Annotated in this window: 111 protein-coding genes (2 of these 111 only partly in view); 82 read left to right on the plus strand and 29 right to left on the minus strand. The window is 32.6% G+C overall.

Annotation, left to right across the window (positions count from 1 at the left end; translation table 11 throughout):
- The 3 genes from BUE22_RS05970 to BUE22_RS05980 all read left to right on the plus strand — a co-directional run.
- On the plus strand, positions 1–272 hold the 3' portion of the coding sequence (locus BUE22_RS05970; RefSeq protein WP_073394145.1) for a sulfite exporter TauE/SafE family protein. Its footprint begins 496 nt before the window's first position; 272 of the gene's 768 nt are visible here — the last part of the coding sequence; its start codon lies off the left edge, out of view; it ends in the stop codon at positions 270–272.
- 332 nt (positions 273–604) lie between these two features.
- Positions 605–2,941: an ATP-dependent helicase gene (locus BUE22_RS05975; RefSeq protein WP_073394146.1), complete on the plus strand. Its 2,337-nt coding sequence runs from the start codon at positions 605–607 to the stop codon at positions 2,939–2,941.
- 222 nt (positions 2,942–3,163) lie between these two features.
- Positions 3,164–3,784: an L-threonylcarbamoyladenylate synthase gene (locus BUE22_RS05980; protein WP_042567057.1), complete on the plus strand. Its 621-nt coding sequence runs from the start codon at positions 3,164–3,166 to the stop codon at positions 3,782–3,784.
- A 190-nt stretch (positions 3,785–3,974) separates the two neighbouring features.
- Here BUE22_RS05980 and BUE22_RS05985 read toward each other — a convergent pair whose 3' ends face one another.
- Genes BUE22_RS05985 through BUE22_RS05995 form a run of 3 tightly spaced genes read right to left on the minus strand, consistent with a single transcriptional unit; the run spans position 3,975 to position 6,331 of the window.
- Positions 3,975–4,808, minus strand: coding sequence for an OmpA/MotB family protein (locus tag BUE22_RS05985; protein WP_042567056.1), 834 nt, complete (start codon positions 4,806–4,808; stop codon positions 3,975–3,977).
- A gap of 34 nt (positions 4,809–4,842) precedes the next feature.
- A complete protein-coding gene (locus BUE22_RS05990) occupies positions 4,843–5,862 on the minus strand; it encodes a glycosyltransferase family 2 protein (RefSeq protein ID WP_073394147.1) in 1,020 nt (339 codons plus the stop codon).
- Positions 5,863–5,878: 16 nt separating this feature from the next.
- Positions 5,879–6,331, minus strand: a complete 453-nt coding sequence (locus BUE22_RS05995; protein ID WP_073394148.1) for a type I restriction enzyme HsdR N-terminal domain-containing protein — start codon at positions 6,329–6,331, stop codon at positions 5,879–5,881.
- A gap of 80 nt (positions 6,332–6,411) precedes the next feature.
- Between BUE22_RS05995 and holA the strand changes: the two genes are divergently transcribed.
- The 3 genes from holA to ettA all read left to right on the plus strand — a co-directional run bounded on the left by holA (position 6,412) and on the right by ettA (position 9,433).
- Positions 6,412–7,416 (plus strand): DNA polymerase III subunit delta, encoded by a 1,005-nt coding sequence (gene holA, locus BUE22_RS06000; protein ID WP_073394149.1) that lies wholly within the window; start codon positions 6,412–6,414, stop codon positions 7,414–7,416.
- Positions 7,417–7,483: 67 nt separating this feature from the next.
- The gene (locus BUE22_RS06005) at positions 7,484–7,666 is read left to right on the plus strand and encodes a CAL67264 family membrane protein (protein ID WP_035666747.1); all 183 of its coding nucleotides are present in this window, start codon (positions 7,484–7,486) and stop codon (positions 7,664–7,666) included.
- 75 nt (positions 7,667–7,741) lie between these two features.
- Complete coding sequence (gene ettA / locus BUE22_RS06010) at positions 7,742–9,433, plus strand: energy-dependent translational throttle protein EttA (protein ID WP_042567052.1); 1,692 nt, start codon at positions 7,742–7,744, stop codon at positions 9,431–9,433.
- A 415-nt stretch (positions 9,434–9,848) separates the two neighbouring features.
- Here ettA and BUE22_RS06015 read toward each other — a convergent pair whose 3' ends face one another.
- Both BUE22_RS06015 and BUE22_RS06020 read right to left on the minus strand, forming a co-directional pair.
- The gene (locus tag BUE22_RS06015) at positions 9,849–10,262 is read right to left on the minus strand and encodes a thiol-disulfide oxidoreductase DCC family protein (protein WP_073394150.1); all 414 of its coding nucleotides are present in this window, start codon (positions 10,260–10,262) and stop codon (positions 9,849–9,851) included.
- 297 nt (positions 10,263–10,559) lie between these two features.
- Positions 10,560–12,725 carry an endonuclease MutS2 gene (locus tag BUE22_RS06020; RefSeq protein ID WP_073394151.1) on the minus strand — a complete coding sequence of 722 codons (2,166 nt, stop codon included), beginning with the start codon at positions 12,723–12,725 and terminating at the stop codon, positions 10,560–10,562.
- Positions 12,726–12,860: 135 nt separating this feature from the next.
- Here BUE22_RS06020 and BUE22_RS06025 point away from each other — a divergent pair, with 135 nt between their 5' ends.
- Both BUE22_RS06025 and BUE22_RS06030 read left to right on the plus strand, forming a co-directional pair.
- On the plus strand, positions 12,861–13,526 hold the full coding sequence (locus BUE22_RS06025) for a uracil-DNA glycosylase (RefSeq protein ID WP_073394152.1): 666 nt from the start codon (positions 12,861–12,863) through the stop codon (positions 13,524–13,526).
- Positions 13,527–13,809: 283 nt separating this feature from the next.
- Complete coding sequence (locus BUE22_RS06030) at positions 13,810–15,516, plus strand: CotH kinase family protein (protein ID WP_124020537.1); 1,707 nt, start codon at positions 13,810–13,812, stop codon at positions 15,514–15,516.
- Positions 15,517–15,555: 39 nt separating this feature from the next.
- Here BUE22_RS06030 and BUE22_RS06035 read toward each other — a convergent pair whose 3' ends face one another.
- The 5 genes from BUE22_RS06035 to porX form a co-directional block, all read right to left on the minus strand.
- Positions 15,556–15,930: a DUF4258 domain-containing protein gene (locus BUE22_RS06035; RefSeq protein WP_073394154.1), complete on the minus strand. Its 375-nt coding sequence runs from the start codon at positions 15,928–15,930 to the stop codon at positions 15,556–15,558.
- A 36-nt stretch (positions 15,931–15,966) separates the two neighbouring features.
- Positions 15,967–17,166, minus strand: coding sequence for an alanine dehydrogenase (locus BUE22_RS06040; protein ID WP_042567047.1), 1,200 nt, complete (start codon positions 17,164–17,166; stop codon positions 15,967–15,969).
- An 84-nt stretch (positions 17,167–17,250) separates the two neighbouring features.
- Entirely contained in the window at positions 17,251–17,724 is a 474-nt protein-coding gene (locus BUE22_RS06045; RefSeq protein ID WP_073394155.1) for a GNAT family N-acetyltransferase, read from the minus strand.
- A 113-nt stretch (positions 17,725–17,837) separates the two neighbouring features.
- Complete coding sequence (gene tsaE, locus BUE22_RS06050) at positions 17,838–18,245, minus strand: tRNA (adenosine(37)-N6)-threonylcarbamoyltransferase complex ATPase subunit type 1 TsaE (RefSeq protein ID WP_073394289.1); 408 nt, start codon at positions 18,243–18,245, stop codon at positions 17,838–17,840.
- 109 nt (positions 18,246–18,354) lie between these two features.
- On the minus strand, positions 18,355–19,908 hold the full coding sequence (gene porX / locus BUE22_RS06055; RefSeq protein ID WP_073394156.1) for a T9SS response regulator signal transducer PorX: 1,554 nt from the start codon (positions 19,906–19,908) through the stop codon (positions 18,355–18,357).
- 219 nt (positions 19,909–20,127) lie between these two features.
- Between porX and BUE22_RS06060 the strand changes: the two genes are divergently transcribed.
- The 21 genes from BUE22_RS06060 to BUE22_RS06160 all read left to right on the plus strand — a co-directional run bounded on the left by BUE22_RS06060 (position 20,128) and on the right by BUE22_RS06160 (position 45,007).
- Entirely contained in the window at positions 20,128–21,357 is a 1,230-nt protein-coding gene (locus tag BUE22_RS06060) for an HD domain-containing protein (protein WP_073394157.1), read from the plus strand.
- A gap of 39 nt (positions 21,358–21,396) precedes the next feature.
- Positions 21,397–22,440, plus strand: a complete 1,044-nt coding sequence (lpxD, locus tag BUE22_RS06065; RefSeq protein WP_073394158.1) for a UDP-3-O-(3-hydroxymyristoyl)glucosamine N-acyltransferase — start codon at positions 21,397–21,399, stop codon at positions 22,438–22,440.
- On the plus strand, positions 22,433–23,821 hold the full coding sequence (locus tag BUE22_RS06070) for a bifunctional UDP-3-O-[3-hydroxymyristoyl] N-acetylglucosamine deacetylase/3-hydroxyacyl-ACP dehydratase (RefSeq protein ID WP_073394290.1): 1,389 nt from the start codon (positions 22,433–22,435) through the stop codon (positions 23,819–23,821). Before lpxD ends, BUE22_RS06070 begins: the two co-directional genes overlap by 8 nt.
- A gap of 72 nt (positions 23,822–23,893) precedes the next feature.
- Positions 23,894–24,679: an acyl-ACP--UDP-N-acetylglucosamine O-acyltransferase gene (gene lpxA, locus BUE22_RS06075; protein WP_029270176.1), complete on the plus strand. Its 786-nt coding sequence runs from the start codon at positions 23,894–23,896 to the stop codon at positions 24,677–24,679.
- 93 nt (positions 24,680–24,772) lie between these two features.
- On the plus strand, positions 24,773–25,339 hold the full coding sequence (efp, locus tag BUE22_RS06080) for an elongation factor P (protein ID WP_042567042.1): 567 nt from the start codon (positions 24,773–24,775) through the stop codon (positions 25,337–25,339).
- A 137-nt stretch (positions 25,340–25,476) separates the two neighbouring features.
- Positions 25,477–26,406 carry a UDP-3-O-(3-hydroxymyristoyl)glucosamine N-acyltransferase gene (locus BUE22_RS06085; RefSeq protein ID WP_073394159.1) on the plus strand — a complete coding sequence of 310 codons (930 nt, stop codon included), beginning with the start codon at positions 25,477–25,479 and terminating at the stop codon, positions 26,404–26,406.
- Position 26,407: 1 nt separating this feature from the next.
- Positions 26,408–26,770, plus strand: a complete 363-nt coding sequence (locus BUE22_RS06090; RefSeq protein WP_042567040.1) for a nuclear transport factor 2 family protein — start codon at positions 26,408–26,410, stop codon at positions 26,768–26,770.
- 84 nt (positions 26,771–26,854) lie between these two features.
- Positions 26,855–27,727 (plus strand): succinate--CoA ligase subunit alpha, encoded by an 873-nt coding sequence (gene sucD, locus BUE22_RS06095; RefSeq protein WP_073394160.1) that lies wholly within the window; start codon positions 26,855–26,857, stop codon positions 27,725–27,727.
- A gap of 139 nt (positions 27,728–27,866) precedes the next feature.
- Positions 27,867–28,295, plus strand: a complete 429-nt coding sequence (locus tag BUE22_RS06100; RefSeq protein WP_073394161.1) for a hypothetical protein — start codon at positions 27,867–27,869, stop codon at positions 28,293–28,295.
- Between the two features lie 352 nt (positions 28,296–28,647).
- Positions 28,648–29,256, plus strand: a complete 609-nt coding sequence (locus tag BUE22_RS06105; RefSeq protein WP_042567037.1) for an RNA polymerase sigma factor — start codon at positions 28,648–28,650, stop codon at positions 29,254–29,256.
- Between the two features lie 90 nt (positions 29,257–29,346).
- Positions 29,347–30,456, plus strand: a complete 1,110-nt coding sequence (locus BUE22_RS06110; RefSeq protein ID WP_073394162.1) for a FecR family protein — start codon at positions 29,347–29,349, stop codon at positions 30,454–30,456.
- Between the two features lie 202 nt (positions 30,457–30,658).
- Positions 30,659–34,387, plus strand: a complete 3,729-nt coding sequence (locus BUE22_RS06115) for a SusC/RagA family TonB-linked outer membrane protein (RefSeq protein WP_073394163.1) — start codon at positions 30,659–30,661, stop codon at positions 34,385–34,387.
- Between the two features lie 12 nt (positions 34,388–34,399).
- On the plus strand, positions 34,400–35,875 hold the full coding sequence (locus BUE22_RS06120; protein ID WP_073394164.1) for a RagB/SusD family nutrient uptake outer membrane protein: 1,476 nt from the start codon (positions 34,400–34,402) through the stop codon (positions 35,873–35,875).
- An 18-nt stretch (positions 35,876–35,893) separates the two neighbouring features.
- Positions 35,894–36,754, plus strand: coding sequence for a substrate import-associated zinc metallohydrolase lipoprotein (locus tag BUE22_RS06125; protein ID WP_084540221.1), 861 nt, complete (start codon positions 35,894–35,896; stop codon positions 36,752–36,754).
- 10 nt (positions 36,755–36,764) lie between these two features.
- Positions 36,765–38,111 (plus strand): DUF4302 domain-containing protein, encoded by a 1,347-nt coding sequence (locus BUE22_RS06130; protein WP_073394166.1) that lies wholly within the window; start codon positions 36,765–36,767, stop codon positions 38,109–38,111.
- Positions 38,112–38,787: 676 nt separating this feature from the next.
- Positions 38,788–39,534 (plus strand): 3-oxoacyl-[acyl-carrier-protein] reductase, encoded by a 747-nt coding sequence (fabG, locus tag BUE22_RS06135; protein ID WP_042567031.1) that lies wholly within the window; start codon positions 38,788–38,790, stop codon positions 39,532–39,534.
- A 142-nt stretch (positions 39,535–39,676) separates the two neighbouring features.
- Complete coding sequence (locus BUE22_RS06140) at positions 39,677–41,704, plus strand: hypothetical protein (protein ID WP_073394167.1); 2,028 nt, start codon at positions 39,677–39,679, stop codon at positions 41,702–41,704.
- A gap of 37 nt (positions 41,705–41,741) precedes the next feature.
- Positions 41,742–42,146, plus strand: coding sequence for a hypothetical protein (locus BUE22_RS06145; protein ID WP_073394168.1), 405 nt, complete (start codon positions 41,742–41,744; stop codon positions 42,144–42,146).
- Between the two features lie 120 nt (positions 42,147–42,266).
- Positions 42,267–43,052: a hypothetical protein gene (locus tag BUE22_RS06150; RefSeq protein ID WP_073394169.1), complete on the plus strand. Its 786-nt coding sequence runs from the start codon at positions 42,267–42,269 to the stop codon at positions 43,050–43,052.
- A gap of 5 nt (positions 43,053–43,057) precedes the next feature.
- A complete protein-coding gene (locus BUE22_RS06155; RefSeq protein WP_073394170.1) occupies positions 43,058–43,954 on the plus strand; it encodes a LysR family transcriptional regulator in 897 nt (298 codons plus the stop codon).
- Between the two features lie 75 nt (positions 43,955–44,029).
- Entirely contained in the window at positions 44,030–45,007 is a 978-nt protein-coding gene (locus BUE22_RS06160; protein WP_073394171.1) for a YeiH family protein, read from the plus strand.
- 132 nt (positions 45,008–45,139) lie between these two features.
- Here the strand turns inward: BUE22_RS06160 and BUE22_RS06165 are convergent, their stop codons facing one another.
- On the minus strand, positions 45,140–46,081 hold the full coding sequence (locus BUE22_RS06165; RefSeq protein ID WP_073394172.1) for a hypothetical protein: 942 nt from the start codon (positions 46,079–46,081) through the stop codon (positions 45,140–45,142).
- A gap of 172 nt (positions 46,082–46,253) precedes the next feature.
- Here BUE22_RS06165 and BUE22_RS06170 point away from each other — a divergent pair, with 172 nt between their 5' ends.
- Positions 46,254–47,252, plus strand: coding sequence for a zinc dependent phospholipase C family protein (locus BUE22_RS06170; RefSeq protein WP_073394173.1), 999 nt, complete (start codon positions 46,254–46,256; stop codon positions 47,250–47,252).
- Positions 47,253–47,442: 190 nt separating this feature from the next.
- Here the strand turns inward: BUE22_RS06170 and BUE22_RS06175 are convergent, their stop codons facing one another.
- A complete protein-coding gene (locus BUE22_RS06175; RefSeq protein WP_073394174.1) occupies positions 47,443–49,536 on the minus strand; it encodes an LTA synthase family protein in 2,094 nt (697 codons plus the stop codon).
- Positions 49,537–49,727: 191 nt separating this feature from the next.
- Here BUE22_RS06175 and BUE22_RS06180 point away from each other — a divergent pair, with 191 nt between their 5' ends.
- From BUE22_RS06180 to hisIE, 11 genes are all read left to right on the plus strand, one after another.
- The gene (locus tag BUE22_RS06180) at positions 49,728–50,393 is read left to right on the plus strand and encodes a response regulator transcription factor (protein WP_073394175.1); all 666 of its coding nucleotides are present in this window, start codon (positions 49,728–49,730) and stop codon (positions 50,391–50,393) included.
- Entirely contained in the window at positions 50,394–51,773 is a 1,380-nt protein-coding gene (locus BUE22_RS06185) for a sensor histidine kinase (protein ID WP_073394176.1), read from the plus strand.
- A 330-nt stretch (positions 51,774–52,103) separates the two neighbouring features.
- Positions 52,104–52,961, plus strand: a complete 858-nt coding sequence (gene hisG, locus BUE22_RS06190) for an ATP phosphoribosyltransferase (protein WP_042567020.1) — start codon at positions 52,104–52,106, stop codon at positions 52,959–52,961.
- 102 nt (positions 52,962–53,063) lie between these two features.
- On the plus strand, positions 53,064–54,347 hold the full coding sequence (hisD, locus tag BUE22_RS06195; RefSeq protein ID WP_073394177.1) for a histidinol dehydrogenase: 1,284 nt from the start codon (positions 53,064–53,066) through the stop codon (positions 54,345–54,347).
- A 121-nt stretch (positions 54,348–54,468) separates the two neighbouring features.
- The gene (hisC, locus tag BUE22_RS06200) at positions 54,469–55,515 is read left to right on the plus strand and encodes a histidinol-phosphate transaminase (RefSeq protein ID WP_073394178.1); all 1,047 of its coding nucleotides are present in this window, start codon (positions 54,469–54,471) and stop codon (positions 55,513–55,515) included.
- A 117-nt stretch (positions 55,516–55,632) separates the two neighbouring features.
- Complete coding sequence (gene hisB / locus BUE22_RS06205; protein WP_073394179.1) at positions 55,633–56,769, plus strand: bifunctional histidinol-phosphatase/imidazoleglycerol-phosphate dehydratase HisB; 1,137 nt, start codon at positions 55,633–55,635, stop codon at positions 56,767–56,769.
- 82 nt (positions 56,770–56,851) lie between these two features.
- The gene (gene hisH / locus BUE22_RS06210; protein ID WP_073394180.1) at positions 56,852–57,442 is read left to right on the plus strand and encodes an imidazole glycerol phosphate synthase subunit HisH; all 591 of its coding nucleotides are present in this window, start codon (positions 56,852–56,854) and stop codon (positions 57,440–57,442) included.
- Between the two features lie 99 nt (positions 57,443–57,541).
- Entirely contained in the window at positions 57,542–58,267 is a 726-nt protein-coding gene (gene hisA / locus BUE22_RS06215; RefSeq protein WP_073394181.1) for a 1-(5-phosphoribosyl)-5-[(5-phosphoribosylamino)methylideneamino]imidazole-4-carboxamide isomerase, read from the plus strand.
- 104 nt (positions 58,268–58,371) lie between these two features.
- A complete protein-coding gene (locus BUE22_RS06220) occupies positions 58,372–58,683 on the plus strand; it encodes an NIPSNAP family protein (protein ID WP_073394182.1) in 312 nt (103 codons plus the stop codon).
- A 99-nt stretch (positions 58,684–58,782) separates the two neighbouring features.
- Positions 58,783–59,538, plus strand: coding sequence for an imidazole glycerol phosphate synthase subunit HisF (hisF, locus tag BUE22_RS06225; RefSeq protein WP_073394183.1), 756 nt, complete (start codon positions 58,783–58,785; stop codon positions 59,536–59,538).
- A gap of 137 nt (positions 59,539–59,675) precedes the next feature.
- Positions 59,676–60,275 (plus strand): bifunctional phosphoribosyl-AMP cyclohydrolase/phosphoribosyl-ATP diphosphatase HisIE, encoded by a 600-nt coding sequence (gene hisIE, locus BUE22_RS06230; RefSeq protein ID WP_317043529.1) that lies wholly within the window; start codon positions 59,676–59,678, stop codon positions 60,273–60,275.
- A 290-nt stretch (positions 60,276–60,565) separates the two neighbouring features.
- Here the strand turns inward: hisIE and BUE22_RS06235 are convergent, their stop codons facing one another.
- Positions 60,566–61,264, minus strand: coding sequence for a carbohydrate-binding family 9-like protein (locus tag BUE22_RS06235; RefSeq protein WP_073394185.1), 699 nt, complete (start codon positions 61,262–61,264; stop codon positions 60,566–60,568).
- Between the two features lie 159 nt (positions 61,265–61,423).
- On the opposite strand from BUE22_RS06235, the gene BUE22_RS06240 reads away from it, so the two are divergent.
- The 3 genes from BUE22_RS06240 to BUE22_RS06250 all read left to right on the plus strand — a co-directional run bounded on the left by BUE22_RS06240 (position 61,424) and on the right by BUE22_RS06250 (position 65,354).
- On the plus strand, positions 61,424–63,079 hold the full coding sequence (locus BUE22_RS06240; RefSeq protein ID WP_073394186.1) for a M1 family metallopeptidase: 1,656 nt from the start codon (positions 61,424–61,426) through the stop codon (positions 63,077–63,079).
- Between the two features lie 156 nt (positions 63,080–63,235).
- The gene (locus BUE22_RS06245) at positions 63,236–64,891 is read left to right on the plus strand and encodes a M1 family metallopeptidase (RefSeq protein WP_073394291.1); all 1,656 of its coding nucleotides are present in this window, start codon (positions 63,236–63,238) and stop codon (positions 64,889–64,891) included.
- 280 nt (positions 64,892–65,171) lie between these two features.
- Positions 65,172–65,354 carry a hypothetical protein gene (locus BUE22_RS06250; protein ID WP_073394187.1) on the plus strand — a complete coding sequence of 61 codons (183 nt, stop codon included), beginning with the start codon at positions 65,172–65,174 and terminating at the stop codon, positions 65,352–65,354.
- A gap of 107 nt (positions 65,355–65,461) precedes the next feature.
- Here the strand turns inward: BUE22_RS06250 and BUE22_RS06255 are convergent, their stop codons facing one another.
- Positions 65,462–67,006: a hypothetical protein gene (locus BUE22_RS06255; protein ID WP_073394188.1), complete on the minus strand. Its 1,545-nt coding sequence runs from the start codon at positions 67,004–67,006 to the stop codon at positions 65,462–65,464.
- A 155-nt stretch (positions 67,007–67,161) separates the two neighbouring features.
- Here BUE22_RS06255 and BUE22_RS06260 point away from each other — a divergent pair, with 155 nt between their 5' ends.
- From BUE22_RS06260 to acs, 7 genes are all read left to right on the plus strand, one after another.
- Positions 67,162–68,337: a 2-isopropylmalate synthase gene (locus BUE22_RS06260; protein ID WP_073394292.1), complete on the plus strand. Its 1,176-nt coding sequence runs from the start codon at positions 67,162–67,164 to the stop codon at positions 68,335–68,337.
- A gap of 104 nt (positions 68,338–68,441) precedes the next feature.
- Positions 68,442–69,560, plus strand: coding sequence for a 3-isopropylmalate dehydrogenase (gene leuB, locus BUE22_RS06265; protein ID WP_073394189.1), 1,119 nt, complete (start codon positions 68,442–68,444; stop codon positions 69,558–69,560).
- Between the two features lie 266 nt (positions 69,561–69,826).
- The gene (ilvD, locus tag BUE22_RS06270) at positions 69,827–71,500 is read left to right on the plus strand and encodes a dihydroxy-acid dehydratase (RefSeq protein ID WP_042567005.1); all 1,674 of its coding nucleotides are present in this window, start codon (positions 69,827–69,829) and stop codon (positions 71,498–71,500) included.
- 155 nt (positions 71,501–71,655) lie between these two features.
- The gene (gene ilvB / locus BUE22_RS06275) at positions 71,656–73,344 is read left to right on the plus strand and encodes a biosynthetic-type acetolactate synthase large subunit (protein WP_042567222.1); all 1,689 of its coding nucleotides are present in this window, start codon (positions 71,656–71,658) and stop codon (positions 73,342–73,344) included.
- 88 nt (positions 73,345–73,432) lie between these two features.
- Positions 73,433–73,954 (plus strand): acetolactate synthase small subunit, encoded by a 522-nt coding sequence (gene ilvN / locus BUE22_RS06280; RefSeq protein ID WP_042567004.1) that lies wholly within the window; start codon positions 73,433–73,435, stop codon positions 73,952–73,954.
- Between the two features lie 40 nt (positions 73,955–73,994).
- Positions 73,995–75,464 carry a ketol-acid reductoisomerase gene (gene ilvC / locus BUE22_RS06285; RefSeq protein WP_073394190.1) on the plus strand — a complete coding sequence of 490 codons (1,470 nt, stop codon included), beginning with the start codon at positions 73,995–73,997 and terminating at the stop codon, positions 75,462–75,464.
- A gap of 495 nt (positions 75,465–75,959) precedes the next feature.
- The gene (acs, locus tag BUE22_RS06290) at positions 75,960–77,870 is read left to right on the plus strand and encodes an acetate--CoA ligase (protein ID WP_042567002.1); all 1,911 of its coding nucleotides are present in this window, start codon (positions 75,960–75,962) and stop codon (positions 77,868–77,870) included.
- Positions 77,871–78,153: 283 nt separating this feature from the next.
- On the opposite strand, the gene BUE22_RS06295 is transcribed toward acs, so the two are convergent.
- The 4 genes from BUE22_RS06295 to BUE22_RS06310 all read right to left on the minus strand — a co-directional run bounded on the left by BUE22_RS06295 (position 78,154) and on the right by BUE22_RS06310 (position 81,994).
- Positions 78,154–78,750 (minus strand): 3'-5' exonuclease, encoded by a 597-nt coding sequence (locus tag BUE22_RS06295; protein ID WP_042567001.1) that lies wholly within the window; start codon positions 78,748–78,750, stop codon positions 78,154–78,156.
- A 3-nt stretch (positions 78,751–78,753) separates the two neighbouring features.
- Positions 78,754–80,670, minus strand: coding sequence for a DUF294 nucleotidyltransferase-like domain-containing protein (locus tag BUE22_RS06300; RefSeq protein ID WP_042567000.1), 1,917 nt, complete (start codon positions 80,668–80,670; stop codon positions 78,754–78,756).
- A gap of 431 nt (positions 80,671–81,101) precedes the next feature.
- On the minus strand, positions 81,102–81,485 hold the full coding sequence (locus BUE22_RS06305) for a hypothetical protein (protein ID WP_073394191.1): 384 nt from the start codon (positions 81,483–81,485) through the stop codon (positions 81,102–81,104).
- Between the two features lie 89 nt (positions 81,486–81,574).
- Entirely contained in the window at positions 81,575–81,994 is a 420-nt protein-coding gene (locus tag BUE22_RS06310) for a hypothetical protein (protein WP_073394192.1), read from the minus strand.
- Between the two features lie 144 nt (positions 81,995–82,138).
- Between BUE22_RS06310 and BUE22_RS06315 the strand changes: the two genes are divergently transcribed.
- The gene (locus BUE22_RS06315; RefSeq protein ID WP_073394193.1) at positions 82,139–83,371 is read left to right on the plus strand and encodes a multidrug effflux MFS transporter; all 1,233 of its coding nucleotides are present in this window, start codon (positions 82,139–82,141) and stop codon (positions 83,369–83,371) included.
- A gap of 149 nt (positions 83,372–83,520) precedes the next feature.
- Here the strand turns inward: BUE22_RS06315 and BUE22_RS06320 are convergent, their stop codons facing one another.
- From BUE22_RS06320 to BUE22_RS06340, 5 genes are all read right to left on the minus strand, one after another.
- A complete protein-coding gene (locus BUE22_RS06320; protein WP_073394194.1) occupies positions 83,521–84,780 on the minus strand; it encodes an NAD(P)/FAD-dependent oxidoreductase in 1,260 nt (419 codons plus the stop codon).
- A 125-nt stretch (positions 84,781–84,905) separates the two neighbouring features.
- Positions 84,906–85,433: a GNAT family N-acetyltransferase gene (locus BUE22_RS06325; protein WP_073394195.1), complete on the minus strand. Its 528-nt coding sequence runs from the start codon at positions 85,431–85,433 to the stop codon at positions 84,906–84,908.
- 81 nt (positions 85,434–85,514) lie between these two features.
- Positions 85,515–86,849 carry a DEAD/DEAH box helicase gene (locus BUE22_RS06330; RefSeq protein WP_073394196.1) on the minus strand — a complete coding sequence of 445 codons (1,335 nt, stop codon included), beginning with the start codon at positions 86,847–86,849 and terminating at the stop codon, positions 85,515–85,517.
- 204 nt (positions 86,850–87,053) lie between these two features.
- The gene (locus BUE22_RS06335) at positions 87,054–88,592 is read right to left on the minus strand and encodes a DEAD/DEAH box helicase (protein ID WP_042566993.1); all 1,539 of its coding nucleotides are present in this window, start codon (positions 88,590–88,592) and stop codon (positions 87,054–87,056) included.
- A 108-nt stretch (positions 88,593–88,700) separates the two neighbouring features.
- Entirely contained in the window at positions 88,701–89,234 is a 534-nt protein-coding gene (locus BUE22_RS06340) for a DUF6155 family protein (protein WP_073394197.1), read from the minus strand.
- Positions 89,235–89,337: 103 nt separating this feature from the next.
- On the opposite strand from BUE22_RS06340, the gene BUE22_RS06345 reads away from it, so the two are divergent.
- Both BUE22_RS06345 and BUE22_RS06350 read left to right on the plus strand, forming a co-directional pair.
- Complete coding sequence (locus BUE22_RS06345) at positions 89,338–89,625, plus strand: DUF3817 domain-containing protein (RefSeq protein WP_042566991.1); 288 nt, start codon at positions 89,338–89,340, stop codon at positions 89,623–89,625.
- Positions 89,618–90,874 (plus strand): mechanosensitive ion channel family protein, encoded by a 1,257-nt coding sequence (locus tag BUE22_RS06350; protein ID WP_073394198.1) that lies wholly within the window; start codon positions 89,618–89,620, stop codon positions 90,872–90,874. The genes BUE22_RS06345 and BUE22_RS06350 overlap by 8 nt, the downstream gene beginning before the upstream one ends.
- Before the next feature lie 139 nt (positions 90,875–91,013).
- On the opposite strand, the gene BUE22_RS06355 is transcribed toward BUE22_RS06350, so the two are convergent.
- Complete coding sequence (locus tag BUE22_RS06355; protein ID WP_073394199.1) at positions 91,014–91,442, minus strand: hypothetical protein; 429 nt, start codon at positions 91,440–91,442, stop codon at positions 91,014–91,016.
- Positions 91,443–91,577: 135 nt separating this feature from the next.
- Between BUE22_RS06355 and BUE22_RS06360 the strand changes: the two genes are divergently transcribed.
- From BUE22_RS06360 to BUE22_RS06375, 4 genes are all read left to right on the plus strand, one after another.
- Complete coding sequence (locus BUE22_RS06360; RefSeq protein ID WP_042566988.1) at positions 91,578–91,985, plus strand: hypothetical protein; 408 nt, start codon at positions 91,578–91,580, stop codon at positions 91,983–91,985.
- Between the two features lie 8 nt (positions 91,986–91,993).
- Positions 91,994–92,419 (plus strand): hypothetical protein, encoded by a 426-nt coding sequence (locus BUE22_RS06365; RefSeq protein WP_073394200.1) that lies wholly within the window; start codon positions 91,994–91,996, stop codon positions 92,417–92,419.
- Positions 92,420–92,442: 23 nt separating this feature from the next.
- Positions 92,443–93,018 (plus strand): Crp/Fnr family transcriptional regulator, encoded by a 576-nt coding sequence (locus tag BUE22_RS06370; protein WP_073394201.1) that lies wholly within the window; start codon positions 92,443–92,445, stop codon positions 93,016–93,018.
- Positions 93,019–93,184: 166 nt separating this feature from the next.
- A complete protein-coding gene (locus BUE22_RS06375) occupies positions 93,185–94,156 on the plus strand; it encodes a quinone oxidoreductase family protein (RefSeq protein WP_073394202.1) in 972 nt (323 codons plus the stop codon).
- A gap of 126 nt (positions 94,157–94,282) precedes the next feature.
- On the opposite strand, the gene BUE22_RS06380 is transcribed toward BUE22_RS06375, so the two are convergent.
- Entirely contained in the window at positions 94,283–96,259 is a 1,977-nt protein-coding gene (locus BUE22_RS06380; RefSeq protein ID WP_073394203.1) for an alpha-ketoacid dehydrogenase subunit alpha/beta, read from the minus strand.
- Between the two features lie 152 nt (positions 96,260–96,411).
- Positions 96,412–97,161 carry a 4-hydroxy-tetrahydrodipicolinate reductase gene (locus tag BUE22_RS06385; RefSeq protein ID WP_073394204.1) on the minus strand — a complete coding sequence of 250 codons (750 nt, stop codon included), beginning with the start codon at positions 97,159–97,161 and terminating at the stop codon, positions 96,412–96,414.
- A gap of 255 nt (positions 97,162–97,416) precedes the next feature.
- Here BUE22_RS06385 and BUE22_RS06390 point away from each other — a divergent pair, with 255 nt between their 5' ends.
- The 12 genes from BUE22_RS06390 to BUE22_RS06445 all read left to right on the plus strand — a co-directional run bounded on the left by BUE22_RS06390 (position 97,417) and on the right by BUE22_RS06445 (position 106,267).
- On the plus strand, positions 97,417–98,367 hold the full coding sequence (locus BUE22_RS06390) for an isopenicillin N synthase family dioxygenase (RefSeq protein ID WP_042566982.1): 951 nt from the start codon (positions 97,417–97,419) through the stop codon (positions 98,365–98,367).
- 114 nt (positions 98,368–98,481) lie between these two features.
- Positions 98,482–98,814: a translation initiation factor gene (locus tag BUE22_RS06395; protein WP_042566981.1), complete on the plus strand. Its 333-nt coding sequence runs from the start codon at positions 98,482–98,484 to the stop codon at positions 98,812–98,814.
- Positions 98,815–99,019: 205 nt separating this feature from the next.
- Positions 99,020–99,889, plus strand: coding sequence for a nucleoside phosphorylase (locus tag BUE22_RS06400; protein ID WP_042566980.1), 870 nt, complete (start codon positions 99,020–99,022; stop codon positions 99,887–99,889).
- An 11-nt stretch (positions 99,890–99,900) separates the two neighbouring features.
- Entirely contained in the window at positions 99,901–100,341 is a 441-nt protein-coding gene (locus BUE22_RS06405; RefSeq protein ID WP_073394205.1) for a DinB family protein, read from the plus strand.
- 58 nt (positions 100,342–100,399) lie between these two features.
- Positions 100,400–100,786: a VOC family protein gene (locus BUE22_RS06410; RefSeq protein WP_073394206.1), complete on the plus strand. Its 387-nt coding sequence runs from the start codon at positions 100,400–100,402 to the stop codon at positions 100,784–100,786.
- Between the two features lie 3 nt (positions 100,787–100,789).
- Positions 100,790–101,263 carry a DUF4265 domain-containing protein gene (locus tag BUE22_RS06415; RefSeq protein WP_073394207.1) on the plus strand — a complete coding sequence of 158 codons (474 nt, stop codon included), beginning with the start codon at positions 100,790–100,792 and terminating at the stop codon, positions 101,261–101,263.
- 59 nt (positions 101,264–101,322) lie between these two features.
- Positions 101,323–102,174 (plus strand): substrate-binding domain-containing protein, encoded by an 852-nt coding sequence (locus BUE22_RS06420; protein WP_042567220.1) that lies wholly within the window; start codon positions 101,323–101,325, stop codon positions 102,172–102,174.
- A gap of 18 nt (positions 102,175–102,192) precedes the next feature.
- Entirely contained in the window at positions 102,193–103,125 is a 933-nt protein-coding gene (locus tag BUE22_RS06425) for a transglutaminase-like domain-containing protein (RefSeq protein WP_073394208.1), read from the plus strand.
- A gap of 192 nt (positions 103,126–103,317) precedes the next feature.
- Positions 103,318–103,683 (plus strand): hypothetical protein, encoded by a 366-nt coding sequence (locus tag BUE22_RS06430; protein WP_042566977.1) that lies wholly within the window; start codon positions 103,318–103,320, stop codon positions 103,681–103,683.
- 224 nt (positions 103,684–103,907) lie between these two features.
- Positions 103,908–104,336, plus strand: a complete 429-nt coding sequence (locus BUE22_RS06435) for a GNAT family N-acetyltransferase (RefSeq protein WP_084540222.1) — start codon at positions 103,908–103,910, stop codon at positions 104,334–104,336.
- A gap of 74 nt (positions 104,337–104,410) precedes the next feature.
- A complete protein-coding gene (locus BUE22_RS06440) occupies positions 104,411–105,049 on the plus strand; it encodes a YdeI/OmpD-associated family protein (RefSeq protein ID WP_317043528.1) in 639 nt (212 codons plus the stop codon).
- A 69-nt stretch (positions 105,050–105,118) separates the two neighbouring features.
- Positions 105,119–106,267: a Gfo/Idh/MocA family protein gene (locus BUE22_RS06445; protein ID WP_073394209.1), complete on the plus strand. Its 1,149-nt coding sequence runs from the start codon at positions 105,119–105,121 to the stop codon at positions 106,265–106,267.
- Between the two features lie 142 nt (positions 106,268–106,409).
- On the opposite strand, the gene BUE22_RS06450 is transcribed toward BUE22_RS06445, so the two are convergent.
- Both BUE22_RS06450 and BUE22_RS06455 read right to left on the minus strand, forming a co-directional pair.
- A complete protein-coding gene (locus tag BUE22_RS06450) occupies positions 106,410–106,610 on the minus strand; it encodes a hypothetical protein (protein ID WP_073394210.1) in 201 nt (66 codons plus the stop codon).
- Between the two features lie 35 nt (positions 106,611–106,645).
- Positions 106,646–106,840: a hypothetical protein gene (locus BUE22_RS06455; RefSeq protein WP_042566974.1), complete on the minus strand. Its 195-nt coding sequence runs from the start codon at positions 106,838–106,840 to the stop codon at positions 106,646–106,648.
- A gap of 87 nt (positions 106,841–106,927) precedes the next feature.
- Between BUE22_RS06455 and BUE22_RS06460 the strand changes: the two genes are divergently transcribed.
- The 8 genes from BUE22_RS06460 to BUE22_RS06495 all read left to right on the plus strand — a co-directional run bounded on the left by BUE22_RS06460 (position 106,928) and on the right by BUE22_RS06495 (position 111,415).
- A complete protein-coding gene (locus BUE22_RS06460) occupies positions 106,928–107,629 on the plus strand; it encodes a S24 family peptidase (RefSeq protein ID WP_073394211.1) in 702 nt (233 codons plus the stop codon).
- A 125-nt stretch (positions 107,630–107,754) separates the two neighbouring features.
- On the plus strand, positions 107,755–108,078 hold the full coding sequence (locus BUE22_RS06465; RefSeq protein WP_073394212.1) for an ArsR/SmtB family transcription factor: 324 nt from the start codon (positions 107,755–107,757) through the stop codon (positions 108,076–108,078).
- A 6-nt stretch (positions 108,079–108,084) separates the two neighbouring features.
- A complete protein-coding gene (locus tag BUE22_RS06470) occupies positions 108,085–108,552 on the plus strand; it encodes an SRPBCC domain-containing protein (protein WP_073394213.1) in 468 nt (155 codons plus the stop codon).
- Between the two features lie 121 nt (positions 108,553–108,673).
- The gene (locus tag BUE22_RS06475; protein ID WP_073394214.1) at positions 108,674–109,051 is read left to right on the plus strand and encodes a DoxX family protein; all 378 of its coding nucleotides are present in this window, start codon (positions 108,674–108,676) and stop codon (positions 109,049–109,051) included.
- Positions 109,052–109,067: 16 nt separating this feature from the next.
- Complete coding sequence (locus BUE22_RS06480; protein ID WP_073394215.1) at positions 109,068–109,646, plus strand: YdeI/OmpD-associated family protein; 579 nt, start codon at positions 109,068–109,070, stop codon at positions 109,644–109,646.
- Between the two features lie 29 nt (positions 109,647–109,675).
- A complete protein-coding gene (locus BUE22_RS06485; RefSeq protein WP_073394216.1) occupies positions 109,676–110,341 on the plus strand; it encodes a DNA alkylation repair protein in 666 nt (221 codons plus the stop codon).
- A 46-nt stretch (positions 110,342–110,387) separates the two neighbouring features.
- Positions 110,388–110,846 carry an SRPBCC family protein gene (locus BUE22_RS06490; RefSeq protein WP_073394217.1) on the plus strand — a complete coding sequence of 153 codons (459 nt, stop codon included), beginning with the start codon at positions 110,388–110,390 and terminating at the stop codon, positions 110,844–110,846.
- A gap of 11 nt (positions 110,847–110,857) precedes the next feature.
- A complete protein-coding gene (locus tag BUE22_RS06495) occupies positions 110,858–111,415 on the plus strand; it encodes a DUF4256 domain-containing protein (RefSeq protein ID WP_207761283.1) in 558 nt (185 codons plus the stop codon).
- Between the two features lie 45 nt (positions 111,416–111,460).
- On the opposite strand, the gene BUE22_RS06500 is transcribed toward BUE22_RS06495, so the two are convergent.
- Positions 111,461–111,895, minus strand: a complete 435-nt coding sequence (locus BUE22_RS06500; RefSeq protein WP_073394219.1) for a PepSY-like domain-containing protein — start codon at positions 111,893–111,895, stop codon at positions 111,461–111,463.
- Between the two features lie 271 nt (positions 111,896–112,166).
- Here BUE22_RS06500 and BUE22_RS06505 point away from each other — a divergent pair, with 271 nt between their 5' ends.
- From BUE22_RS06505 to BUE22_RS06520, 4 genes are all read left to right on the plus strand, one after another.
- A complete protein-coding gene (locus BUE22_RS06505) occupies positions 112,167–112,736 on the plus strand; it encodes a Crp/Fnr family transcriptional regulator (RefSeq protein ID WP_073394220.1) in 570 nt (189 codons plus the stop codon).
- Between the two features lie 78 nt (positions 112,737–112,814).
- Complete coding sequence (locus tag BUE22_RS06510) at positions 112,815–113,552, plus strand: SDR family NAD(P)-dependent oxidoreductase (protein ID WP_073394221.1); 738 nt, start codon at positions 112,815–112,817, stop codon at positions 113,550–113,552.
- 133 nt (positions 113,553–113,685) lie between these two features.
- Complete coding sequence (locus BUE22_RS06515; protein ID WP_073394222.1) at positions 113,686–114,087, plus strand: VOC family protein; 402 nt, start codon at positions 113,686–113,688, stop codon at positions 114,085–114,087.
- 210 nt (positions 114,088–114,297) lie between these two features.
- Positions 114,298–115,343, plus strand: partial view of an acyltransferase family protein gene (locus BUE22_RS06520; RefSeq protein WP_073394223.1) — the 5' portion only. Its footprint extends 46 nt past the window's final position; the window shows 1,046 of its 1,092 coding nt (coding positions 1–1,046); the start codon lies at positions 114,298–114,300; the stop codon falls past the right edge of the window.

Below are 115,343 nucleotides of genomic sequence, written 5' to 3' on the forward strand. Positions count from 1 at the left end.
TTATCGCTTTATTGGGCTTTGATTTTTTGCATGCTTCTGCAAATGCCAAAATGGTAAATCTTGCCACTAATTTTGGTTCGATTTGCTTGTTTATGATAAAAGGAAAAATCATTTGGTCAATAGCAATTCCGATGGCAATTAGTAACGGACTAGGAGGATGGCTTGGTGCAAAACTGGCAATAAATAAAGGAAATGGTTTTATTCGAATTTTCTTTTTAGTTGTGGTAATTGGGACTTTGATACGTTTTGCTTATGATGTGTTTTTTAAATAGAGTTGCTAAGATACTAAGTTGCTAAGGTTCTAAGTTTTTAGCATGAATCTTAGAACTTTGGCAACTTAGAGGATCAGCAAGCTTGTTTAAAAGAAGCGAAATGTTTGAACTTAGCCCCGATAGAGGCGGTATCCTCGAAGTGAAACGAAGAGATATAGCCGAAAGCGGGAATGTTGCCTGAAAAAGAGCCCTTTGTTTTGCTTCGGACAATCTTTTATAATGACTTTATTCACTAATTCTAAAATATCTTAGCAACTTAGAACCTTAGTACCTTAGTATCTTTCTTTTTACATCTATAATTGCTATTTTTGCATTAAAAGGAGAAAAATTTCATGCAAAAATATATTGACCAGCTCAACGAAGCGCAACGAGAACCCGTTTTAAAGAAAGATGGGCCAATGATTATTATTGCTGGTGCAGGATCTGGAAAAACCCGTGTTTTAACAATTAGAATTGCTTATTTGATGGCGCAGGGTGTTGATGCATTCAACATTTTATCACTTACTTTTACGAATAAAGCAGCCCGTGAAATGAAACACAGGATTTCGGATATTGTGGGTGCAACTGAGGCTAAGAACTTATGGATGGGAACTTTTCACTCGATTTTTGCCCGTATACTACGCTCAGAGTCAGATCATTTGGGTTATCCTTCCAATTTTACAATTTACGATTCACAGGATTCGGCGAGACTTATTTCTTCGATTATTAAGGAAATGCAGCTGGATCGTGATATTTATAAACCTAAACAGATTTTAGGCCGAATTTCGAGTTATAAAAACAGCTTAATTACTGTAAAAGCTTATTTTAATAATCCTGAGCTTGTTGAAGCCGATGCAATGGCAAAAAGACCAAGATTGGGTGAGATTTATCAGCAATACGTAGAGCGCTGTTTTAAAGCCGGTGCAATGGATTTTGATGATTTATTATTGAAAACCAATGAATTGCTGACTCGTTTTCCGGAAGTTTTAGCGAAATATCAAAATCGTTTCCGTTATATTTTGGTTGATGAGTACCAGGATACCAATCATTCTCAGTATTTGATTGTTAGGGCTTTATCAGATAAATTTCAGAATATTTGTGTGGTTGGAGATGATGCTCAGAGTATTTATGCTTTCCGCGGGGCGAACATTAATAATATCCTGAATTTTCAGAAGGATTATGAAGGTGTTGTAATGTTTCGTTTGGAGCAAAATTACCGTTCGACACGAAATATTGTTGAAGCGGCAAACACTATCATGGAGCATAATAAAACCAAACTGGATAAAGTAGTTTGGACGGCGAATGATTTTGGAGCAAAAATTAAAGTTCATCGTAGTTTGACCGATGCCGAGGAAGGGCGTTTTGTAGCGAGTACCATTTTTGAACAGAAAATGCAAAATCAGCTTCATAACGGAGCTTTTGCAATTTTGTATCGTACTAATGCTCAGTCGCGTGCGATGGAAGATGCTTTAAGAAAACGTGATATTCCGTATAGAATTTATGGCGGGTTGTCTTTTTATCAACGTAAAGAAATCAAGGATGTTTTGTGCTATCTGCGTTTGATAATTAATCCGAAAGATGAAGAAGCGTTGATTCGTGTGATCAATTATCCGGCGCGTGGAATTGGAGACACAACTGTTGAAAAACTAACTATTGCTGCCAATCATTACAAACGTTCGATTTGGGAAGTAATGGTGAATATTGATAAAATTGATTTGAAACTCAATTCCGGAACAAAAAATAAATTGAATGATTTTGTGACGATGATTCAGAGTTTTCAGGTAATCAATGAAAATCAGGATGCTTTTTATATTACAGATCACGTGGCTAAAAAAACAGGTCTGGTACAGGAATTAAAGAAAGATGCTACGCCGGAAGGAATGGCAAAAATTCAGAATATCGAAGAACTTTTAAATGGTATAAAAGATTTTACTGAAGGACAAAGAGAAATTGACGGAGCAAGAGGAGCACTTTCTGAATTTATGGAAGATGTGGCACTTGCTACTGATTTAGATAAAGATACAAGTGACGAGGATCGTGTTGCGTTAATGACAATTCACCTTGCAAAGGGACTTGAATTTCCGCATGTATTTGTAGTGGGTATGGAAGAAGATTTGTTTCCGAGTGCGATGAGTATGAGTACAAGAAGTGAATTGGAAGAAGAACGTCGTTTGTTTTATGTAGCTTTGACCCGTGCAGAGCATCAGGCGTATTTAACTTACGCACAATCTCGTTATCGTTGGGGAAAACTGACAGACAGCGAACCGTCTCGTTTTATTGAAGAAATTGATCCGCAATATTTAGAATACTTAACGCCTGCAGAAAGTAATTACCGTTATAAACCAATGATTGACGGTGATATTTTTGGTGATGTTGATAAATCAAAATTACGATTGGCAAAACCGGTTGGAGGAACTCCGCCTAAACACATTACGGATAACGAGCCAAAACCGGATTTGAATATTCGAAAACTAAAACCTGTTGCTGGAAATGCGCCAACTTCTTCTGGTGCAAATTTATTCGACAGTAAATTAACGGTTGGAAATGTTGTTATGCATGAACGTTTTGGAAAAGGTGAAGTTGTTAATCTTGAAGGTGTTGGAGCTGATAAAAAAGCTGAAATAAAATTTGAGGTTGGCGGAATTAAAAAGCTATTGCTGCGATTTGCAAAGTTGGATGTTATAGGGTAAAAAAAGTTTCAAGTTTCAAGTTTCAGGTTGCTTGACTTTGAACATAAATTTAACCGCAAAGTTCGCAAAGATTTACGCAAATAAATTAAGCTGTGTTTTACTTTAAAGTTCACAAAGCTTTGTGTGCTTTGCATAAATCTTTGCGAACTTTGCGGTTAAACGGACTTGGATAAACTTGAACCTGAAACCAGAAACAAAATTAAATTTTAAACAAAATTAAAAATGGCCGAATTTATAAAAATATATCCCGATAAACCTAGTGAAGCTGCAATTGCAAAAGTTGTAAAAGTGCTTAAAAATGGAGGTTTGGTAATTTATCCAACAGATACTGTTTACGGTTTGGGCTGCGATATTACCAATTCTCGTGCTTTGGAGAAAATCGCAAAAATTAAAGGAGTGAAGTTAGAAAAAGCAAATTTTTCATTCATTTGTCATGACTTGAGTAATTTATCAGATTATGTGCGTCAGATTGATACTTCTACTTTTAAAATTCTAAAAAGAGCTTTGCCTGGACCTTATACATTTATTTTACCCGGTAATAATAATTTACCAAAAGAATTTAAAAAGAAAACTACTGTTGGTATTCGTGTTCCTGATAATAATATTGCTTTGGAAATTGTTCGCCAATTAGGAAATCCAATTGTTTCGACTTCTATTCGTGATGAAGATGATGTAATTGAATACACAACAGATCCTGAGTTAATTTTTGAGAAGTGGCAAAATCTGGTTGATATGGTAATTGATGGTGGTTATGGGGATAATGTTGGTTCGACAATTATAGATTTATCCGAACATGAACCGGTTATTGTAAGAGAAGGGAAGGGCGATATCGATATTTTGTAAAAAAATACTGAAATAGTATAATTATTTAAAATATTTAACTAATTTTAGGATAGTTAAAATTTAGTTAGTTAATTTAAAAATAATGCTATTCTTAATTAATATTTAATTGGTTATTAAAAAAAGTTAAGAGTAAAATAAAAGCAGGTCAATTGACCTGCTTTTTGTATATTCTATAAAATGAAAAGCCAGATTATTTAGCTTGTTTTTTCATTTCTTTTTCAATCATATCGTAGAATTGATCGATTTTTGGCATAACAACAATACGAGTTCTTCTGTTACGTGCTTTGTTTTCAGGAGTATCGTTTGCAACTAATGGAATGTATGAACTTCTACCAGCAGCAATTAATTTTGCAGGGTTAACACCAAGGTCATTTGTTAATACACGAACGATAGAAGTAGAACGTTTAACACTTAAATCCCAGTTGTCTAACAAAACACCGTTGCTTTTGTAAGGAACATTATCTGTGTGACCTTCAACCATACATTCAAAATCAGGTTTGTCGTTTACAACTTTTGCAACTTTAGCCAAAACGCCTTTTGCTGCATCAGTTACGTCATAACTTCCACTTTTAAATAACAATTTATCAGCGATAGAGATGAATACAACTCCTTTTTCAACATTGATTTCGATATCCGGATCGTTGATTCCAACTGCACCTTTTAAACTTGTAACTAATGCTAAAGTTACACTGTCTTTTTTAGTAAGCGCATCTTGAAGTCTAGAGATTTTTAAATCTTTTTCTTTTAAGCTTTCTAAAGATTTTTCAAGGTTTTCAGCACCTTTTGTAGTTAAAACTGTTAAATCTTTTGAGCTGTTAATTAAGTCTTGATTGTGTGCTTTATAACTTTCAGCTGTTGCTGCTAATCCTGCTTTTTCTTCTAGACAAGAATTTAATTTAACTGTGCAAGAGTTTAATAAATCTTGTGTCTCTTTTTGTTTAGCTTCAAGCGCCGCATATTCCTTTTTCGATACACACGAAGTTAAGGCCATTAATACTGATAGTGCGATAACTATTTTTCTCATAGGTATTATATTTAATTAAACGTTGATTACAAATTTAGTTTTTAATATTTTGATTACTGTTAAAGATTTCCTTAAATACAGTCAATTTCTTAATGTAATACAAGTAAACGATACTTTTTACGGTATAGTATTGCTGTATCTGAAAATCTTTTCGCTCGCGTAAATATTTTAAAGATATACAATAAAATGAAAAATGCGCTTTTAAAATAGCAAAAGTATGTTTAAATTTTCCTTGCGTAAGAAAACGGATGCCAGCAATACCATCCAAAATCATTCGGAAGAAAATTACAAAAAATAAACCTTTTTTAGGTAAATTTTTGACTAACATCAATAATGAATTTCTGAAATTCAAAAATGTTTTTTTAGGATTCCCTTGTTGTAGTGTTGCGCCTCCAACATGATAAACAACAGATTGTGAATTGTATTTGATTATATGGCCTTCATTTGCAGCACGCCAGCATAAATCAATTTCTTCCTGATGTGCAAAAAAAGTTTCATCAAATCCTTTTAATTCGTCATAGACCTCTTTTCGAATAAAAAAACAAGCCCCGGATGCCCAGAATAACTCGCAATTATCATCGTATTGACCGTTGTCTTTCTCTAGTGTATCAAAAATTCTTCCGCGACAAAATGGAAAACCATATTTGTCTATAAAACCACCTGCTGCACCGGCATATTCAAAATATTCCTTGTTTTTAAAATCCAGGATTTTAGGCTGAATGATTGCGGTTTGTTTTTCAGAATCAAAGGTATCAATAATAGGTTTTAGCCAATTTTCTGTTACTTCAATATCAGAATTAACTAAGGCATAAATTTCTGCATTTACCTCTTTCAGGGCATCATTGTAGCCTTTTGCAAAACCGTGATTACCGCTATTTTTTATGATTTTTATTGTTGGAAAATTTTGCCTGACAAAATCTATCGAATTATCTGTAGAAGCATTATCTGCAACATATATAGTGGCTTCCTCTGAAAATTGAATTATTGAAGGTAAAAATTGTTCCAACAATTTTACTCCGTTCCAATTTAAAATGACAACAGCTATTTTATCCAAAAGTATTTTTTATTATTTAGTAAATTTCTTTATAATCCGGTAAAGATTTTAAAAACTCATATTTTTCGTTTTCAAAATCCATCTGACAGTAATAATGAGTCAGACCATTTGTGACTTTCAAAAATCGTGCCTGCATTGTCATATTATAACGGGCAATTTGATCAAAAGTTGCTTGTGATATTTTTACCTCTGGAGCTTTGCACTCTACCAATATATGTATAGAACCATCAGAATTAAAAACTACAATATCATATCTTTTTCGTAATCCGTTTATTGTCAAAACTTTCTCTACGTTTATGAGTGATTTTGGGTATTTTTTTTCATTCATTAAATAATGAACAACATGTTGGCGAACCCATTCTTCTGGAGTAAGAATGATAAATTTTTTCCTGATTTCATCAAAAATAGACACTTTATTTTCGCTATTTTTGAATCGGAAAGTATATGAAGGAAAATTTAGCTTTAACATAAAGCAAAAATATAAAATAAGTTTAAAGATTATGGTTTTCAATCTGAAATCTGAAGTCTAAAATCTGCAATCAAAATTAAATGGACGAAGTTGTAAAAATTGTTAATGATATAAAAGCAGGAAATATAAAACCAATTTATTTTTTAATGGGCGAGGAGCCTTATTATATCGATAAATTATCTGAATATATTGAACAAAATATACTTTCTGAAGAAGAAAAAGGATTCAATCAGACTGTTTTATACGGAAGAGATGTTTCTGTGGAGGATATAGTTTCAACGGCCAAGCGCTATCCTATGATGGCTGATCGTCAAGTTGTTATCGTGAAAGAAGCACAAGATTTATCCAGAACAATTGATAAAATCGAATCGTATGTAAATAACCCAATGGAAACAACTGTTTTGGTTTTTTGCTACAAATATAAAACGCTTGACAAACGTAAAAAAGTCACTAAATTATTAGCGCAAAACGGAATTGTTTACGAAAGTAAAAAATTGTACGAAAACCAGGTTGGTGATTGGATTAAACGTGTTTTAGCTGGAAAAAAATACACAATTGACCCAAAAGCAAACGCCATGCTGGTGGAATTCCTGGGTACTGATTTGAGTAAAATCAACAATGAACTGGAGAAACTTCAAATCATTTTGCCACAAGGAACGATGATTACACCGCAGCATATTGAGGAAAATATTGGTTTTAGTAAAGATTACAATGTTTTTGAACTTAGAAAAGCAATTGGCGAACGTAATCAATTGAAAGCCTATAAAATTGCAGAAAATTTTGCCCATAATCCAAAAGAATATCCTTTGGTAATGACAACCGGACTGGTTTTTGGATTTTTTGTTCAGCTTTTAAAATACCACGGACTTAAAGATAAAAATCCTAAAAACGTAGCGGCGGCAATTGGCGTAAATCCTTATTTTTTAAAGGAATATGATTTGGCAATTAAAAATTATCCGATGCGAAAAGTGAGTCAGATTGTTGGGGCTTTGCGTGATGTAGATGTTAAAAGTAAGGGAGTAGGAGCAAATGCTTTACCACAATCAGATTTACTAAAAGAAATGCTTTACAAAATATTTAATTAAGCCGTTAAAATTCACGATATTTGCCTTTCTAAAAATTTTACTACTTAAAAATAATAATTACACAATTATGGGAATGAATAAAAATACCGTTTTAGGATGGGCTACTTTTATAATGATACTTATGGGATTGTTGCTTATAGGTCTTGGCGCTTTTAGATACAGAGATGTTTCAGGCTGGGGGTTTGTAGCAGTAGGTGTTGGCTTTTTTGCTAATGCCTGGGTTTTTAATGCATTAAAAGGTAGAGTCTAAAAAAAACATTAATTGCAAAAATCAATTGCAATATACAATCAATAGAAAATAATTAATTAAAATAAAAACAAACAAATGTCAGACGATAAGAAAGTAATTTTCTCAATGCAGAAATTGAGTAAGACCTATCAGGGAGCAGACAAACCAGTACTTAAAAATATTTACCTGAGTTTCTTTTATGGTGCTAAAATTGGTATTTTAGGACTTAATGGTTCAGGAAAATCTTCTTTATTAAAAATTATTGCAGGAGTTGATAAAAACTATCAGGGAGATGTTGTTTTTCAACCTGGTTATACTGTAGGTTATTTAGAACAAGAGCCAATTCTTGATGACTCTAAAACAGTTATCGAAATTGTTCGTGAAGGAGCTGCTGAAACTATGGCAGTTTTAGAAGAATACAATCAAATTAACGATTTATTTGGTCTTGAAGAAAACTATTCCGATCCTGATAAAATGGATAAGTTGATGGATCGTCAGGCTGCTTTGCAAGATAAAATTGATGCTCTTGGTGCCTGGGAAATCGATACAAAATTAGAAATCGCAATGGATGCATTGCGTACACCAGAAGGTGATACACCAATTAAAAACCTTTCAGGAGGTGAGCGTCGTCGTGTAGCTTTATGTCGTTTGTTGTTGCAACAGCCAGATGTATTACTTCTTGATGAGCCTACCAACCACCTTGATGCTGAGTCTGTTCTATGGTTAGAGCAACATTTGGCACAATATGCAGGAACTGTAATTGCGGTAACGCACGATAGATATTTCCTAGATAATGTTGCTGGTTGGATTTTAGAACTAGATAGAGGAGAAGGTATTCCGTGGAAAGGAAATTATTCTTCCTGGTTAGACCAAAAATCAAGCCGTATGGCACAAGAAGAAAAAGTAGCTTCTAAACGTAGAAAAACGTTGGAACGCGAGTTGGACTGGGTTCGTCAGGGAGCAAAAGGTCGTCAGACAAAGCAAAAAGCACGTTTACAGAATTACGACAAATTATTAAACGAAGACCAAAAACAACTGGATGAAAACTTGGAAATCTATATTCCAAATGGTCCACGTTTAGGTACGAATGTTATTGAAGCAAAAAATGTAGCCAAAGCTTTTGGAGATAAATTATTATATGATAATTTAAATTTCACTTTGCCACAAGCCGGAATTGTTGGAATTATCGGACCGAACGGTGCTGGTAAATCGACCATTTTTAAAATGATTATGGGTGAACAAAAAACGGATAGCGGAGAATTTTCTGTTGGAGAAACGGTTAAAATCGCTTATGTAGATCAGTCGCACTCTAATATTGATCCGAATAAATCAATCTGGGAAAACTTCGCCGATGGTCAGGAATTGATTATGATGGGTGGAAAACAAGTAAACTCAAGAGCTTATTTATCTCGTTTTAACTTTGGTGGAGGCGAGCAAAACAAAAAAGTTTCAATGCTTTCAGGTGGTGAGCGTAACCGTTTGCACCTTGCAATGACTTTGAAAGAAGAAGGAAACGTACTTTTATTAGATGAGCCTACAAATGATTTAGATGTAAATACACTTCGTGCCCTTGAAGAAGGTTTGGAGAATTTTGCTGGATGTGCTGTAATTATTTCGCACGACAGATGGTTCTTAGACAGAATTTGTACGCACATTCTAGCTTTCGAAGGAGATTCTGAAGTTTATTATTTCGAAGGAGGTTTCTCTGAATATGAAGAAAATAAAAAGAAACGTTTAGGTGGTGATTTAACTCCAAAACGTTTGAAATACAGAAAGTTGATTAGGTAGTTTCTGATGAATTTTTAAATTAAAAATCCCAAATTCCAATTTAAAACTGGAGTTTGGGATTTTTTATTGGAAAATTTCACCCAAATGACACTCTTAGCGAAGTCGAAGAGTAAGGAGCTATTTCCTGCTATCCGCTTGTATCTTTTATTTTTTCTAAAGAAAAAAAATAAAAGGATACCGCTTCTATCAGGGCTAGGGCACTAGGTTTCATAAGAATTTTTTCTATCAATCGTATTCTATGTCAGACTGAGCGAAGTCGAAGTCCGCAAAGAAATAATGTAAAGTATGTATTAAGATTGTAGAGCTACTTACGAAGATAAGATCCCTCGTTCCTCGGGATGACATAAAATGAGAATAAATAATAAATAAAATCTGTGTAAATCGGCTTTATCCGTAAAAATCCGTGGGCTGATTTTTATAAAAACTTCGCCTTCAATTCCGGGGTAGGAATCATGCAGCTTTCTTTTTTGCCATACCACTTGTAACGGTTTTTAGCAATGTAATCGTAAATATAGTTTCGAATTTTTTCCGGGAATATTTTTAAAACAGAAATCAAACTATAAATTCCGCCAAGTTCTTCCGCAATTTCAATAGCCGCCGTTGATTTATAATAATAAGCAACACCAGGATTGTATAAAATGATACTATCAATCTTATTTTGGTCAACACCAATATATTTACAAATCTCAATTCCCAATTCTGATTGCAATGCTACAAAACGAAAAATATCTTTTTTATCATGTTTGATGATAAACTGAACTGAACTGTTGCATAAATTGCAAACACCATCGAAGAGGATTATTTTTTTGTTTTCTGGAAGATTTTGCATTTTGTATATTTTAGGTAAATCTTTGTCAAAGCTTAAAACTTTGACAAAGCTGGATACGTTTTGTCATTTCTGAGAAGATTGTGTTTTTTTAATGTATCGATTAATTCTATTAAAACTAAAATTATTATAAATTCTACAAATCAAAAAACGCATCCATAAACTGTTTATAATTAATTTTATAAAAAATTACATCTTCCAAATCGTATTTTTTAAAATCAGTTCTTAAATCGTCTTATTTTGATTTTTGAGTAAGATTTGACATTTCAACGCTGAAAACTCCGATAGAAAACTGAAAACTTATTTCTTCCCGGCTTCTACAAATTCCAATTCATCCAGACTCACTTTCGAAGTAAAAATTCCGTAATTGACTGTAGCTTTATTTTTTTCGATTGAATCAATACTTCCAACAGATCTTCCATCAAGCATTCTTACTCTGTCACCAACTTTTAAAATTGGTTTTGGTTTTTCGATAACAGGTTTAAGTTTCTTTTCTTTTTTCTCTTTTCTGATTTCTTCAACTTGAACTGAAACTTCGGCAATAACTTCTTTTTTCTTTTCGATTATAGCTTTGGCTTCTTTTGGAGTAGCTTTTTTACGTTTTGAATTTTCAATTTCTATGATTTTCAAAAATTCTCCAATAAGTTCTTTTTTGTTTTTATTATTGAAATATTTTTCTGAAATGTCTTCGATTTTCTGACCAATGTAAATTGTCTTTTGGTTGCTGTCATATAATTCCTGATAGCTTTCCAGTTTCTGTTTGATTTTTACATTGATGTTCTCCATCTTTTTACTTTCCTCACGAGCTCTTGTTTCTTCTTCTTTAAGATTTATAGAAGTTTTTTCCAATTTAGATCGCTCTTTTTGAAGTGTTGCAATGGTTTTATCAAAACGAACTTTTCCAACTTCGATTTTCTTTTTGGCACGATTTATTAATCCAAACGGAATTCCATTTTTCAAGGCAACTTCAAAAGTAAACGAGCTTCCGGCCTGACCTAAAGCTAGTTTATACATTGGCTCAAGTGATTTTTCATCGAACATCATATTCGCATTTGTAGCAAAAGGCAATTCGTTTGCAAGGATTTTCAAGTTTGAATAATGCGTTGTGATAATTCCGAAAGCTTCACGATGATAAAATTCTTCTAAGAAAATTTCAGCCAGAGCACCACCCAATTCAGGATCAGAACCCGTACCAAATTCATCAATTAAAAACATGGTTTTTTTATTGCATTTCTTAAGGAAATAATTCATGTTTTTTAATCGGTAGCTATAGGTACTCAGGTGATTTTCAATAGATTGATTATCTCCAATATCCGTTAAAATTCTATCAAATAAGAAAGTTTCACTTCTTTCATGAACCGGAATCAACATTCCTGATTGTAACATCAATTGTAATAAGCCAACGGTTTTAAGCGAAATTGTTTTTCCTCCCGCATTAGGTCCCGAAATTACAATAATTCGGTTATCTTGTTTTAATTCAATTGTTTGCGGATGCGTAACTTCATTTTTTTGTTTGTTATTCAGATATAAAATCGGATGATATGCTTCTCTGAAAAACAATCTTCTTTCTTCAGTAATAGTTGGTAAAATTCCGTTGATTCTGTTAGCATATTTTGCCTTTCCTGCAACAACATCAATATCGCTTAGAAACTCCTGATATTCAATTAATATTGGTAAAAACGGTCGAATTTGATTTGATAATTGCTTTAAAATTCGGGTAATTTCTTCTTTTTCTTCGTATTCAAGATTCGCTAATTCTCTGGAATATTGCAAAGTAGCTTCTGGTTCGATGTAAGCAATGCTTCCTGTTTTAGAACTTCCTAAAATCGAACCTTTTACTTTACGGCGATACATGGCTAAAACGGCTAAAACACGACGGTTTTGAACAAAACTTTCTTTGATATCATCTAAATAACCAAGACTATTGTTATGAGAAAGAGCAACTCCAAAACTTTGGTTTACTTTACCGCGAACGATATTCATATTTTGGCGAATACTCAAAAGAGCAGGTGAGGCATTGTCTTTTATTTCACCATATTTGTCTACAATCGCATCAATGAGAGTAACAATATCTTTGGTATATTCAACTCTTGAAGCTCTTGCATTTAAATTGGGATAATAATCGTCGAATTTTTTAAGGAAATTCAATAAGAAATTTGCTGTTGATGAAAGCGTTGCAATTTTTCTAAAACTTCCAACTTCAAGGAAACTATCTTCAATTGCCAGAAATTTTATTTCATGTGTAATGGCATCAAATCCGTGATTCGGAATTGCGTTATTATTTTCAAAAGACGAAACATATTCTGATGTCTGCATTAAAGCCTGCATCAATGTTTCTTTATCTCTAAATGGTGTTATTTGTAAAGCTTTTTCTTTTCCAATATCGGTATTACAGCCTGCAGAAATGGTTTCGAGAACTGTTGGAAATTGTAAATCTTGTAATGTTTTTTCGGTAATACTAATCATTTAATTCCTTTAATAAAGTACGTACAAAAGTACGAAAATAGTATGATTGAATTCGACAAACTTATTGCCTAAATTTTATGGCTTTGTAAATATGATTTTACTTAAAAATTTCTGAAATTCGCAATAAAAATTATCATGGACATAAAAATGCATTCTTCGTGGAAACCAGTTTTAAATGAAGAATTTGAAAAACCATATTTCAAAGAATTAATTGATTTTGTGAAATCTGAATATACAACCAAGGTCTGTTATCCAAAAGGCGGTCAAATTTTTTCAGCTTTTGATCATTGTCATTTTGATCAGGTAAAAGTTGTTATCATTGGTCAGGATCCATATCATGGACCTAATCAGGCAAATGGACTATGTTTTTCGGTTAATGACGGAATTCCGTTTCCTCCATCTCTTCAGAATATCTTTAAAGAAATCGAAACTGATTTAAATAAGCCAATGCCTAAAACAGGTAATCTGGTGCGTTGGGCAGATCAGGGAGTTTTTCTCTTAAATGCTACTTTAACAGTTCGCCAATCTGAAGCTGGAAGCCATCAGGGAAAAGGTTGGGAGAAATTTACAGATGCTGTTATTAAACAAATTTCTGCAGAAAGCGAAAATGTTGTTTTTTTACTTTGGGGAGGCTTTGCTCAAAAGAAAGCGGCATTAATTGATGCTTCAAAACATCATATTTTAAAGTCAGGGCATCCATCACCTTTAAGTGCAAATAGAGGATTTTGGTTTGGGAATAAACATTTTAGCCTGACAAATGAGTTTCTGAAATCGAAGGAAATGAAAGAAATTGAGTGGTAAGAGGCGTAGATGTTAATTGGTTTTTATGCTTATTTTAATTATCTTTTTTATTCTTGATATTTATAATATTTATTTAATCAGAAAAAAGCTTTTAAATTAATTTTTTAAAAGTTTTTTTTTAAAATTATATTTTATAATACAAAGTGTTGATATTTATATAATTGTGTCTTAAAAAGGTTTTTTTTAGGAGTAAAAATATCTTTAAAGGTAAAGCATTTTTTTTGTGTAAACTAGGATTTGTTATGGTTAAGACTATTTTTGCATTTTTGATAAAATGCCACCTATGAAACAAAAACTACTTTTAATTTTTCTTTTTTTTTCTTTTTATATTTCTTATGCACAAGAAATAATTATTATTCCTTCTAATCAATATAATATTGATATTAACAAGTCACTCATTGTAACCAATCTGGACGTAAATTATGTTAACAGTACGTGGGAAGGTGAAAAATCTTCTATAACATTGGATGTTAGTTATAATTTTGAAATTCCTGTTAGTGTAATTAAGTTAGGAACTCCATATAGTTTAATTAATCCAAGCGATAGCAAAAAATACATTCTTTATTTTACTGCATTACCTTTAATTACAATTACTGCAAATAATGCAATCATTGATGAGTCTAATGTTTTGGCTGATTTCAGATTAATTGAGAGCGATCAAAAAAATATTAACTCGTACGTTGGTATCCAATATAGAGGAGGTTATTCGCAATTCTTTGATAAGAAATCTATGGAAGTTAAATTTTTGAATGACCCACAAGGATTAGAAAGTCATGATGAAAGCTTATTAGGAATGCATTCTGATGATGGTTGGAATTTACAAGCAATGTATAATGAACCACTTAGGTTTCATAGTAAGACTAATAATGATTTATGGAAATTAATACATAAACCATATTATATTAATTCTGAGCCAGAAGCAGTAAGTGGTATTGAAATGAAATATGTTGAATTATTTTTAAATGGTGAATATAGAGGTGTATATTGTGTTGGTGAAAAGGTCAATAGAAAACTTTTAAAGTTAAAAAAACACAATGGAAATATTAGAGGTGAATTATATAAGGAAGTAGATTGGGCAACAAATACAACATTCGCCGGTATTTATGAATATGATAATAATAATTTATTATGGGGAGGTTTTGAATATAAATACCCAAATGAAGTAATAGATTGGAAAAATTTATATGATTTTATTTATTTTGTTATTAATGAGGAAGATAATAGTTTTTATAGTCAATATAAAAATAAAGTGCAAATTGATAATGCTGTAGATTACTTTATCTTTCTTAATTTGCTTAGGGCAACTGATAATGGTGGAAAAAATACATACTTAGCTAAATATGATTCAAATAAGCCTTTCTTCTTTATCCCGTGGGATTTAGATGGTACTTTAGGAAGAATATTTAATGGAGAAAAAGGAAATGTTACAAATGATTTGATTTCAAATGGTTTATACAATCGTCTTTTAAATGATTGTTCGACAGGTGGTTTTCGTGAAAAGCTAAATTTAAGATGGCAGGAGTTAAGAAGTACATTAATTACTCATGATAAGTTAATGGATATGCTTACAAGTAATTATAATACACTGAAAGAAAATGGAGTTTATGAAAGAGAACATTTAGCCTGGCCAGATTATAATGCTGACGAAGGTGAAATAGAATATATTTCAACCTGGTTAACTAATAGATTGGCTTATTTAGATATTAAATTTTCTGAAAATTGTAATACTTTGGATGTTGCAAATTTTGAAAAAGCTCTTAAAACGATAGTTTATCCAAATCCAACATCAGATATTATTAATATTACTTTAACTGATGTTGGTAAACATACTATATTTATGTATGACAGTAATGGGAAATTATTATTGAATAAGAATTCTGAAGGATATGATAATCAAATTTCTATAAAAGATTTTGGTAAAGGAATTTATTACATTAAAATTATAGATTCAGAGAATAAAGTTGATGTAAGAAGTATTATTAAAAAATAAAAAAAGAAAGCCAGTTATATATTAACTGGCTTTCTTTTTTTATTTTTTAATAATCTCATCTAAAACAGCTTTGTTTTCATAGTTAATTACTTTTAAAATAATTTCTTGATTCTTAACTGTTTTTCCTTCTATAATGTAAAGTTTTCCTTTTTTTAGTGGCACATTACTTTGGTCAAAATCAACATCTCCGTAAGTCAATGTATTTTTTACATCTGCAGTATCAACCCATTTTTCGTTTAAAGTTTGAATTGCTTTATCAGAATATTGAAAAGGTTTGGTTCTTAAATTGTTTAAAACTCGGGCATTTGGAAAATAATTGCAACGGGTATCTTTTCCGCTAAAGACAAGGGCTACAAAAAAGCATCCCATAATAAGACCAATTAAATAATAAGCAAAACGATGTACGAACTTCATGAGTAAATTTTTTGGCAAAGGTACATTAAAGTTCTTTTAAAATACAAGTAAATTAATATCGTTATCCGGTAAATCAAACCATTCGCCAATTGCTTTATTTGTTAGGATTCCGTGATATAAGTAAACCCCGTTTTTAAGTCCTTTATTGCATCTGATCGAACTTTCTAAACCGCCTTCTTCGGCAATTTGAAGTAAGTAAGGAGTTAAGATGTTACTTATTGATAATGAAGCAGTTTTGGAATATCTTGACGGGATATTTGGTACGCAATAATGCAAAACATTACTCTTTATAAAAGTTGGTTTTTCGTGTGTAGTAACTTCCGAAGTTTCAAAACAGCCACCAGTATCAATACTAACGTCTACAATTACGGCACCTTTTTTCATGTGCTCTACCATTGTTTCTGTAACAATAATCGGGCAGCGCTCTTTACCACGCATCGCACCAATGGCAACATCGCAACGTCGTAAAGCTTTTAATAGTGCTTTTTGCTGAACTGTAGAAGTAAAAATTCTTTGATTCAAATTATTTTGTAAACGACGTAATTTTGTAATCGAATTATCAAAAACTTTTACGTTTGCACCAAGACCAATTGCTGTTTTTGCTGCAAATTCGCCCACGGTTCCGGCTCCTAAAATTACAACTTCGGTAGGAGGAACGCCGGTAATATTTCCGAATAAAAGCCCTTTTCCAAACTCATCTGTAATCATTAATTCTGATGCAATTAGGATAGAAGCTGTTCCTGCAATTTCGCTTAAAGATTTTACGGCCGGGTAAGAACCGTCTTCATCTTTGATATATTCAAATGCAAGTGCTGTTATCTTTTTCTGCGCTAACGCTTCAAAGTATTCTTTCTTTTTGGTTTTTAACTGAATAGCCGAAATTATAATCGTTTCGGGATTAATCATTTTGATTTCAGCCAAAGTAGGCGGCTCAACTTTAAGCAACATTGGACAGCCAAAAACTTTTTTAGTGTCTTTTGTTACTTCCGCGCCTGCGTCGCTATATTCTTTATCAGAATAACTTGAACTTTCTCCGGCTCCTGACTCGATCATAACGCGGTGTCCTTCGTATGTTAACGAATTTACTGCGTCTGGTGTCAGGCAAATACGACGTTCCTGATAACTAGTTTCCTTCGGTATTCCTATGAATAGTTCTCTTTTAAATCGGCCAACTTCAAGTTTTTCTTCTTGTGGCAACAATTGTTGTTTCGTAAATGGAGTTAAGGTTATTGACATGGGTTGTGCGAAAAATTAGAGGTACAAATTACGTAAAAAGTTTTAAAATTAGTGCAAATTTTCTGCTAATACTAAAAGCTAATATTAAGGAATTATTTTTTCCATTTTGATGTCGGCTCTTTCATAATTTACATTTCCTAAAGGAACTTCGACAAAGCCAAATTTTTCATAGAGATGAATCGCCGGAAGCAGGATTCTATTCGAATATAAATGCAGTTTTTTGATGTTATTTTCTTTTGCGACAGCTATAGAATGTACCAAAAGTTTATTTCCAATTCCCAGTCCTTGTGCTTTATCGGAAACAGCCATTTTGCTCAATTCGAAAGTTTTGTCATCAATTTTCATTAAAGAAACTGTTCCCAAAATTTCATCGTTATATTTGGCAAAAAAAATCATTCCGCCTTTATTTATAATTTCTTCCTGCGGATTTGAAAGTGTTAATACATCCTGATCTTCAACTCTAAAATATTTTTTTAGCCATTCAAAGTTTAAGATCTTGATGTGTTCTTTTAAATCTTCTGAAAAGGGAATTATTTCTACGGTATTTTGGATGTTCATTATATATGTGTGTTGTTTCACGGAGATTCGCTAAGATTTTGCAGAGGCACACAAAGTTTTTTTATTCTTTTACGTTTCTCTGTGTAACTTTGTGAAACTCTGTGAAATAATTTTTAAACCAATTCAAGTTTACGTTTTCCATCTTCAGATAACTCAATTGTAACCGTAGAATGTTCTTCAGGAATTAGATTTGCAATTTTTTCAGACCATTCAATAAAACACCAGTTTCCTGAATATAAGTAATCATCAACCCCCATATCAAGTGCTTCGGTTTCTTTGTTTAATCTGTAAAAATCAAAATGATACACTATATCATTGCTAACGGTATAGTATTCATTGACCAAAGAGAAAGTCGGGCTGCTTGTGGTATCTTCAACTCCTAAATTTTTGCATAATTGTTTGATGAGAGTAGTTTTTCCAACACCCATTTCTCCGTTAAAAAGAATGATTTTTTTAGGATTTTGAGCTAAAATCTGCTCTGCTACTTCTTGAATCTGATCTAATGAAAAAACGATATTCATTGCTTGTATTTGGTGTTTTTTTGCCACGAATTTCACTAATTTTCGCAAATTTTTCACATTGAAAGAAAAAAACAATTCGTGAAAATTAGTGAAATTCGTAGCTATATTTTTATTTTGGGTTGAATACCAAAAACGGAATAATCATTTCTTCTAACGAAATTCCGCCATGCTGATATGTGTTTTTATAATAACTTACATAATGATTATAGTTGTTTACATAGGCCAAAAACAAATCATTTTTGGCAAAAATAAACGAACTGCTCATATTTATTGCAGGCAAACCAATTTTTTTAGGTTCTTTGACTACATAAACATCTTTTTGCTCGTAAGTCAAACTACGTCCCGTTTTGTAACGCAAATTTAAACTTGTATTTTTATCTCCAACAACTTTTGAAGGGTTTTTTACATTGATCGTTCCATGATCTGTAGTCAGGATTAATTTGAATCCCAAAAGTTGAGCTTGTTGAATAATCTCTAATAACGGTGAGTTTTTAAACCAGCTCAATGTCAACGAGCGATAGGCTTTATCATCAGAAGCGAGCTCTTTTACAACATCCATTTCTGTTTTGGCGTGCGATAACATATCTACAAAATTGTAAACTACAGTTACCAAATCATTGCCTTTTAGGGCTTTAAAGTTTTCGGCTAATTTTTTACCACCAGCATAATTGGTGATCTTAAAATAATCTTCTTTTATATTTAAACCTAAACGTTTTAATTGTGCCGATAAAAATTCGGCTTCATAAAGGTTTTTTCCTCCGTCTTCAACATCATTTTTCCAATATTCAGGAAATTTTTTCTCCATTTCAACAGGCATTAAACCTGAGAAAATTGAGTTTCTGGCATACTGGGTATCGGTGGGAAGTATGGAGAAATAGGGAACTTCTTTTTCTAACTTGTAATAATTAGCAACTACGGTTTCAAAAGATTTCCATTGATCGTAACGCAAATTATCAATTACAACAAATAAAACAGGTCTGTCTTTCTTTTTAATTTCGGGAACAACCAGTTCTTTAAATAAGTTATCAGATTGAATTGGCCTGTCGGCTTTTGGTTCAAACCAATCTTCATAATTTCTTTCAATATATTTTCCGAATTGAGAATTGGCTTCAACTTTCTGTGATTCAAGGATTTCAATCATTCCCTGATCGTTAATGTTTTCAAGTTCTAATTCCCAAAAAATCAATTTTTTGTATAATTCTACCCAATCTTCATAAGAATTAACCATGGCCAATTCCATAGAAATTTTTCTAAATTCTTTTTGATAGTCTAAAGTAGTTTTCTCTGAAATTAATCTTGAATGGTCCAGATTTTTCTTTAAACTCAGTAAAATCTGATTTGGATTTACCGGTTTTATCAAATAATCAGCAATTTTAGAACCAATAGCTTCTTCCATTATATATTCTTCCTCACTCTTGGTGATCATAATCATTGGGATGGCTGACTTTTTTTCTTTCATTTCAGAAAGTGTTTCCAAGCCGCTCATTCCCGGCATATTTTCATCCAAAAAAACAATATCAAAATTGTCTTCTTCGAATAAAGCTATGGCATCCAGTCCGTTATTAGAAGTTGTTACCGTGTAGTTTTTCTTTTCCAGAAATAATATATGTGGTTTTAAAAGATCGATTTCGTCATCAACCCAAAGTATTTTAATCTTATCCATAAACAAATTAATTTTAATGCAATTTAAAGGTATAGAACTTAAAAAGTATTAAAAATAGTATAAAATTCAGAATAACAAATTCAGTTTTTTTTCAAAATTAATTTTAGATCTATTTTAATTAAGGAAATTAATAAGGTGAAATCGCATTTTTTTAAGTTAAAAACCCAAAGCTGTTTATACTTAATTACTTATATTTGTTGACCAAAAAATAACCACATAGTGACCCACATAAATAAATTAAAAATATTTAATGATCCCATTTATGGGTTTATTTCCATCCCAAACGAACTTATTTACGATTTAATTCAGCATCCGTATTTTCAGCGTTTGCGGCGTATTTCGCAAATGGGATTGTCTTATTTGGTATATCCGGGAGCAAATCATACCCGTTTTCATCATGCTTTAGGATGTATGCATTTGATGCAAAAAGCTATTGAAACACTTCGATTTAAAGGAGTTGCAATTTCTCAGGAGGAAGAATGCGCTTTGCTGATTGCTATTTTGCTGCATGATATTGGACATGGACCATTTTCGCACGCCATGGAAAAAAGTATTGTAGAGGATGTAAATCACGAAGCTATTTCTTTATTATTCATGAATCAGTTAAATGATGAATTTGACGGTAAATTGAGTTTGGCCATTCAGGTTTTTAAAGGTGAATATCATAGAAAATTTATGTTACAACTGATTTCAAGTCAGTTAGATATGGATCGAATGGATTATCTTAAACGAGATAGTTTTTATACCGGAGTTGCAGAAGGAAACGTAAATTCTGAGCGTTTGATTCAGATGATGAATGTTGTTGATGGCGTTTTGGTTATTGAAGAAAAGGGAATTTATTCTGTTGAAAAATTTCTGCTTTCAAGACGATTAATGTATTGGCAGGCATATTTGCATAAAACTAGTCTGGTTGCCGAATTAATTTTGATGAAGGTTTTAAAAAGAGCCAAAGAACTTACATTAAAAGGAGTGAATTTGCCTTGCAGTGAACCTCTTTTGTATTTCATGAAAAACAAAATTACATTAGAGAATTTTGATGCAGAAAAATTGGATTTATTTTCTCAATTAGATGATTTTGATATTATTAGCGCTTTAAAAGCCTGGCAAAAACAAGATGATTTTATACTTTCTACATTAAGTAAAATGATCATTAACAGAGATTTACTGAAGATAAAGTTGAGTGCAGAAAAGATTCCGATGGAAGAATCCCAATCTTTAAAAGAAGAGTTCGCAGAGGAACATCATATTTCGGCTGTAGATGCCGGATATTTTATTTTTAGAGGTAAAATAAAAAACCAGGCATACAGTAAAGAGGCAGAACCGATACGAATTTTGAAAAAAGATAAAACAATTGAAGACGTTGTTGAAGCCTCTGATCAGTTGAATTTGAAATCGTTATCTAAACTGGTCACAAAATATTACATCTGTTTTCCAAAACAACTTATCTAAAATTAACATTTAAAATCTATTTTTTATATTTTTGTCGCGATGAAATTTACAGCAGAACAAATAGCAGGAATTTTAGAAGGAGAAGTTGTTGGGAATCCCAATGCAGAAGTTTCTCGACTTTCTAAGATTGAAGAAGGCGAGGAAGGATCGCTTACTTTTTTGGCTAACCCGAAATATATCAACTATATATATACTACAAAAGCGAGCGTAACTATTGTTAACGACAGCTTTGTACCCGAAGCCGAAATCACTACAACTTTAATAAAAGTGGAGGATGCATATGCTTCCTTTTCTAAACTTTTGCATTTTTATAATCAGGTAAAATTGAATAAAAATGGAATTGAAGCTCACTCTTTTATATCTGAGGGTACTAAATATGGAGAAAATCTATACTTAGGAAGCTTTAGTTATGTAGGTCAGAATGTAGTTTTGGGGGATAATGTAAAAATATATCCAAACAGTTTTATTGGCGACAATGTTGTTATTGGCGATAATGTGTATATTTTTGCCGGGGCTAAAATATATTCTGAAACCGTAATTGGCAATAATTGCACCATACATTCAGGAACTATTATAGGTGCAGATGGTTTTGGTTTTGTACCAAATGAAGAAGGTGTATATAGTAAAGTACCACAAATTGGTAATGTTATTATTGAAGATAATGTAGATATTGGTGCCAATACTACAATAGACAGAGCAACTCTGGGTTCTACGATTATTAGAAAAGGAGTTAAATTAGACAATCAAATTCAGATTGCCCATAATGTAGAAATAGGTAAAAATACTGTAATTGCCGCTCAATCAGGCGTTGCGGGTTCTACAAAAATTGGCGAAAACTGCATGATTGGCGGGCAGGTTGGTATCGCAGGCCACTTAATAATAGGTAATAATGTAAGACTTCAGGCGCAGTCGGGAGTTGCAAGAAACATCAAAGATGATGAGATTTTACAAGGATCTCCATCGCTTGGATATGGTGATTTTAACAAATCATATGTTCATTTTAAGAATTTACCTAAAATTGTTGCCGAACTGGACGAATTAAAAAAACAAATAATAAACCCAAAAAATGGAAATAATGGTTAAACAGAAGACCATCAAAAATGAAATTTCGCTAACAGGAGTTGGATTACACACTGGAAAAGAAGTTACAATGACTTTTAAACCAGCTCCAATTAATAATGGTTTCACTTTTGTAAGAGTAGATTTGCAAGGACAACCAGTGATTGAGGCTGATGCTAATTATGTTGTTAATACACAAAGAGGTACAAATTTAGAAAAATTAGGTGTAAAAATTCAAACTCCGGAACACGTTCTGGCTGCATTAGTTGGATGTGATTTGGATAATGTTATCATAGAATTAAATGCTTCTGAACTACCTATTATGGATGGTTCTTCAAAATATTTTGTTGAAGCTATAGAAAATGCCGGAATCGAAGAACAAGATGCTAAACGTAATGTTTATGTGGTAAAAGAAGTTATTTCCTTTACTGATGAAGCTACTGGCAGTGAGATTTTGGTAATGCCAAGCGACGACTATCAGGTTACTGCAATGGTTGATTTTGGTACTAAAGTTTTGGGTACACAAAACGCAACGATGAAAAGCATTGCCGATTTTAAAGATGAAATCGCAAATTCAAGAACTTTTAGTTTTCTTCATGAATTAGAATCTTTATTAGAGCACGGATTAATTAAAGGTGGAGATTTAAACAATGCTATTGTTTATGTAGATAAAGAAATATCTGAGTCTACAATGGAAAATCTAAAGAAAGCATTTGGCAAAGATAAAATTTCGGTAAAACCAAATGGTGTTTTAGACAACCTTACGTTACACTATCCAAACGAAGCTGCACGTCATAAATTATTAGATGTTGTGGGAGATTTAGCTTTAATCGGAGTTAGAATTCAGGGGAAAATTATTGCTAATAAACCAGGGCATTACGTAAATACTCAGTTTGCTAAAAAAATTGGCAAAATCATAAAAATCGAACAAAGAAATCATGTTCCTGTTTATGATTTAAATAAAGAGCCTTTGATGGATATTCACAAAATCATGGCGATGTTACCACACCGTCCACCGTTTTTGTTGATTGACAGAATTATAGAAATGTCTGATCGCCATGTAGTTGGTTTGAAAAATGTTACGATGAATGAAAATTTCTTCGTAGGACATTTCCCGGAAGCTCCGGTAATGCCAGGTGTTTTAATTGTTGAAGCAATGGCTCAAACAGGAGGAATTTTGGTTTTAAGCACAGTTCCGGATCCTGAGAATTATTTAACGTACTTTATGAAAATTGACAATGTTAAATTTAAACATAAAGTATTGCCTGGAGATACATTAATTTTCAAATGCGAATTGATTTCTCCTATCCGTAGAGGAATCTGTCATATGCAGGCAAATGCTTACGCAAATGGTAAATTAGTTACCGAGGCAGAATTAATGGCACAAATTGTAAAAAAACAATAATAATTTAATCAAATTTATTGTTTACGTTTGTTGCCCAAATTAGATTATTTTAATAAAATATAAAAGATACAGATGAATCAACCATTAGCATATGTTCATCCTGGCGCTAAAATCGCTAAAAACGTTGTAATTGAGCCTTTTACAACAATTCACAATAATGTTGTTATTGGTGATGGGACTTGGATTGGTTCAAATGTGACCATTATGGAAGGCGCCCGAATTGGTAAAAATTGCAATATTTTTCCAGGAGCGGTAATTTCTGCGGTGCCACAAGATTTAAAATTTGGCGGAGAAGATTCTCTTGCTATAATTGGTGACAATTGTACCATTAGAGAATGTGTTACTATAAATAGAGGTACAGTTGCTTCAGGACAAACTATTCTGGGAAACAATTGTTTAGTAATGGCTTACGCACACATTGCGCATGATTGCGAGATTGGAAACAATGCTATTATCGTAAACGGAGTTGCTCTTGCAGGTCACGTTGTGGTAGGAAATCATGCTGTAATTGGAGGTTTGGCAGCGATTCATCAATTTATTCATATTGGCGATCATGCTATGATTTCTGGTGGATCTTTGGTTAGAAAAGATGTTCCGCCATATACAAAAGCAGCAAAAGAGCCATTGTCTTATGTTGGTATCAATTCGGTTGGTTTAAGAAGAAGAGGATTTAGTACTGAGAAAATCAGAGAAATTCAGGAGATTTACAGAATTTTATACCAAAAAAATTACAATACAACTCAGGCTTTAAGTATTATTGAAGCAGAAATGGAAGCTACTCCTGAGAGAGATGAAATTTTAGATTTTATCAGAAATTCATCCAGAGGAATCATGAAAGGTTATTCAGGAAACTATTAAATAAAAGTTTAATCGTTTATTTGTTAATTCGTTAAGTCGAAAACAGATAAACGATTTAACGATTAAACAAAATACTAAATAAAATAAAAACAAATGGCATCTACATCAGATATTAGAAACGGATTGTGTATTAAATTCAATCATGATATTTATAAAATTGTTGAATTTCTTCACGTAAAACCTGGAAAAGGACCAGCTTTCGTAAGAACAAAATTGAGAAGTTTAACTACAGGAAGAGTATTAGATAATACATTTTCTGCAGGACATAAAATTGACGATGTGCGTGTAGAAACACATAATTATCAGTTTTTATATGCTGAAGGAGATGAGTTTCATTTTATGAATACAGAATCTTATGAGCAAATTTCTTTGAATAAAAATATTCTGGATGCTCCGGGATTGTTAAAAGAAGGAACAAGTGTAATGGTTCAGGTGAATACTGAAACTGATTTGCCTTTATCTGTAGATATGCCATCTTCTGTAGTTCTTGAAGTTACTTATGCTGAGCCAGGAGTAAAAGGAAATACCGCTACAAATGCAACAAAATCTGCTACGGTAGAAACAGGAGCAACTGTAAACGTTCCTTTATTCATCAACGAAGGTGATAAAATTAAAATTGATACAGCTTCAGGTTCTTACATGGAGCGTGTAAAAGAGTAGTTTTTTAATTAGATAATTTGTCAATGAGTCAATTAGAAAATTGATGCAGCAGCAGAAAATTGAATAATTTTGTTTTCTAATTGACACATTTCCTAATTGACACATTCTCTAATTGACAAATTTTCTAATTATAAAATATGAAATTTCCAAAAGTTCACTCTTTACGAGAAATTGCAAATTTGCTTGACTGCGAATTTATAGGAGACCAAGACTTTCCGGTTTTAGGTATGAACGAAATACATGTTGTCGAACCTGGCGATATTGTTTTTGTTGATCATCCTAAATATTATGATAAAGCTTTACAATCTGCCGCGACTATTGTTTTAATTAATAAAAAAGTAGATTGTCCTGAAGGTAAAGCACTTTTGATTTCTGATGATCCTTTCAGAGATTTCAATACCCTAACCAAACATTTTAGACCTTTTCAGGCAACAACTGTCTCAATTGCTCTTTCTGCAAATATTGGAGAAGGAACTGTAATTCAGCCTAATTGTTTTGTTGGAAACAATGTAACAATTGGAAAAAACTGTATAATACACCCAAATGTTACTATCTACGATCATACTGTAATTGGTGATAATGTGATTATTCACGCGGGAACTATTTTAGGAGCCGATGCTTTTTATTATAAAAAACGTCCGGATGGTTTTGACCAATTAATTTCTGGTGGTAGAGTGGTAATCGAAAACAATGTTGGCATTGGCGCTCTTTGTACAATAGACAAAGGAGTAACAGGAGATACAACAATTGGTGAGGGAACTATGCTTGATAATCAGGTACATGTTGGTCATGATACAGTTATCGGTAAAAAATGTTTAATTGCATCACAAACCGGTATTGCTGGTTGCGTTGTTATTGAAGATGAAGTAACTATTTGGGGACAAGTTGGTACCACAAGTGGTATAACAATAGGAGCGAAGGCGGTTATTATGGGACAAACCGGTGTTACTAAATCGGTAGAAGGCGGAAAATCTTATTTTGGAACTCCAATAGAAGAATCAAGAGAAAAGTTAAAACAATTAGCCAATATCAAAAAGATTCCTGAAATTCTAAGTAAATTGAAGTAATATGTCTATAAAAGAATTTGTTCAAAAATTTTATAAGTCGGATGCCTTAATTGATAGCGAAATCATGAAAACTTATTTGCATCCCGATGTAAAGTTGGATTGGAATAGTACCAAAGGATTGATTGAGATGGATTATGATTCGATGCTCGCAATGGCCAATGAATTAAGTCGTGCTTATGTGCGATCTAAAGTGAGAATTAGCCATATAATTGCCGAAGATGATTTAGTTTCAATACGTTACTCACATTTTGTGAAAACGATTGAAAACCCACGAGAAGAAATGTTATTAGCTCATTTTGCTACAATTTGGCAAATTAAAGATGACAAACTTTATCGCGGTTATCAAATGAGTCAATTTTCTTAATTTTTTTGATGACAAAAAGGTTAAAATAGATTACAAAACCTTATTTTTGCAACACAATTTTAAAAACTACATAAAATATATATCATGAGTGTTTTAGTTAATAAAGATTCCAAAATAATTGTTCAAGGATTTACAGGAAGCGAAGGAACTTTCCATGCTTCTCAAATGATTGAGTACGGTACTAATGTTGTTGGTGGTGTTACTCCGGGAAAAGGAGGAACTAGCCATTTAGATCGTCCGGTTTTTAATACAGTAAAAGATGCTGTAGATCAAGCTGGAGCTGATACATCTATTATTTTTGTACCACCAGCTTTTGCTGCTGATGCAATTATGGAAGCTGCTGACGCTGGAATTAAAGTAATTATTGCTATTACAGAAGGAATTCCTGTAGCAGATATGATTAAAGCAAATAATTATGTTAAAGAAAGAAATTCAAGATTAATCGGTCCAAACTGTCCGGGAGTTATTACTCCGGGTGAAGCTAAAGTTGGTATTATGCCAGGTTTCGTTTTCAAAAAAGGAACTGTTGGTATCGTTTCTAAATCAGGAACTTTAACTTATGAAGCTGCAGATCAGGTTGTAAAACAAGGTTTAGGAATTACTACAGCTATTGGTATTGGTGGAGATCCAATTATTGGAACTACAACTAAAGAAGCTGTTGAATTATTAATGAACGATCCAGAAACTGAAATCATCATTATGATTGGTGAAATTGGTGGTCAATTAGAAGCTGATGCTGCTAAATGGGTTAGAGCTGATGGTAACCGTAAACCAGTTATTGGTTTTATCGCTGGAGAAACTGCTCCTGCTGGTAGAACAATGGGTCACGCAGGTGCTATTGTTGGTGGTTCTGATGATACAGCTGCTGCTAAAAAACAAATTATGAGAGACAACGGAATTCACGTTGTTGATTCACCAGCTGAAATTGGTAAAAAAGTAAAAGAAGTATTGGGTTAATCTCCAATGTTTTAAATAACAAATTCCAAAAAAGTCTCAATATTTGTTGAGACTTTTTTACATTTTTAAAATGTAGAGGAATAAATTAAAAACTTAGCAACTCAGTTTCTTAGAACCTCAGAAGCTTAAAAAAAGAAATATGTACAAAGAATTAAAAAAGTTTAAAGTAAGCAACAGTTTTACTTTTACAATCGAAGATAGTTTAGAACAAGTTTGTAATGCTCCCGAAGGTGGCGCAGGAATTTTTGTTGTATATGCTGTTGAAGGTGATGCGAAAGAATTAATAATGGTTGCTTCTACAGGGACTGTTCAAAACGACGGGACTTTGAAAAGCAAAAATGGAGGTTTATACGATAAAATCGTAAACGGACACCAATTTGCAAAAACAGGAAGAAAATATTCTTGGCCTGCACAAATGAAATTAGAAAGTATTGAAGCTCTTGAAGTAGTTTGGTACGAAACTTTTAATGCAGATGTAAAAGCAATTCCAACTGCAGTTGAAGGACAGGTTTTGCAAAATTTCTTAGATGAAAATGCAAAATTACCAAGATGGAATGTAGCTTTCTAAAAGCTGTTTTTTCAATATAAAACTATCAAAAGCCTTGCTAAAATTTAGTAAGGTTTTTTTATACAGTCTTGCAAAATTTATTAAGGAATAAACCTATATTAATAGCTGTAAAATCTCACAATTGTAAGGTTCTTCAAATAAAAACATTTTTTAACATTTATTTAAGATCCCTGATACAGTCAAAGGTTAGGAGTGGTTTCTATATTAAGAAACCGCTCCTTTTTTGTAAATAAATTGCTTTTATATTTTTGCTTTTATATATTTATCGAACAATACGAAAGAATAATGTTAAAATACTATTCTGTTTGTATTAAGAAAAGCCTGTTTTGATAATTCCCACGCCTCGATAAATATGAAAAGCCAAACTTTAAACAATAAGTTTTTAGATGATAATACTCTTTGGAGTAATTTAAAAGCCGGTGATGAAAAATCTTTTTCCCAACTTTTTGAAAGATATTATAAAGATTTAGTTAGTTATGGAAATTCTCTTTCTCCTTTTGAAGAAAAGGTGCAGGACTGCGTACAGGATGTTTTTGCAGATGTCTGGGTATATAGAACTACATTGCAGGAAAATGTTGTTGTAAAGGCGTATTTATTATCGAGCGTAAGAAAAAGAATTGCCCGTTTATTTCAAAGAGATCATATTTTTCGCAAGACAACTTCGACGGAAGCAATCGAATTTCTTTTTGACTTTTCTATAGAAAATGAACTTGTTGAAGATGAAGTGACTGCAGAACGTGTTTTATATTTAAATAAATTACTTAACGATTTGCCCCCTCGTCAAAAAGAAGCTTTATATCTGCGATATCATCAGGGATTTGTTGTAGAACAAATTGCAGAATTATTAGATGTTAATTATCAATCGGCAAATAACTTATTATACCGCGGATTATTGAGTCTTCGTAAGGAATGGAAAGGCAATTTGTCCTATATTTTACTGCTATCTTCAGGCCTTTTTTGAATTTCTTAAAAAAAACTTAAAAAAAATCATAATTAAGTGAGTATACAATAAGAAAAGTGTCCTCTATGTTTTTGTAACCCTAATTCTAAGATGCAAAAACGTAATACTTATACCGAAATCGAAGATCTTTTAGCTGATCAGTCATTTCAATTGTGGATTTTATCTAAAATTGATGAACAAGGCTGGGAGGAATGGACTTTAGAAAATCGTCAACGAGCCAAATTAGTTGAAGATGCCAGACTTTTATTGTTAGCGATGAAAGTTACCGATGTTAATCTGTCTCAAAATGAGATTCATGAGGCATTGGAATCTACCTGGAAAAAAATCGAAGAAAAAGAACATTTTAATAATACGAGATCAAAAATTTTCTATCTAAGAAAATATTGGTTAAGCGGCGTTGCTGCTCTTTTAATCATTTCATTATCATCAGTTTTGGCTTTTAGAAATAACAGCCTGATCAACAATACTGTTGTTACTTATAATGAATTGATAGAAGAAAATAATGAGGGATTAGTAGAGCAGACTAATAATTCAGACATTTCTCAAACAATCACATTATCTGATGGAAGTTCGGTTTTATTACAGCCAAAAAGTAAATTAAGTTATCCTAAAATCTTTACCGGGAATGAAAGAAAGGTCTATTTATCCGGCGAAGGTTTCTTTGAAATTAGTAAAAATCCCAAAAAGCCTTTTTTTGTTTACGCAAACGAAATTGTAACAAGAGTTGTTGGTACTAGTTTTAGAATTAAAGCTTATCAGGACCAGCAAAATGTTGAAGTTCTTGTTCGCACCGGTAAAGTAAGGGTAAAATCAAATAGTTTAATTTCGAATGCTACAGATCATGAGGTCGTACTTCTTCCAAATCAGGCACTTCGGTTTATTCGTAAAGATTTGGTTTTTAATAAAATAACCAATATTACAAAAGATGAAGCTTTGGTTCGTAGTGTTGGAAATATCGAACAATTAAGTTTTGAGTTTAATGATATTCCGATTGCTCAAATTTTCGAAACTATCGAACAAGCTTATTTAGTTGATATTGATTACCCTAAAGATAAATTAAATGATTGCCATTTGACCACATCACTTAGCGATCAGCCACTGCCGGAGAAACTTAAAATTATTTGTAAAAGCATTGGTAACGATACGAGTTTTGAAATGAATGGAAATCAAATTACCATAACATCAAAAGGCTGTAACTAAAAAATATTATTCAAGAAATTTAATTAAAACCCCTTAAACTAAAAATTTATAAATGCCTATGTAAGAATAAAATACATAAAAAAGTGCCGAAATGCTGTAACATTATCGACACTTAAATTAATTGAATTGCTTTCTGTAAAAAGTAATTCATAGTGTTTCTTAAAATACACTCGAACAGTATTAATCAAAACAAACCAAAATTATGAAAAAACCAGTTGTTAAACAACGATTACTCCACCGAATCATGAAAATAACGCTATTTCAGTTTGTCTTAGCACTTGTATTTTCAAGTGTTACAATGGCGAACAGTGTAAATGGACAAAGAAAACTAGATACAAAAGTTACGATTACTGTTTCAGATTTAACTTTAGATAATGCTTTATCTAAATTGCAAAAATCTGCACATGTAAAGTTTTCGTACAATTCAAGATTGCCGCAATTGAACCAAAAAGTTACAATTGAGGCCAATCAGGAAGTTTTGTCTAGTGTACTTAATCGAATTTTAAAACCCTTTAATATTACTTTCTCTGAGGTAAGTAATCAGATTATTTTACAGAAGGACAATTCATTAGAACCTTTTTCGAACTTAGATAGTAATAATTCTTTATTTGATGTGCTAATGGCAGGGCCTATCATTAAAGGAAAAGTTACTGATCCGTCTGGTGTGCCGCTTCCTGGCGCAACAGTTATGGCTAAAGGAACTAAAATTGCTGTATTAACAGATTTTGACGGAAATTTTTCTATCGAAATGCCTGCAAATAGTACTGCTTTGGTGATTTCTTATGTTGGAATGGAAACCAAAGAAATTGGTATTGAAAATACTTCACCTACAGTAATTTTGAACGAATCAGGCCAAAACCTGAAAGAAGTGATAGTTACAACAGGTTACGAAAAAACTTCAAAAAGAACTTTTACAGGAGCAATAAGTAAAATTTCGGGAGCAGAATTAAAAGTAGACGGGGTTGTAGATGTGAGCAGAATGATTGAAGGTAAAGCTGCTGGTGTAACAGTACAAAACATTACAGGAACATTTGGTACAGCTCCAAAAATTACAGTTCGTGGATCTTCTTCTATTTTTGGAGATACAAAACCGCTATGGGTAATTGATGGTGTTGTTCAGGAAGATATTATCAATTTGACATTTGCAGATTTAGCGTCTGGTAATTCAGAGACTTTATTGAGTTCGTCTATTGCTGGTTTAAATGCCAATGATATTCAAAATATTGAGATTTTAAAAGATGCCTCAGCAACTTCTATTTATGGTTCAAGATCATTAAACGGAGTTGTAGTTATTACTACAAAACAAGGTCGTAGAGATGCACCATTAAAAGTGAGTTATTCATTGGAACAAACTGTTAGGGCAGTTCCAAATTACAGCCAGTATGATATCCTGAATTCTCAGGAATCTATGAGTATCTTCAAAGAAATGGAATCTAAAGGATATCTGGATTTACCTTCAACAGTAAACGGAAGATATGGAGGAGCTTACAATATTTTAGGTAGAGCAATAAATACTTATGTGCCAGAAACAGATAGTTATTTGGTTAATAATGATCCTGTTAGCCGTAATAATTTCTTAAAGAAATACGAACAGGCAAATACAGACTGGTTTGGTGTATTATTTAGACCATCTATTACACAAAATCACTCTTTAAGCTTTTCTGGCGGTGGTAAAAACAATACATTTTATGCCTCTTTGGGATATTATACAGATCCGGGATGGACTATTGCCGATGATGTGAAACAAATTTCATCAAATATTAAAGGTACATTTTATGTAAATGACAGATTAAATGTTACGCTTTCTACTATGGCTTCTGTTCGTGACCAAGGCGCGCCTGGAAGTTATGAAAGCGAAAAAGATGTTGTTTTTGGTAAAGTAACTCGTGATTTTGATATCAACCCATTTAACTATGTATTAAATACAAGCAGAACTTTAAGACCATACGATGAAAATGGTAATCTGGAATACTACAGAAATAACTGGGCTAAAATGAATATTATCAATGAATTGGCAAACAATTTCATGGAAATTCAGGTTAAAGATATTCGTTTTCAATTGGATTTAGATTATAAAATTAATCCACACTTAAACTATAATTTAACAGGTTCTGCACGTTTTGCAAATACAAGTCGTGAGCACAAGATTATGGAAAATTCAAACGTAGTTGGAGCTTATAAAGCTGGAACTCCGGATGGTGAAGACGGTGTTAATACATTGGTTAGAGATCAAAATATATTTTTATATCAAGATCCGAATGATTTAACGGCTCCTAAAGTTTCTGTATTGCCAAATGGAGGTTTCTTAAGAAAATTTACAAATGACATGACTTCTTATAACTTAAGAAATAGTGTTAGTTATAGAAATACGTTAGATGATAAACACGAATTAGAAGGTTTATTTGGTACAGAATTAAGAGTTGTAGACAGAGGTAGCGATAATTTTACCGCTGCAGGTTTACAATACGACAGAGGTTTAACTGCTTTTACAGACCCAAGATTAATTGAAAAAATTATCAACGGAGGAGATTCTTATTACGGATTTAATGAAGAAAAAGAAAGAACAGTAGGTTTCTTCGGAAAAGTTGGTTATACGTATGATCGTCGTTATACAGCTTCTGTTACAGGACGTTATGACGGATCAAATAGACAAGGAAACAGTGATTCATCAAGATGGCTGCCAACTTATACTTTTAGTGGAAAATGGAATGTTGCCGAAGAAAAGTTTATGAAAAATGTTGAATCTGTAAATACTTTAGCTTTAAGAGCTTCGTACGGACTTACTGCAACTGCAGGACCTGCAACAAACTCATTGGCGATTTACAAAAGTTATATCACAGACCGTTTTGGCCTTGACGACAGAGAATCAGGGATTAATATTGAAGAATTACAAAATGGAAATTTAACCTGGGAAAAACAATTCGAAACCAACATTGGTGTTGATCTTGGAATGTTTAACAACAGAGTACAGTTTACTTCGGACATTTACAGCCGTAAAGCTTTTGATTTGGTTGATTATGTAATTACTTCAGGAATTGGTGGTCAAAGAATCAGACAAGGAAATAATGCTGATATGGAAACCAAAGGTCTTGAGATTGGTTTTACAACCAAAAACATTGATAATCGTGATTTTAAATGGTCTACAACACTTAATTTTTCTGTTTATTCTCAAAAAATCACAAAACTTGAAAATACACCAACTGCATTTGATTTAGTAGATGCAAACGGAGGAAATTCAATTGGTCATCCAAGAAATTCATTGTATTCTTATCAATTTACGGGTTTAAATAATCAGGGATTACCAACTTTTATTCTACAAGACGGAGCAGATAATAATATTACAGAAGCGAATTTTCAGGACAATTTGGATGTGACTAAATATTTGAAATACGAAGGTTCTATTGAGCCAAATAAATCACTTGGTTTAGCCAATACATTTACATATAAAAATTGGTCTTTATACGTATTCTTTGTAGGGTCAGGAGGTAACAAAGTACGTTTAAATCCTATTTATGATAGTACTTATGATGATTTAACAGTATTCACTAAAGATTTTACAAACCGTTGGATTAATCCGGGTGATGAAAACTTTACAAATGTACCTGTTATTGCAGACAGACGTTTGAATGCAAATTATGGAGGAGAACGTACATTGGCAAGAGCTTATAATACCTATAATTATTCTGATGCTCGTATTGCCGATGGAGATTTTGTAAGGCTTAAAAATATTTCATTAAGCTGGGAGTTTCCTAATGATTTCAAGAAAAAATTAGGATTAAGCACATTTACTTTAAAAGGATCTGCAGTTAACCCATGGTTAATTTATTCAGACAAAAAATTAAATGGTCAGGATCCTGAGTTCCGTAATTCTGGAGGTGTTGCTATGCCGGTTACGTCTCAATACACTTTTACTTTAAACATTTCATTATAATAGTTCAAAAACATGAAAAAATTAAAAATAACTTTATCGCTATTAATACTTATGAGTATTACTAGTTGTGATGATTTCTTGTCAGAGAAGCCAGATAACAGAACTGAAATAGATACCCCGGATAAAATATCAGAAATATTAGTGGGAGCGTATCCTCAAATGAGTTATTTTGATATTGCTGAAACAATGTCAGATAATGTTTTTGATAGTGGTATGGCAGAAACATTAATAAAAAACGAACAAAATTATAATTGGGAAATTCAGACAGAAACAACTGATATTGATACTCAGGCCTATTACTGGGATGCTTGCTATAAAGCAATTGCACATGCAAACAAGGCTTTGGAAGCAATAGATCAATTGGGAAATACAGCTGACTTAAACCCTCAAAAAGGAGAAGCACTTATAGCTAGGGCTTATGCTCATTTTATGCTGGTTTCATTATGGTCGCAACGCTATAACCCTGCAACAGCTTCTACAGATTTAGGTATTCCATATGTTACAAAACCTGAAACAGAATTAATAACAAAATATACAAGAAATACTGTAGCTGAAGTTTTTAAATTTATTGAAAACGATATTGAAGAAGGTTTAAAATATGTTGCCAATGATTACAAAGAACCAAAATTTCATTTTACTAAAAATGCTGCAAAAGCTTTTGCAAGCCGTTTTTACTTAGTAAAAGGAGATTGGGACAAAGTAATTTCTTTATCTGATGATTTAGGAAACAGGCCTGTTGGCAAACTAAGAAATCATTTAGTATATGAAGGTATAGGTGTAAATGACCAAAGATTAGCTTATGCAAGTAGTGATGCCGAAACAAATCTATTGATAGTTTCTGCAAATTCTATTGTAAGCAGATCGTATTACTCAAACCGTTTTTATCTTTCAGGTCCACGTTATCAACAAATATTTGGACCAGCGACTAATATTTTTGCAAAAGCGTGGTATTATAACTTTTATTCATCAAATAGTAGTATAACTGTATTTCAGCCTAAATTTTACGAGTATTTTAAATACTCAAATGTTACGGCAGGAATTGGAGATCCGTATGTTGCTGAAGTTTTATTAAGCAATGACGAATTTTTCCTTAACAGAATTGAAGCTCACGTAATGAAAGGCGAAATAAATGTTGCCAATGATGAGCTTGAATACTTTTGGTCAACAAGAACTGTAGGCTATGCAGCAACCGATAAAGTTACAGAAGCAAAAGTTGTAGCAAAATATCCAGTTATTGCCGATGAATATACTCCATTCTATGCAATATCTCCCGTACAAACATCGTATGTAAAAGCAATTGCAGAAACAAGAAGAAGAGATTTTGTACATGAAGGAATGAGATGGTTTGATGTAAAACGTTTTAATATCGTAGTTAATCACGAAACTGCCAACAAACCATTAAACACATTAGTAAAAGATGATAAGCGAAGAGCATTGCAAATTCCGCTTCATGCAACAAATACAGGTGTAGAGTTAAATCCTAGATAATCTTAAAAGCAAATTCTTATGAAACTAATAAAATATAAAAATATAGCATTATTACTTCTTGTTTCAATAGTTGCAATTTCATGCGCACAAGATGAGCAGCCGGGTGATAGTCAATTAGATTATACACAGCCCGAAAAAACAGCATTGGATAACTGGATTGCAACCACTTATTTAAATCCATACAATATTAATGTACAATATAAATGGAATCAAAATACAGTAGACAATAGTCGATTTTTATTTCCTCCAACAGTAGAAAAAGTTCAGCCAGCGCTTGAAATTGTTGAAACAATATGGCTTAAAAGTTATGCCACAGTTGGTGGTGCAGATTTTGTTAAAAAAATTGCTCCAAGAGAAATTGTTTTGGTAGGAGGTGTAAACTTGAATAGTGTAGGAACCAGAACACTTGGTATTGCAGAAGGAGGACAGCGTGTTACTTTGTTTGAAACAGATTATATAGACCAATCAGATCGTGAGAATGTTTCAGAATTTATTCATACAATACAACATGAGTATATCCACATTTTGAATCAGCACAAACCTTTTGACGAAAAATCATGGTCGGCCATAACTCCGGGAGGATATGTAGCAGATTGGTACAATTATGAAATTCCCGAATCAAACGAAATTGGATTCATTACAAGTTATGCAAGATCAAATATTAACGAAGATTTTGCTGAAACAGCTTCAATGATATTGATCTATTCAAAAGATGAATATGCTGCTTTTCTGGATGGTATTGAAGACCCTGCAGCTTATGCAGCATTAAAAGCAAAAGAAGCATTGGTAGTGAAATATTTTAAAGAAGCATTTGATATGGATTTTTATGCATTACGAGATGCCGCTGAAATCAATACAAGTACTGTAATAACTAATTAAACCAAGTATTATGAAAATTAAAAATATATATATGTTCTTATTTGCAGCATTTTTGGCACTGCAATTGAGCGCCTGCGACAATAATACTGATGCAGAACCAAAATTTGATCAAACACCAACTGAACGATTAAATGCCCAAAAAGCAGAGTTGAATGAAGCATTACTTTCTTCTCCGGAAGGCTGGAAAGCAGTTTATTTTACAGATAACACCGTTTTAGGTGGCTATACGCATTTATTTAAATTTGCTGCTAACGGAACTGTCGAAATGGCTTCTGATTTTGATGATGTTGCAAAAACGTATCTAAGTGAAGTGAGTGAATATCAGATACAGCTAGGAAGTACTGTAAGTCTGGTATTTACAACAAAAAACAAAATACACTTATTATCTGACTCAAACGATTACCCAATTGATGCTTTAACATCAGAGGGATATCGTGGTGATTTTCAGTTTTTGTATTACGGACAAGAAAATGGTGAAATTATTTTCAGAACAAATAGAAACAACCAGGAATTGCGTTTTGTAAAAGCAACAAAAGAAGATTGGGATGACCTAGTATTAAATTTTGATATGATCCCAAATATCATTGGAGACCCAACATTAGGACTTTACAGAGGTTTGGAAGTAAATAACGGAACAACTAAAACAACTTACGATTTTAATCCGTTTTCTACAGTTACACGTCACACTACAATCACCGACGCCGCAGGTTCATATGATATGGGTATCGGTTATGCACCAAACGGTTTGGTAGTTAGTCCTCCCGTAGTTGTTGGAAATCAGAAACTAAGTAATTTCATTTTTAATGAAACCGATGGAAGTTTTACTGCTACAGGAACAGGTAGTGTGAGTGCATCAATAAAATACTCTGATGTTCCATTTTTACTTACCGATGATTATAAAATATTACTTTCAGGAAGAGCATATTCGAGATTTGGTTACTATACAGATGATTATACTGTAGATGCAGCTACTAATTCAGCATTGTTTAATGAAGAAATAGCAAAAATAGATGCCAGTTTACCTGCTGGTCAGTATATTACAGGGGTGCAGTTGTATATGAACCACTCACTTGGAAATTTCATTTACTACACTTTCGTTGGACGAGGAGCACTTCAGCATTTTGTTGATGTACAGGAAGATGTAGCTGGTAAAAAAATCATCTTAAAACATAAATCATGGAATGGAAATACAACAGTAGCAACGCCTGCATTTCTTGCTAGTTTCGATAATTATTTAATGGATACTAACGGAATATACGTTAAAAAGGAAAGCTTTAAATTAGGATATTCAAATACAGTTTACACATTTAAAAGTTTATCAAGTACATTTAGAATGACTACTTGGCAGCTTAATTAACAGTTTTAGTTTTTATTTATTTTGAAGAAAAAGCAGCTCAAATTTTGGGCTGCTTTTTTAACTTAAACTTCACACCTGTAAATATGAAAAAGTATATCACACAAACAAATATCACATTATTTTTATGGGGGCCAATACTCCTTGTGATCTCACGGTTCTATCCGGATTATACAAGATATTATTTATATCTCTCTATAATTATCATGATTACATTTATGGTTTTAAAGATGATAAAACAAAGAAAAGAAGACAAACTAAATGATACAAAAGAGTTTCCGGCATCTGTTTATAAAATGTTTTTTATGATGGCAGTAGTGCTAATAGTTTTCTTTTTTATCACTAGGCAAAATCATATCTAAACATTATTTGTTTTTATTTTAAATGAAGCAGTTCAGACGAACTGCTTTTTTATTTTAGAATTGCTTGTTATTATTAGTTTTTGCTATTTTGAAACTGATCCGTTCTAAAAATCCTTTTTTTAAACTCAAAAAATCAGTATCTCTAAAGCTTTGTTGCTATGAACCTTTGCAACTTTGAACCTTTTTTGCAATTGTTATTTTTTTAAAAAAGGAATTATCATATATTTGACGTATCATTCAAAGACCCCGAATGATTAAGATTTTTCTGTGATTAATTGCAGAAATAACTAAAATAAATATTAATATTAATTTTGAATATGAAATTACTAGAAGGAAAAGTTGCCATCATTACAGGCGCTAGTCGTGGAATTGGAAAAGGAATTGCTGAAGTTTTCGCTAAACATGGTGCAAACGTCGCTTTTACATACAGTTCATCTGTAGAGTCAGCTCAGGCTTTAGAAGCAGAATTGAACGGTTTAGGAGTTAAAGCAAAAGGTTACCAATCAAATGCAGCTGATTTTAATGAAGCGCAAACTTTTGTTGATGCTGTTTTGGCAGATTTTGGAACAGTTGATATTTTAATTAACAACGCCGGAATCACAAAAGATAATTTATTGATGCGTATGTCAGAAGCTGATTTTGATCAGGTTATAGCTGTAAATCTAAAGTCAGTATTTAATATGACAAAGGCAATTCAAAAAACATTCTTAAAACAACGCGCAGGTTCTATTATCAATATTAGTTCAGTAGTTGGAGTATCAGGAAACGCGGGACAAACAAATTATGCAGCCTCAAAAGCCGGCGCAATTGGTTTTACAAAATCTGTAGCATTAGAGTTGGGTTCACGTAATATTCGTTGCAATGCAATTGCTCCGGGATTTATCGAAACCGAAATGACTGCAAAATTACCAGAAGACGTAGTAAAAGGATGGAGAGACGGAATTCCGTTGAAACGTGGCGGAACTACAGAAGATGTAGCAAACGCATGTCTTTTCTTAGCTTCAGATTTAAGTGCTTATGTTACAGGACAAGTACTTAATGTTTGTGGAGGAATGCTAACATAAGGTACCGAGGTTATAAGTTACAAAGGTTCAAAGGTTTTAGTAATCAGTTTTATCTGGCTCTAGAATAAAAACTGAACACAACAGTCAAAATACTGACTTTAAAATCTGATTACTGTAAACTGATACTGAATACTAAATAAATATGACTACAAATACGATTCTGTTAATATTACTATCTTTAGTAATCGCTGGAGGCTTGTCGTATTTTCAATATTTTTTCAAAGCCAAAAACAAATCCAATGTGATTTGGTTTTTGGCTTTTTTACGTTTTTTAGCCATTTTCGGATTATTGCTTTTATTGATAAATCCGATAATGACCAAGAATTTCCTTGAAATTACCAAAACACCTTTGGCAATTGCTGTTGATAATTCAAGTTCGATAGTTGCTTTAAAATCAGACGAAAAAACTGCTGAACTATATAAAGCTCTGGTTTCAAATCCTGCGCTTAAGGAAAAATTTGAAATTCAGTCCTATCAATTCGACGCAGATTTTAAACCTTCAGATAAATTTGATTTTAAAGGAAAACAAACCAACTTAGATGAAGTTGCCAAAAACTTAAAAAGCATCAACAAAAACCTGATTTTCCCAACCGTTATTATTACCGACGGAAATCAAACTACAGGAAACGATTATGTATATCGCTTTGATCCTGTCAATAAAGTTTATCCTTTGGTTGTGGGAGATACAACCACGTTTTTAGATTTAAAAATCAATCAGTTAAACGTAAACAAATACGCTTTTCATAAAAATAAATTTCCGGTTGAAGTTTTTCTGCAATATGCCGGAGATAAAACAATAAATGCAGATTTTACCATTTCGCAAGGAAATTCGGTTGTAGCAAAAGAAAAAATTTCTTTTTCACCTTCTAAAAAAACAGCCACTTTAAATTTACTTTTACCAGCAGATAAAGTAGGCTTGCAAATTTTTAAAGCAACCATTTCTACCAATATAAAAGAGAAAAACAACTACAATAACGTCAAGAATTTTGCAGTCGAAATTATCGATCAAAAGTCAACAATTGCAATAGTTTCATCAATAAATCATCCCGATATTGCTTCTTTAAAGCGTTCGATAGAAGTTAATGCACAGCGTAAAGTGATTTTGGTTAAACCAAATGATATTAATCAGTTACAAGATGTTTCTGTTTTAGTTTTGTATCAGCCAACAACAGCTTTTAAGGCTATTTTCGACAACAATAAATTAGCCGGAACAAACACCTTTATCATCACCGGAAACAATACCGATTTTAATTTTTTAAACCAACAGCAAAATAATTTGGTTTTTAAAATGAGCAATCAAAGAGAAGATTATTTAAACGAATTTCAATCGCAATTTAATTTGTTTGCGATAGATAATATCGGATTCGAAAATTTTCCACCGTTGCAAAATCCATTCGGAACAATTACCACAAACGGAAACGTATCTGTTTTACTTTCGTCTAAAATTAGAAACGTATCTACAAATGCTCCTTTATTGGCTTTCGCCGAAAATCAAGGAAAACGAACCGCCTTTCTTTTAGGAGAAAACAGCTGGAAATGGCGTATGCAAAGTCATATCGACAATCAATCCTTTGATAAATACGATGTTTTTGTAGATAAGATAATTCAGTTTTTGGCAACATCAACTTCAAGAAAATCATTGGTTGTAACGCACGAGAGCTTTTACAATTCAGGAGAAGCCATTGTAATCAATGCGCAATATTTCAACAAAAATTACGAGTTCGACGAAAAAGCAAGATTAACAATCACCGTTACAAATGCTGAAACCAAACAAGTTAAAAACTACGATTTATTAAAAGGAAATAATTCTTTCTCAGCAAATCTGGACGGTTTGCAAGCCGGTAAATATAATTTTACAGTAAAAGAATTAAACTCAAATACCGTTTATTCAAGTCATTTTGAGATTTTAGATTTTGATATCGAAAAACAATTTGTAAATCCAGATGTTGTAAAACTAAAACAATTGGCGTTACAAACCAACGGAACAGCATTTTTCCAAAACCAAGTTGATGATTTGATTAAAACTTTAATAGAAAACAAAGAATACAAATCAATCGAAAAAAACATCTCAACTAAAACACCATTAATTGACTGGGTTTGGTTGTTGATTTTAATTGCCGTTTTATTGACTACGGAATGGTTTATTAGAAAATATAATGGATTGTTGTAAAATGTTTTTTCTCAATCAAATAAAATAAATTTATAAGATGGATGATATCCAGAATATTTTAGATGAAACATTTCCTTTAGTTGAAAGATTACTAAAAGAGTATGGTGAGTTCTATCCATTATCTTCTGCTGTAAATATTGAACAAAAAGTTGAACATGTTATTCTTGAAGAAGATGAAGAGAATGACAATCCAGAATCAAATTCAGTAATAGCAGAACTAAAAAAAGAATTACGTTGGAGAAAAGATGAATTTCTGGCTATAGCAATTTTTTATGATGTTAAAGTAAAAGAACAACAAACTGATGCTATTGCTGTTTTTGTTGAGCATAAAAAAGAAATGGAAGCTTTTACATTTTATTATCATTATGAATTGGTAGATAATGATTTAATATTTGGAAAATCTTGGAAAACGATCGAAAAAATGCAAATTTTTGAAAATTAGAAAAGTAATATTTAAAAAGATCAAGTTATTTTTTTGTTTGTAACTGCTTTTTAAAATCATAATGGATTGTTGTAGCTTCGATAAACATTTAAATTAAGTAAAATCTAAAATTTTTAATATATGCTAGATTCATTCAAAAGTAATAGTAAAGAAGATGTTGTTTTTAATAAGTTTAAAATGCAACTTGAAAACAAAGGCTTAACTATTGATTCTATTGATAAAGATGGATTTATTCTTATAAATGTAGAAGAATCTGAATTAAAAGTAAGTTTAGATAATATTAGGCGCAATTACGAAAGAGATAATGATGATAGTTATATTACAGATTTAGTTAATACAATTGTTTCACATTCATCAAAAAAAGAAGATTGGGAGAATATAAAAGATAAAATTTACGTACAATTTTTCCCTAATGACTTTGAGTTTGAAAACCTGATATATGAAAAGGTAACAAATGAATTTAGTAAAGTTTTTATGCTAAATACTAATAATAATTTTTCATTTATTTCTGATGATGATTTGATAGACTGGAACTTAGACTTAGAAGAACTAAAAAAACAAGTTGATTTAAATTTAGACACTTTTTTAGATAAAGTTCAGATAGAGATTGAAGATGTTGATAATCATAAACTAGGAATGATTCATATTGAAGAAGTTTGGCTTAAAAGTGCTTGTCTCTTTTCATCAAAAATTAAGGATTTAGTTAAAAATAATATTGGTTTCCCATTTTATGCTGTTATTCCTGTGAGAGATTTTTGTTATATCTTTGGAGAACAAGATTTTGGGTATTTTTCTGAACGTCTTGGTTCTGTCGTAGTTGAAGAATATGAGAAATCAGGATATCCAATTACAACTGAAATTTTGAAATTTTCAGAAACTGGAGTTGAAGCAATGGGAAAATATTAAATAACATGGATTTCCGCCTAAAAGTTTTCTACACCGTTGCACTCCGTCTTAATTTTACTAAAGCGGCAACAGAACTGTATATTACACAGCCGGCAGTTTCGAAACACATTCAGGAACTCGAAGAAACCTACAAAACCAAACTCTTTGAACGAAACGGTTCTAAAATAGCACTAACTCCCGCAGGAGAAATTCTGCTAAAACATACCAAAAGTATTTTTGAAGTTTATCGTAAAATCGATTTTGATATGAGTTCGTTTAGTAGCGAACGTCAGGGATTACTGAGATTAGGGACAAGTACAACCATTTCACAATATATTATTTCTCCCGTTTTAGCACGATTTCACCAAAAACAGCAAGATATAAAAGTCAATTTGCTGAACGGAAATACAGAACAAATCGAAAATTCTTTAATTAACAAAGAAATCGAAATTGGCATTGTTGAAGGACAATCTAAAAATCAGTCTATAAAGTATATTCCGTTTTTAAAAGACGAATTGGTTTTGGTTTGCAGCAGTAAAAATCCTTTAGTAAAACAAAGTGAAATTACTGTAGATGATTTAAAATCAATGAAATTCATAACCAGAGAGCGTGGCTCAGGAACACTTGAAGTTATAGAATTTGCTTTAAAACAAGTTGGGGTAAAATTATCTGACTTACAAATCGAAATGCAATTAGGAAGCACAGAAAGCATAAAATCCTATCTTTTAAATTCAGATTGTTTTGCTTTTATGTCAATTCATGCTGTAGATAAAGAATTGAAAAACAAAGAATTAATTGTTTTGGATGTTGAAAAATTATCTGTTGAAAGATATTTTTATATCATCACATTACTCGGAAAATCAGACGCCTTGTCTGAATTATTCATTCAAAATATTTCTTCTTACTATAACCTGAAGTTATAGCCGATTGTATTTTACGATTGGCGTTTTCAATATAAAGGGCAGACCTTTGTAAGGTAAAATATCAAGTACCTTATTTTGAAAACGAAACAACATACAACAGCACATTTATTTGAAGTTAACCTTTATATCCAACAAGCCGTTTTTGCATTGGTGATTATTTTGTGTTTGTTTTCGATTATTTCTCCGGCAATTGCTTTGCTGTTGGGCGTTTTGATCGTAAATGTTTTCGGAAATCCATTTATTGCATTCAATCATAAAGCGATTACTTATTTATTGCAATTTTCTGTGGTTGGTTTAGGTTTCGGGATGAATGCAGCATCTGCCATTTCAGCCGGAAAAGAAGGTTTTTTATTGACTATACTTTCTATTTTCAGCACTTTAGTTTTTGGAACGCTCTTAGGGAAATGGTTAAAAACAGACAGAAAAACATCACATTTAATTTCATGCGGAACTGCAATTTGTGGCGGAAGTGCCATTGCCGCAATTTCTCCCGTAATTAAATCAAACGAAAACCAAACTTCAATTGCGCTCGGCGTTATTTTTATTCTGAATTCTATTGCGTTATTTGCCTTCCCATTTATTGGACATCAGCTGGATTTATCACAAAAAGAATTTGGTTTATGGTGCGCTATTGCCATTCATGACACAAGTTCTGTAGTTGGTGCGGCCAATAAATACGGTGCCGAAGCTTTGCAAATTGCAACAACCGTAAAGTTAGCCAGAGCCTTATGGATCATTCCAATCTCGCTTTTAACAGCTTTACTTTTTAATAAAAAATCTGAAAATAGCGGAACAAAAATCAAGATTCCTTATTTTATTGGTTTGTTTATTCTGGCAATGCTTTTTAATACTTATGTACCTGCAACAGCAATCATAGCGCCTCAAATTGTGGGTATTGCTAAAATTGGTTTAACAATAACTTTGTTTCTAATTGGTGCAACATTAAATATAAACACATTAAAATCAGTAGGAGTGAAGCCTTTATTTCAGGGAATATTTTTATGGATTTTTATTGCAGGTTTAAGTTTAACCGCAATTCTATATCTGAATTAATTTTTTATTTCACCATATAAGTTATATAAGTTCATTTAATATATTATTATTTGCTGCTTTTATTAAAAAAAGAATTCAAAAAACAAATAAAGCTTTAATATGAACTTATTTAACTTATATGGTAAAAAAAGATTATTTTATTTTCACAACCGGCTTACCAACAACTTTATAACGTTTGCCGCTAAATGTATATCGCTTTTCGATGGTAAATGTAAATTGCTTTTTTGTTTTAGCCATTTGTGCCACTTCATCCGGTAAACTAACTTCAAATTCTGCATCAGCTCCCGGTTTATGGTAGGTACCAGTTGTAGTGATAAGAATATCTCGGAAATATTTTTTATTGTTATCATTTATAACCTTATACGAACTGGACCAGCTTACGTCTTCAACATTTGTAAGCTGATATTGAAAAGCTTCCATGATGGGTTGGTATTTTCCATCCAAACCAACAACAAGATACAAAGTTCCGTCAAACGGTCCACCGCCGCCGCCATTTACATGCAACAACGTAAAAGCGTACTGATCATCTCCAATTTCTAAAAGTTTAGGTTTAGGAGATTGTGCAAAAGCCCCGAATGCAGCAACAGCCGGTTGAAAAGATCTCATTTCCCACAGTTTATCATTTTTGGCAAATTTAGCAACGCCTAAAAGACCGCCGGTAAATCTGCTGGTTTGTAAACCATCTTCATCATAAACAGAATGATTAAAAAACAATAATTTAAATTGATTTCCTTTAGAATCCGTATAATCAATATTAGAAAGAAGTCTGGTTGAAACACCTTGGTTATAAGGAAATAATGGATCGGCTTCTTCACCATTAACATCAACATAAGAGGTAGGTTTGCAGCTTTTGCATTTCCAGCTTAAAAAAGTATTATGATCAGAAAGATTGTATAGTTTTCCAGGAAATAATTTTTGCATTGCTTTTGCAGGATCCAGCGGATCAGCAATAGACAAAGTTCTTTTGGGATTTAAAATGGTATCGCTAACACTTTTCAATTGCACAATATCATCTTGTGCCGAACAAATAGAGGTAAATATCAAAAAAAGAAAACTCAGGCGAATAAGGCGCATATATTTAATTTAGAATAAAAAGAAAACGAAGTTACAAAGAAACTTTTAATATGAACTTATATCATTTATAGGGTTCAAAAAATTATAAAAATTAAATTTACAGAATATTTGCAAGTATTCTTTTGAATTATATTTAAATGAGATAAATTTGCCCCCTCAAACAAATTTACAAATGAAAAACTTTAAAATGAAATCAAAACTAATCGCTTTTTTTGCATTAGGGATTGGATTTTTGACATTATCATGGGGAATCGTTGGCCATGAACGTATTAACAAAGCTGCAGTTATGGCTTTGCCTCATCCACTGCAAGTATTCTTTTATAATCATATTGATTTTATTACACAGGAAGCTTCGGTTCCGGACATTCGTAAATACGCCCTGAATTATAAAGAGGAGAATCCGAGACATTATTTTGATATGGAAAATTTTGGTTCGGCAGACACCTGGCCACAAACCATGGAAGACGCAAAGAAAAAATACGATGCGAAATTCCTGAACGACAACGGAATATTGCCTTGGTATATTGAAGATTTAATGGTTAAATTAACCAAAGCTTTTAAAGATAAAAACAGAGCAGAAATTTTATTTCTTGCTGCAGATTTAGGTCATTATGTAGGTGATGCACATATGCCATTACACACATCTGCAAATCACGACGGACAATTGAGTGACCAAAAAGGGATTCATTCACTTTGGGAAAGCAGATTGCCGGAATTGTTCGCAAAAAATTATAAATTAAATGTTCCTCAGGCGCAATATTATGAAGATGTTCATAAAGCAACCTGGGATATGATTAATGATACACATAGTCTAGCTCAGCCTTTATTGGATATTGATAAAAAACTAAGAACTGCAACTCCTGAAAATGAAGTTTTTAAAATGGATGCAGATGGAAAAGTATTGAAAACCAAATACAATACGGCTGTTTTTTCTGATGAATATGCTAAGAAACTGCATAAAGATTTAAACGGAATGGTTGAAAGCCAAATGAGAAAAGCCATTACAGCAACTGCGAGTTATTGGTATACTGCCTGGGTCAATGCCGGAAAACCTGATTTAAGTGATTTAGATTCACCAGCGGTTACACAAAGAAATAATCAGGCATTAAAAGACGATTTAAAACTATATCAACAAGGAGATCTTTTTGGTATGAAAAATCAGAACGACTAAGAAAAAGTTTTTTTAGTTTCAAGTTTCAAGTTGAAATACGAATAATAAATGCTGAAAATTCTATCTAAACAAAAGAGTTTCAAATTCAAATGAATTTGAGACTCTTTTGTTTTAGCTCTTTCTCTCCGTTTATCAGAAATGACAAAATTATACGGTTAAATTGGAATTTGTAATTTTAAAAAATTGGAATTTAAAATTTTTGATATTTTTTATTCTTCAACATATATGAGGCCGATTGATAAAAAGAAACCGCATTATTTACTAAATCAGTTCTTTCTGTTTTCAACGGAATTTCATCATAATAAATTTGATAATCATTCTGAATACCAGCTTTTGGCTTTAATTTTAAATTGAATTGCTTTACTACTTTTTTCGGAGATAAAATGGTCAGAACATTGTCTTTTATCAATCCTAAATCCTGATAAGTTGCAATAAAGGCGCGCGGTTTATAATCAGGTTTTAAAACATCCTGACCGAAAAATTTACTTTCATAATCAAAATGTAAAAGTCCGAAAAGCGTGGGCATTAAATCAATCTGCGACATTAGTTTATTGCATTTTTCTGGTTTTATATCAGAATTGTAAATAAAAGCCGGAATTCTGTATTTGTCTAACGGAAGTTGTGTTTTTCCGGCACTTGAAGCACAATGATCTGCAACAATTACAAAAACGGTATTCTTAAACCATGATTGTTTACTCGCCATTTCAAAGAATTTTCTCAAAGCAAAATCTGTATATTTTACACCTCCATCACGCGATTTAATATCACCCGGAATATCAATTTTATTATTCGGGTAAGTAAAAGGCCTGTGATTACTCACCGTCATAATATGATTGAAGAAAGGCTTATTTTCCTTTGCCTCGGCATTCATTACTTCTACAGCTTTATTGTACATGTCTTCATCACAAACGCCCCAAACGTTTGAAAATGTGATTTCTTCTGGTGAAAAACTCGATTGATCTACAATTGTATAGCCATTTCCGGAATAGAAATCCTGCATATTATCAAAAAAAGCGTCTCCGCCGTACATGAATTTTACGTCGTATCCTTTTTGTTTAAAAATAAAGCCTGTAGAAAATTTATTTTTATTGTCTTCCCTTTTTACAACACTTTCACCGGCGGTAGGCGGTAAGCACAAAGTAACAGCTTCAAGTCCGCGTACAGTTCTGTTTCCGGCAGCATACAAATTCGTAAATTGTAAACTTTTTTGAGACAGGCTATCCAAAAATGGCGTTATATTTTGTTCATTTCCATATGCTTTCATGAAATCTGCACTCAAACTTTCTATCGTAATTAATACTACATTTTTATGGTTTTCAGTAGAATCACTACTTATTGTTTGCTTTGTGTTTTCTTCAGTAATATTAGGAAATTGCTGTTTTAAAACAGAAAAAGCTTCTTTTTCGGGAAGTGTTTTATAAAATTTAAAATAATCTAATTTGTTATTCTCAAATGCGAGATAAAATTTATATAATCCATTTGCCTGTAATTCATTAACGAAAATATTTTTTGAATTTTCAGTTTTGGCAAAAGTGGGAATAGCAATTAGGGAAACTGAAAATAAACCCAAATATAGGACTGTAAGTTTTATTTTTTCGTTTAATGTTGGAATCTCATTGATGAAATTTTTAGAATTTTTGAGAATGAAATAGGTAACAATTCCAGTAATCAGAAATAAAGCCGAAAATAAAGGAATGACAGGGTAAGACTGCATAATATTTCCAATAACTTCATTGGTATAGATAAGATAATTTACAGCAATGAAATTGTATTTTACTCCAAATTCGTTCCAAAAGAAATATTCGCTTAAACCATTTTGAAGAATCAGGAAAACATATAAAAAGATCACAAAAGCAAACAGCCAAAACCTTATTTTTGCTCTTAGTTTTGGTAAAAAAAGCAAAAGGGCAAAAAGTATTGTTTTAATTCCGATAAAAATTAAAACAATTTTTGGCAAGGCACCTCCATATTCATCAAAAATACTTTTACCCGAAGCCACATATAGAAATAATGCAGTAAAAATTCCAAGAATAATATATCCAGAAGGTTTGTTGTATTTTAAATTGGAGATAAAAATCAGATACATCCATAAAAATATACTGGCAACAACAAAAACAAAAACATCAGATATTAATCCTAAAGTAAAGATTTTCAGGCTTTCAAAAATTGTAAATGAGCTTTGTGTTATCGGATGGAAAAACAAAACAATTCGCAACACAAAACTAATAATGAAATAAAACAAAGCAAGGTTGTAAAAGGGAGAAAGCTTCTTATATAAAGTCATGATACTATAATTTATGCAAAATTAATTTTGGCAGATTAATTCAGGATTAAGCTGGCTTTTACCTTACTTAGTGTTAGCTTAATATTTGCTTAAGATCTTTGAATTTGGTGTATTACGGTGAATTTTAGGTATTTCTGAATTATCTTTGGTTAATAAAAAAGGAATACATTATAATCTTAATTAAAAATTGGATGCATATTTTAATAGTTGAAGATGAGTTAGGAATTGTTCAGTTCCTGCAACAAGGCCTGCAAGAAGAAGGCTATCAGATTACTACAGCAAATGATGGCTCAAAAGGGTTTGAATTAGTTCAGAATCAAAAGTTTGATTTAATTCTTCTGGATTGGATGCTGCCAAAAATTAATGGTCTCGATTTATGCAAAGCCATTAGATTTAAAGATCAAAAAACACCCATTATTTTTCTGACCGCAAAAGATACTGTTCAGGAAACAATAGAAGGTTTAAAAGCCGGAGCCAACGATTATATTAAAAAACCTTTTAGTTTTGAAGAACTGGTAGAACGAATAAAAATTCATTTTAGAAATCCTAAAGAAGCTGAAATTCTGACTTTAGGCACAATAAAAATCGATTTATCTAAACATATTGTTCTTAAAAATGAAGAAGAAGTTTCGCTAACCCAAAGAGAATTTGAGTTACTGACTTATTTAATCAGGAATAAAGGAAAAGTTTGTAGCAGAAATCAGATTTTAAAAGATGTTTGGGATATTAATTTTGAATATGATACCGGTGTAATTGATGTTTTTATGAATGCTATTCGCAAAAAACTTAATTTAAAAATTGAAGAAGATTATATAAAAACAATTCGCGGTATTGGTTATATCGCCAACGATCTGTAAATGAAACAACTTTCTTTTAAAAATAGAATTGCCTTAAATTATATTATTACAACTGGTTTACTGATTTTAGTAGTTTTCTCAGTCATTTATTCTATTGTAAAACATACTGTTTACAGCGATATTGATGAAAATCTAAAAGCTGAAATTAAAAACCATCTAGCTGAAATTAAAGTCGAAGGAAACAAAGTAATCCTAATTGATAAAGAAGAGTGGGATGAACGGGAACACAATACTGTTGATGTAAATCCTGTTTTTGTTGAATTCCTGGATTTAAATAAAAAAATTATTGAAAAAGCTCCCAATTTAAAGTCTCAGGCACTTGAATTTAAGGATTCTGTAGAAGATTACGAACTTTTTGATACCAAAATGGGAGATCACGCGATCAGGCAAATTCAGGTTCCGCTAAATGTAAAAAACAAAAAAATAGGATATATAATTGTAGCTATGTCATTGGCCGATTCAAAATCGGTGCTTAATAACTTGTTTGACATTATGTGCTTGTCGTTTCTGGCAATTTTATTATTGCTGTTTTTTATAGCGAGATTCTTCGCTGGCAGAAGTATAAAACCCATAAATTCGATAATTAATACTTCGAGAATTATTACAAAAGATAATTTAAAAATACGGATTCCGCTGCCTAAAACGCGGGATGAATTATATACACTTTCAGGAACCATAAACAATTTATTAGAGCGGATTGAAGACACAATTGAACGCGAAAAACAATTCACATCTGATGCTTCACATGAATTAAGAACGCCTTTAACCGTTATTAAAGGAACACTTGAAGTATTAATTCGTAAACCTCGTGATAATAAAGAATACGAAGAGAAAATAAATTACTGTATTAAAGAAGTAGATCATTTAAATACGCTCGTAGATCAGCTTTTATTGATGGCTCGTTACGAAAATCAAAAGCAGAATATACAAACAGAATCGGTATATCTGAATGCTCTTATTCTGGATGTTTTAACCTTAAATGCAGAGAAAATAAAGGTTAAAAATCTCAACATTAAATTTGATGCCCAACAGGATTTTTATGTAAAATCAGATAATTTTTTAGTAATTACTATTTTAAGAAACTTATTATCGAATGCTTTAAAATATACGAATGATAATGGCGAAGTTTCGATTTTACTTTCGGAACAGAATAACAAAACAGTCTGTAAAATTTCTGATAACGGAATCGGGATTGAAAAAACAGATTTAGAATCGGTTTTTAGTCCTTTCTTTAGATCTGGTTCGACGGAACATCCGGAAATTAAAGGAACAGGATTGGGGCTGTCTATCGTAAAAAGAATTACAGAATTGCTTCAGGTGGAGTTTAAAATTGATAGTAAAATAGGAGAAGGAACCACGGTAATTTTGATATTCAGCTAAATTTTGAAAACGTTATAGTAAATTGAAAAAATGTAATAAAACTAGTAGCTGTGAACTTTTTTAACAATAAACTATCGTTAAGTTAAATTAAAAATTGCTTTTTTATGAAATTATCTTTTATATTTGCAACCGAATCAAAGAATAAAACAAAACACAAATCATGATTTCAATTCAATTACATCATCATCATTTTCATTATTGCTCTCAGGCGATGTGTTAATGGTATGCATGTAAATCATCATATTTTAAAACCCGTTTGAGTACATCAAACGGGTTTTTTAATTCTTATCCTTTGTACTCAAACTATTAATTTCAACAAAAACTAAAAAAATGAGTACTTTAAAAATTGCAATTCAAAAATCAGGTCGTTTAAACGAAGACAGCATTCAGATCTTAAAAGATTGCGGAATTTCGATCAACAACGGAAACGATCAGTTAAAAGCAGAAGCTTCCAATTTTCCTTTAGAAGTTTTATACTTGAGAAACTCAGACATTCCTCAGTATTTAATCGATGGAGTAGTAGATCTTGCCATTGTTGGCGATAATTTATTGGTAGAAAAAGGAAAACATATTGAAGTAATCCAAAAACTTGGATTCTCAAAATGCAAAGTTTCTGTAGCTGTTCCTAAAACTTTTGAGTACAATTCGATTCAGGATTTAGCAGGTTTACGTATTGCAACTTCCTATCCCAATACGGTAAACGAATACTTTAATTCTTTTGGTTTAAGTGTTGATATTCACCAAATTTCAGGTTCTGTAGAAATCGCACCAAACATTGGTCTTGCAGATGCTATCGTTGATATTGTTTCAAGCGGAAGCACTTTATTCAAAAACAATTTGAGAGAAGTCGAAGTAATTTTGAAAAGTGAAGCAGTTTTAGCCGTTTCACCAAAAGTTTCTCCTGAGATTCAAAAACACATCGATACTTTAAAATTCAGAATACAATCTGTTTTAAGAGCCCGAAATTCAAAATACATTTTAATGAACGTTCCAAACGATAAAATCGATGAAATTGGGAAAATTTTACCGGTTTTACGAAGCTTAACCGTTTTGCCATTGGCTCAGGAAGGCTGGAGCAGTGTACACTCTGTAATTGATAAAGACACTTTTTGGGACGTAATCGACAAACTAAAAGAAGCCGGAGCCGAAGGAATTTTAGTTTGCCCAATTGAGAAAATGGTTCTTTAGGGCTTTGCCCGCTTTAGGCTTTAGGCAATATGCTTTAAGCCAAAAAAACATAAAGTTAATAAAGCTTAAAGCCTACAGCTTATAGCTTAAAGCAAAAAATAAATGAATAAAATAGACAATCCAAAACCAGAAACCTGGTCAGAAATATTAAAAAGACCAACCAAAACAATCGATGATATCGAAGTTACGGTAAAAGAAATTTTTAAAGAAGTACAGAAAAAAGGAGATGAAGCTGTAGCAAAATACACTTCAATTTTCGACGGAATTACTTTAGAAAATTACGCAGTTACTCCGGCAGAAATCGAAGAAGCTATTAGTTTAATTTCAAGCGAATTAAAAGAGGCGATTCAGTTAGCAAAAGACAATATTTATAAATTTCACGCGGCTCAAAAAACAGACAGAATTTCTATAGAAACAATTGAAGGAGTAAATTGCTGGCAGGAAAAACGTCCAATTCAGAAAATAGGATTGTATATTCCGGGTGGAACGGCGCCTTTGTTTTCGACCGTTTTGATGCTTGCTGTTCCTGCAGAAATTGCTGGTTCTAAAGAAATTGTATTATGTTCGCCACCGGATAAAAACGGAAAAATAAATCCTGCAATTTTGTATGCAGCCAATTTGTGCGGCGTTACCAAAATATTAAAAGTAGGCGGGATTCAGGCGATTGCCGGAATGACATTTGGAACGAAATCAATCCCAAAAGTATACAAGATCTTTGGACCGGGAAATCAGTTTGTAACTGTGGCAAAACAATTGGCAACTCAGTTTGGTGTTGCGATTGATATGCCTGCAGGGCCATCAGAATTGTTAGTTGTGGCTGATGATACTGCCGTTCCTGCATTTGTGGCTTCAGATCTATTATCTCAGGCAGAACACGGAACAGATAGTCAGGTTATTTTGGTTTCGACTTCGAAAAGATTAATTGATGCTGTCGAAAACGAAATTCAAATTCAAATTGAAGAGCTTCCGAGAAAAGAAATTGCCAAAAAAGCAATTGAAAATTCAAAATTGATTTATGTGCAAAACGATCAGATCGCTTTGGATTTAATCAACGAATATGGACCGGAACACTTTATTATCTGTTCAGAATTTGATGATTTCTATTGCAACGGAATTGTAAACGCCGGTTCGGTTTTTATTGGGAATTATACGCCTGAAAGTGCCGGAGATTATGCTTCAGGAACCAATCATACTTTGCCAACAAACGGATATGCAAAGAATTACAGCGGTGTTAATCTGGATAGTTTTATGAAATCAATGACTTTTCAGAAAATAACAGAAAAAGGAATTCAAAATATCGGCGGCGCCATTGAAGTTATGGCTGAAGCCGAGGGTTTACAGGCACATAAAAATGCTGTTACCTTGAGATTGAAGAGTTTAGAGTAAAGAAAATAGAATAAAGAGTATAGAATAAAGAGTATAGAATAAAGAATATAGAGAATTATGCAGATACAATGAGAAGTCTATTCTCTTTATTCTATTTTCTATATTCTAAAAAATTAAGATAATGAAATTCGATATAAATACAATAACACGTGAAAACGTAAAAACATTAAAGCCGTATTCTTCTGCGCGAGATGAGTTTGAAGATTTTGATACTGCACAAATGATTTTTTTGGATGCCAATGAAAATCCGTTTCAAAATGGTGTAAACCGCTATCCTGATCCGCAGCAGAGTTCTGTTAAGGCGATTTTGGCAAAGAATAAAATGGTAAAATCAAGTCAGATTTTATTAGGAAACGGAAGCGACGAAGTTTTAGATTTACTTTTCAGGGCTTTTTGTGAGCCAAAAACAGATAATATTATCTCACTACCGCCAACTTATGGAATGTACGGTGTTTTGGCAAACATTAATGCAGTAGAAAATAGAGAAATTTTGCTTTCGACAGATTTTCAGCCGCAAGTAGAGAAAATTTTAGAAGCTGTAGATGAAAAAACAAAAATCATCTTTTTATGTTCGCCAAATAACCCAACAGGAAATTCTTTTTCTGATGAAAGCGTTGTAAAATTGCTTCAGAATTTTAAAGGCTTGGTTGTAATTGATGAAGCTTATATTGACTTTTCAGCCAAGGAAAGCTGGTTAACAGAAATTGATGAATATCCAAATTTGGTGATTACACAAACGCTTTCAAAAGCATACGGTTTGGCGGGAATTCGCATGGGAATTTGTTATGCTTCTGAGGCTGTAATTTCAGTTTTAAACAAAATAAAACCGCCTTACAATGTAAACGAATTAACGCAGCAAAGAGCAATTGAACGTTTGAAAGATTCGGATAAAATAAAACAGGAAATAGCTTCTATTATTGAACAAAGAGAAGAGTTGCTTAAAGTTTTACTTGAGGTAAATTTTGTGGAAAAAGTATATCCTACAGAAGCGAATTTTGTTTTGGTGAAAGTAGACAATGCCAACAAAAGATACGATGAATTAATTGCAAAAGGAATTGTAATTCGTAACAGAACAACTCAGCCTTTATGCGAAAACTGTCTGCGTTTTACGATTGGAATTCCAGAGGAAAATGCTATTTTGATTAAAGAATTAAAGTTATTGAAATAGGAAAATAGAATAAAGAATATAGAGAAAAGAACGAATAAAAAAAATGTAACAACTTTAGATATAGAATGAAAAGTCTATTCTCTTTACTCTATATTCTTTATTCTCAAAATATAAAATATGAAAAAAGTACTTTTTATCGATCGTGATGGAACGATTGTTTTAGAACCTGAAAATTATCAGTTAGATGCTTTGGATAAACTAGAATTTTATCCAAAAGCTTTTCAATATCTGGCTAAAATTGTCAGTGAATTAGATTATGAATTGGCAATGGTAACCAATCAGGACGGTTTGGGAACGGATAGTTTTCCGGAAGATACGTTTTGGCCAACGCAGAATTTTATTCTAAAAGCCTTTGAAAATGAAGGAGTTTTGTTTGATGAAATTTTTGTAGACCGATCTTTTCCGGAAGATAACTTGCCAACACGCAAGCCAAGAACGGGAATGCTGACAAAATATCTTGATAATCCGCAATACGATTTGGCGAATTCTTTTGTTTTGGGAGACCGTTTAACGGATGTTGAATTGGCGAAAAACCTTGGCGCAAAAGCGATTTTCATGAATATGACTGACGGAATTGGAAGTAATGAAATTTCGACGAAAAGAGAGGAACTGAACGATACAATTATCTTGCAGACAACAGATTGGAAGAGGATTTATGAGTTTTTGAAACTCGAAGCGCGTTCAGCATCGATTACACGTAAAACCAATGAAACGGATATTTTTATCGATTTGAATCTGGACGGAACTGGAAAAAGTAAAATTGAAACCGGAATTGCTTTCTTTGATCATATGTTGGATCAGATTTCGCGTCACGGTCAAATGGATTTGGAAATTTTGGTAAAAGGTGATTTGGAGGTTGATGAACACCACACGATTGAAGATACCGCAATTGCTTTAGGCGAAGTTTTTGCAAAAGCATTAGGAAACAAATTAGGAATTGAGCGATACGGATTTTGCCTTCCGATGGATGATTGTTTAGCGCAGGTTGCTATTGATTTTGGTGGAAGAAACTGGCTGGTCTGGGAAACGGAATTTAAACGCGAAATGGTAGGTAAAATGCCAACAGAGATGTTCTATCACTTCTTTAAGTCCTTCTCTGACGGTGCAAAGGCCAACATCAACATCAAAGCCGAAGGAACAAACGAACACCACAAAATTGAAGCGATTTTTAAAGCTTTTGCGAAAGCAATAAAAGTAGCGGTGAAAAGAGATACAGAAAAAATGATTTTGCCTTCGACAAAGGGAATGCTTTAGGTTAAAAATTGTTTCAAGTTTCAAGTTTCAAGTTCTGCACAGCAACCTGAAACCTGAAACTTGAAACCTGAAACAAAAGATAATGAAAATAGTAATTATAAATTACGGAGCAGGAAATATCCAGAGCATCATGTTTGCTATTGAAAGACTGGGTTTTAAGGCGATTTTGAGTAATAATCCTGAAGAAATTCTGGCAGCTGATAAAGTTATTTTTCCTGGTGTAGGCGAGGCGAGTTCTGCAATGGCTAAACTTAGAGAAAGCGGTTTGGATAGTTTGATTCCGAAATTGAAACAGCCGGTTTTGGGTATTTGCCTTGGTATGCAATTGATGTGCAAATCATCTGAAGAAGGAAACACCAAAGGTTTGGGGATTTTTGATGTTGATGTTATTAAATTTACTTCAAAAGTAAAAGTGCCCCAAATGGGATGGAACCAGATTTATGATTTAAAATCGGATTTGTTTAAAGGAATTTCGGAGAATGAATTCATGTATTTGGTGCATAGTTTTTACGCCCCAAATTGCGATGAAGCCATTGCTACTACGGATTATGAACTGGAATATGCTTCGGCTTTACAAAAAGATAATTTTTACGGAACTCAGTTTCACCCGGAAAAAAGTGGTGCGGTTGGGGAGAAAATACTGGAAAACTTTTTGAAAATTCCAATTTCTTAAATTCCAAATTCCAATTGCAATATCAAAAATCAATTTCAATCAAAATATCAATTTTAGAAAATCAGAAATTTAAATAATTTAAAATCTAAAATATCAAAAATGAGAATAATACCAGCCATAGATATCATCGACGGAAAATGTGTTCGCTTATCAAAAGGGGATTACGATACCAAAATAATTTACAATGAAAATCCGCTTGAAGTTGCGAAATCATTTGAAGCGCACGGAATCGAATATTTACATTTAGTAGATCTTGATGGAGCAAAATCGAGCAAAATCGTTAATTATAAAATATTAGAACAAATTTCGAATCAAACCAGTTTGAAAATTGATTTTGGCGGAGGCTTAAAATCTGATGACGATTTGAGAATTGCTTTTGAAAGCGGTGCAAACCAAATAACCGGCGGAAGTATTGCCGTAAAAAACAGAGCCATTTTCGAAAAATGGATTTCAGAATACGGATCTGATAAAATTATTTTGGGCGCTGATGCAAAAGACGAAAAAATAGCAGTTTCAGGTTGGTTAGAAGATTCAAATGAAGATTTGATTCCGTTTATTCAGGATTATCAAACCAAAGGAATTCAGTACGTTATTTGTACCGATATTGCCAAAGACGGAATGCTGGAAGGACCAAGTTTTGATTTGTACGAGAAAATTTTAGCAGAAGCCAAAGGTGTAAAACTAATTGCTTCGGGAGGAATTTCAACTTTTGACGAACTCCCAAAATTAGCCGAATTAGGCTGTGAAGGAACAATCATTGGGAAAGCAATTTATGAAGGTAGAATCACTCTTAAACAATTGGAGAATTATATAATTAGAAAATAAGAATCAATTAGATAATGTGTCAATTAGAAAATTAGATAATTATTTAAATACGCTTAAAATTATCTAATTGACTAATTATCTCATTGTCACATTAAAAATATATTATGATAACATGTCACTTAAAATACGTTATAGATCCTTATCAATTATCCGTTTTTGAGGATTACGGCAAAAGATGGATTAAGATTGTAAATCGTTTGGGAGGCCAACATCATGGTTATTTTATGCCATCGGAAGGAGCAAATAATATTGCTTATGCATTGTTTTCTTTTCCGAGTTTAACAGCTTATGAAAATTACCGAAAGCAAATGTTTTCGAAAGATGATAAAGAATGCGTAGAAGCTTTTAAACTTGCAGAAGATACCAGATGTATCATCAGTTACGAGAGAACTTTCTTGAGTCCTGTATTCGAGTAAAGAAAATTAGATAATGAGAAAATTAGATAATTAGATAATTTTATGCGTTTCGTGAAAAATTATCTAATTATCTAATTCTCAAATTAACACATTAAATTAATGTTAGCAAAAAGAATCATTCCTTGTTTGGATATAAAAAACGGAAGAACCGTGAAAGGCATTAATTTCGTTGACTTGCGCGATGCGGGAGATCCTGTAGAACTGGCAGAAATTTATTCGGCTGAAGGAGCCGATGAATTGGTTTTTCTCGATATTTCTGCAACAGAAGAACGTCGAAAAACGTTGGTGAATATGGTGCGAAGCGTTGCAGAAAAAATCAATATTCCGTTTACGGTTGGCGGTGGAATTTCATCCGTTGAAGATGTTGAAATCCTGCTGAATAACGGCGCTGATAAAGTCTCTATTAATTCATCGGCAGTAAAAAATCCGCAATTGATTAATGATTTAGCCCAGAAATTCGGAAGTCAGTGCGTTGTTGTCGCTATAGACGCCAAACAAATTAACGGACAATGGATTGTACATTTGGTTGGCGGAAAAGTTCCAACTGAATTAAATTTATTTGATTGGGCTGTAGAAGTGGCAGAACGTGGTGCAGGTGAAATTTTATTCACTTCAATGGATAATGATGGTACTAAAAACGGTTTTGCAAACGAAGCTTTGGCTAAACTTTCAGAACTAATTAATATTCCGATTATTGCTTCTGGCGGAGCGGGAAATATTCAGCATTTTGTTGATTCTTTTAAAGAAGGAAAAGCAGATGCAGCTTTGGCGGCGAGCGTTTTTCACTTTAAGGAGATTGAAATTAAGGGTTTGAAAGAAGAATTGAGGAAGAATGATATTGAGGTAAGGATTTAGAAGCAAGAAGCAAGAGAATAGAATAAAGAGAATAGAATAAAGAATTTAGCTGGGAGATTTAAAGCCGAAAGTCGAATTCTAAAAGAAATAATCATAGAGTGTAGAAATCTAAAATCTGAACTCTAAAATCTAAAATAATTATGAACATAGATATAAAAAGCTCACACGGATTGATTCCGGCGATAATTCAGGATTCAGAAACAAAAAATGTTTTAATGCTGGGTTATATGAACGAAGAATCGCTTCAAAAAACAATAGAAACGCAAAAAGTAACTTTCTTTAGCCGTTCTAAGCAAAGACTTTGGACAAAAGGCGAGGAGAGTGGCAACTTTTTGAATCTGGTAAGCATCAAAAATGATTGTGACGGTGATACACTTTTAATTCAGGCAAAACCTGTTGGTCCAACCTGTCACACAGGCGCAGATACTTGCTGGCAAGAAGAAAACAAAGAAAACTATGGTTTTATTTCTGATCTTGAAAACACAATCAAAATTAGAAGAGAAAACGCGGATTCTGAGAAAAGTTATGTAGCTTCTTTATTCGAAAAAGGAATCAATAAAATTGCTCAAAAAGTGGGCGAAGAAGCTGTAGAAGTTGTGATTGAAGCTAAAGATGATAATGACGATTTATTTCTTAGCGAAAGCGCTGATTTATTGTTTCACTATTTGATTTTATTGCAGGCAAAAGGTTTTCAATTGAATGATGTTGTGGATGTTTTGAAAAAGCGTCAGAAGTAGTTTAAAGAAAGTAATTAATCTTTGTCATGGTAGCAGATTACACGGATTTGCTATGCAAAGACGCGGATTCATACGGATTTTATTTTAATTCAAAAACGTCATTTGTAGCGTGGTTGAGTGTCAGGCTGAGCGGAGTCGAACCCACACAAAATGATTTAGCAAACTGGACTTCGACTCCGCTCGGTCTGACAATTCGACTCCGCTCAGCCTAACAATAATAAAAAGAAAAATCAGTGTTAATCTGCGTTTTCGCTTTAGCGAATCCGCGTCATCCGCGTCCCATTTAATCGCTATTCCATAAACTCAAAAACCGCAAACTCCTCCGGCTGATGAAAACCAAATTTTAAACTCTTATAATATTGTAATGCAAGATATTCTGTTGTGTTACCGTAATCAATTCTAAAAGCATTTCCATTCCATTTTGTGCCGACTTTTGGTTGGGTAAAATTGCCGTTTTTTATCTTTTCTAAACTCGAAAAGGGAATTTTAATTTCGGTACAAAAACCTTCGGGAGTTGTTTTACTTACGGCTTCCATTTCTGAAATATCAAAAGCCATTGATGCTTTCCAGCCACCACAATTTGATGATGGGCAATTGATTAGCATATCGTAATTTGCAGAGAAAGCATTTACGCCAATTTCAAGATAATTTTGCCCGTTTCCGTCGGGATCCAGGAAAATTTCTACCAAATCATCCGTTTCATATATTTTAGAATCTTTCTTTTGTGAACTTCCAATTATTGTAGAATCTTCAGTACGATAGGCGATATAAAGGTTTTTGTCATTCCACGAAAGTGAAACAAATGTATTTTGAGTAGCTTTTTCTCCCGAATTGTGAATTACAAACGGACCCAAAAAAGGTTTTTTCCAGTCTGATAAATCACCATCGATCATTATTTTATCATTTGTTTTATAAATCGGAATGATTTGCGCGTAGTTTATCAAAGAAAACATTAAAAATAAAAAAGTGACAATTTTTTGAATTTTCATAAGGCGTATAAATATTTTAGTGGACCAAAAAACAAGTAAATTTTAATATTAAGTTTTCTGAAGATAAAATGCAAAATTATTAAAAAATTGATTCGAATGTTTATTTTTGTTGAAGACTAAATTCAGTTTAACAGCTTATTTATCCCAAATTCATCAATAATGAAAAAATACTTCGTTGGCGTTTTTATCGCTTTTTTGATTGGTTTTTCTGCCAATGCTCAAGGACTTTTAAAAAAGTCCGGAACAGTTTTTACACATCAGGATACACTTCGCGGAAGCATCACAAAAGAAAGAGCCTGGTGGGATTTGAAATACTATCATCTTGATATTAAAGTAAATCCGGCTGAGAAAACCATTACAGGGTCTAACACAGTTCGTTATTCTGTTTTAGCAGAAAATAATACGATGCAGATTGATTTGCAGGAACCAATGCAAATTTACAAGGTAACGCAGGATGGTAAAGAATTGAAATTTGAGAGAAATGGAAATGCTTTTTTTATTGAATTAACGGCTGCACAAAAAGTGGGTGAAACGAAGGAAATTGTAGTTTCATTTGGAGGAAAACCTAAAGAAGCCGTTCGTCCGCCGTGGGATGGAGGGCTTACGTGGAAAAAAGATAAAAACGGAAAAGATTTTATTGCTTCAACTTGTCAGGGATTGGGCGCGAGCGTTTGGTGGCCGTGCAAAGACCATATGTATGATGAAGTGGAAAATATGCTAATTAGTGTAAATGTTCCCGGAGATTTAACGGATGTTTCTAATGGAAGATTGCAAAGTGTGAAAAAGCAAAAAGATGGAACTAAGACCTTTAACTGGTATGTTTTGAACCCGATTAACAATTATGGAGTTAATATTAATATTGGAGATTACGTAAATTTCTCTGAAAAATATAAAGGAGAAAAAGGCGATTTAGACTGTAGTTATTATGTTTTACGTGATAATTTGGCTAAAGCCAAAGAACATTTTAAAGACGCGCCAAGAATGCTAAAAGCGTTTGAAAACTGGTTCGGACCTTATCCGTTTTACGAAGACAGTTACAAGTTGGTAGAAGCGCCGTACTTAGGAATGGAGCATCAAAGTAGTGTGACTTATGGAAATAACTATACAAAAGGATATAATGGTACTGATATTAGCGGAAGCGGCTGGGGATTGAAGTATGATTATATTATCATTCACGAATCTGGACATGAATGGTTTGCCAATAATATTACGTATAAAGACATTGCTGATATGTGGATTCATGAGAGTTTTACAACTTATTCTGAAGCGCTTTTTGTGGAATATTATTATGGAAAAGAAGCTGCGAATGAATATATAAGAGGAATTCGAAAAATGATTACCAATAAGAAACCAATTATTGGTTATTATGATGTTAATGTCGAAGGATCTGGAGATATGTACCCGAAAGGAGCAAATATGATTCATACAATACGTCAGGTCATAAATGATGATGCAAAATGGAAATCAATTTTAAGAGGCTTGAATAGTACATTTTATCACCAAACGGTTACTACAAAACAAATTGAAGATTACATCAGTAAGCAAGCAGGAATTGATTTTAGTAATGTCTTTAATCAATATTTAAGAACGCCAAATGTGCCTACTTTTGAATATTATTTTAAGGATCAAAAATTAGTTTATCACTGGATAAATTGTGTCGAAAAATTTGATTTGTCATTAAAAGTAACTTTAAACGGTGTTGAAACCTGGCTTAAACCTACACCAGACTGGAAAATAGAAGATATAAAAGGTGATAAACCAACTCTAATCGTTGATAAAAACTTTTATATCACAGAATTTAATATTACAAATTAGATTTCTAATATATTTAGAAAGAAACCCAACAAGTTTAATATTTGTTGGGTTTCTTTTTTATCCCTAAATCATAAAATTTGAGAAAACTTAATTCGAATGTTTACTTTTGTGAAGATTAAGTTCTATAAATACGTTATTATTTCAATTTCTACCATTATGAAAAATTACTTTGGAGGCTTTTTTATTGCCTTTTTGGTTTGTTTTACTACAAATGCCCAAGGACTTTTAAACAAGTCTGAAACGGTTTTTACACATCAGGATACACTTCGCGGAAGCATTACAAAAGAAAGAGCCTGGTGGGATTTAAAATACTATCATCTTGATGTTAAGGTAAATCCTTCTGAAAAAACGATTACAGGTTCAAATACCGTTCGTTATACTGTTTTGACTTCGTATAATAAAATGCAGATCGATTTGCAGGAGCCAATGCAAATTTACAAAGTAACACAAAACGGAAAAGAATTGAAGTTTAAAAGAGACGGAAATGCTTTTTTTATAGATTTAGCAGCTGCTCAAAAAGTAGGTGAAACGAAAGAAATCGTAATTTCATTTGGCGGAAAACCTAAAGAAGCCATTAAACCACCTTGGGACGGAGGAATTACATGGAAAAAGGACAAAAACGGAAAAGATTTTATCGCTTCATCTTGTCAGGGTTTAGGCGCAAGTATTTGGTGGCCAAACAAAGATCATATGTATGATGAAGTCGAAAATATGTTGATTAGCGTAAATGTTCCGGGAGATTTAACGGATGTTTCTAATGGAAGATTACAAAGCGTTAAAAAACAAAAAGATGGAACTAAAACCTTTAATTGGTATGTTTCAAACCCAATTAATAACTATGGTGTAAACATTAATATTGGTGATTACGTTAATTTTTCTGAGAAATATAAAGGTGAAAAAGGTGATTTAGATTGTAATTATTATGTTTTACGTGATAATTTGGCTGTAGCCAAAGAACAATTTAAAGATGCACCAAGAATGCTAAAAGCGTTTGAAAACTGGTTTGGACCTTATCCGTTTTACGAAGACAGTTACAAATTGGTAGAAGCGCCATATTTAGGTATGGAGCACCAAAGCAGCGTAACTTACGGAAATGAATATAAAAATGGTTATTTAGGTCGTGATTTAAGCGGAACGGGCTGGGGATTAAAATTTGATTTTATCATTATTCATGAATCTGGTCACGAATGGTTTGCGAACAATATTACATATAAGGACATTGCTGATATGTGGATTCACGAGAGTTTCACAAACTATTCTGAAAGTCTTTTTGTGGAATATTATTATGGTAAAGAAGCCGGAGCTGAATACGTAAGAGGCTGTAGAAAAAATATTCATAACGACACGCCAATTATCGGACATTATGATGTAAATAATGAAGGATCTGGCGATATGTATCCAAAAGGTGCAAATATGCTGCACACGATTCGTCAGATTATCAATAATGATGCAAAATGGAAATCGATTTTGAGAGGTTTAAACAGTACGTTTTATCACCAAACAGTTACTTCTAAACAAATTGAAGATTATATCAATACACAATCAGGAATTAATTTCAACAGAGTTTTTGCTCAATATTTGACTACAACTCAAATTCCGGTTTTTGAATATATTTTTAAAAATGGAACATTAGGTTATCATTGGACAAATTGTGTTTCGAAGTTTGATATGCCGGTAAAAGTAAAAATTAACGGGGTAGAAACATGGTTGAAACCAACTACAGAATGGCAATCTGAGAAAACTACTAATGAAAACAGAACTTTAGAAGTTGATAAAGATTTTTATGTAACGAGTTCTAATATTGTAGAATAAACTTTTTTAAAATTCCAATATTTAAATCCCAAATTCCAATTAATGGAGTTTGGGATTTTTTATACGATAATTTTGCGCAAAGACCTTTACGCAAACCATTTGGAATTTGGGATTTAAATATTGGAATTTTTATTAAGATTTCTTCATTGTGTTAATTGTATTATTTGTACGAATATTACCGTTTTATTTCCTACTTTAGATTCTATTAATCTGAAAATGAATAAATAAAGCGTAATCCGAAAAGCTTTAAGAGTAGGAAACAAAAACAAATCAAACAATTATGAAAAATTTAAAAAACCTAAAAAACGTTGAAATTCTAAGTAAAAATGCTCAAAAATCTATTTCGGGAGGTATTCCTTTATGCGTTATACTATGCGGCGAAGCTGGAGGAGTTATTTCGAATACGCCGGGTAGAGGAGATGTATGTCAGCCTGGAACTACGGTTTGTTGCTATTGTAGATAAAACGCCTTAAAAGTTAAACCCGACAGGTTTTTAAAACCTGTCGGGTTTCTCATATGCGTTGGAATTTGGTCCCGAAGCTTCGGGATAAAAATTTGGAATTTTACAGATTAACGGCTATTCAACTTCGCCTTTTCCTTAATAATATCAGCAATTTTTCTATTCTCGATTTTGCTTTCCAGCCAGGAAATAATGTCTAAATAAAGGAAAGCTCTCTTTTCGTAAGTGTTTTTTTCAAGTTCTACAAAACGGGTGTGCATTTTTTTGAATTCCTTTTTAATATCTGCAGGATAAAGGTTATTCAGACTTCTTAGGAACTTAATAATCTCTTTTTGAACTTCGTGTAAGTCGTTCATTTTTATTAGAAACTTATAGGTGTTTTTAATATTATTTTCTAAATAATAATCTTTTCCTAATTCATAATGTGCGATCAACGACAAAAGTCTGGCGAAACACATTAAGTCTTCGCGCATGGTTAAGTTTTTGTTATTGATGATTTTATCTAAATAATAAATGCATTCTGTGTATTTTTCGTTTCCAAAATAAATAGAAGCAATTTTATAGAAAAACAACATTTCGTGATGTTCATCGAGATGTTCGCTGTGAATTTTTAATTTGTCTAAAATCTCCGGAATCAAATATTCGCTTTCGGCAAAAGTACCTTCGAGAATATGTAAATTGAGCTTATTATTGTAAATGTATAAAAATGATAGCGATGCAATGTTGTCATTTACAGGAAATTTAGGATCCTCAATGGTTTCCTCCATAAGAGTTAAATATTTCTTGAAATTCGATTTGTATTTCAACATATATAAAGACTCTAAAAAGTAATGATTTCCTTTTAGAAAAAACACCGGATTTTGATAAATCATATTCGGATTATCATAAAATAAGGTAACCCATTTATAAGCGTATTTGTAACTCGCCAGAAAATCCTGAACCAGAAAACTGCGCCAAAGATTTGCATTGTAATACCAGTATTTCTCGCGGAAACCAAATTTGCTTTCGTCTAGTTTTGCAATATGTTTATTAAAATAATCGTCAATATATTTATACTCTTCATCGCTTTTTACGTAACCTGTTTTTAGCATGATTCCGTACAATTGCAGTGATAAGTTTGATAATTTACTGGAAATTGTATTTCTGTAATTCAATTCTTTTGCCTGAATCACCAATTCATCGGCGCGACCCTGAATACTTCGTGTAATATATTGAGATTCTATTAGTTTTTCGAACTCAACAATTTCATAGGCCATATATTTTTCATCATTTTCAAGCGCAACGATTTTTGTTTTATCCAGAATTTTCAAGCTCTGTTTATACAATCCTTTATTATAAAGAATAACGGCAAAATCTATTTGTTCACGCAATTGATACCGAATATTCTGGCTGGGAATATTCAGTCTAATACTGACTAAAATTTGTTTGTACAAATATGATTTTAAGTTAGATAGCTGTACTTTTTTGATTATTCCGCTTTTTAAAATAAGCTTTTCATCGTAGGTTTCAGATTTATCTAAAATGTTGAATAATTCGATGAATTTGGTGTTCGAACTTGTTTCTAATCGGCTTGCAAAAATTTTAAACTGTCTTTTTTCAGATTTCGAAAGCGATTTTATTAATACAAATAAGAAATCTTTTTGATGGTTAGCCATTGTAAAATATAATAGTGTAACTTGTTGGTTTTTAGTTATTTAATACGTTATAAATTGTGTTATAAACAGTATAATTTCATTAAAATGAATTTCGTACTGTAGAAGTACAATATATATTTGTTATCAAGATGTGAAATTACATTAAATAAATGAATATGAATAGAGAGAAAGTTCAAATTTTTGACACCACTTTGCGCGATGGTGAACAAGTTCCAGGATGTAAGTTAGATACTAAACAAAAATTAGTTATCGCAGAACGACTTGACAAAATGGGAGTTGACGTTATCGAAGCGGGTTTTCCTGTGTCAAGTCCGGGCGATTTTTTATCGGTCTCTGAGATTTGTAAAATTGTAGAAAATGCAACCGTCTGCGGACTAACAAGAGCCGTGAAAAACGACATTGATGTTGCTGCAGCAGCTTTAAAGCATGCTAAAAGACCTAGAATCCACACTGGAATCGGAACATCGCAATCTCATATACTCCACAAATTAAATACCACACCAGAAGATATTATTGCAAGAGCAAAATATGCTGTAGCACACGCAAAATCTTATGTAGAAGATGTTGAGTTTTATGCAGAAGATGCCGGAAGAACCGACAATGCTTTCCTTGCAAAGGTTTGTGAAGAAGTAATTAAATCGGGTGCAACCGTATTAAATATCCCTGATACCACAGGATATTGCTTACCTGAAGAATACGGAGCAAAGATTAAATATTTAAAAGAAAACGTAAAAGGAATCGAAAACGTAATCCTTTCATGTCACTGTCATAATGATTTAGGAATGGCAACTGCAAACTCTATTGCAGGTGCGATAAATGGAGCAAGACAAATAGAATGTACTATTAACGGTATTGGTGAAAGAGCAGGAAACACAGCACTTGAAGAAGTGGTTATGATTTTCAAACAGCATCCTTACCTTAATTTAGACACAAACATCAATACAAGAGAATTGAACGAAATGAGTCGTTTGGTTTCTGAAAGTATGGGAATGATTGTTCAGCCAAATAAAGCCATTGTTGGTGCAAATGCTTTTGCACACAGTTCAGGTATTCACCAGGATGGAGTGATCAAAAACAGAGCAACTTACGAAATCATGGACCCGCTTGATGTGGGTGTAAATGAATCGTCAATTATCCTTACAGCAAGAAGCGGAAGAGCTGCTTTGGCTTATCGTGCTAAAAAAGTAGGTTACGAGCTTACAAAAGTACAATTAGACATTGTATACATCGAGTTTTTGAAATTTGCCGATATTAAAAAAGAAGTTTTAGATGCTGATATTCATCAGATTATCGAAGCTGCTAAAATTCAGGACGAATTAGTTAGAAGCTAGTTGGGAAGAATATAGAATATAGAATATAGAAGAAAGATAATAGAAGAAAGACGAAAGAACAAAGACAAAAAATAAAGATTTAAATACATAAAGAACGAGACGTTATGAATTTGAAAATAGCAGTTTTACCAGGAGACGGAATTGGACCGGAAGTAATTTTACAAGCCAAAAAAGCTTTATACGCCATTGGCGAGGTGTACAATCATGAATTTGTTTTTGAAGAAGCGCTCATGGGAGCAATCGCAATTGACAAAACGGGAAATCCGTTGCCTGAACAAACGCTAAATCTTTGTTTAAATACTGATGCTGTTTTATTTGGCGCTATTGGCGATCCTAAATATGACAATAATCCAAATGCAAAAGTTCGTCCGGAGCAGGGATTATTAAAGCTTCGTAAAGAACTGGGGTTGTTTGCCAACATTCGTCCTATAAAACCTTATAAATCATTACTTGATGCTTCTCCTTTAAAAAGAGAAATTATCGAAGGAGCTGATTTTACTATTTTCAGAGAATTAACAGGTGGTGCTTATTTTGGAGCAAAAACATTAAATGAAGAAGGAACACACGCTTCGGATTTATGTGAATATTCAGAAGAAGAAATCACCAGAATTGCACATTTAGCTTTTAAATCGGCACAAAACCGACGCAAAAAGCTGACAATGGTAGATAAAGCAAATGTTTTGGAAACCTCAAGATTATGGAGAAAAGTAGTTCAAAAAGTGAGCGAAAATTATCCTGATGTTGCTTTAGACTTTTTGTTTGTAGATAACGCAGCGATGCAGATTATTTTAAATCCGAGACAATTTGATGTGATTTTGACAGAGAATTTATTTGGAGATATTTTATCAGATGAAGCCAGCGTAATTACAGGTTCTATTGGTTTATTGGCTTCAGCATCTTTAGGAGAAAAAAATGCTTTGTTTGAGCCAATTCACGGTTCTTATCCTCAGGCAAAAGGAAAAAATATTGCCAATCCAATTGCTTCTATTTTATCAGCAGCGATGTTGTTAGAGCATTTCGGATTATTTAAAGAAGCTAATGTGATTTACAAAGCTATTGAAAAAGCAATTGAATATAAAGTAGTTACTGTTGATTTAAAACCAGATTCAAAATTCGGTACAAATGAAGTAGGGGAATTTGTTTCCAATTTTATTTTCAGCAAAGACGATCTGTTATATTTTAGAAATGACAACGTTCATATCGGACAATCGACGATTGTTTAATTTTTTTATTAAAAAATTGAAATAAATAACAAGAAGTACTGTAAATGTTGAGATTTTATTTTTTTAGTTCTTAAAGTTTTCATACTTTTGTAACACTAAAAAATAAATGATGCAAATCTCAATTATTATTACTTCTGTCATTGTTGTCAATGTGTTTAGCACATCTGCATCGGGAATGGTATAAATATAATTGAAAAACTATATTAGAAACCTTCCAAATACTGGAAGGTTTTTTTTTGAATAAAAATTAAAAAAATAATACAATAATGGAATTAAATAAGTACAGCAAAACCATCACTCAAGATCAAACACAACCTGCAGCGCAAGCTATGTTGTACGGGATTGGTTTAACTGAAGAAGATTTGAAAAAAGCACAAGTTGGTATTGTTAGCATGGGCTACGATGGAAATACTTGTAACATGCACCTGAATGATTTGGCAAAAGATGTCAAAAAAGGTGTCTGGGATGCAGATCTGGTCGGACTTATTTTTAATACTATTGGTGTAAGTGACGGAATTTCAAACGGTACAGAAGGAATGCGTTATTCATTGGTTTCTCGTGATGTTATTGCAGATTCTATTGAAACTGTTGTGGGAGCACAATGGTATGATGGTGTAATTGCAATTCCGGGTTGTGATAAAAATATGCCTGGAGCCTTAATCGCAATGGGAAGATTAAATCGCCCGGCGATGATGGTTTACGGCGGATCAATTCACTCTGGAAAATGGAAAGGTGAATCTTTGAATATTGTATCTGCTTTTGAAGCTTTAGGAAAAAGAGTAAAAAACGAAATTACTCCCGAAGATTTTAAAGGAGTTATTCAAAATGCATGCCCCGGTGCTGGTGCTTGCGGTGGAATGTATACAGCAAATACTATGTCTTCTGCAATTGAAGCATTAGGAATGAGTTTGCCTTACAGTTCTTCAAACCCGGCTTTGAGTCAGGAAAAAAGAGACGAGTGTCTGGCTGCAGGAGAAGCAATCAAAATTTTATTAGAAAAAGATATTAAGCCAAGAGATATCATGACTCGTAAGGCTTTTGAAAATGCTATTACAATTGTAGCAGTTTTAGGAGGTTCTACAAATGCAGTTATGCACTTAATTGCAATGGCTCACGCTGTTGATATCAAAATTACTTTAGATGATTTTCAGGCAATTAACGACAGAACACCAGTTCTGGCTGATATGAAACCAAGTGGTAAATATATGATGGAAGATATTCATGAGGTTGGAGGAATTCCTTCTGTAATGAAATATTTATTGAAAGTAGGACTTATTCATGGAGATTGTTTAACAGTAACCGGAAAAACAGTTGCTGAAAATTTAGCTTCAACTCCGGATTTACAAGATGGACAAGAAGTAATTCACGAAATTCAAAAAGCATTAAAACCAACAGGAAATATTCAGATTTTATACGGAAATCTTGCTTCTGAAGGTGCTGTAGCAAAAATCAGCGGAAAAGAAGGAGAATATTTTGAAGGTCCGGCTGTAGTTTTTGAAGGAGAATTTGAAGTAATTCCAGGTTTACAAGCCGGAAAAATAAAACCGGGTAATGTAGTCGTCATCAGGTATTGTGGACCAAAAGGTGGTCCGGGGATGCCTGAGATGCTAAAACCAACATCGGCGATTATTGGTGCCGGATTAGGAAGCAGCTGCGCTCTTATTACAGACGGCAGGTTCTCTGGAGGTTCACATGGCTTTGTCGTAGGACACGTTACACCAGAAGCTTTTGATGGTGGTGGTATTGCACTTGTAAAAGATGGTGATTTGATCGCGATCGATGCAGTAAAAAATACTATCGACCTGAAAATATCTGACGAAGAATTTGCAGCAAGAAAAGCGGCTTGGGTACAACCGCCGTTAAAAGTTACAAAAGGAGTTTTACTTAAATATGCCAGATCGGTTTCAAGCGCTTCAACAGGTTGCGTTACCGATAATTAATTAAATAACAATATCAAAATCAATGACAATTACAATATCAAAAATCAAATAGCAATAAATCAAAAATCAATTTAAAATTTATAATTAAAATTGAATTTTGCCATTGCCATTGAATTTTGAAATTGATTTTTGACATTGATAAAACAAAATATACTATGAAAATATCAGGGGCAGAAGCCGTTATAAGATGTTTATTAGCAGAAGGAGTAGACTTGGTTTATGGATATCCGGGAGGAGCAATCATGCCGGTTTACGACGAATTATATAAATTTCAGGACCAATTACACCACGTATTGGTTCGTCACGAACAAGGTGCAACACACGCAGCTCAGGGGTTTGCAAGGGCTACAGGAAAAGTAGGAGTGGCAATTGCTACTTCTGGTCCGGGAGCTACAAATTTAGTAACCGGAATTGCAGATGCGCAAATCGATTCTACACCAATGGTTTGTATTACAGGTCAGGTAGGGAAACATTTATTGGGTTCTGATGCTTTTCAGGAAACGGATATTATCGGAATTTCAACTCCGGTAACAAAATGGAATTACCAAATTACGGAAGCTTCAGAAATTCCGGAAATCATTGCAAAAGCATTTTACATAGCACGTTCTGGACGCCCAGGACCAGTTTTGATTGATATTACTAAAAATGCTCAATTTGATGAGTTTGAATTTAGTTACGAAAAATGTACTTCAATCAGAAGCTATATTCCGGTTCCGAAATTGAAATTAGATAAAGTTGCCGAAGCTGCAGCCATAATCAATAGCGCAAAAAAACCTTTTATTGTTTTTGGTCAGGGAATTATTTTGGGTCAGGCCGAAGAACAATTAAAAGCTTTTATTGAGAAATCAGGAATTCCGGCAGGATGGACAATTTTAGGACTTTCGGCTTTGCCAACAGATCATCCTTTAAACGTAGGAATGTTGGGAATGCACGGAAATTACGGTCCAAATTTATTGACTAACGAATGTGATGTTTTAATTGCATTGGGAATGCGTTTTGACGACCGTGTAACCGGAAATTTAAAAACGTATGCAAAACAGGCAAAAGTAATTCACTTTGAAATTGATCCTGCAGAAGTAGATAAAAATGTAAAAACAGAAGTTGCTGTTTTAGGAGATGTAAAAGAAGCTTTAAATGCTTTATTGCCTTTAATTGATGCAAAATCTCATGATTTATGGCATAATGAATTTAAGGAATTACATAAAATAGAAGTAGAAACGGTTATAAACGAAGAGTTAAATCCAACGAATAACAAAGGAATTTCTATGGGAGAAGCTATGGAAATGATTAACAAACACTCAAAAGGTGACGCGATTATTGTTTCAGATGTTGGTCAGCACCAGATGTTTGCCTGTCGTTATGCTAAATTCAATACTACTAAAAGTAATATTACTTCAGGTGGATTAGGAACAATGGGATTCGCACTTCCGGCTGCAATTGGAGCCAAAATGGGAAGACCGGATCGTGAAGTTGTGGCAATTATTGGTGATGGAGGGTTTCAGATGACAATTCAGGAGCTAGGAACGATTTTCCAGACTAAAGTTCCGGTAAAAATTGTGGTTCTAAACAACGAGTTTTTAGGAATGGTACGTCAATGGCAGGAATTGTTTTTTGATAACCGATATGCATCAACAAATATGATTAATCCAAATTTTGTTGCTATTGCTGAAGGATATTATATCAAATCTAAAAAAGTAACCCAAAGAGAAGATCTTGACGCAGCCGTTGCAGAAATGCTGGCATCAAAAGATTCTTATTTCCTTGAAGTCATGGTAGAAAAAGAAAACAACGTTTTCCCAATGATTCCAACAGGAGCTTGTGTTTCAGAAATTAGATTAAGCTAAAGAAAAAAGTTTCAAGTTTCAGGTTTTTTTGTTTCAGGTTGTAGAACTTGAAACCTGAAACCTGAAACAAAAAAAACTAAAAAATAACATGGAAGATAAAACATTTACCATATCGGTATATTCAGAAAATAACGTGGGTTTATTGAATAGAATATCAGGAATATTCTTAAAGCGTCACATTAATATATTAAGTCTAAACGTTTCAGAATCAGAAATAGAGAATGTTTCAAGATTTATCATTGTAGTAAATACAACAGAAAAATGGGTTCAGAATATTGTTGGGCAAATTGAAAAACAAATTGAGGTTATAAAAGCATTTTATCATACAGATGAAGAGACTATTTATTTAGAAAATGCATTATTTAAAATTGCTTCAAGTTTGTTGTTTGATGAGAAACAGATTCAGAATATAATTAAGGACAGTCAGTCTACAATTGTAACGGTTTCGAGAGATTTCTTCGTGATTTCAAAATCCGGAAGACGTTCTGAAATTGAAGAATTATACGAAAAATTCAAACCTTACGGAATTATGCAATTTGTGCGTTCGGGAAGAATATCTGTTTCAAAAGAAAAAATGGAAATTTCAACATTATTAGAAGCCCTAAAATAGTATCAATTATAAATTACACTTATTAAATATTTAAAAGAAAATGGCAAATTATTTCAACACACTACCACTTAGATTACAATTAGAACAATTAGGCGTTTGCGAATTTATGGAGCAATCAGAATTTGCAGACGGAATTGCTGCATTAGCCGGAAAAAAAGTTGTTATTGTAGGTTGTGGTGCACAAGGTTTGAACCAGGGATTGAACATGAGAGACTCTGGTTTGGATATTTCATATGCATTACGTGCAGATGCAATTGCTGAAAAAAGAGCATCTTACAAAAACGCTACAGAAAACGGATTTAAAGTGGGGACTTATGAAGAATTAATTCCAACTGCTGATTTAGTTTGTAACTTAACTCCTGATAAACAACATACTGCAGTTGTTACTGCAATTATGCCATTAATGAAAAACGGTTCGACTTTAGCATATTCTCACGGATTTAATATTGTTGAAGAAGGAATGCAGATTCGTAAAGATATTACTGTAATTATGTGTGCTCCTAAATGTCCTGGTTCTGAAGTTCGTGAAGAATACAAAAGAGGATTTGGTGTACCAACTTTAATTGCAGTTCACCCTGAAAATGATCCAAATGGTGCTGGTTTAGATCAGGCAAAAGCATATGCTGTAGCAACTGGAGGTCACAAAGCCGGAGTTTTAAAATCATCTTTCGTAGCAGAAGTAAAATCAGATTTAATGGGTGAGCAAACTATCCTTTGCGGATTGTTGCAAACTGGATCTATTTTATGTTTTGATAAAATGGTAGAAAAAGGAATCGAACCTGGATATGCTTCAAAATTAATTCAATACGGATGGGAAACTATCACAGAAGCTTTAAAACATGGTGGTATTACAAATATGATGGATCGTCTTTCTAATCCTGCAAAAATCGAAGCTTACGAAATTGCTGAGGAATTAAAAGACATCATGCGTCCGTTATTTCAAAAACACCAGGATGATATCATTTCTGGAGAATTCTCAAGAACAATGATGATTGACTGGGCTAATGACGACAAAAATTTATTGACGTGGAGAGCTGCAACAGGAGAAACTAACTTCGAAAAAACACCTCCAACTGATGCTCAAATATCTGAACAAGAATATTTTGATAACGGAGTATTAATGATTGCAATGGTTAAAGCCGGAGTTGAATTGGCTTTTGAAACAATGACAGAAGCTGGAATTATCGAAGAGTCAGCTTATTATGAATCATTACACGAATTACCTTTGATTGCTAACACAATTGCAAGAAAGAAATTATTTGAAATGAACCGCGTAATTTCGGATACAGCTGAGTACGGATGTTATTTGTTCGATCACGCTTGTAAACCGTTATTGGCTGAATACATGAAAAATGTTGAAACAAACATAATTGGAAAACCATTTTCAACTTCAAACGGAGTAGATAATGCTATTTTAATTGCTGTAAACAAAGAAATCCGTCAACATCCTATTGAAGAAGTAGGAGCATGGTTGAGAGAGTCTATGACAGCAATGAAAAAAATTGGATAATAAATTGGGAATTACCACACAGTCGAATGTGATGGGATTTGCACTGTATCATTATTTTATGTAATATTTTGAATTAGTAAGCACTTATTAAAGAAAATTAGATATAGATGCATATTGCATTCACTTAACTTCGGTGAGAAAGTTAAGTGAGGCTAATCCCTAAATGAAGGGGCATGTTTAAAACTAAATATGCTTGTTGAAATTTCTGTTTTAATTAATAAAGCTGCTGCTATTTTCAAAATGAAGCAGAGTATTGTAATACAGAATTACAAAATTAATTGTTATTGAAATTGTTAAAATCAAAAGGCATGATATTTATTTATCGTGCCTTTTTTGTAAAATGCATTTTTAGTTCAAAACACATATTTTTATATTAAACACATAAAAAAGCTCTATTTTTTTTAATATGTGTTTTTAATTGATAAAATTTATGAATTAAATAATTTTAAGAATACGTCGATATTTAATACATTTATAAAAAAATTCCAAAAACATATGAGTTATTATAAAATTGAAAATTTAGAACAATATTTTAAACATTACAATAAGTCAATAAGGGAGCCGAGGAAGTTTTGGGGAAAAATAGCTGAAGAAAATTTTACCTGGTACCAACAATGGGATAAAGTAGTAGATTTTAATATGGCCGAAGCCGAAGTAAAATGGTTTACTGAAGCTAAAGTTAACATTACCAAAAACTGTATTGACAGACATTTAAGCAAAAGAGGAGAAAAAACGGCAATTATATTTGAACCAAATGATCCCTCAGAAACTGCTTTACATATAACGTATAACGAATTATACGAAAGAGTATCAAGAATGGCGAATGTTTTGCGCGAGCAGGGTGTTCGTAAAGGAGATCGTGTTTGTATTTATTTACCAATGATTCCTGAATTGGCAGTTGCCGTATTGGCTTGTGCCAGAATTGGGGCTATTCACTCTGTTATTTTTGCAGGTTTTTCAGCATCTGCTGTTACTGCAAGAATTAATGATTGCGAATGTAAAATGGTAATTACTTCTGACGGTGGATACAGAGGAAACAAAACAATTGATCTTAAAGGAATTGTAGATGAAGCATTAGATACTTGTCCTACGGTTGAAAAAGTTTTGGTTGTAAAAAGAACCCAGACCGAAGTTAAAATGAAAGACGGTCGTGACGTGTGGTTACAGCCATTATTGGATGCAGCTATTGATAATAGTGTTGCAGAAATTATGGATGCCGAAGACCCTTTATTTATTTTATATACTTCAGGATCAACAGGTAAACCAAAAGGGATGGTTCATACGACAGCAGGTTATATGGTTTACACGGCATATACCTTTAAAAATGTATTTAGCCACGAAGAAAATGATATTTTCTGGTGTACTGCAGATATCGGATGGATTACAGGTCACTCATACATTTTATACGGACCTTTATTAAACGGAGGAACAACCGTAATTTTTGAAGGAGTGCCATCTTATCCTGATTTCAGCCGTTTTTGGGATATTATCGAAAAACATAAAATCACACAATTTTATACAGCGCCAACTGCAATCCGTTCATTAGCAAAAGAAAGCTTAGATTATATTCAAAAATATCCTCTTAAATCACTTAAAGTTATTGGATCTGTTGGAGAACCAATTAACGAAGAAGCCTGGCACTGGTTTAATGACCACGTTGGAGATAAAAGATGTCCGGTTGTTGATACCTGGTGGCAAACTGAAACCGGTGGAATCATGATTTCGCCAATTGCTTTTGTAACACCAACAAAACCAACATACGCAACTTTGCCATTACCGGGAATTCAGCCTGTTTTGATGGACGAAAAGCGCAACGAAATTGAAGGAAATCAGGTTGTTGGTAGTTTGTGTATTAAATTTCCGTGGCCAGGAATCGCCAGAACTATCTGGGGAGATCACCAACGATACAAAGACACTTATTTCTCTTCTTTCCCTGGAAAATATTTTACAGGAGACGGAGCTTTAAGAGATGAAGTTGGATACTACAGAATCACTGGTAGAGTTGATGATGTTGTAATTGTTTCAGGTCATAATTTAGGAACAGCACCTATCGAAGATGCAATCAACGAGCATCCTGCAGTTGCAGAATCTGCAATTGTTGGTTTCCCTCACGATATAAAAGGAAACGCATTATACGGTTATGTAATTTTGAAAGAAACAGGAGAAGTTAGAAATAAAGAGAATCTGTCTAGAGAAATCAACCAATATATTTCAGACCATATTGGACCAATTGCGAAACTAGATAAAATTCAGTTTGTTTCTGGTTTACCAAAAACACGTTCAGGAAAAATTATGCGTAGAATTTTACGTAAAATTGCAGAAGGAGATTTCTCTAATTTCGGAGATACGTCAACCTTATTGAATCCTGAAATTGTAGAAGAAATTTCAAAAGAAAGAATTTCATAATTCTGACCCAAATAGAAAATAAAAATGCCTCTTAAATTTAAGAGGCATTTTTTTATGTGTATTTTTTGTCAGACTGAGGAAAGTCGAAGTTCAAAACTTTGATAAAGATTAAAGAAAAAAAGTAAACTATACATTTTTTGTCAGACTGAGCGGAGTCGAAGTCCTGCAAAGTGATTCTGCATGACGGGCTTCGACTCCGCTCAGCCTGACAATCTTATAAGAGCTAAGTTTGTATTTTTAAAACTTATATTTTCTTATATGAACTTATATGGTTTAAAAAGTCTTACTTAATTCCCAATCGAGATTTCAGCTTCAAAAACAAAAGTGCAATTCGATAAGCATCTTCAGAAGAAGAATTTCTGTCGCTTTTCGGAATTTTAAAAATTTCGCCTAAATCGTCTAAAGAAAATTGTTTGTCATTAATGTCCGTTAATTTACGATACATCATATCAACATCTAGTGCTTCATTTTTTAATCTTCCACAATCCAAACGTTCAAGAGCGCTGTTAAGCATTTCGATATCAAAATTAATATGATGGCCAACTAAAACAGCATTGCCTATAAAATTAATAAAAGCTTCGAGAGCAGCAGGCTCTTCCATTTTTATCATTTTACTGTCAATAATAAACTCATTAGAAAGCCCATTATCATGCAGGAATTTATATTGCAGCAAAACAGATTCAAAACTGTCCTTGATGACAACACCGTCGTCAACAACTGCAAAAGCTCCCAAAGACAGAATTACATCCTTATTCGGATTTAAGCCTGAGGTTTCAGTAGATAAAACTACAAAACGGTTAGGCTTTGTTTCGAATTTGGTTAAATAATCCTTCCAGAAATCAGGATATTCTTTATTAATATTTTTAATCCAGTCTAACATACTTTATGAAAATTGCGTAAGTTGAAATTTGCTCTTGATTAATTCTTCAAGATCTTTCATTGGTGTTAGAGCATTTTTTAATTTCTCTCTATCTGTTTTTGACATTTCTTTTATATTAATATATTGCCCGGAATCATCATTTTTTAATCCTTCAACAGTTCTAAATTTTGATAAAGTTAGAAAAGCTTCGGCACAGCTTAAATATATTTCTGCATTTTTAGAATCTGTGATTGCTAATTGCTTGAATCTTAAATAAGTGTTCTGAATTCCTTTTATGTTAGAATTTAAAATCAATAAACGCGCGCCATCAATTAAAGGCATTAAAGCACGGGTCTTAATATCAAATTTTCCTTTTTGCGGACCTTCTTCTTCAACAATGAATTTTTTGAAGAAACTCAAAGGAGAATTTCTTTTTAAAGCATCATTTCCTAAGAAATCAAAGAATAAAGTATTGTTAACTGCATTTTTGAAAATTACACCTTCAATCGCTTCTTCAATTTTTGGTTCACCAAAAACGATCTCATAATCAAAGAAAATACTACTTAAATCATTACTGTTTTCACCTGGAGTATTCATCCAACTATTGTATTGTTTTGTCCAGTCAGTCAATGATTTACACCATAACATATTGCTTCCCATGTGTCCGTTAGGGCAAAGTTCATAACCCACTTTTTCAAGTATCGCGGTTGTTCTTTTTGCCAGTCTTAAAAAATAATCTTTTACATCTCTGTATTTCTCAGGCGTAACATCTTCAAAAACTAAAATACTATCCTGGTCTGTCAATAAAAGTTGCTCTTTACGTCCTTGACTACCAATGCTTAACCACGCAAATCGAGCAGGAGGTGAGCCTAAATCTAAAATAGACAATTCTACCGCACGTTTAATTATTGCCAAATTAATTTCACTGGCAATATTGCTGACATGTGAAAGCGGAATATTTTTTTGAATCGAATTTTGTATCAAATCAGACAAACGATCACGAATTTGTTTTAAATCTTTTGGAAGCTGCGAACGTTTGATTTCTTTAATCAAAACCCCTGGATTACTGGCCTGAGCTACAATTAAATCATGTTCAGAAATAATTCCCTTAACGGCAGATTTACTCGTTCCATCTTTGGTAACACATAAATGGGTTACATTGTGTTTTAGCATAAGCAGCTGTGCCTCAGCAAGCGATACGTTCTCTAAAACGGTAACAACCGGCGACGACATGATTTTGTCGATGGTTTCAGTAATAGGATATCGGCCTGTAGCAATTTTCGAAGACAAATCGGCATCTGTAACAATACCAATTGGGTTATTTTTTTCAGTAACTACAATATTATCTACCATAGATTCTGTCATTAAAATAGCCACATCTTTTACAATGCGGTTTGCTTCTGTTTTTAATGGCGAATTATTATAGGTAAGTGTCTGCAAATATTGCATTTCTGATTGCTGATCAACATAAAATGAAGTTTCAGAAGTCATTTTTCCGTTAGAACCCGAACTTTCTTTTGTATGTCTGGAATTTACAGCAAAATTTTCAAGTAAGAAATTTAGAACATCAGAATTATTGGCTACAAAAGGTCTGAAAACAGCGATTGGAATAGCATAAATAATGCTTTCTTCACGTGCTTTTGCAGTCATCATGTAGTTATTTTTGGCGAAAAACGGACGTAATCCAAAAATATTTCCTTCATGGCATTTATTAATAATAGTTTCCTCGGCATCAGCAATTGTAGTCAGATTTATAACACCCGAAGCGACAACATAAAAACTATCATGCAGAGGATCGTTATTTTCAAACAATACTGCGTGTTTCTCTAAATTGATAACGCGAATATTACTTGCAATATCAGCTAATTCCTGAAAAGTTAAGTTGTTAAATGGCGGGTATTCTTTTAAAAAATCTGCAATATGCTCAGCAATTGTATTCATATGTTTGATAATTTTTTTAAAGTATCGAATGTAAAAATAATAAAATAAAACCTTACAATGAAAGCATCTGGATTAGAATATATTAAATATTAAAAATATGTTAATTTTTATTGATTTAAAGGGTTTTAAACGATATTTTTTGTTTTTAATCGATAAAATTTAATGAGATTTTTGAGCAGAATTAAAAAGAAAAGAATGTGCCAAAATTTAAATTGTAATTTTTGAAGTTTAAAACCCTGAAGTGGTTTTTGTAATTTCTGATTTGTTTTAAATCTAATTTAAAAACTTACATTATTGTGAAGTTACAAGAAGCAGAGTTTTATTAATTATAAAGAAGTTTCTATAATGAGTTGATATGGAGTGGTTCTTGAAAAATTCTATTTTACATAATATAAATTATAGGTCAAAAAGGATTAAGGCAATAATAGCCTTTAATCGTATAATTTGCTTAAAATCAATTCTTTTGGAACTAAGTCAGATCCGCCTCTTTTTTCGAATTGAATACGTTCTTCACTCACAAAAAGAACTGCACTGGCCGATGAACCATTTTTAGTTTTCATACTAATTTGAGCTTTTTCACCAAGCACATAAACATATCCGGTAACTTCCATAACGCCGCTACTCAAATTTGCATCATCACTAATCACTTCGGCAGTTCCATAAATCTTGTTATTAGATTGCGCCAGATTAATTTTAAAAATATATTTTTTGCTGCAGTCTTTGCAATTTTCAGTGCTCCAGGTTCCGGTGAATTGATTTGATTGTGAAAATGCTGAAAAAGAAATAAATAATATAAAAAGGATAATTTTTTTCATAAGAATAAAAACTTTTGAATAATCATTTTCAAATATATAAAAAAAGCATCTACGGTTGTGGATGCTTTAGATTCTTGTGAAGAAAAATTTTATTTAAGTTTTTTCAAATAAACTGATTTTCCGTTTAAAGAAACTTCAATTTGATTCGTTTTTTCAGAAAAAGTTGTTCTTAAAGCATTTCCTTTAAAAATTTGAACATCACCATAAACTTTTCCAGTTTCATCAGAAATGTATTCAAATAATAATTTTTTATTATCTGGCTCAATTCCTAATCTGTAGCTTGAAAATTTAGATGTTGTTAAATTGAATTCTTGTTGTGTATCAATAATTTTTCCATCAGCATAAAAATTGGTAACTGATTTATTTAAAGTGATATCAGGATAATATTTATTTACTTGTTCAAGTAATGCATACTGCGCTGGATTTGCATCTTCAATTTTTGTTGTAATAGATTGTGCAAATGACATTGTTGTAAAAATTAAAGCAAATAATAAGGAGAATTTTTTCATAATTTTAGTTTTTAATAGTTATTGTTTCAAAACAATTTTGAAACCTTACATAATAACCACTTTTTTCATAAAAAGTAATTAATATCTATAACAAGGTAGTAAATATTTATCTTTGCACGAAATTAAAAGCAACATTTTAAGAAAATGACAACAAAAAAATATATTAAGCTCATTCTGATTTTAGGTTCTCTAACTGCACTTGGTCCTTTTTCGATCGATATGTATTTACCTGGATTTTCAGGTATTGCAAAAGACTTACATACAACTGTAGCTAAAGTTTCAATGAGTTTATCCAGTTATTTTATTGGAATTTCTGCCGGACAATTGCTTTACGGTCCATTATTGGATCGTTTTGGGCGTAAAATGCCTTTATTTATTGGTTTACTCGTTTATATTATAGCTTCTTTAGGATGCGTTTATGTAACAGATATTGATGCTTTTATATTTTTACGTTTTATTCAGGCAATTGGTAGTTGTGCTGCAACTGTGGCTTCAGTTGCTATGGTGCGCGATTTGTTTCCTGTAAAAGACATTCCAAAGGTTTTTTCATTATTAATGTTAGTTCTCGGGCTTTCGCCGATGTTAGCGCCAACAATTGGAGGTTATGTTACCGAAGATTATGGCTGGCATACTGTATTTTTTATCCTAATGTGTATGGGAATTGCTATTTTAATAGCTGCACAAGTTGGTTTACCAAATAGTTTTAAACCAGATACTTCGATTTCATTAAAACCTAAACCAATTATAAATAACTTTTTAAAAGTACTTAAAGAACCGCAATTTTATACTTACGCATTTACAGGTTCTATCGCTTTTTCGGGCTTATTTACTTATGTAGCGGCCTCTCCTATAATTTTTATGGATATTTATCATGTGGACGCTAAAACATACGGATGGATTTTTGCTTTTATGTCGTCAGTAAGTTTTATTGGTTCAAGTCAATTGAATTCTGTTTTATTAAAGAGATTTTCGAGCGAGCAAATGATTTTTGGAGCTTTAATTGCTCAATCTGTAATAAGTATTGTTTTCCTGATATTGGCATTAAATAATCTTTTAGGACTTTATGAAACTAGTATAATGTTATTTTTATTCTTGGGTTGTCTGGGAATTTCAAACCCAAATACTGCCGGACTTACAATGGCGCCATTTGCCAAAAATGCCGGAAGTGCTTCGGCTTTAATGGGTGCAATTCAATTAGGATTGGGAGCTTTAGCTTCTTTTGCAGTTGGTGTTTTTGTAAAAAATTCTGTTGCACCAATGGTTATTATCATGACTGCAACTACAATTATAGCCTTTATCGTTTTAAATATAGGAAAACGTTTTATAAAAGAAAAAGTAGAAATTTCTGGTGACGATGATATTGTTGTTGGACATTAATTCATTGAAATTCCAATTTTTAAATTCCAAATTCCAATTGTAGGTGTGATAAAAATGACAAACTGAAACTAAATAAAAAGGCCAGAATCTTAGATTCTGGCCTTTTTATTGGGATTTGGAATTTCAAAAATTTGGAATTTAATTCAAATTTATTGTCTTTTCTCTGGTCTGATAATCATTCTAAGAGATTGATCTCTTGCAAAATAAGCTACCATCCAATTCCAAAATGTATTAATTCTGTTTCTGTACGTTATCAAAGAAATTAAATGGATAAACAACCAAATAACCCAGGCAAAAAATCCATTGAAATGCCATTTCGGACTTGGTAAATCTACTACGGCTTTGTTTTTACCAATAATTGCCATTGAGCCTTTATCATTGTAAACAAACGGTTTAAGCGGTTTATTTTTTACTATTGCTTTAAAATTCTTGGCTAAATTTAAACCTTGCTGAATTGCAACTTGAGCTACTTGCGGATGTCCGTCAGGGAAATTTTTATCTCCGGCCAAAATTGCGGTATCACCAATAGCATAAATATTTTCGAGTCCGTTTACTTTATTGTATTGATCTGTGGCCATACGACGACCACGTCCATAACTTTCTTTCGGAATTCCGTCAAAAATTTTAGCAGAAACTCCCGCTGCCCAAATTAAATTTTTGGTTTTGATGGTGTCTCCATTTTCAAAATGAACCGTGTCATCCACATAATCAACAACTCGGGTGTTTAGTTTTACTACAACGCCTAGTTTTGTAAGTGCTTCAAGAGTATCTTTTTGAGAATCTTTACTCATTGGCGCCAACAAAGCATCTCCTCCATCAACTAAATAAACATTACTGGCAGAAGTCTCTAATTCAGGGTATTCCTTAAGCAGGATGTTTTTTCGCATTTCGGCAAACATTCCGGAAACCTCTACTCCTGTAGGTCCTCCTCCGGCAACCACAATTGTTAATAATTTACGACGCTTGCGAATATCTTTGGTAATAGCAGCTTTTTCAAGATTTTTAAGCAATGCATTTCGCATTTCGATGGCATCATTTAAGGTTTTCATCGGAATGGCATTTTTCATTACGTTTTCCATACCAAAATAACTTGTTTCAGCGCCTGTGGCAAAAACCAGATAATCGTATGTTAATTCGCCATTATTTAAAATTATTTTATTTTCGGCAGGAACTACAGAAAGCAGTTCTCCCAAACGAAATTGTAGATTTTTTTTACCGGCAAAAAACTTTCTGAAAGGATAACTAATACTTGATGGTTCTAAAAAAGCAGTAGCAACCTGATATATTAATGGTGGAAAAAAATTATAGTTATTTTTATCTACAAGCGTTACTTGTATTTCAGGCTGATTAACAAGTTCTTTTGCAAGATTTATCCCTGCAAAACCGCCTCCTATTATGACTATATTCATATGTATTTTTATTTAAGTAGGATTTATGAGTAAAACTATTTCTGCTTATAGCAGTTCTATAAATTTAACATTATAATTCCAAATACAAAAACCAATTTTGAGTTTTCTGTTAAAAAATTATGGAATTAATTGGTCAATTTAAGTTTCATCATAAGGTCGGTTTGCTCATCATCACCTAGTTTAAAAATGTGTTTGTCAAATTCTGTAAAACCATTTTTTTGGTAAAAATTTAAGGCTCTCCCGTTTTCCTCCCAAACGCCAAGCCACACATATTCAGCGCTTTTTTCTTTTGCAATTTCAATAGCTTTGTCGTAAAGTAGTTGTCCAACTTTTTTTCCGTGAAATTCTTTTGAAACATAGATTCTCTCAATTTCAAGAGCTTTGTTATCTTTCAATTCTGTTTGAGAATCTCCAAAGTTGACTTTTAAATAGCCAATTACTTCATTTTCAAGTATAGCGAAGTAAAATTCAGAATCTTCATTGGTAAGTTCGGCAGTTAGTTTTTCATATGAAAACCCTTCATCCAAATAAGCTTCTAAGTTTTCTTTAGAATTATGTTCAGAAAATGTTTCCTCAAAAGTTTGTCGGCCAATCTTTTGTAAATCATCAATTTCGCTAATCGAAATTTTTTTTATAATAATATTTGCTGCCATTTCCAGTCGTATTTTAAAGTTCAAATTGTCATTTGCTCATAAAAATACAACATAAAATGGCTAAATCAAGTTATCGAAATATTACTTTTTGAATTTTTTAACAGGTTTTTCTGTGACTTCAACTTTGTTCTGTAAAACGTAATTTGCCATTAGTTTCTCAATTAATTCATCCTTAGTAAGATGGTGAAAAACTGTTTTTACATTCGTTTTTAAATCTGCTGAAAGATCGTGATTTGGTTTTGTTTTAAAGATTTGTTTTGCCCATAAAAGCATATTATTTTCTTCTAAACTTACTGCTGAAGGTTTTTGGAATTTAGTAAATTTAATTCCTAATTCTTTTTCAAATTCCGGAATTTCAACTGTTTCTTCCTCTTGTAAAACGGTTAAAGAAAGTCCCTTTGCTCCTGCCCTTGCGGTTCTTCCACTTCTGTGAACGTAGTTTTCATAAGTATCAGGCAAATGGTAATTTACCACATAAGATATTTCTTTTACATCTATTCCTCTCGCAGCCAAATCGGTAGCGACCAAAATATTAATATGTCCTTCACGAAATTGTTCCATAATTCTATCACGAATTCCCTGAGATAAACTACCGTGAAGCGCTCCGGATGAAAAACGATTTATAGCCAGATTTTTAGCTAATTTATTTACTGCAGCTTTGGTTTTACAGAAAATGATTCCGCGCTCACCATCTTTTGAGTTTAAAAAATGCATTAAAACATCCAGTTTTTCAATTGGGTCGACAACAATATATTCGTGATCAATCCCTTGGTTACCAACAGTTTCCATATTGGCACTAACCTGAACTACATTTTTATTTAAGTAATTCTGAATCAATTGTTTGATTGTTCCCGGTAAAGTTGCTGAAAACAATAAAGTGCGGTGTTTTTTAGGAAGTTCAGCAACAATTTCGTCTAAACTTTCTTTTAAGATTGAAACCATTTCATCGGCTTCATCCAAAACTAAATATTCTGTTTGTTTTAAATCAATCGCTTTACGCTGAATCAAATCGATTAAACGTCCTGGTGTTGCAACAACAATATGTGTTGGCTTTGTAAGGCGTTCAATTTGTGGCTTAATGGGGATTCCACCACAAGTTGAAGCTATAGAGATATTCGGAATATGTTTTCCGAAATCTTCTAAATTTCTAAAAATTTGTTGTCCAAGTTCTCTGGTTGGTACCAAAATAATAGCCTGAACAATTGGCAATTCTGTATTAACTAATTGCAATAAAGGTAATCCGAAAGCGGCTGTTTTTCCCGTTCCGGTTTTGGCTAAACCTACAACATCGTGAATTTCATTTAAAAGCAGCGGAATTGTTTTTTGTTGAATTTCTGTTGGTTCAACAATGTTCAACTCGTTTAGAGCTTTTAAAATTGGTGCTGAAACTCCTAATGATGAGAATTGTTTAGACATTTTTTAGTTTTGTTTTTATTGTTTTTTTTGTTTCAGGTTGGTTTCTTTGAGTATAATTTAACCGCAAAGTTCGCAAAGTTTTTTTCGCAAAGTTCACAAAGTGCAACTTGCGTTCATAGCGTAAAACTTTGCGAACTTTGCGGTTAAGTTCACAAAGTAAACTTGAAACCTTAAACCTGAAACTTTTTTTTAAACTTTTCCAGATCAATCTGGTTCGTTCATGATTTTTTCACGGTATTTTTTACCGATTAATAAAGTCATATTCTTTTTGTAATCTTCAACCAGCCATTCGCGGTAGTTTTTACTGCATTGGCTCAGGCATTTTGCATAACGTTTGATACGGCATTCAATATCATCATCCAATTCTTTTCCTAAAGATTTTGCTTCTTGTAAAGTTTCGGTATTATCAACACACATCGCCGCATGTTGTTCTAACGATTTGTCTAATACTACTTTAGAACGTAAATTTTGTTTGATAATAAGTTTATGTTCTTCATCAACATCAAAAGTAACTTCAGCAGTTTTACTGAATTTAGCTCTTAATTCAGGTGGCATTGTATATTTAAAATATAATTCGATTTCTGTATCGTCACGTAAATTCTCTAAATAAAATTCAGGTGATTTAAAGATATGCTGCCAGTTTACCGGTTCACTCCACAAACCAAAACGTGCTGCATTATTTCCCAGATCAATAACCGTAAATTCATCTTTACCAGGTAATTTACGAGATCCACGACCAATCATCTGGTAGTATAAAGTCAACGATTTTGTTGCTCTGTTTAATATAATAGTTTCTACAGTTGGCTCATCAAAACCAGTTGTTAAAATTCCAACCGAAGTTAAAATTGCATCCGGAGTTTTCTTAAACCAGGCCAAAATATCTTTACGTTCTTCAGAACTGCTTGTATTATCAAGGTGTCTGATGTCGTAGCCCGCTTCTCTAAAAGTTTCATATACATATAATGAAGTATGAATACCATTGTTGAAAATCAGGGTTTTTTTACCCAATGAACGCTCTGTATAAGCATGCAGTAATTTTTCCTGCATGATCGTATTGGTATACAAATCATCAGAAGATTTTACGGTATAATCTCCATTAATACCTACTTTTAATGATGTTAATCCCACATCATAACTGTAGGTTGTAGCGCGCGCCAAAAATCCTTTGTCAATTAATGAGCTAATGGTGTCTCCCACAATAAGTTCATCATAACTCTGGTGCATTGGTAATTTTATATTCGAACTCAAAGGAGTTGCTGTTACTCCAAGAATAAAAGCATTTTTGAATGAGTTTAATAATTTTCTAAATGAATTGTAATGTGCCTCATCAATAATAACCAAACCAATATTGTCAAGATGTAATTTCTCGTCATTGATACGGTTTTTTAAAGTTTCAACCATCGCCACAAAACAAGAATAATCGTTTTGATCAGGCAGTTCTTTTACTTTACTATTGATGATTTTATTAGAAACACCAAAGCCTTTCAACATTTTTGAAGTTTGCTTACAAAGTTCTATACGGTGCGTTAAAACAACTACTTTTTTATCATTATTCGCTAAATAACGACGAACGATTTCAGAAAAAATTACAGTTTTTCCTCCACCTGTTGGCAGTTGATACAATAAATGATGTTGAGCTGGAGCATTGTCTAAACGTTCAAAAATGGCGTCGATATCGCCTTTTTGGTATGCATAAAGTTCTTTTTTCTCTTCTCTTTCTATTTCTAAAGTGTTTTGAGACATTGTTTATTTTTGGATTTTTGCAAAAATACATCTAAAAAACAGTTATCCATCCTATTTTAATTTAAAATAAATGATTTTTTTTAATAAGATTTTTTATGAGAAGTGTTTTTATAAGTCGATTTTGTCTAAAATTATCTCAAAATCGTATTTGTTTTTCCATTTTTGTTGAATAGTTTGCTGTTGGATCGCAATTATTCTTGTTTTAAATTCATTCAAAATTCCATTCGAAATAACAAAATTTAACGCTTGCTCAAAAGAATTAAACATACTTTTGTAAAACAATTCCTGCTTAATAAAGTTATTATATGAGAAAGTTTGCGCTATTTCGATATTATACAACATCAAATCGGCAATAATAAACGAATCAACACCTAATGAAATGAAATGTTTGATAATTTTTTGCGCAACAGATCGCCTCATTTTTGCTTTAGGACGCCATTTTGCATTTGGCTTTTTTACAGGGAAATATTCGTGCGAAATTTTGACCTTGCTTTCCTGCAATAATTTGTCTTCTTTTGGATTAAAAGCAAAATCATAATAGACTTTTACCGGACTAAATTTCTCGTACAATTCGATGATTTGTTTCTCAAGTTGTTCTTTATTTAAATCTGCTAAATATTTTTTTAAATCGCGCTTGCTCATTATCAAAGTTTAAGGTTACAAAGTTAAATTACTTTTAGCATTCATACTCTAATAATCAACCATAATACTTAATTTTGCCGGATTAAATTTAAAAACCAAATATATGCTCAAGATTTTTAAGGTTACCGCAATTTTAGAAGGAATTTCCTATTTAGTTTTATTCGCCAATATGCTTATCATTAAAACAAACAATCCTGAACTTTATCATACATTATTACGTCCTTTAGGAATGACTCACGGCGTATTATTTATCGGATATATAGTGTTGGCTTTTTTACTGAAAAAATCTCAAAACTGGGATTTAAAAACTTTCGGAATTATATTGATTGCTTCACTTATTCCGTTTGGAACTTTCTATATCGAGAAAAAATATTTAGCAAATAATGCATAAACCTTTGGATAAAATATTTAACTTTTTATATCCGCTTTTTCGGGATTGGGGAATGAGCCGCAATTTTGCGTCCTACACCAGTCTTGTTTTTAATATTGCCATTATGGTGGCTTTGGCGTATGCCATATATTATCTTGCCAAGTTCGTTTTGGTTACGCTTACGGCGGTTTTTGCCCAGCGTACCAAAACCAAGTTTGATGATTATTTGGTTCACAATAAAACCACAAAATATACCGCTTATTTAATTCCGTTTTTCTTTATTTATAAAGCTGTTCCGATTATTTTAGATAAATACGATTATTGGGAAGGTCTTTTTGGGAAAATAGTTGGTGTTTACATCGTTTTGATCACTTTATGGATCATCAGAACGATTTTTAATTCGTTACGGGATTATTTAAAACAAAAACCGGAATACAGCGATAAACCTATCGACAGTTTTGTACAGGTTATCATGATTGTGCTCTGGATTTTTGGTGTTGCGCTTATTATTTCGACTTTATTCGGAATTAAAAAAGGCGAATTACTGACTATTTTAGGGACACTTTCGGCAATTATTATCTTGATTTTTAGAGATACTATTTTAGGATTTGTTTCCAGTGTCCAGGTTGCTATAAACGACATGGTTCGTATTGGCGACTGGATTACAATGGATAAATTTGGTGCCGATGGCGATGTTATCGAAATCAATTTAACGACTGTAAAAGTTCGAAATTTTGATAATACCATTACCACGATTCCAACATATGCCTTGAGTTCAGATTCGTTTCAGAACTGGCGAGGCATGCAAAAATCTGATGGAAGACGTATTAAAAGGCATGTTTTGATAAAAAGCAGCAGCATTCGTTTTCTTCATAATGAAGATTTGAATCAGATGAAAAAAGTACAGCTCATTTCATCTTATATAGAAACCAGACAGGCCGAAATTGAGAAATACAATGCTTTGCACGGTGTTGATAAAAGCCTTGCACTGAACGGTAGAAACATGACTAATTTAGGTTTGTTTCGAAAATATATCATGCAATATCTGGTAACTCATCCTGGTTTAAACAAAGACATGCATATTATGTGTCGCCAATTACAATCGAGTGCGCATGGAGTTCCGTTAGAAATTTATGCTTTTTCGAGCGATAAACGCTGGGCAAATTACGAATATATTATGGCCGATATTTTTGATCACATTATGGCTTCGGTCATTTATTTTGATTTAGAAATTTTCGAATTGCCATCGCAGATTGGACCTTTAGATTAAATAAAAGTTTCAGGTTTCAAGTTTCAGGTTGCTTTACTTTGAACTAAGGTCTATACGTATATAGTAAACCCGACAGGTTTTTAAAACCTGTCGGGTTTGTCATTTATAGAACTTGAAACCTGAAACGTGACACCTGAAACTACTCTTTTTTCACTTCTTCAAAAATAAATTTTGGATCGTTAAAACTCAGGGTTCCCTGAATAAAGCAAGGAAGATTCATGAAAGTGCCAATGACACCATTTCCAAGTAGTAATTTATTTTCTTTTTTAAGCAAAGCCAATGGAACTCTTTTCCAGCTTCCTCCGTTAGAAATATAATGAAAATCTCCCGTTAAAGTATTTCCTTTTATATCTCCCCTTACATCGCCGGAATCTTTCCCTGTTTTGTAATACGATATTTCATAACGTCCGTAAAAACGTTTATCACTTATACTAATGTCTAAAGTTGCTGTATCGCTGCCACTTACAGCCCGATAAAAAGCACGATTATATTTATCTTTTTTCTCCTTAGAGTTACAGGAAATTAGAAAAACGAACAACAAGCAAACGATTAAAAGTTTTTGAAACATTTTGAGTATTTTTTTTCGGTTAAAATCTTATAATAAATTAAAGTTAAGCTTAAATAAACTTATGTGTTTTAGTTGGTAAAAATTTAATTATAATGAGTTTCGTGTTTTATTTTTTTCTAAATTTAAAGAAAAAACATGGCAGATAGAGACACTTTTTTAAAAGAATTAAGAGGCGAAACTTTAGGAACTGTAAGTGCTCAATCTTCGGCAGATGAGTTGTTTCAAAATCAAACGATTAGGCCTATTTTAAAACTCCAGAACGATTTGTTTGTAGCCGTTTTTATCAACTACGTAAACAAAAACAAAGCTGATTTTTATTCGTACACAGTCGAAAAGAAATTACAAACAATTGAAAACTCCATTCAAAAGGATATTAAATTCCGTAATTCTTTAAAAGGAATTGTTATGGCACTTTTTACCATTGAAGAATACGATACTTATATTCAAAATTCATCAAGTCTAAACAAAAGAATGATGAATTTATTAATTGACCGATTGAAAAGTCAGGTGCAATTGTTTGAGTTGGAATCGAATTCGAAGTAACCTATAAAATGATTAAAACAGCTTACCATTACTTATTTTATAGAACTTACGAAGTTATTTTAAAAACCAATCAATCTTCTTCTGAATCATCTTCAGCAAGATTGTTATCTATATTATTTTTTATAAATATTTTCACAGTATACTTCTTTCTTTTTAATAGTTACCGCACAATTTCTTTTTATGTTTTTATCATAATTGGAGTTGGTTTATCGATCTTAAATTTATGGTATTTTAATAATGTTCGGCACAATGATATTATTTCTGAATTTAAAAATTATAAAGTAAAATTAGCATACAAATATTTAGCCGATAGTTATCCTTATCTATCAGGTTTGGTTTTTTTAATTTCTATCAGGGTTAATTTTAGTACAATTCTTTATTATTCCGGAATAATTGTTTTGATAAAACTAATTTCCTATTTCTGGAAAGCTTAATTTTATATGATAAATATATATAAATGTTTACCAAATTCAGAAATAAATTCCCGATAAGCGACGAACGCTGGATCGAATATACAAGCTATTTCAATCGCATTGAAGCTCCTGCAAAAACAACACTTTTGGAAGAAGGCGAAGTTTCAAAGAAGCTTTTTATAATTGAAAAAGGCTGTATCAGAGTTTGGTTTAACAATAATGGAAAAGATCTTACGACGCAGTTTTTCTTCGAAAATCAAAGTGTAGCTTCTATTGAAAGTTTCATAAAACAATTCCCAAGTCCGGTTGTTATCGAAACCATTGAGCCATCTGTAATTTGGTGGATATCTAAAAACGATATGGATAAAATTCTGGAAGAAGTAAAAGAAATTCCGGAGTTAAGAGATCGTTTCATCGATATGATTTTTCAGCGTACATTTGATTATATCAGACATTTTGTTTCATTTATAAAAGACTCCCCTACTCAGCGTTACCTTACTTTAATTGAAGAAAAACCTCAAATTATACAACGCGTTCCTCAACATTATTTAGCTTCTTATCTTGGTGTAAGTACGGTTCATTTAAGCCGAATAAAAAGCAAATTGGTTCATAAAAAATAGAGAATTTCAACATACCATTTTACCATATAAGTTTATAAGTTCATTTAAGCTTGACTTATAATTACTTATATGGTTTAAAAACATAGTACTTGTATTTATTTGATAACAAATGTTATCGTTGGCGCGTAAACCGCAATCTAACTTTGCCTCATAAAATTAAATAATTATGAAAGCAGCAGTAGTTTATAAAAAAGGCGAAATGCCAAAATATGCAGAAATTGCAGAACCAATTGTACAAAATGAAAATCAAATTCTAATTTCGGTTAAAGCCGTTGCAATTACCAATCTTGATAAAGGAAAAGCCAGCGGGGCACATTATTCATCTGAAAAAGAGAGTCAAAACGGTTTTGTAGTTGGCAGTGACGCAATTGGTTTGCTGGATGACGGAACAAGAGTTTATGTCCGAGGAATTAGCGGTACAATGGCTGAAAAAGCGATTATCGATAAAAATCTATCTGTTCCTTTACCAGACGGAATTAGTAATGCAATTGCGGCTTCAATGCCCAATGCGGTTGCTGGATCAGCGATGGCTTTAAAATTTAGAGCTCAAATTAAACCTGGTGAAACGGTTTTAATAAACGGGGCAACCGGGTTTACAGGTCAAATGGCAATTCAGATTGCGAAACATTATGGAGCAAAAAAAATTATTGTTACAGGAAGAAATGAAAAAACACTTCAAAGTCTTTTAGAATTAGGCGCTGACGAAGTTATTTCACTTAAACAAAACGATGAAGATTTTATTGCTCAGCTAAAAGCCATTCACTTAAATACGCCTATAGATATCATTCTGGATTATTTGTGGGGACATCCGGCAGAATTGATTCTTTCTATTTTAAAAGGAAATGGAGCATTCACAAACAAAGTAAGATATGTAACTATTGGAGGAATGGCCGGTGATACAATTCAATTGTCATCAGGAATTTTAAGAAGCGTTGATCTGCAGTTATCAGGTTCAGGCTTAGGAAGCTGGGCAAAAGAAGAAGTCAAATTATTATTTTCAGAAATTCTTCCGGAAATGTTTCTTCTGGCCGCTCAAAATAAACTGAAAGTAAATATTGAACAAGTAAGTTTAGTTGATATTGAGAAAATATGGAATGTAGAAAATATTGATGGTCAGCGATTTGTAGTTATTGTTTAAAGGTTCTGAGATGCTAAGTTGCTAAGATTCTAAGTTTTTTTTAGAAGGTTAACAAAAGGTACTAAGGCTCTGAGATACTAGTCGTTTTGAAACCTTAGTACCTCAGAACCTTAGCAGCTTAGGAACTTAATATCTTAGAAGCTCAAGTAAAACCTCTTCAAAACGATTTTTAGGTAAAAACTGATCTTCAAGTGCTTTTGTAAACGGGATTGGAGAGTCTAAACTTGCCACTCTTTTTACCGGAGCGTCAAGATATTCAAAACATTCTTCCATAATTAGCGCCGAAATATCGCTGGCAATTCCACCAAACAAGGTATCTTCCTGATATATAATCACTTTTCCGGTCTTTTTAACCGATGCAAAAATAGTTTCCGTATCCAAAGGCTGTAAAGTTCTTAAATCGATTAAATCAGCTTCAATTTCAGGATTATTTGCCAAAGTTTCCAAAGCCCAGTGAACAGGCGCTCCAAAAGAGATAATCGTAACTGATTTTCCTTCTTTTAAAAGAGCCGCTTTTCCTAACGGAATTGTATAATAATCTATTGGAACATCCTGATAAACACTTCTATATAATTGTTTGTGTTCAAAAAATAATACCGGATTCGGATCGTTAATAGAAGTATTTAATAATCCTTTTGCATCATACGGAAAAGCTGGATAAACCACTTTTAACCCCGGAGTTTTTGTAAACCAGGCTTCGTTTGTCTGCGAATGAAAAGGTCCCGCCTGAGTCCCGCCGCCGCAAGGCATACGAACTACAACATCGGCTTTTTCGCCCCAGCGATAATGTGATTTTGCCAATAAGTTTACAATTGGATTAAATCCTGTTGAAACGAAATCAGCAAACTGCATCTCGACAACAGCTTTATAGCCATTAATTGACAATCCCATTCCGGCAGAAACTACTGCACTTTCGCAAATTGGAGTGTTGCGTATTCTGTCTTTTCCAAAAAGATCAACAAAACCTTCTGTTATTTTAAATGCACCACCATATTCTGCAATATCCTGCCCCATTAAAATAAGACGATAATGTTGTTGTAATGATTGTTCAAGACTGTTTCTGATGGCATCTATAAAACGAATATTTCTGGTTTCAGATTTTGATTTAACTTCTTCATATTCAAATGGTGCGTAAACATCATTTAATTCTCCGCTGTAAGTAGGCACAATCTCAGGTTCAGCATTTGCAATAGCCAATTGCTCGTCAATTTCCTGCTTAATTTCAGCTCTCAATGTGTTATCATATTCTTCCGTAAGGACGCCTTCATCCAATAAAAACATTCTGTAATTATCTACAGGATCTTTTGTAGCCCATTCCTTCATCATTTCTTCAGGCACATATTTAGTACCGCTTGCCTCTTCATGACCACGCATTCTAAAGGTTTTAAACTCTAATAAAACAGGATGCGGATCTTCCTGCATCTCTTCTTTTAGCTGTGTTATTTTGTTATAAACTTCAATAATATTATTTCCGTCAATAATATGGCTTTCTATACCATAACCAACACCTTTATCTGCGAGATTTTCGCATAAATACTGCTCATTTGTTGGAGTCGAAAGTCCGTAACCATTATTTTCGATAACAAACATTACAGGTAATTTCCAGACAGCAGCAATATTCAGCGCTTCGTGAAAATCACCTTCACTTGTTGCGCCTTCACCGGTAAATACAGCTGTTACTTTTTTATTTTTTTGAAGTTTATCTGCAAGGGCAATTCCATCTGCAATTCCTAACTGCGGCCCCAAATGCGAAATCATTCCTATTATATTATATTCCTGGGTTCCAAAATGAAAACTACGATCCCTTCCTTTTGTAAAACCATTTGCTTTTCCCTGCCATTGCGAAAAAAGTCTGTGCAACGGAATATTTCTTGTAGTAAAAACTCCAAGATTCCTGTGCATTGGTAATACATATTCTGTTTCATCCAAAGCTGCAGTTATCCCTACAGAGATTGCTTCCTGCCCTATTCCTGAAAACCATTTGGATACTTTTCCCTGTCGGATTAAGATTAGCATCTTCTCCTCGATTAGTCTGGGTTTTAGTATTTTTTTGTATAAATCAAGTAATTGAGGATTGGTGAGATTTTGTCTGTAAAAAATCATTTAGGTTTTGTTTTTGTAGTTGCTTTTGAATTTATAAAAATATAAAAAAATTAACATTATTAGTTAAATAATTAAATGCTATGAAATGTAATTTTTTAATCGGTCAAAAGTAGGAAAATTATTCATAATAATTATTCGCATTAAAATAAAATTTAAAGAGCAAAATAGGGTGCTAATATATCTTCAAAATTAAATAAACCTTCTTTTTTGTCGGTTAGATTTTCGGCAACAAAGACAACGCCGCTTCCAAAAGCTTCGCGCGAAATACTTTCATGAATTAGTCTGACAGTTTGAAAAGGAAATCCGAAAACCACTTCATGTTTACCCACAATTCCGCCGGCTCTTACAGAGTTTATATCTTCTTTTTCCAGATCCAGAGTTTCTGCAATTTTAAGGGCAGTTCCTGAAATTCCGTCTTTGCCTTTAAAATGTTCTTCAATGATTTCAATATCAACCCAGGGAGCAATTTTCTTTAGAAATTTAGAAGCAAATAAGAGATAATTTACGCCAAGAGTAATGTTCGGACTCCAGAATACGGTTGTAAGTTTTGAAAGCGATTTTAAAAAATCCTTCTCTTTATTACTATAATGAGAAATAGCTGAAATTATTTTGATTTTTCGCTCACTTGCCGCTTCTCCGTAAGTATAAATTCCTGATGCAGACGAAAAGTCAATTATGACATCAACAGGCTGATTATCCAAAAGTTCTGGTATTGAAGTTGTCGAACTTGAATATATTTTTCCTGCTTGATCAGAATCAATTCCGAGATATTCAGCTGTATTGCGATTTTCTAAAGTGGCATTTCTTTTTAAAACCCATTCGAGAGAAAATTTTTTGTTTTGCAATAATACTGATGCCACTGCTTTTCCTGTTTTTCCAAATCCTATTAATCCTATTTTCATAATATTATTTTTTATAAAAATAGATTTTTTAATTAGAAAATACAGGCATTATCACTATTATTAACATGTTTTTATCGTCTAAAGACGGTTAAAATGCATTATAATCAAAAATAGATTTTACTGTTTAATGGTTAAATTATTACGTTTAAATTCAATTTTATATTAAATTTTAAAATTCAAATCTAAAATATTATCTACCTTTGTTATTGTAAGGAATTACCGTTCCTTATTCTTTTTAAATAAAAAATGTAAAGTATGCAAAACATTCCTAGTGTAGACTTACGTGATTTCCTTTCGGACGACCCGAAACGTAAACAAAAATTTGTAAATGAAATCGGCAGTGCATTTGAAAACATTGGCTTCGTAGCCCTAAAAGGTCATTTCTTAGATGATCAGTTGGTAGACGAACTTTATGGCGAGATTAGAAAATTTTTCGCTTTGCCAATAGAAACTAAGCATAATTATGAAATTCCCGGAATAGGCGGACAAAGAGGTTATGTTTCTTTTGGAAAAGAACATGCTAAAGGACGTAAAGAGGGAGATTTAAAAGAGTTTTGGCATTTTGGTCAGTATGTTGATGCAGCTTCAAAATACGCTGCAGAATATCCTGATAATGTTGAAGTTAAAGAATTGCCACGTTTTAATGCAGTTGGTAAAGAAGCCTATCAAATGCTTGAAAAAACGGGCGTTTATGTATTAAGAGCCCTTGCCTTGCATTTAGGTTTAGATGAGTTTTATTTTGATCAATATGCAAAAGAAGGAAACTCTATTTTAAGACCAATACATTATCCACCAATTACTTCTGAGCCAGAAAACGCAATTCGTGCGGCAGCTCACGGAGATATTAACCTGATTACGCTTTTAATGGGAGCGCAGGGAAAAGGATTACAGGTTCAAAATCATGATGGCGAATGGATTGATGCCATTGCACAGGATGATGAATTAGTGATTAATGTGGGTGATATGTTGTCAAGACATACCAATAATAAATTAAAATCAACTATACATCAAGTAGTTAACCCTCCAAGAGAACTATGGGGAACTTCTCGTTATTCTATTCCGTTTTTTATGCATCCTGTAAGCGATATGCGTTTAGATTGTTTAGAGAACTGTATTGATGCTGAGAATCCTAAGAAATTTGAGGATATCACTGCAGGAGATTATTTATACGAACGTTTAGTAGACTTAGGTTTAATTAAAAAATAACATTTTTAAATCTCTCCCGAAGCCTCGGGATTAAAATTCCAAATTCCAAAAATAGTAATCTATTGGAATTTGGAATTTAATTTTTAAAAACTATAATTTGGAATTTAATAAAGTATGGACTTACAAGACCAATTAAAAAATTTATTTCCCGATCACGTACAATCAAATGAACCTGAAGAAGTTCAGCAGGAAGATCATGTTCTTTACGTTCAGAAAGAACCTATGATTTGTAAATTTGAAAAACGAAAAGGAAAAGCAACTACCATAATTGAAGGCTACGAAGGAAGCGATGAAGATTTTAAAATCCTGGCCAAGGAAATTAAAACAAAGCTTAGCGTAGGCGGAACTTTTAAAGACGATTCAATCATCATACAAGGCGATTATCGGGATAAAATTATGGCAATTTTAAAAGAAAAAGGATTTAAAACAAAAAGAGTTGGAGGATAATAAAATCCCAATTTTTTAAATCCCAAATTCCAATGTTTAACCGTGAAAATTTAACCGCAAAGTTCGCTAGAAATATTTCTAAGCTTTGTAAAAAGGCAAAGATCGCAAAGCTTTGTCATGAATATTTAGATTTCTAAAATTTGGAATTTGGAATTTGAAAATTGGCATTTTAGAAAAACCTTAGAACCTTAGTACCTCAAAAAAAATGATAAAATCATCAGAATTAATACTTAATCCAGACGGAAGCGTTTATCACTTAAACCTTCTTCCTGAACATATTGCACACGATATAATATTTGTTGGAGACCAAAACAGAGTAGAAAAAATCACTCAGTTTTTTGATTCGATTGAATATTCAACCCAAAAAAGAGAATTTAAAACCCAAACGGGAATCTATAAAGGAAAAAGAATCTCAGTAATGTCAACAGGAATTGGTCCTGACAATATTGATATTGTTTTAAACGAATTAGATGCTTTGGTAAACATCGATTTAAAAACGCGTTTGCCAAAAGAAAATCTAACTTCTTTAAATATCATCAGAATTGGAACTTCGGGTTCGCTGCAGGCTGATATTCCGGTGGATAGTTTTGTAATGTCAAAATTTGCACTTGGATTAGACAATATGCTTCGCTCCTATTTAATTGATGATGTTTCAAACATTGCTCTTGAAGATGCTTTTGTAACGCATACCAATTGGGACATTCGTAAAGGAAAACCATATGCGATTGCCTGTTCAGAAAAACTGGAAAAAGTAATTGAATCTGATAAAATTTTTAAAGGAATTACAGCAACTGCCGGAGGATTTTACGGTCCGCAAGGGCGTGTTTTACGTTTGAATATTCAGGACGAAGAATTAAATAATAAAATGGATAATTTTACTTTTAATGAGGAAAGAATCACTAATTTAGAGATGGAAACTGCGGCTATTTACGGACTTTCGGCTCTTTTAGGTCATAATGCTTTGTCGTTGAATGCAATTATTGCAAATCGTGCGTCGGGAACTTTTAGCGAAGATCCGTATAAAGCTGTTGACGAGTTGATTACTTATACATTAAACAAATTAGCTCAGAAATAATTAGATAATTTATGGAAGAAGCTATTTTTAGATTTGAGGAATTATTAGACGAAAATGCACCTTATTTTCCAACAATTGATTCTGTTATTTTAGAAGAAAAAAAAACCGGAAAATGGTCTAAAAAAGAAATATTAGGGCATTTGGTTGATTCTGCAATTCATAATTTGGTTCGTTTTACAGAGATTAATTATGTAGAAAAACCTTATCGACACAGACCATATAATCAGATAGATTTAGTAAATTTAAATCAATATCAAATAATGGATATTCATGATTTGACAGAGCTCTGGCTTTCAATAAATAAACAAATTGTAAGACTTATGAAATCTGTTGATGAAAAGGCTTTAGATTATAAAATTATCCTGAGTGATGAATCTGTAATAGATTTAAGGTATTTAATGACAGATTATGTAGATCATTTAGAGCATCATATCAGGCAATTACGATCTTAAAATTAGATAATTAGTCAATTAGAGAATTAGATAATTCTAGTAAAAACGAAATTTAAATATGGTTTTAAGAGTTGCGCGACATACAGATGACTTAAAGAAAATTGAAGATTTTTATATCAATATTCTTGGATTTGAGCGATTGGGCGGTTTTGAAAAGCATAGTAATTATAATGGTGTTTTTATTGGAAAATCTGGTTTAGACTGGCATTTTGAATTCACACAATCTGAAACAAAAGCGAATCATACGTTTGATGAAGACGATGTTATTGTGCTTTATCCGAAGACAATTGAAGAGTACAATATATTGCTAAGTCGATTTTATGATAATAATATTCGTGAGACAATTGCTGTAAATCCGTATTGGAATGAAAATGGACACATGTTTCAGGATCCTGACGGTTATCGCATTGTAATATCGCCTTTAAAGGCAACAAAATTAAATTAGAGAATGACAGATACACATAAAAAAATCCTATTTAGATATTATAGTGATTTATTAGAAGACACGGTTGTAGAGACTATGTGGGCAGAGGTTATTGATTTAGAAAAAGGGTATTTCAAATTAGATAATATTCCATTCTTTGGACCTCTAATTGCAACTGATGATATTTTTTATGCCGAATATGATGAAGATGAAGAGCGTTTGGTATATAAAAAGACTATAGAAACTTCTGGAAATTCAATTGTTCAGGTTATAATTCTGGAAAAAGGTTTTGACAAAGAAATAATAAGAGAAAAACTTAAAGCAGTTAATTGTGAATCAGAAGGAATGAATGAAACTCTTTTTGCAGTTGAAGTAATCAGAGAAGTTGATTATTCTGTTGTTAAAAGTATATTGAATGAATATGTAGATCTTTCTATAATAGATTTTGGGGAACCATGTCTTTCTGAAAAACACAGAGCAGATTTAATGAAAAACTAATAAACGACAAACAAACTTATAATACGCATACCAAACAACTTAACTTAAACTTAAACCTAATGAAAACTGTAAAAATTGTAGGTGTTCCTGAACACTTCAATTTGCCATGGCGTATATGTATCGAAAATGGTGAATTTGAAGCTGAAAACATTGATTTGCAATGGACAAATATTCCCGAAGGAACCGGTAAAATGTGTCAGATGCTTCGTGATGGAGAAGCTGATATTGCGGTTATTTTAACAGAAGGAATTGTAAAAGATATTATTGCAGGTAACCCAAGCAAAATTGTTCAGATATATGTGCAATCGCCTTTAATTTGGGGGATTCACGTTGGCGCAAAATCTGATTTCCACACTATAAAAGATCTTGAAAATAAAAAAGTTGCTATTTCCAGAAAAGGTTCCGGATCAGAATTAATGGCGTATGTAAATGCCAATAATCAGGGTTGGGAAACTGATAACTTACAATTTGAAATCGTAAATACCATCGATGGCGCTGTTGAAGCTTTGACAAACGGAACTGCCGATTATTTTATGTGGGAACATTTTATGACAAAACCTCTTGTAGATCAGGGAGTTTTTAGACGTGTTGGTGACTGCCCTACTCCATGGCCTTCTTTTGTAATTACGGTACGTGACGAATTTTTGAAGAAAAATTCAAAAGCTGTAGAAAAAATTCTGGAAGTAATTAATAAAACTACACACGATTTTGCCCAGATTCCGGATATTGATAAAACTCTGGCCGAACTTTTTAACCAACAGCTTGAAGATATTCAGGAATGGTTAAAGCTAACACAATGGTCGCAAAAACATTTAAATGAAAAAGCATTCGATAAAATTCAAAATCAATTATTTGATCTCGGAATTATTGATAAAAAAAGTACTTTTGTTGAAACTGTAAAAGCGCTGTAAATACTGCTTTTGATTCTTATGATAAAATTTCCTAAAATTGACTTTCCGCAATTAAAATCCAAATTACAGGTGAAATCACCCTGGGACAGGATTATTATTAGCGTTTTGAGTCTTTTGATAACGATACCTATTTTTATCATTCTGCATCAAAACCTGATCGATTTAGAATGGGCATTCAATCTCGATCGCGTTTTTATCTTTATATTTGTTTTTGCGGCTGTATTTTTCCTTTTAATGTATTTGCGAACTATAATTATTGTTTGTATTGCAGTTTATTTATTGGTTTTGGTTTACGGGTCTGTAATAGGAAATTACGGTTTCAATGAGATTTCAGAAGATTATAACTCCATGATTTATACAATGTCAGACAATCCGTATCCTCAGGATATTATTGTAGCAAAGTTACTTCCTTTTCCAAACAAATCATTGATTCTTAGTGCGATCGAATACCAAAATCCGAAAGTTAGGAACTTTGCGATTATGGCTACTACAAAGCATTTTAAAGGCATAAGAGGCTATTCTGATTATAGAACAACGATTCAGTGTTTTGCTGTTTTTAAAGAAATAAACAGTCGCTGGAATTACGTAAACGACCCAAAAGAAGGCGATTATATTGCAACGGCCAGCGAATCCTTAGAATATTTTTCAGGAGATTGTGATGATCATTCTATTTTAATGGCAGCGGCGATTCGGTCAATTGGCGGAACTCCAAGATTAATACATACCAAAGGACATATTTACCCTGAAATACTAATTGGTTCTTCGATCGATTTAGAAAAAGTCAATTATTTGATAAAAAATGTACTTTTCCCCAAAGAAAGTTACAAGCAAAAACTACATTACCATATTGATGAGCGTGGCCAGGTTTGGCTAAATCTTGATTATACTGCCAAATACCCGGGCGGACCATTTATGTATGAGGAAATTTTGGGAGCTTTAACGCTTAATTAAGGCGCTAAGGTTCTAAGAGGCTAAGTTGCTAAGTTTTTTTTGTAGATTAGATCTGCGAGCCTTTTTTTTGATTATATGATTTTGATAATTGTAAGTTTAATCTTTTGATTGTTCTTATAAATATTTGATTTTTAGATTTTTAATTGGAAATATTTTTGTAATTTCATGTTGTCTAACTTTAATCACAAAATCATGAAAAAATCTAACTTATTTATCTTTGGGATTGCATTATTAACTATTATAATGGTTTCATGCAAAGGGCGAAACAAACTGGTAAATTCCTGGAAAATTACCGCTGTTGAAGCAAAAATGCCTCTTTCTGATTCTCTGAAAAATGTAATTTTAACTAACGGAACTTTAACGTTTACAAAAGACGGACATGTGACGGGGTTTTTACAGGGAGAAATAAATAATGGTACTTACGCACTAACAAATGGGGGAAAAAAACTCGTAATTAAAGACGAAACCGGAACTCCATATCCTTGTGAAAGTATCATTACAGATGATAAATTGATTTTGGATAGTAAGGAAATGAAATTAACACTGGACAAAATTTAAGCAAAAGAAATACTTTACTAAACCATACAAAATCTCCTTAATATCATTGTATTAAGGAGATTTTTTTTTAAAATAGCTTTTAAAAATATTCTTTGTTATCCGCACTAATATAAAATTCTACACTTCAAATTTTTGGATGACGGAATGTAATAATGATTTAATGTATTTGTAAATTATTGAATTGAAAAAAAGAGTAATTTGTTGCCTTAAATAATAAACCACAAATGATTCAAATTTTTGAAAAGAACAAAAATCATATTCCCGATTTAAAAAGGATATTTCTTGAAGTTCGTCAAAAAACATTTTATTGGCTAGAGGATATTATCGAGTACAATCTTGATGATTTTGACCGTGAAACTGCAGGAGAATTTGTTTTAGTTGCTGTATTAAATAATAAAGCCGTTGGATTTATTTCGTTATGGCTTCCCGATAATTTCATTCATCATTTATATATTGATGAAGAACATCAGCATAAAAATATTGGAACAATTTTGCTCAACGAAGCCATTAAAATTATGAATTCGCCTGTTACATTAAAATGCCTGATACAAAATACCAAAGCCGTCGAGTTTTATAAAAAGAAAGGATTTATCGAGAAAGAAAAAGGTTTTTCTAATCATGGCGAATATATTTTGTTTTTGCTTGAAAAATAAAAGCAGGATTAGTTTTTACTGTTGACATAGGGTTGTCATTCAGCCCTTTTAGTTTTGTAGTATAACTTTTAAAAATGATAAAATCAATCAATTACCAAATTACGATTAATCACAATGCGATAAATAAAAACAAAATGGAACAGAATGATTTAGAAACTTTTTGTCCGGCCAGCCAAAAAGACTGGAGAGAATGGCTGATTGAAAACCATAACTCAAAACAATCTATTTGGCTAGTTTGTTATAAAAAACAAGCCAATAAACCCACGATCAACTGGAGCGATGCCGTAGACGTAGCGCTTTGTTTTGGCTGGATTGACAGCACGAGAAAATCTATTGGAAATGATACTTTTATCCAGTTTTTTACCCGAAGAAAACCCAATAGCGGATGGTCTAAAATAAATAAAGCAAAAGTAGAACGCCTTATTGAAGACGGATTAATGCAGAAAGCGGGCTACGAAAGCATTGAAAGAGCAAAAGAAAATGGTTCGTGGAATATTCTTGATGAAGTTGAAGAATTAACGATTCCTGAAGAACTGGAAATCGCATTTGAAGAAAATCCGGGTTCAAAAGATTTTTTTATGAGTTTAAGCAAATCAGTAAAAAAAATGATTTTACAATGGGTAACTGTCGCTAAAAGACCCGAAACCAAACAAAACAGGGTTAATGAAGTTGCAACGCTTGCTGCTAAAAATTTAAAACCAAAACAGTTCTAAAGATTATTATGTAACATTTTATGAAATTAGTTACTAATACTAAAATGTATCACTAAAATAGTAATCTTTATGGAAAAAATATCAAGACGTTCTTTTGTGAATAAATTTGGCGTTGGCGTTGGCGCTTCGGTAGTATTGACTACGCTTCCCTCCTTTTTAGAATTGCCTGAAAATCAGCAGGAAATTTATACCGGCAAAAAAATCAACATAGCCCTTTGCGGGTTAGGAAATTACGCTGGTTTGCTGGCTCAGGGAATTCAGGTTTCTGAATATTGCACTCTTGCAGGAATTGTTACCGGAACGCCTTCTAAAGCTGAAAAATGGAAAAAACAATATAATATTCCTGAAAAGAACATTTACAACTATCAAAATTTTGATGAAATAATTAATAACAAAGATATTGATTTGGTGTATGTTGTGTTACCAAATGGCCTGCATAAAGAATTTGTTATTCGTGCTGCAAAAGCCGGTAAACATGTAATTACCGAAAAGCCAATGGCGGTGACGGTAAAAGATTGCGACGAAATGATCAAAGCCTGTAATGATGCAAATGTTCAGCTTGCAATGGGTTATCGTTTGCATTATGAGCCTTATCATTTAGAAATTAAACGATTAGGACAAAATAAAGTATTCGGACAAGTTCGTTTTATTGAAGCTTCTCTGGGTTATAAAACTTACGATACAACTAGTAAGGCCAAAGTAGATAAAAAAGACCGCAACGAATGGCGATTGACGAAAGCACTTGGCGGCGGCCCATTGATGGATTTGGGAATTTACTGTATTCAAAGTGCGCGTTATGTTCTGGGCGAAGAACCAATTGCTGTAACAGCCCAATTTGGAACTGTAAATGATAAAGACAGATTTTCTGAAACTGAAGAAAGTATCAGCTGGCAAATGGAATTTCCGAGTGGCGCGGTTGCCAATTGTAATACTTCCTGTGGTTTTTATGTAGACAGATTTTACGCTTCTGCAGATGAAGGTTTCTTCGAAATGAGTCCTGCGCTTAGTTATGGCCCGTTTGTAGGGAGAACTTCAGAAAAAGAATTAAAATTTCCTGTAATAAACCAACAAAAAAACCAGTTGGATGGAATCTGTAAGGTATTAGCAGAAAATAAAAAATTACCGGATCATATTACGGGCGAAGAAGGCAAAAAAGACATCAAAGTCATTAATGCGATATATAAAGCTGCCCAGGAAGGAAAGAAAATATTTTTATAATTCGGAAATAGAATAATAAAGAAATAATTGTAGCTAAAAATAAATAACCTCCAGAGTAATCAGTTCTGGAGGTTAAAGAATGGGCATAAATAAAAATAAATAAGGAAAATACCCATTCAGACAAAAATGAACCAACTAAAAATTAATGGAAATTATGAGCTTCACCATTAAACCCTTCCCTATTATTATCTTCCCATGATTTTGCAAACTTTTTAAAAGCTTCTTTTTCTGTTCTTGAAAGTTCGCATTGACATTGCCAATTACCGAATTGATCTTTATAGACTAGTTTTTCGTTAATCTCGTATTTTTCCTGATGTTCTATTTCTTTTATTTCAACAATCATTTTACTGCGATTTATAGTTTTGGCTTATAATAGAATTACATTGTTTTTAAAAGCTCTGTAATAGCAATTTCCATTTTTTTATAATCTTTTCTAATTTTATCAGTCATTTCACTTTTTCGGTCGCCTGAAAGACTCATTGTGATAAATCTTTTTGATATACCATATTTTTCTTTGATACGATTAAGGATTTCTTTATTGTAAGTATTTTTCTTTTTCGTTTCTTTGTCCATTGCTTTGTTTGTTCCCGTTGTAAGAACAAATATATAGACAATTGTTTATTAAAGCAAATAAAAAAGTAAACTATTTCCTATATTTTTATGAAAGCCATTGAAAGATTTTATCAATACCTTGAATATAAAGGTGTTAAACCAACCAGATTTGAAAAAGATTGCGGACTCTCTAATGGTTATTTAGGGACGCAATTAAAACGTAAAGGCACTTTGGGCGAAGATGTTCTGAATAAAATAATAGACAATTGTCGAGATATTAACCCTGTTTGGCTACTTTCGGGGCAGGAAACTATGCTCAAAAACATACCTTATGAAACAAATTCTGATATAAATTTTGTAAGTGAAGAACCTGCAGAATACAATAAACAGCTTCTACCTCTTTATGATATAAAAACGTTATCATCTGCCGAAGCATTATTTAAAGACACTAATAAAGAAACACCACTTGGCCATATAACAATTCCGAACCTGCCGAAATGCGATGGCGCAATTTATGCCAGCAGCGACAGCATGTATCCCCTTCTAAAATCGGGCGATATAATTTTGTATAAAAAAATTGCAGCCACAATCGAAAACATTTATTGGGGCGAAATGTATCTTGTTTCTTTAATAAATGATGATCAGGATGAATTTATAATGCTAAAATGGATTCATAAATCTGAAAAAGGAGATGAATTCATTACCCTTTCTTCAGAAAATAAGCATCATCAGCCAAAAGATTTCAACATTAATGCTATTAAAGGCCTGGCATTGGTAAAAGCCAGTATTAGAATAAATGAGGTCTATTGATTTATTTAAATATCTAGTTTTCATACGCTTAAATAAACGAGTTTAAATAATTTTTTAAACATTTTAACTGAAATATTTTGCGCAGTCAAATAACTGCATTATATTTGCAGTCAAATAACTGCATAATGGAAATCCGAAGAGATGTATTTCAGGCAATTGCCGATCCCACACGTAGGGCAATATTAAGTCTGGTCGCCATGCAAGCGATGACGCCGGGCGCTATTGCCGAGAACTTTGAATCGTCAAGACAAACGATTTCAAAACACATTCAGATATTAAGTGAATGCGAATTGTTAAGCCAGACTCAGGCTGGACGGGAAATTTATTATCATCTAAATCCTGAAAAAATGAAAGAAATAGACCAATTTATTGAACCATTCCGCAAAATGTGGGACGACCGATTTAATAAACTCGAAGCTATCATGAAAAACTACCAACCTAAAAAGTAGCATAATATGGAACAAAAAACAAAAATTGCAGCAGTAGAAGACAAACAGGAGTTGGTAATTACCAGAGAATTTGATTTGCCATTAGAATTGCTTTTTAAAGCGTATGAAGAACCGGAAATTGTAGCGCAATGGATGGGAACAAAAGTGATTAAACTGGAAAATAAAAAACATGGCGGTTATCAGTTTGAAACTTCTGATCCCAACGGAAATGTGGTTTTTAAAGCAAATGGAACCATTCATGAGTTTACTGTCAACGAAAGAATTATTAGAACTTTTGAAATGGAAAACTCTCCTTTTGCAGTTCAGCTTGAATTTTTGGAATTCGAAAAAATTACAGAACAAACTAGTAAACTTACTATGCAAATTGTTTACAAAAGTATAGAATTGAGAAATCAAATGTTGAAATTACCATTTGCACAAGGATTAAATATGGCACATAACCGTTTGCAGGAAGTGGTGAATAAATTAAAATAATATAGTAAACATTTGATATTTAAAGTTTTAAATTATTTTTTAAGCTAATTTAAAACCTCCATTCACATTTGTAAATTTTGATGTTTAAAACAGTAAACTTAACCGATTAAAATAAAATATTATGACAAAAAGAAATAAAATTATCTATTGGATTGCAACAATTTGGCTTGCTCTGGGAATGACATCAACGGGAATTGTACAGATAATAAAATTAAAAGAGGAAGTTGATATGATGACACATTTGGGTTATCCGCTTTATTTTTTGACGCTTCTTGGTGTGTGGAAAATTTTGGGTGTTATTGCAATTCTAATTCCTAAATTTCCGTTATTGAAAGAATGGACTTATGCAGGTTTCTTTTTTGCAATGTCGGGTGCTATTTTTTCTCATTTATCTGTAGGCGATGATGCTATTGCGCTTTTTGGACCAACATTATTAATTGTTTTGACAATAATATCCTGGTATTTCAGACCTGCAGACAGAAAAGTTATTTCAGCTTAATTTAAAAACAGTTAAAATGAATCCTAAAGTTGATTTTTATTTTGATAAGGAAAAAAAATGGCTAAAAGAACAGGAACAATTAAGAGAAATTGTTCTTGAATGCGGTCTTGCAGAAGAATTGAAATGGGGCGTTCCCTGTTATATGCATCAAAAAAGTAATATCGTTTTAATTCATTCCTTTAAAGAATATTGTGCGCTTTTGTTTTTTAAAGGGGCGTTATTGAAGGATACAGAAGATATTTTAATTCAGCAATCTGCAAATGTTCAGGCAGCACGCCAAATCAGGTTTACAAATCTTCAGGAAATAATAGATTTAAAATCAGTTCTTAAAACTTACATTTTTGAAGCTGTTGAAATTGAAAAAGCAGGTTTGAAAGTGAATTTGAAAAAGACAGCAGAATTTCCGGTTTCTGACGAATTTCAGCAGAAATTAGATGAAAACCCAGACTTAAAAAAAGCTTTTGAAGCTTTAACTCCCGGCAGGCAAAGAGCTTATTTACTTCATTTTTCGCAACCTAAACAAGCAAAAACCAGAGAATCAAGAGTAGAAAAATACATACCTGCAATTTTTGAAGGAAAAGGATTAAATGATTAATATTTCTTACTTTTAATCAAAAAAAGAATATGAAAATTCAGGAAATACTTGAGCAGCTTAAAATGCTGAGCAACGAAAAAATGATTGCTCATAATAAAAAGTTTGGTGCCGGCGATAATCAGTTTGGTGTTAAAATGGGTGATATTCGAGCATTGGCAAAAAAAATAAAAACCAATCATGAACTTGCACTTGAACTTTGGGATACTGAAAATGTTGATGCCCGATTTTTGGCAACTTTGCTTATTGATCCAAAAAAAATAACAAAAGAAGAGATAAACAGATTGGTAAAATCTGAAAAATTCCCACATGTTGCCGATTGGCTCTATACGAATGTTATAAAACCATATCCGGATAATGAAGCTTTAAGAATCGAATGGATGCAGACTAAAGATATCATGCAAGCCCGTGCAGGCTGGAGTCTTACAAGTGGAGCTGTGGTTAGAAACCCTGATATTCTGGACTTGCCTGCCCTTCTCGACCGCATAGAATCTGAAATGCCAAAAGCGGCTCCCGAAGTACAATGGACGATGAATAATACTTTGGCAAATATAGGAATCAACCATCCTCAATATCGGGAACGCGCACTTAGCATTGGCGAAAAATTAGGTATTTATAGAGATTATCCTGTTTCAAAAGGTTGTACTTCGCCTTTTGCACCTATTTGGATAAACGAAATGGTGAGCAGACAAAAATAAAAATCGTCTACTCGCCTATTTATCATAACTTTTAAGGAAAAGTAAAATGGAAAAAACGAATCATGCAGAAAATAAAGAACTCCGAAGTACAAAAATATTTAATGCTCCGGCAGATATAGTTTGGGAAGTCTGGACAAATCCTGAACATATAACAAATTGGTGGGGACCAAATGGTTTTACCAATACGATTCATAAAATGGATTTTGAAGAAAATGGCGAATGGAATTTAACCATGCATGGTCCGGACGGTACTAATTACCCAAACAGAAGTATTTTTAAAGAAATTATTCCGTTTAAGAAAATCGTTTTTGAGCATTTCAATCCGCATTTTATCACAACCGTTTTATTTGAATCTAAAGGCAAAGAAACCTTACTAGACTGGTCGCTTTTGTTTGATTCTGAAGAAATGTATAACATCATCGTAAAAGCCCATAAAGCTGATGAAGGACAAAAACAAAATTTGGAAAAACTGGAAAAATATTTAGCAGAAATGCTTAATAAATGAAATATAACATCATGAAAAACAAACTATCAGAATCAGCATCTGAAGAATTACTTAAAGTGCTAAAAAAACGTTTTGAAGATAATATGAACCGTCATCAAGATCTGGTTTGGGATAAAATTCAATTAAAATTAGAAGCAAATCCTGAAAAATTGTGGTCACTTGACGAAATGGAAAGAACTGAAGGTGAACCGGATGTTGTGGGGTATGATAAAAAATTAGATGAATACATTTTTTATGATTGTTCAGCAGAAAGTCCCAAAGGCCGCAGAAGCTTTTGTTACGATCATGAAGCTCTCGAAAAAAGAAAAGAAAACAAGCCCAACGACAGCGCATTAAATATGGCTGAAAACATGGGAATAGAACTTTTGACCGAAGAACAATATCGCGAACTGCAAAAATTAGGTAAGTTCGATACTAAAACATCAAGCTGGATTGTTACGCCTTCAAATATTAGAAAGCTTGGTGGGGCTTTATTTTCAGATTTTCGTTATGATACTGTCTTTGTGTATCATAACGGTGCAGAATCGTATTATGCAGCCAGAGGATTTCGTGGCTCTTTGAGAGTTTAAAAAACAAAACGGCTTCATGTTTAATGAAGCCGTTTTTATAATGATCTAATCTTTTTTATCCTTTAGAATTTTACCTTCTTTCGTAAATTCCAAATCAATTTTATTGGTTAAATCGACATCCAGATCTTTATGACCGTAATCGATGTGCGTAATTTTTTCGTTTGGATGATTTTTTGCCACATAATCTTTTACAGCTTGCGGAATAAAATCAGTTGGAATTGGTTTATCGTCTCCATCAACTTCACGATATGAACCATCTTTCCAGAACTCTACCTCTGTTCCGTCTTTTAGTTTTACTTCATAGCCTTTTTCGCCGTGTTCAGCATCTTTTTTAGCGATATCAACAGTTGTATTGCTAAAATGCTTTTTTAAAAACTCTTGTGCCGGTTGTGGCAGTTCAGAAACTTCTATTTTCTTTTGGGCGTTTGCCGATATTATAAATCCAAATAATAATGCGGTCAGTATGATTTTATTTTTCATGATTTGTGTATTAAAGTTATAATAATCACTAATTTACAATAAGTAAAAATGCATTCAAATTACTTTAAGAAATTTTTAGATTTTTAAAATAAATTATTTATTCCGATTTCCTGCAAGGTTTTCAAAACCTTGTAGGTATTTGAATTTCTATCAAATTATTTTGCAGGTCTAAAATTATACCTACAAGGTTTTGAAAACCTTGCAGGATTGAAAGCTTTTATTTTTTGCCAAATGACAAATCCTGAAAAAATAACTTTGATTATCTTGCAGTATGAAAGAATTTATAGATTACATATTGCAGTTTGGCACATTAAATCAACAGCAAATTGATTTAATTTTAAAGAAAATCACAACATTAGAACTTCAAAAAGACGACTATTTTTCTGAAGCCGGAAAAGTTTCCAATCAGGTTGGTTTTGTTTTAGATGGAATTGTTCGGGTTTGTTATTACAATAACAAAGGCGAAGAAATTACCAAATATTTTATTGACGAGAATAATCTTGTAGTCGATTTAGAAAGTTTTGAAACCGAAACTCCTTCATCAGCCTACGTTCAGGCTGTAAATGATTGCAAAATTCTTGTCTTTTCGAGAAAGGACTGGAGAGAACTTTCGGATACTATTGTTGGCTGGGATGCGATTGTACACAAACTTATTTCGAAAGCATTGCGACAAAAAGTAGAAAGACGAAGTCCCCTAATTTCTGAAGATGCTACAACGCGTTATTTAATGTTTTTAGAAATTTATCCCAATATCGTAAATCGTGTTCCGCTTTCGTATGTTGCTTCGTATCTTGGAATTACGCAATCTTCTTTAAGCCGAATTAGAAAAAACATACGTTAAATTTGCTTTTTGCCATTTGGCAAATGATTCTATTTTTAAACGATTGAAATTTGCCTTATTAATTTTAAAATAAGAAAAATGAAAACAGCATTAATTACAGGAGCCAATAGAAGCATCGGATTAGAAATGACCAAACAACTTTCAAAAAAAGGATTATTTGTTTATTTAGGATCTCGCGATCTGGCAAAAGGGAAAGCAGTTGTAGCCGAATTAAATCAAAACGGATTTGAGAACATCAAAGCCATCGAAATTGATGTTACAAAACCGGAATCGGTTTTAGCAGCTCAAAAAATAGTTGAAAACGAGAAAGGAAAACTGGATATTTTGATAAACAATGCCGGAATTAGCGGTGAATTTCCTCAAAGTGCTTTAGATACTTCTATAAATGATATTCAGAATGTTTTTGATACCAACTTTTTTGGAGTAATAAGTGTTACGCAGGCATTTTTAGAATTGCTGAAGAAATCAGAAAGCCCAAGAATCAGCAACATCACTTCAGGGCTTGGATCTTTGACTTTACACAGTGACCCTAATTGGAAATATTACAATTTTAAAGCCACAAGTTATATTACTTCAAAAGCCGCTTTAAACGCTTACACGATTACATTGGCTTACGAACTAAAGGATTTGCCGTTTAAAGTTAATGCAATTGATCCGGGTTATACGGCCACAGATTTTAACCATCATTCTGGTCCCGGAACTGTAGAAAGTGCAGCAACTTTTATCATCAAACACACTTTGACAGATGAAAATGCGCCAACAGGGAAATTTTTCAGCAATGATATTGAGGATAGTTCAGAAATGAGTCCGTGGTAAAAAATAGCTCTATTGTTTTAAATAAGAAAAACTTCATTATTTTTAATGGAGTTTTTTTGTGGGCTGATGTCTGCGAATTAATTTTATGTTTTATAAGTTTTACATTTTCAATTGAATATAAAATCAGATAAATATGGAAGATAAAAATAATCAAACAGACACTACGCCAAAAGTAACCGGAATTGGAGGTATTTTCTTTTTTACAGAAAATCCAAAAGAAACCAGAGAATGGTATGCACAAAATTTGGGACTTGACGTTAATGATTGGGGTTCGACCTTTGAATCCAGAAATTTTAATAATCCTGAAGTGATAGATTCTCTGCAATGGAGCCCTTTCAAAAAAGATGATGCGTATTTTTCTCCATCAAAAAAAGAATTTATGATCAATTACCGTGTTCAGAATATTGAAGGTCTTGTTGCTAAACTTAAACAAAATGGTGTCACTGTTTTGGATGATATTGCAAGTTATGATTACGGAAAATTTGTTCATATTATGGACGCCGAAGGCAACAAAATAGAGCTTTGGGAACCTTAAATCACAAAAATTGAAGCTCCATTAGAAATAATGGAGCTTTTTTATTCTTTAAACCAGCTTTTTAATGACTTTTTTTAGAATTGGAAATCATACATTTAATTGAATTATCTATTCGAATTTTGATATGATTATTAATTTATATAATTTGCGATGGCTTCAAATAAGGCACTATTGCCTTATTTCACTTAATCTGAAAGGATATATAAAAGAATGAATTCCAACAATACTTCCGCAGCAATTCTGCCAACAAAACAACATTTTGAAATTCTTGACGGATTAAGAGGTATTGCCGCTTTTGCTGTTGTACTATTTCATTTTATGGAATGGATTTACACTGATCCCAGTAAAAACTTTATCGGACATGGTTTTCTGGCTGTGGATTTTTTCTTTTGTCTTTCCGGTTTTGTAATTGGATATGCTTATGACGATCGTATAGCAAAAATGGGACTTCGTAAGTTCTTTATTTCAAGAATAATCAGACTGCATCCGTTGGTTGTAGCAGGATCAATTTTAGGATTGCTGGCTTTTTTGTTTGATCCGTTTGGAGGTCATCCTGAATTGTACAGCAACGGAAAAATTATTTTGACATTTCTTTGCTCATTATTCATGATTCCATTACCGATAATAGCCGATCGTGGTTTTAATCTTTTTAGTTTTAATGCGCCTGCATGGTCATTATTTTGGGAATATATTGCCAATATTGTTTACGCATTTGTGCTTTATCGAATAAGTCGTAATTATTTGCTGTTGCTAACAATAATAGCTGCTATTGCCATTTGTTATGTAAGTTATAGTTCCGGTAATTTGTTAGGCGGCTGGAGCGGCCCCACTTTTTGGGACGGCTGTGCCAGGATATCTTATTCTTTTTTAGCGGGATTGCTTATATATCGTTCTAATTGGATCATCAAAAACAAATTGGGATTTACGGGTTTGTCAATATTATTATTGGTGGCTTTTATAATTCCATTTTCAAACTGGAACTGGTTATCTGAGACTATAGTTGTTCTGTTTTACTTTCCTTTACTGATAGCTTTGGGTGCAGGAGCAACATTATTGCCTAAATTTAAAAAGGTGTGTGTATTTTCAGGAAATATCTCCTACCCTTTGTACATGACACATTACGCCGCTTTATGGATGTTTGGCAATTATTACACAAATTATAAACCTGACAATACGCAACTTACACTAATAGTTATTTCCGGACTTATTTTGTTGGTTGGATTTGCTTATTTGGTAATGACAATTTATGATATTCC

The organism is Flavobacterium pectinovorum (assembly GCF_900142715.1).
Taxonomy (GTDB): domain Bacteria; phylum Bacteroidota; class Bacteroidia; order Flavobacteriales; family Flavobacteriaceae; genus Flavobacterium; species Flavobacterium pectinovorum.

Coding starts and splice junctions, on each gene's coding strand:
- BUE22_RS05975 (WP_073394146.1), top strand. CDS start 605: ATGCAAAAATATATTGACCAGCTCAACGAAGCGCAACGAGAACCCGTT.
- BUE22_RS05980 (WP_042567057.1), top strand. CDS start 3,164: ATGGCCGAATTTATAAAAATATATCCCGATAAACCTAGTGAAGCTGCA.
- BUE22_RS05985 (WP_042567056.1), bottom strand. CDS start 4,808: ATGAGAAAAATAGTTATCGCACTATCAGTATTAATGGCCTTAACTTCG.
- BUE22_RS05995 (WP_073394148.1), bottom strand. CDS start 6,331: ATGTTAAAGCTAAATTTTCCTTCATATACTTTCCGATTCAAAAATAGC.
- holA (WP_073394149.1), top strand. CDS start 6,412: ATGGACGAAGTTGTAAAAATTGTTAATGATATAAAAGCAGGAAATATA.
- BUE22_RS06005 (WP_035666747.1), top strand. CDS start 7,484: ATGGGAATGAATAAAAATACCGTTTTAGGATGGGCTACTTTTATAATG.
- ettA (WP_042567052.1), top strand. CDS start 7,742: ATGTCAGACGATAAGAAAGTAATTTTCTCAATGCAGAAATTGAGTAAG.
- BUE22_RS06015 (WP_073394150.1), bottom strand. CDS start 10,262: ATGCAAAATCTTCCAGAAAACAAAAAAATAATCCTCTTCGATGGTGTT.
- BUE22_RS06020 (WP_073394151.1), bottom strand. CDS start 12,725: ATGATTAGTATTACCGAAAAAACATTACAAGATTTACAATTTCCAACA.
- BUE22_RS06025 (WP_073394152.1), top strand. CDS start 12,861: ATGGACATAAAAATGCATTCTTCGTGGAAACCAGTTTTAAATGAAGAA.
- BUE22_RS06030 (WP_124020537.1), top strand. CDS start 13,810: ATGAAACAAAAACTACTTTTAATTTTTCTTTTTTTTTCTTTTTATATT.
- BUE22_RS06035 (WP_073394154.1), bottom strand. CDS start 15,930: ATGAAGTTCGTACATCGTTTTGCTTATTATTTAATTGGTCTTATTATG.
- BUE22_RS06040 (WP_042567047.1), bottom strand. CDS start 17,166: ATGTCAATAACCTTAACTCCATTTACGAAACAACAATTGTTGCCACAA.
- BUE22_RS06045 (WP_073394155.1), bottom strand. CDS start 17,724: ATGAACATCCAAAATACCGTAGAAATAATTCCCTTTTCAGAAGATTTA.
- tsaE (WP_073394289.1), bottom strand. CDS start 18,245: ATGAATATCGTTTTTTCATTAGATCAGATTCAAGAAGTAGCAGAGCAG.
- porX (WP_073394156.1), bottom strand. CDS start 19,908: ATGGATAAGATTAAAATACTTTGGGTTGATGACGAAATCGATCTTTTA.
- lpxD (WP_073394158.1), top strand. CDS start 21,397: ATGAAATTTACAGCAGAACAAATAGCAGGAATTTTAGAAGGAGAAGTT.
- BUE22_RS06070 (WP_073394290.1), top strand. CDS start 22,433: ATGGTTAAACAGAAGACCATCAAAAATGAAATTTCGCTAACAGGAGTT.
- lpxA (WP_029270176.1), top strand. CDS start 23,894: ATGAATCAACCATTAGCATATGTTCATCCTGGCGCTAAAATCGCTAAA.
- efp (WP_042567042.1), top strand. CDS start 24,773: ATGGCATCTACATCAGATATTAGAAACGGATTGTGTATTAAATTCAAT.
- BUE22_RS06085 (WP_073394159.1), top strand. CDS start 25,477: ATGAAATTTCCAAAAGTTCACTCTTTACGAGAAATTGCAAATTTGCTT.
- BUE22_RS06090 (WP_042567040.1), top strand. CDS start 26,408: ATGTCTATAAAAGAATTTGTTCAAAAATTTTATAAGTCGGATGCCTTA.
- sucD (WP_073394160.1), top strand. CDS start 26,855: ATGAGTGTTTTAGTTAATAAAGATTCCAAAATAATTGTTCAAGGATTT.
- BUE22_RS06100 (WP_073394161.1), top strand. CDS start 27,867: ATGTACAAAGAATTAAAAAAGTTTAAAGTAAGCAACAGTTTTACTTTT.
- BUE22_RS06105 (WP_042567037.1), top strand. CDS start 28,648: ATGAAAAGCCAAACTTTAAACAATAAGTTTTTAGATGATAATACTCTT.
- BUE22_RS06110 (WP_073394162.1), top strand. CDS start 29,347: ATGCAAAAACGTAATACTTATACCGAAATCGAAGATCTTTTAGCTGAT.
- BUE22_RS06115 (WP_073394163.1), top strand. CDS start 30,659: ATGAAAAAACCAGTTGTTAAACAACGATTACTCCACCGAATCATGAAA.
- BUE22_RS06120 (WP_073394164.1), top strand. CDS start 34,400: ATGAAAAAATTAAAAATAACTTTATCGCTATTAATACTTATGAGTATT.
- BUE22_RS06125 (WP_084540221.1), top strand. CDS start 35,894: ATGAAACTAATAAAATATAAAAATATAGCATTATTACTTCTTGTTTCA.
- BUE22_RS06130 (WP_073394166.1), top strand. CDS start 36,765: ATGAAAATTAAAAATATATATATGTTCTTATTTGCAGCATTTTTGGCA.
- fabG (WP_042567031.1), top strand. CDS start 38,788: ATGAAATTACTAGAAGGAAAAGTTGCCATCATTACAGGCGCTAGTCGT.
- BUE22_RS06140 (WP_073394167.1), top strand. CDS start 39,677: ATGACTACAAATACGATTCTGTTAATATTACTATCTTTAGTAATCGCT.
- BUE22_RS06145 (WP_073394168.1), top strand. CDS start 41,742: ATGGATGATATCCAGAATATTTTAGATGAAACATTTCCTTTAGTTGAA.
- BUE22_RS06150 (WP_073394169.1), top strand. CDS start 42,267: ATGCTAGATTCATTCAAAAGTAATAGTAAAGAAGATGTTGTTTTTAAT.
- BUE22_RS06155 (WP_073394170.1), top strand. CDS start 43,058: ATGGATTTCCGCCTAAAAGTTTTCTACACCGTTGCACTCCGTCTTAAT.
- BUE22_RS06165 (WP_073394172.1), bottom strand. CDS start 46,081: ATGCGCCTTATTCGCCTGAGTTTTCTTTTTTTGATATTTACCTCTATT.
- BUE22_RS06170 (WP_073394173.1), top strand. CDS start 46,254: ATGAAAAACTTTAAAATGAAATCAAAACTAATCGCTTTTTTTGCATTA.
- BUE22_RS06175 (WP_073394174.1), bottom strand. CDS start 49,536: ATGACTTTATATAAGAAGCTTTCTCCCTTTTACAACCTTGCTTTGTTT.
- BUE22_RS06180 (WP_073394175.1), top strand. CDS start 49,728: ATGCATATTTTAATAGTTGAAGATGAGTTAGGAATTGTTCAGTTCCTG.
- BUE22_RS06185 (WP_073394176.1), top strand. CDS start 50,394: ATGAAACAACTTTCTTTTAAAAATAGAATTGCCTTAAATTATATTATT.
- hisG (WP_042567020.1), top strand. CDS start 52,104: ATGAGTACTTTAAAAATTGCAATTCAAAAATCAGGTCGTTTAAACGAA.
- hisD (WP_073394177.1), top strand. CDS start 53,064: ATGAATAAAATAGACAATCCAAAACCAGAAACCTGGTCAGAAATATTA.
- hisC (WP_073394178.1), top strand. CDS start 54,469: ATGAAATTCGATATAAATACAATAACACGTGAAAACGTAAAAACATTA.
- hisB (WP_073394179.1), top strand. CDS start 55,633: ATGAAAAAAGTACTTTTTATCGATCGTGATGGAACGATTGTTTTAGAA.
- hisH (WP_073394180.1), top strand. CDS start 56,852: ATGAAAATAGTAATTATAAATTACGGAGCAGGAAATATCCAGAGCATC.
- hisA (WP_073394181.1), top strand. CDS start 57,542: ATGAGAATAATACCAGCCATAGATATCATCGACGGAAAATGTGTTCGC.
- BUE22_RS06220 (WP_073394182.1), top strand. CDS start 58,372: ATGATAACATGTCACTTAAAATACGTTATAGATCCTTATCAATTATCC.
- hisF (WP_073394183.1), top strand. CDS start 58,783: ATGTTAGCAAAAAGAATCATTCCTTGTTTGGATATAAAAAACGGAAGA.
- BUE22_RS06235 (WP_073394185.1), bottom strand. CDS start 61,264: ATGAAAATTCAAAAAATTGTCACTTTTTTATTTTTAATGTTTTCTTTG.
- BUE22_RS06240 (WP_073394186.1), top strand. CDS start 61,424: ATGAAAAAATACTTCGTTGGCGTTTTTATCGCTTTTTTGATTGGTTTT.
- BUE22_RS06245 (WP_073394291.1), top strand. CDS start 63,236: ATGAAAAATTACTTTGGAGGCTTTTTTATTGCCTTTTTGGTTTGTTTT.
- BUE22_RS06250 (WP_073394187.1), top strand. CDS start 65,172: ATGAAAAATTTAAAAAACCTAAAAAACGTTGAAATTCTAAGTAAAAAT.
- BUE22_RS06255 (WP_073394188.1), bottom strand. CDS start 67,006: ATGGCTAACCATCAAAAAGATTTCTTATTTGTATTAATAAAATCGCTT.
- BUE22_RS06260 (WP_073394292.1), top strand. CDS start 67,162: ATGAATAGAGAGAAAGTTCAAATTTTTGACACCACTTTGCGCGATGGT.
- leuB (WP_073394189.1), top strand. CDS start 68,442: ATGAATTTGAAAATAGCAGTTTTACCAGGAGACGGAATTGGACCGGAA.
- ilvD (WP_042567005.1), top strand. CDS start 69,827: ATGGAATTAAATAAGTACAGCAAAACCATCACTCAAGATCAAACACAA.
- ilvB (WP_042567222.1), top strand. CDS start 71,656: ATGAAAATATCAGGGGCAGAAGCCGTTATAAGATGTTTATTAGCAGAA.
- ilvN (WP_042567004.1), top strand. CDS start 73,433: ATGGAAGATAAAACATTTACCATATCGGTATATTCAGAAAATAACGTG.
- ilvC (WP_073394190.1), top strand. CDS start 73,995: ATGGCAAATTATTTCAACACACTACCACTTAGATTACAATTAGAACAA.
- acs (WP_042567002.1), top strand. CDS start 75,960: ATGAGTTATTATAAAATTGAAAATTTAGAACAATATTTTAAACATTAC.
- BUE22_RS06295 (WP_042567001.1), bottom strand. CDS start 78,750: ATGTTAGACTGGATTAAAAATATTAATAAAGAATATCCTGATTTCTGG.
- BUE22_RS06300 (WP_042567000.1), bottom strand. CDS start 80,670: ATGAATACAATTGCTGAGCATATTGCAGATTTTTTAAAAGAATACCCG.
- BUE22_RS06305 (WP_073394191.1), bottom strand. CDS start 81,485: ATGAAAAAAATTATCCTTTTTATATTATTTATTTCTTTTTCAGCATTT.
- BUE22_RS06310 (WP_073394192.1), bottom strand. CDS start 81,994: ATGAAAAAATTCTCCTTATTATTTGCTTTAATTTTTACAACAATGTCA.
- BUE22_RS06315 (WP_073394193.1), top strand. CDS start 82,139: ATGACAACAAAAAAATATATTAAGCTCATTCTGATTTTAGGTTCTCTA.
- BUE22_RS06320 (WP_073394194.1), bottom strand. CDS start 84,780: ATGAATATAGTCATAATAGGAGGCGGTTTTGCAGGGATAAATCTTGCA.
- BUE22_RS06325 (WP_073394195.1), bottom strand. CDS start 85,433: ATGGCAGCAAATATTATTATAAAAAAAATTTCGATTAGCGAAATTGAT.
- BUE22_RS06330 (WP_073394196.1), bottom strand. CDS start 86,849: ATGTCTAAACAATTCTCATCATTAGGAGTTTCAGCACCAATTTTAAAA.
- BUE22_RS06335 (WP_042566993.1), bottom strand. CDS start 88,592: ATGTCTCAAAACACTTTAGAAATAGAAAGAGAAGAGAAAAAAGAACTT.
- BUE22_RS06340 (WP_073394197.1), bottom strand. CDS start 89,234: ATGAGCAAGCGCGATTTAAAAAAATATTTAGCAGATTTAAATAAAGAA.
- BUE22_RS06345 (WP_042566991.1), top strand. CDS start 89,338: ATGCTCAAGATTTTTAAGGTTACCGCAATTTTAGAAGGAATTTCCTAT.
- BUE22_RS06350 (WP_073394198.1), top strand. CDS start 89,618: ATGCATAAACCTTTGGATAAAATATTTAACTTTTTATATCCGCTTTTT.
- BUE22_RS06355 (WP_073394199.1), bottom strand. CDS start 91,442: ATGTTTCAAAAACTTTTAATCGTTTGCTTGTTGTTCGTTTTTCTAATT.
- BUE22_RS06360 (WP_042566988.1), top strand. CDS start 91,578: ATGGCAGATAGAGACACTTTTTTAAAAGAATTAAGAGGCGAAACTTTA.
- BUE22_RS06365 (WP_073394200.1), top strand. CDS start 91,994: ATGATTAAAACAGCTTACCATTACTTATTTTATAGAACTTACGAAGTT.
- BUE22_RS06370 (WP_073394201.1), top strand. CDS start 92,443: ATGTTTACCAAATTCAGAAATAAATTCCCGATAAGCGACGAACGCTGG.
- BUE22_RS06375 (WP_073394202.1), top strand. CDS start 93,185: ATGAAAGCAGCAGTAGTTTATAAAAAAGGCGAAATGCCAAAATATGCA.
- BUE22_RS06380 (WP_073394203.1), bottom strand. CDS start 96,259: ATGATTTTTTACAGACAAAATCTCACCAATCCTCAATTACTTGATTTA.
- BUE22_RS06385 (WP_073394204.1), bottom strand. CDS start 97,161: ATGAAAATAGGATTAATAGGATTTGGAAAAACAGGAAAAGCAGTGGCA.
- BUE22_RS06390 (WP_042566982.1), top strand. CDS start 97,417: ATGCAAAACATTCCTAGTGTAGACTTACGTGATTTCCTTTCGGACGAC.
- BUE22_RS06395 (WP_042566981.1), top strand. CDS start 98,482: ATGGACTTACAAGACCAATTAAAAAATTTATTTCCCGATCACGTACAA.
- BUE22_RS06400 (WP_042566980.1), top strand. CDS start 99,020: ATGATAAAATCATCAGAATTAATACTTAATCCAGACGGAAGCGTTTAT.
- BUE22_RS06405 (WP_073394205.1), top strand. CDS start 99,901: ATGGAAGAAGCTATTTTTAGATTTGAGGAATTATTAGACGAAAATGCA.
- BUE22_RS06410 (WP_073394206.1), top strand. CDS start 100,400: ATGGTTTTAAGAGTTGCGCGACATACAGATGACTTAAAGAAAATTGAA.
- BUE22_RS06415 (WP_073394207.1), top strand. CDS start 100,790: ATGACAGATACACATAAAAAAATCCTATTTAGATATTATAGTGATTTA.
- BUE22_RS06420 (WP_042567220.1), top strand. CDS start 101,323: ATGAAAACTGTAAAAATTGTAGGTGTTCCTGAACACTTCAATTTGCCA.
- BUE22_RS06425 (WP_073394208.1), top strand. CDS start 102,193: ATGATAAAATTTCCTAAAATTGACTTTCCGCAATTAAAATCCAAATTA.
- BUE22_RS06430 (WP_042566977.1), top strand. CDS start 103,318: ATGAAAAAATCTAACTTATTTATCTTTGGGATTGCATTATTAACTATT.
- BUE22_RS06435 (WP_084540222.1), top strand. CDS start 103,908: ATGATTCAAATTTTTGAAAAGAACAAAAATCATATTCCCGATTTAAAA.
- BUE22_RS06440 (WP_317043528.1), top strand. CDS start 104,411: ATGATAAAATCAATCAATTACCAAATTACGATTAATCACAATGCGATA.
- BUE22_RS06445 (WP_073394209.1), top strand. CDS start 105,119: ATGGAAAAAATATCAAGACGTTCTTTTGTGAATAAATTTGGCGTTGGC.
- BUE22_RS06450 (WP_073394210.1), bottom strand. CDS start 106,610: ATGATTGTTGAAATAAAAGAAATAGAACATCAGGAAAAATACGAGATT.
- BUE22_RS06455 (WP_042566974.1), bottom strand. CDS start 106,840: ATGGACAAAGAAACGAAAAAGAAAAATACTTACAATAAAGAAATCCTT.
- BUE22_RS06460 (WP_073394211.1), top strand. CDS start 106,928: ATGAAAGCCATTGAAAGATTTTATCAATACCTTGAATATAAAGGTGTT.
- BUE22_RS06465 (WP_073394212.1), top strand. CDS start 107,755: ATGGAAATCCGAAGAGATGTATTTCAGGCAATTGCCGATCCCACACGT.
- BUE22_RS06470 (WP_073394213.1), top strand. CDS start 108,085: ATGGAACAAAAAACAAAAATTGCAGCAGTAGAAGACAAACAGGAGTTG.
- BUE22_RS06475 (WP_073394214.1), top strand. CDS start 108,674: ATGACAAAAAGAAATAAAATTATCTATTGGATTGCAACAATTTGGCTT.
- BUE22_RS06480 (WP_073394215.1), top strand. CDS start 109,068: ATGAATCCTAAAGTTGATTTTTATTTTGATAAGGAAAAAAAATGGCTA.
- BUE22_RS06485 (WP_073394216.1), top strand. CDS start 109,676: ATGAAAATTCAGGAAATACTTGAGCAGCTTAAAATGCTGAGCAACGAA.
- BUE22_RS06490 (WP_073394217.1), top strand. CDS start 110,388: ATGGAAAAAACGAATCATGCAGAAAATAAAGAACTCCGAAGTACAAAA.
- BUE22_RS06495 (WP_207761283.1), top strand. CDS start 110,858: ATGAAAAACAAACTATCAGAATCAGCATCTGAAGAATTACTTAAAGTG.
- BUE22_RS06500 (WP_073394219.1), bottom strand. CDS start 111,895: ATGAAAAATAAAATCATACTGACCGCATTATTATTTGGATTTATAATA.
- BUE22_RS06505 (WP_073394220.1), top strand. CDS start 112,167: ATGAAAGAATTTATAGATTACATATTGCAGTTTGGCACATTAAATCAA.
- BUE22_RS06510 (WP_073394221.1), top strand. CDS start 112,815: ATGAAAACAGCATTAATTACAGGAGCCAATAGAAGCATCGGATTAGAA.
- BUE22_RS06515 (WP_073394222.1), top strand. CDS start 113,686: ATGGAAGATAAAAATAATCAAACAGACACTACGCCAAAAGTAACCGGA.